Source organism: Paenibacillus sp. H1-7 (genome assembly GCF_022354825.1).
Classification (GTDB): domain Bacteria; phylum Bacillota; class Bacilli; order Paenibacillales; family NBRC-103111; genus Paenibacillus_S.
Window position 1 is genome coordinate 230,686 of sequence record NZ_CP031168.1, and the last position, 115,343, is coordinate 346,028.

105 protein-coding genes, 1 rRNA gene, 1 other RNA gene and 4 riboswitches (2 of these 111 only partly in view) are annotated in these 115,343 nt (G+C 53.8%); of the genes, 62 read left to right on the top strand and 45 right to left on the bottom strand.

Annotation, left to right across the window (positions count from 1 at the left end; translation table 11 throughout):
* Both DVH26_RS01070 and DVH26_RS01075 read right to left on the bottom strand, forming a co-directional pair.
* On the bottom strand, positions 1 to 1,024 hold the 5' portion of the coding sequence (locus tag DVH26_RS01070; RefSeq protein ID WP_239630761.1) for a DHA2 family efflux MFS transporter permease subunit. Its footprint begins 530 nt before the window's first position; 1,024 of the gene's 1,554 nt are visible here — the first part of the coding sequence; the start codon lies at positions 1,022 to 1,024; its stop codon lies beyond the left edge, outside the window.
* Positions 1,025 to 1,035: 11 nt separating this feature from the next.
* Complete coding sequence (locus DVH26_RS01075; RefSeq protein ID WP_239630762.1) at positions 1,036 to 1,674, bottom strand: HlyD family secretion protein; 639 nt, start codon at positions 1,672 to 1,674, stop codon at positions 1,036 to 1,038.
* A gap of 148 nt (positions 1,675 to 1,822) precedes the next feature.
* On the opposite strand from DVH26_RS01075, the gene DVH26_RS01080 reads away from it, so the two are divergent.
* Entirely contained in the window at positions 1,823 to 2,374 is a 552-nt protein-coding gene (locus DVH26_RS01080) for an NAD(P)H-dependent oxidoreductase (RefSeq protein ID WP_239630763.1), read from the top strand.
* 11 nt (positions 2,375 to 2,385) lie between these two features.
* On the top strand, positions 2,386 to 2,841 hold the full coding sequence (locus tag DVH26_RS01085) for a hypothetical protein (protein ID WP_239630764.1): 456 nt from the start codon (positions 2,386 to 2,388) through the stop codon (positions 2,839 to 2,841).
* A 55-nt stretch (positions 2,842 to 2,896) separates the two neighbouring features.
* Here the strand turns inward: DVH26_RS01085 and DVH26_RS01090 are convergent, their stop codons facing one another.
* Both DVH26_RS01090 and DVH26_RS01095 read right to left on the bottom strand, forming a co-directional pair.
* The gene (locus DVH26_RS01090) at positions 2,897 to 3,562 is read right to left on the bottom strand and encodes an MgtC/SapB family protein (RefSeq protein WP_239630765.1); all 666 of its coding nucleotides are present in this window, start codon (positions 3,560 to 3,562) and stop codon (positions 2,897 to 2,899) included.
* Between the two features lie 222 nt (positions 3,563 to 3,784).
* Positions 3,785 to 5,569 (bottom strand): 5'-nucleotidase C-terminal domain-containing protein, encoded by a 1,785-nt coding sequence (locus DVH26_RS01095; protein ID WP_239630766.1) that lies wholly within the window; start codon positions 5,567 to 5,569, stop codon positions 3,785 to 3,787.
* 240 nt (positions 5,570 to 5,809) lie between these two features.
* Here DVH26_RS01095 and DVH26_RS01100 point away from each other — a divergent pair, with 240 nt between their 5' ends.
* A complete protein-coding gene (locus tag DVH26_RS01100; protein WP_239630767.1) occupies positions 5,810 to 7,696 on the top strand; it encodes an FAD-dependent oxidoreductase in 1,887 nt (628 codons plus the stop codon).
* Positions 7,697 to 8,062: 366 nt separating this feature from the next.
* On the opposite strand, the gene DVH26_RS01105 is transcribed toward DVH26_RS01100, so the two are convergent.
* The gene (locus tag DVH26_RS01105) at positions 8,063 to 9,724 is read right to left on the bottom strand and encodes a glutamine--tRNA ligase/YqeY domain fusion protein (RefSeq protein WP_239630768.1); all 1,662 of its coding nucleotides are present in this window, start codon (positions 9,722 to 9,724) and stop codon (positions 8,063 to 8,065) included.
* Positions 9,725 to 9,946: 222 nt separating this feature from the next.
* On the bottom strand, positions 9,947 to 10,633 hold the full coding sequence (locus DVH26_RS01110) for a 3D domain-containing protein (RefSeq protein ID WP_239630769.1): 687 nt from the start codon (positions 10,631 to 10,633) through the stop codon (positions 9,947 to 9,949).
* A gap of 280 nt (positions 10,634 to 10,913) precedes the next feature.
* Here DVH26_RS01110 and DVH26_RS01115 point away from each other — a divergent pair, with 280 nt between their 5' ends.
* On the top strand, positions 10,914 to 11,549 hold the full coding sequence (locus tag DVH26_RS01115) for a DsbA family oxidoreductase (protein WP_239630770.1): 636 nt from the start codon (positions 10,914 to 10,916) through the stop codon (positions 11,547 to 11,549).
* On the opposite strand, the gene DVH26_RS01120 is transcribed toward DVH26_RS01115, so the two are convergent.
* Positions 11,516 to 11,863, bottom strand: a complete 348-nt coding sequence (locus tag DVH26_RS01120) for a DUF3889 domain-containing protein (RefSeq protein WP_239630771.1) — start codon at positions 11,861 to 11,863, stop codon at positions 11,516 to 11,518. The two genes, DVH26_RS01115 and DVH26_RS01120, sit on opposite strands and share 34 nt — an antisense overlap.
* Positions 11,864 to 12,036: 173 nt before the next feature.
* Here DVH26_RS01120 and cls point away from each other — a divergent pair, with 173 nt between their 5' ends.
* Together cls and DVH26_RS01130 are read left to right on the top strand one after the other, a co-directional pair.
* Positions 12,037 to 13,497, top strand: coding sequence for a cardiolipin synthase (gene cls, locus DVH26_RS01125; RefSeq protein WP_239630772.1), 1,461 nt, complete (start codon positions 12,037 to 12,039; stop codon positions 13,495 to 13,497).
* Between the two features lie 36 nt (positions 13,498 to 13,533).
* Positions 13,534 to 14,382, top strand: coding sequence for a DUF72 domain-containing protein (locus tag DVH26_RS01130; RefSeq protein WP_239630773.1), 849 nt, complete (start codon positions 13,534 to 13,536; stop codon positions 14,380 to 14,382).
* A gap of 285 nt (positions 14,383 to 14,667) precedes the next feature.
* Here DVH26_RS01130 and kdpC read toward each other — a convergent pair whose 3' ends face one another.
* The 5 genes from kdpC to DVH26_RS01150 all read right to left on the bottom strand — a co-directional run bounded on the left by kdpC (position 14,668) and on the right by DVH26_RS01150 (position 19,773).
* Positions 14,668 to 15,276, bottom strand: a complete 609-nt coding sequence (gene kdpC, locus DVH26_RS01135) for a potassium-transporting ATPase subunit KdpC (RefSeq protein ID WP_239635246.1) — start codon at positions 15,274 to 15,276, stop codon at positions 14,668 to 14,670.
* Positions 15,277 to 15,340: 64 nt separating this feature from the next.
* Positions 15,341 to 17,368, bottom strand: coding sequence for a potassium-transporting ATPase subunit KdpB (kdpB, locus tag DVH26_RS01140; RefSeq protein WP_239630774.1), 2,028 nt, complete (start codon positions 17,366 to 17,368; stop codon positions 15,341 to 15,343).
* A gap of 21 nt (positions 17,369 to 17,389) precedes the next feature.
* Positions 17,390 to 19,069, bottom strand: a complete 1,680-nt coding sequence (gene kdpA, locus DVH26_RS01145; RefSeq protein WP_239630775.1) for a potassium-transporting ATPase subunit KdpA — start codon at positions 19,067 to 19,069, stop codon at positions 17,390 to 17,392.
* 28 nt (positions 19,070 to 19,097) lie between these two features.
* Positions 19,098 to 19,175: a potassium-transporting ATPase subunit F gene (locus DVH26_RS37195; protein WP_379459449.1), complete on the bottom strand. Its 78-nt coding sequence runs from the start codon at positions 19,173 to 19,175 to the stop codon at positions 19,098 to 19,100.
* A 184-nt stretch (positions 19,176 to 19,359) separates the two neighbouring features.
* Positions 19,360 to 19,773, bottom strand: coding sequence for a hypothetical protein (locus tag DVH26_RS01150; RefSeq protein WP_239630776.1), 414 nt, complete (start codon positions 19,771 to 19,773; stop codon positions 19,360 to 19,362).
* Between the two features lie 124 nt (positions 19,774 to 19,897).
* Positions 19,898 to 20,081: riboswitch (cyclic di-AMP (ydaO/yuaA leader) on the bottom strand.
* Positions 20,082 to 20,224: 143 nt separating this feature from the next.
* A riboswitch (cyclic di-AMP (ydaO/yuaA leader) is annotated at positions 20,225 to 20,440 on the bottom strand.
* Between the two features lie 336 nt (positions 20,441 to 20,776).
* Positions 20,777 to 20,944, top strand: a riboswitch (cyclic di-AMP (ydaO/yuaA leader).
* 110 nt (positions 20,945 to 21,054) lie between these two features.
* Between DVH26_RS01150 and DVH26_RS01155 the strand changes: the two genes are divergently transcribed.
* The 15 genes from DVH26_RS01155 (at position 21,055) to DVH26_RS01225 (ending at position 34,171) form a co-directional block, all read left to right on the top strand.
* Positions 21,055 to 21,513 (top strand): hypothetical protein, encoded by a 459-nt coding sequence (locus DVH26_RS01155; protein WP_239630777.1) that lies wholly within the window; start codon positions 21,055 to 21,057, stop codon positions 21,511 to 21,513.
* 96 nt (positions 21,514 to 21,609) lie between these two features.
* Positions 21,610 to 21,750, top strand: coding sequence for a hypothetical protein (locus DVH26_RS01160; protein WP_239630778.1), 141 nt, complete (start codon positions 21,610 to 21,612; stop codon positions 21,748 to 21,750).
* 168 nt (positions 21,751 to 21,918) lie between these two features.
* Positions 21,919 to 22,725, top strand: a complete 807-nt coding sequence (locus DVH26_RS01165; RefSeq protein WP_239630779.1) for a M48 family metallopeptidase — start codon at positions 21,919 to 21,921, stop codon at positions 22,723 to 22,725.
* A gap of 83 nt (positions 22,726 to 22,808) precedes the next feature.
* On the top strand, positions 22,809 to 23,096 hold the full coding sequence (locus DVH26_RS01170; protein WP_239630780.1) for a hypothetical protein: 288 nt from the start codon (positions 22,809 to 22,811) through the stop codon (positions 23,094 to 23,096).
* Between the two features lie 247 nt (positions 23,097 to 23,343).
* Entirely contained in the window at positions 23,344 to 24,225 is an 882-nt protein-coding gene (locus tag DVH26_RS01175; protein ID WP_239630781.1) for an SMP-30/gluconolactonase/LRE family protein, read from the top strand.
* A 28-nt stretch (positions 24,226 to 24,253) separates the two neighbouring features.
* Positions 24,254 to 24,901, top strand: a complete 648-nt coding sequence (locus DVH26_RS01180; protein ID WP_239630782.1) for a serine/threonine-protein kinase — start codon at positions 24,254 to 24,256, stop codon at positions 24,899 to 24,901.
* Positions 24,902 to 24,970: 69 nt separating this feature from the next.
* The gene (locus tag DVH26_RS01185) at positions 24,971 to 25,747 is read left to right on the top strand and encodes a sporulation protein (protein WP_239630783.1); all 777 of its coding nucleotides are present in this window, start codon (positions 24,971 to 24,973) and stop codon (positions 25,745 to 25,747) included.
* A 148-nt stretch (positions 25,748 to 25,895) separates the two neighbouring features.
* Positions 25,896 to 26,141 (top strand): hypothetical protein, encoded by a 246-nt coding sequence (locus DVH26_RS01190; RefSeq protein ID WP_239630784.1) that lies wholly within the window; start codon positions 25,896 to 25,898, stop codon positions 26,139 to 26,141.
* 200 nt (positions 26,142 to 26,341) lie between these two features.
* The gene (locus DVH26_RS01195) at positions 26,342 to 26,794 is read left to right on the top strand and encodes a Dps family protein (RefSeq protein ID WP_239630785.1); all 453 of its coding nucleotides are present in this window, start codon (positions 26,342 to 26,344) and stop codon (positions 26,792 to 26,794) included.
* 205 nt (positions 26,795 to 26,999) lie between these two features.
* Complete coding sequence (locus tag DVH26_RS01200) at positions 27,000 to 28,214, top strand: PQQ-dependent sugar dehydrogenase (RefSeq protein ID WP_239630786.1); 1,215 nt, start codon at positions 27,000 to 27,002, stop codon at positions 28,212 to 28,214.
* Between the two features lie 41 nt (positions 28,215 to 28,255).
* A complete protein-coding gene (locus tag DVH26_RS01205) occupies positions 28,256 to 29,452 on the top strand; it encodes a class I SAM-dependent methyltransferase (protein WP_239630787.1) in 1,197 nt (398 codons plus the stop codon).
* Between the two features lie 160 nt (positions 29,453 to 29,612).
* Positions 29,613 to 30,002 (top strand): hypothetical protein, encoded by a 390-nt coding sequence (locus DVH26_RS01210; protein ID WP_239630788.1) that lies wholly within the window; start codon positions 29,613 to 29,615, stop codon positions 30,000 to 30,002.
* Between the two features lie 201 nt (positions 30,003 to 30,203).
* The gene (locus tag DVH26_RS01215) at positions 30,204 to 32,186 is read left to right on the top strand and encodes a methyl-accepting chemotaxis protein (protein ID WP_239630789.1); all 1,983 of its coding nucleotides are present in this window, start codon (positions 30,204 to 30,206) and stop codon (positions 32,184 to 32,186) included.
* A gap of 470 nt (positions 32,187 to 32,656) precedes the next feature.
* A complete protein-coding gene (locus DVH26_RS01220; RefSeq protein ID WP_239630790.1) occupies positions 32,657 to 33,550 on the top strand; it encodes a DMT family transporter in 894 nt (297 codons plus the stop codon).
* Positions 33,551 to 33,601: 51 nt separating this feature from the next.
* Positions 33,602 to 34,171: a DNA-deoxyinosine glycosylase gene (locus tag DVH26_RS01225; protein ID WP_345774033.1), complete on the top strand. Its 570-nt coding sequence runs from the start codon at positions 33,602 to 33,604 to the stop codon at positions 34,169 to 34,171.
* 19 nt (positions 34,172 to 34,190) lie between these two features.
* Here the strand turns inward: DVH26_RS01225 and DVH26_RS01230 are convergent, their stop codons facing one another.
* Positions 34,191 to 34,427: a hypothetical protein gene (locus DVH26_RS01230; RefSeq protein ID WP_239630791.1), complete on the bottom strand. Its 237-nt coding sequence runs from the start codon at positions 34,425 to 34,427 to the stop codon at positions 34,191 to 34,193.
* 238 nt (positions 34,428 to 34,665) lie between these two features.
* Positions 34,666 to 34,815 carry a hypothetical protein gene (locus tag DVH26_RS01235; protein WP_239630792.1) on the bottom strand — a complete coding sequence of 50 codons (150 nt, stop codon included), beginning with the start codon at positions 34,813 to 34,815 and terminating at the stop codon, positions 34,666 to 34,668.
* A gap of 205 nt (positions 34,816 to 35,020) precedes the next feature.
* Between DVH26_RS01235 and DVH26_RS01240 the strand changes: the two genes are divergently transcribed.
* Both DVH26_RS01240 and DVH26_RS01245 read left to right on the top strand, forming a co-directional pair.
* Entirely contained in the window at positions 35,021 to 35,629 is a 609-nt protein-coding gene (locus DVH26_RS01240) for a hypothetical protein (protein WP_239630793.1), read from the top strand.
* 138 nt (positions 35,630 to 35,767) lie between these two features.
* On the top strand, positions 35,768 to 36,772 hold the full coding sequence (locus DVH26_RS01245) for a hypothetical protein (protein ID WP_239630794.1): 1,005 nt from the start codon (positions 35,768 to 35,770) through the stop codon (positions 36,770 to 36,772).
* Positions 36,773 to 37,113: 341 nt separating this feature from the next.
* Here DVH26_RS01245 and DVH26_RS01250 read toward each other — a convergent pair whose 3' ends face one another.
* The 3 genes from DVH26_RS01250 to DVH26_RS01260 form a co-directional block, all read right to left on the bottom strand.
* Complete coding sequence (locus DVH26_RS01250) at positions 37,114 to 39,288, bottom strand: transglycosylase domain-containing protein (RefSeq protein ID WP_239630795.1); 2,175 nt, start codon at positions 39,286 to 39,288, stop codon at positions 37,114 to 37,116.
* A gap of 237 nt (positions 39,289 to 39,525) precedes the next feature.
* Positions 39,526 to 39,984: a hypothetical protein gene (locus DVH26_RS01255; protein ID WP_239630796.1), complete on the bottom strand. Its 459-nt coding sequence runs from the start codon at positions 39,982 to 39,984 to the stop codon at positions 39,526 to 39,528.
* A 133-nt stretch (positions 39,985 to 40,117) separates the two neighbouring features.
* The gene (locus DVH26_RS01260; RefSeq protein ID WP_239630797.1) at positions 40,118 to 40,528 is read right to left on the bottom strand and encodes a hypothetical protein; all 411 of its coding nucleotides are present in this window, start codon (positions 40,526 to 40,528) and stop codon (positions 40,118 to 40,120) included.
* 181 nt (positions 40,529 to 40,709) lie between these two features.
* Between DVH26_RS01260 and rluF the strand changes: the two genes are divergently transcribed.
* Positions 40,710 to 41,411 carry a 23S rRNA pseudouridine(2604) synthase RluF gene (gene rluF / locus DVH26_RS01265; protein WP_239630798.1) on the top strand — a complete coding sequence of 234 codons (702 nt, stop codon included), beginning with the start codon at positions 40,710 to 40,712 and terminating at the stop codon, positions 41,409 to 41,411.
* A gap of 35 nt (positions 41,412 to 41,446) precedes the next feature.
* Here rluF and DVH26_RS01270 read toward each other — a convergent pair whose 3' ends face one another.
* Positions 41,447 to 42,433, bottom strand: coding sequence for a cation diffusion facilitator family transporter (locus tag DVH26_RS01270; RefSeq protein WP_239630799.1), 987 nt, complete (start codon positions 42,431 to 42,433; stop codon positions 41,447 to 41,449).
* A gap of 370 nt (positions 42,434 to 42,803) precedes the next feature.
* On the opposite strand from DVH26_RS01270, the gene DVH26_RS01275 reads away from it, so the two are divergent.
* Positions 42,804 to 44,123, top strand: a complete 1,320-nt coding sequence (locus DVH26_RS01275) for a hemolysin family protein (RefSeq protein WP_239635248.1) — start codon at positions 42,804 to 42,806, stop codon at positions 44,121 to 44,123.
* Between the two features lie 58 nt (positions 44,124 to 44,181).
* Here DVH26_RS01275 and DVH26_RS01280 read toward each other — a convergent pair whose 3' ends face one another.
* Positions 44,182 to 44,880, bottom strand: a complete 699-nt coding sequence (locus tag DVH26_RS01280) for a response regulator transcription factor (RefSeq protein ID WP_239630800.1) — start codon at positions 44,878 to 44,880, stop codon at positions 44,182 to 44,184.
* A 65-nt stretch (positions 44,881 to 44,945) separates the two neighbouring features.
* On the opposite strand from DVH26_RS01280, the gene DVH26_RS01285 reads away from it, so the two are divergent.
* Positions 44,946 to 47,084 (top strand): sensor histidine kinase, encoded by a 2,139-nt coding sequence (locus DVH26_RS01285; RefSeq protein ID WP_239630801.1) that lies wholly within the window; start codon positions 44,946 to 44,948, stop codon positions 47,082 to 47,084.
* Here DVH26_RS01285 and DVH26_RS01290 read toward each other — a convergent pair.
* Entirely contained in the window at positions 47,081 to 47,950 is an 870-nt protein-coding gene (locus DVH26_RS01290; protein WP_239630802.1) for an AraC family transcriptional regulator, read from the bottom strand. The two genes, DVH26_RS01285 and DVH26_RS01290, sit on opposite strands and share 4 nt — an antisense overlap.
* A 239-nt stretch (positions 47,951 to 48,189) precedes the next feature.
* Between DVH26_RS01290 and DVH26_RS01295 the strand changes: the two genes are divergently transcribed.
* The 4 genes from DVH26_RS01295 (at position 48,190) to DVH26_RS01310 (ending at position 54,450) form a co-directional block, all read left to right on the top strand.
* Positions 48,190 to 49,362, top strand: coding sequence for a galactokinase (locus DVH26_RS01295; protein ID WP_239630803.1), 1,173 nt, complete (start codon positions 48,190 to 48,192; stop codon positions 49,360 to 49,362).
* Positions 49,363 to 49,436: 74 nt separating this feature from the next.
* Positions 49,437 to 50,423 carry a UDP-glucose 4-epimerase GalE gene (galE, locus tag DVH26_RS01300; protein WP_239630804.1) on the top strand — a complete coding sequence of 329 codons (987 nt, stop codon included), beginning with the start codon at positions 49,437 to 49,439 and terminating at the stop codon, positions 50,421 to 50,423.
* Positions 50,424 to 50,480: 57 nt separating this feature from the next.
* Complete coding sequence (locus DVH26_RS01305; RefSeq protein WP_239630805.1) at positions 50,481 to 52,061, top strand: UDP-glucose--hexose-1-phosphate uridylyltransferase; 1,581 nt, start codon at positions 50,481 to 50,483, stop codon at positions 52,059 to 52,061.
* A 175-nt stretch (positions 52,062 to 52,236) separates the two neighbouring features.
* Positions 52,237 to 54,450, top strand: a complete 2,214-nt coding sequence (locus tag DVH26_RS01310; RefSeq protein WP_239630806.1) for a methyl-accepting chemotaxis protein — start codon at positions 52,237 to 52,239, stop codon at positions 54,448 to 54,450.
* 67 nt (positions 54,451 to 54,517) lie between these two features.
* Here the strand turns inward: DVH26_RS01310 and bluB are convergent, their stop codons facing one another.
* The 4 genes from bluB to DVH26_RS01330 form a co-directional block, all read right to left on the bottom strand.
* Entirely contained in the window at positions 54,518 to 55,168 is a 651-nt protein-coding gene (gene bluB / locus DVH26_RS01315) for a 5,6-dimethylbenzimidazole synthase (protein WP_239630807.1), read from the bottom strand.
* A 52-nt stretch (positions 55,169 to 55,220) separates the two neighbouring features.
* Positions 55,221 to 56,639 carry an MATE family efflux transporter gene (locus tag DVH26_RS01320; RefSeq protein ID WP_239630808.1) on the bottom strand — a complete coding sequence of 473 codons (1,419 nt, stop codon included), beginning with the start codon at positions 56,637 to 56,639 and terminating at the stop codon, positions 55,221 to 55,223.
* 137 nt (positions 56,640 to 56,776) lie between these two features.
* Positions 56,777 to 59,719 (bottom strand): ATP-binding protein, encoded by a 2,943-nt coding sequence (locus DVH26_RS01325; protein ID WP_239630809.1) that lies wholly within the window; start codon positions 59,717 to 59,719, stop codon positions 56,777 to 56,779.
* 125 nt (positions 59,720 to 59,844) lie between these two features.
* Positions 59,845 to 60,261 carry an Lrp/AsnC family transcriptional regulator gene (locus DVH26_RS01330; RefSeq protein WP_239630810.1) on the bottom strand — a complete coding sequence of 139 codons (417 nt, stop codon included), beginning with the start codon at positions 60,259 to 60,261 and terminating at the stop codon, positions 59,845 to 59,847.
* A 290-nt stretch (positions 60,262 to 60,551) separates the two neighbouring features.
* Between DVH26_RS01330 and DVH26_RS01335 the strand changes: the two genes are divergently transcribed.
* Positions 60,552 to 61,745 carry an EAL domain-containing protein gene (locus tag DVH26_RS01335; protein WP_239630811.1) on the top strand — a complete coding sequence of 398 codons (1,194 nt, stop codon included), beginning with the start codon at positions 60,552 to 60,554 and terminating at the stop codon, positions 61,743 to 61,745.
* Positions 61,746 to 61,759: 14 nt separating this feature from the next.
* On the opposite strand, the gene DVH26_RS01340 is transcribed toward DVH26_RS01335, so the two are convergent.
* From DVH26_RS01340 to DVH26_RS01350, 3 genes are all read right to left on the bottom strand, one after another.
* Complete coding sequence (locus DVH26_RS01340; protein WP_239630812.1) at positions 61,760 to 62,095, bottom strand: winged helix-turn-helix transcriptional regulator; 336 nt, start codon at positions 62,093 to 62,095, stop codon at positions 61,760 to 61,762.
* 179 nt (positions 62,096 to 62,274) lie between these two features.
* Positions 62,275 to 65,337 carry a DEAD/DEAH box helicase gene (locus DVH26_RS01345; RefSeq protein ID WP_239630813.1) on the bottom strand — a complete coding sequence of 1,021 codons (3,063 nt, stop codon included), beginning with the start codon at positions 65,335 to 65,337 and terminating at the stop codon, positions 62,275 to 62,277.
* Positions 65,325 to 66,923 (bottom strand): SWIM zinc finger family protein, encoded by a 1,599-nt coding sequence (locus DVH26_RS01350; RefSeq protein WP_239630814.1) that lies wholly within the window; start codon positions 66,921 to 66,923, stop codon positions 65,325 to 65,327. Before DVH26_RS01350 ends, DVH26_RS01345 begins: the two co-directional genes overlap by 13 nt.
* Positions 66,924 to 67,085: 162 nt before the next feature.
* On the opposite strand from DVH26_RS01350, the gene DVH26_RS01355 reads away from it, so the two are divergent.
* On the top strand, positions 67,086 to 67,379 hold the full coding sequence (locus DVH26_RS01355) for a hypothetical protein (RefSeq protein WP_239630815.1): 294 nt from the start codon (positions 67,086 to 67,088) through the stop codon (positions 67,377 to 67,379).
* A 21-nt stretch (positions 67,380 to 67,400) separates the two neighbouring features.
* On the top strand, positions 67,401 to 67,706 hold the full coding sequence (locus DVH26_RS01360) for a 4a-hydroxytetrahydrobiopterin dehydratase (RefSeq protein WP_239630816.1): 306 nt from the start codon (positions 67,401 to 67,403) through the stop codon (positions 67,704 to 67,706).
* On the opposite strand, the gene DVH26_RS01365 is transcribed toward DVH26_RS01360, so the two are convergent.
* Positions 67,703 to 68,206, bottom strand: a complete 504-nt coding sequence (locus DVH26_RS01365) for a GNAT family N-acetyltransferase (RefSeq protein WP_239630817.1) — start codon at positions 68,204 to 68,206, stop codon at positions 67,703 to 67,705. The genes DVH26_RS01360 and DVH26_RS01365 overlap by 4 nt on opposite strands.
* Positions 68,207 to 68,373: 167 nt before the next feature.
* Here DVH26_RS01365 and DVH26_RS01370 point away from each other — a divergent pair, with 167 nt between their 5' ends.
* Positions 68,374 to 69,210, top strand: coding sequence for a sulfurtransferase (locus DVH26_RS01370; RefSeq protein WP_239630818.1), 837 nt, complete (start codon positions 68,374 to 68,376; stop codon positions 69,208 to 69,210).
* A gap of 665 nt (positions 69,211 to 69,875) precedes the next feature.
* Here the strand turns inward: DVH26_RS01370 and DVH26_RS01375 are convergent.
* Both DVH26_RS01375 and DVH26_RS01380 read right to left on the bottom strand, forming a co-directional pair.
* Positions 69,876 to 70,913, bottom strand: coding sequence for a phosphotransferase enzyme family protein (locus tag DVH26_RS01375; RefSeq protein WP_239630819.1), 1,038 nt, complete (start codon positions 70,911 to 70,913; stop codon positions 69,876 to 69,878).
* Between the two features lie 246 nt (positions 70,914 to 71,159).
* Complete coding sequence (locus DVH26_RS01380) at positions 71,160 to 71,924, bottom strand: SDR family oxidoreductase (RefSeq protein WP_239630820.1); 765 nt, start codon at positions 71,922 to 71,924, stop codon at positions 71,160 to 71,162.
* Between the two features lie 161 nt (positions 71,925 to 72,085).
* On the opposite strand from DVH26_RS01380, the gene DVH26_RS01385 reads away from it, so the two are divergent.
* The 3 genes from DVH26_RS01385 (at position 72,086) to DVH26_RS01395 (ending at position 73,992) form a co-directional block, all read left to right on the top strand.
* Positions 72,086 to 72,565, top strand: coding sequence for an SRPBCC family protein (locus tag DVH26_RS01385; RefSeq protein WP_239630821.1), 480 nt, complete (start codon positions 72,086 to 72,088; stop codon positions 72,563 to 72,565).
* A gap of 98 nt (positions 72,566 to 72,663) precedes the next feature.
* Positions 72,664 to 73,107: a MarR family winged helix-turn-helix transcriptional regulator gene (locus tag DVH26_RS01390; protein WP_239630822.1), complete on the top strand. Its 444-nt coding sequence runs from the start codon at positions 72,664 to 72,666 to the stop codon at positions 73,105 to 73,107.
* Positions 73,108 to 73,173: 66 nt separating this feature from the next.
* A complete protein-coding gene (locus DVH26_RS01395) occupies positions 73,174 to 73,992 on the top strand; it encodes an NmrA family NAD(P)-binding protein (RefSeq protein WP_239630823.1) in 819 nt (272 codons plus the stop codon).
* 68 nt (positions 73,993 to 74,060) lie between these two features.
* Here the strand turns inward: DVH26_RS01395 and DVH26_RS01400 are convergent, their stop codons facing one another.
* The gene (locus DVH26_RS01400; protein WP_239630824.1) at positions 74,061 to 75,218 is read right to left on the bottom strand and encodes a GNAT family N-acetyltransferase; all 1,158 of its coding nucleotides are present in this window, start codon (positions 75,216 to 75,218) and stop codon (positions 74,061 to 74,063) included.
* 403 nt (positions 75,219 to 75,621) lie between these two features.
* Between DVH26_RS01400 and DVH26_RS01405 the strand changes: the two genes are divergently transcribed.
* The gene (locus DVH26_RS01405; protein WP_239630825.1) at positions 75,622 to 76,239 is read left to right on the top strand and encodes a DUF975 family protein; all 618 of its coding nucleotides are present in this window, start codon (positions 75,622 to 75,624) and stop codon (positions 76,237 to 76,239) included.
* A gap of 108 nt (positions 76,240 to 76,347) precedes the next feature.
* Here DVH26_RS01405 and DVH26_RS01410 read toward each other — a convergent pair whose 3' ends face one another.
* From DVH26_RS01410 to DVH26_RS01425, 4 genes are all read right to left on the bottom strand, one after another.
* Positions 76,348 to 78,453, bottom strand: a complete 2,106-nt coding sequence (locus tag DVH26_RS01410; RefSeq protein ID WP_239630826.1) for a methyl-accepting chemotaxis protein — start codon at positions 78,451 to 78,453, stop codon at positions 76,348 to 76,350.
* A gap of 370 nt (positions 78,454 to 78,823) precedes the next feature.
* Positions 78,824 to 79,291 (bottom strand): C40 family peptidase, encoded by a 468-nt coding sequence (locus DVH26_RS01415; protein ID WP_239630827.1) that lies wholly within the window; start codon positions 79,289 to 79,291, stop codon positions 78,824 to 78,826.
* 5 nt (positions 79,292 to 79,296) lie between these two features.
* Positions 79,297 to 79,434: riboswitch (cyclic di-AMP (ydaO/yuaA leader) on the bottom strand.
* 402 nt (positions 79,435 to 79,836) lie between these two features.
* Positions 79,837 to 80,649 carry a hypothetical protein gene (locus tag DVH26_RS01420; protein ID WP_239630828.1) on the bottom strand — a complete coding sequence of 271 codons (813 nt, stop codon included), beginning with the start codon at positions 80,647 to 80,649 and terminating at the stop codon, positions 79,837 to 79,839.
* A 15-nt stretch (positions 80,650 to 80,664) separates the two neighbouring features.
* Complete coding sequence (locus tag DVH26_RS01425; protein ID WP_239630829.1) at positions 80,665 to 82,839, bottom strand: M1 family metallopeptidase; 2,175 nt, start codon at positions 82,837 to 82,839, stop codon at positions 80,665 to 80,667.
* A gap of 318 nt (positions 82,840 to 83,157) precedes the next feature.
* On the opposite strand from DVH26_RS01425, the gene DVH26_RS01430 reads away from it, so the two are divergent.
* A complete protein-coding gene (locus tag DVH26_RS01430) occupies positions 83,158 to 83,670 on the top strand; it encodes a YwhD family protein (RefSeq protein WP_239630830.1) in 513 nt (170 codons plus the stop codon).
* 166 nt (positions 83,671 to 83,836) lie between these two features.
* Here the strand turns inward: DVH26_RS01430 and DVH26_RS01435 are convergent, their stop codons facing one another.
* The 7 genes from DVH26_RS01435 to DVH26_RS01470 form a co-directional block, all read right to left on the bottom strand.
* The gene (locus DVH26_RS01435; RefSeq protein WP_239630831.1) at positions 83,837 to 84,577 is read right to left on the bottom strand and encodes a metallophosphoesterase family protein; all 741 of its coding nucleotides are present in this window, start codon (positions 84,575 to 84,577) and stop codon (positions 83,837 to 83,839) included.
* Positions 84,578 to 84,865: 288 nt separating this feature from the next.
* On the bottom strand, positions 84,866 to 85,570 hold the full coding sequence (locus DVH26_RS01445; protein WP_239630832.1) for a SanA/YdcF family protein: 705 nt from the start codon (positions 85,568 to 85,570) through the stop codon (positions 84,866 to 84,868).
* Positions 85,571 to 85,684: 114 nt separating this feature from the next.
* The gene (locus tag DVH26_RS01450; protein WP_239630833.1) at positions 85,685 to 86,347 is read right to left on the bottom strand and encodes a methionine ABC transporter permease; all 663 of its coding nucleotides are present in this window, start codon (positions 86,345 to 86,347) and stop codon (positions 85,685 to 85,687) included.
* Positions 86,337 to 87,365 (bottom strand): methionine ABC transporter ATP-binding protein, encoded by a 1,029-nt coding sequence (locus DVH26_RS01455; RefSeq protein ID WP_239630834.1) that lies wholly within the window; start codon positions 87,363 to 87,365, stop codon positions 86,337 to 86,339. Before DVH26_RS01455 ends, DVH26_RS01450 begins: the two co-directional genes overlap by 11 nt.
* A gap of 77 nt (positions 87,366 to 87,442) precedes the next feature.
* Positions 87,443 to 88,300, bottom strand: a complete 858-nt coding sequence (locus tag DVH26_RS01460) for a MetQ/NlpA family ABC transporter substrate-binding protein (protein ID WP_239630835.1) — start codon at positions 88,298 to 88,300, stop codon at positions 87,443 to 87,445.
* 213 nt (positions 88,301 to 88,513) lie between these two features.
* Complete coding sequence (locus tag DVH26_RS01465; RefSeq protein WP_239630836.1) at positions 88,514 to 89,032, bottom strand: hypothetical protein; 519 nt, start codon at positions 89,030 to 89,032, stop codon at positions 88,514 to 88,516.
* A gap of 360 nt (positions 89,033 to 89,392) precedes the next feature.
* Positions 89,393 to 91,450: a transglycosylase domain-containing protein gene (locus DVH26_RS01470; protein ID WP_239630837.1), complete on the bottom strand. Its 2,058-nt coding sequence runs from the start codon at positions 91,448 to 91,450 to the stop codon at positions 89,393 to 89,395.
* A gap of 263 nt (positions 91,451 to 91,713) precedes the next feature.
* On the opposite strand from DVH26_RS01470, the gene speE reads away from it, so the two are divergent.
* The 4 genes from speE (at position 91,714) to DVH26_RS01490 (ending at position 94,289) form a co-directional block, all read left to right on the top strand.
* On the top strand, positions 91,714 to 92,541 hold the full coding sequence (gene speE, locus DVH26_RS01475) for a polyamine aminopropyltransferase (protein WP_239630838.1): 828 nt from the start codon (positions 91,714 to 91,716) through the stop codon (positions 92,539 to 92,541).
* Between the two features lie 53 nt (positions 92,542 to 92,594).
* Positions 92,595 to 93,464, top strand: a complete 870-nt coding sequence (gene speB, locus DVH26_RS01480; protein ID WP_239630839.1) for an agmatinase — start codon at positions 92,595 to 92,597, stop codon at positions 93,462 to 93,464.
* A gap of 174 nt (positions 93,465 to 93,638) precedes the next feature.
* Positions 93,639 to 93,842 carry a helix-turn-helix transcriptional regulator gene (locus DVH26_RS01485; protein ID WP_239630840.1) on the top strand — a complete coding sequence of 68 codons (204 nt, stop codon included), beginning with the start codon at positions 93,639 to 93,641 and terminating at the stop codon, positions 93,840 to 93,842.
* 39 nt (positions 93,843 to 93,881) lie between these two features.
* Positions 93,882 to 94,289 carry a hypothetical protein gene (locus tag DVH26_RS01490; protein ID WP_239630841.1) on the top strand — a complete coding sequence of 136 codons (408 nt, stop codon included), beginning with the start codon at positions 93,882 to 93,884 and terminating at the stop codon, positions 94,287 to 94,289.
* A gap of 117 nt (positions 94,290 to 94,406) precedes the next feature.
* Here the strand turns inward: DVH26_RS01490 and DVH26_RS01495 are convergent, their stop codons facing one another.
* On the bottom strand, positions 94,407 to 95,237 hold the full coding sequence (locus DVH26_RS01495; protein ID WP_239630842.1) for a metallophosphoesterase: 831 nt from the start codon (positions 95,235 to 95,237) through the stop codon (positions 94,407 to 94,409).
* A 153-nt stretch (positions 95,238 to 95,390) separates the two neighbouring features.
* Complete coding sequence (locus tag DVH26_RS01500) at positions 95,391 to 96,224, bottom strand: AraC family transcriptional regulator (protein WP_239630843.1); 834 nt, start codon at positions 96,222 to 96,224, stop codon at positions 95,391 to 95,393.
* Positions 96,225 to 96,403: 179 nt separating this feature from the next.
* Here DVH26_RS01500 and DVH26_RS01505 point away from each other — a divergent pair, with 179 nt between their 5' ends.
* Positions 96,404 to 98,434 (top strand): beta-galactosidase, encoded by a 2,031-nt coding sequence (locus DVH26_RS01505; protein WP_239630844.1) that lies wholly within the window; start codon positions 96,404 to 96,406, stop codon positions 98,432 to 98,434.
* 85 nt (positions 98,435 to 98,519) lie between these two features.
* Complete coding sequence (locus DVH26_RS01510) at positions 98,520 to 98,939, top strand: YwiB family protein (RefSeq protein ID WP_239630845.1); 420 nt, start codon at positions 98,520 to 98,522, stop codon at positions 98,937 to 98,939.
* Between the two features lie 79 nt (positions 98,940 to 99,018).
* On the opposite strand, the gene DVH26_RS01515 is transcribed toward DVH26_RS01510, so the two are convergent.
* The gene (locus DVH26_RS01515) at positions 99,019 to 100,182 is read right to left on the bottom strand and encodes a S8 family peptidase (protein WP_239630846.1); all 1,164 of its coding nucleotides are present in this window, start codon (positions 100,180 to 100,182) and stop codon (positions 99,019 to 99,021) included.
* Positions 100,183 to 100,564: 382 nt separating this feature from the next.
* Between DVH26_RS01515 and rpoE the strand changes: the two genes are divergently transcribed.
* The 17 genes from rpoE to DVH26_RS01600 all read left to right on the top strand — a co-directional run.
* A complete protein-coding gene (gene rpoE / locus DVH26_RS01520; RefSeq protein ID WP_239630847.1) occupies positions 100,565 to 101,146 on the top strand; it encodes a DNA-directed RNA polymerase subunit delta in 582 nt (193 codons plus the stop codon).
* Between the two features lie 255 nt (positions 101,147 to 101,401).
* Positions 101,402 to 103,003 carry a CTP synthase gene (locus DVH26_RS01525; RefSeq protein WP_239630848.1) on the top strand — a complete coding sequence of 534 codons (1,602 nt, stop codon included), beginning with the start codon at positions 101,402 to 101,404 and terminating at the stop codon, positions 103,001 to 103,003.
* A gap of 205 nt (positions 103,004 to 103,208) precedes the next feature.
* Entirely contained in the window at positions 103,209 to 103,601 is a 393-nt protein-coding gene (locus tag DVH26_RS01530; RefSeq protein WP_239630849.1) for a response regulator, read from the top strand.
* A gap of 201 nt (positions 103,602 to 103,802) precedes the next feature.
* Entirely contained in the window at positions 103,803 to 104,657 is an 855-nt protein-coding gene (fba, locus tag DVH26_RS01535) for a class II fructose-1,6-bisphosphate aldolase (RefSeq protein WP_239630850.1), read from the top strand.
* Positions 104,658 to 104,785: 128 nt separating this feature from the next.
* The gene (locus DVH26_RS01540) at positions 104,786 to 106,039 is read left to right on the top strand and encodes a UDP-N-acetylglucosamine 1-carboxyvinyltransferase (RefSeq protein WP_239630851.1); all 1,254 of its coding nucleotides are present in this window, start codon (positions 104,786 to 104,788) and stop codon (positions 106,037 to 106,039) included.
* A gap of 140 nt (positions 106,040 to 106,179) precedes the next feature.
* Complete coding sequence (gene rho, locus DVH26_RS01545) at positions 106,180 to 107,514, top strand: transcription termination factor Rho (protein ID WP_239630852.1); 1,335 nt, start codon at positions 106,180 to 106,182, stop codon at positions 107,512 to 107,514.
* Between the two features lie 24 nt (positions 107,515 to 107,538).
* The gene (locus tag DVH26_RS01550; RefSeq protein WP_239630853.1) at positions 107,539 to 108,807 is read left to right on the top strand and encodes a radical SAM family protein; all 1,269 of its coding nucleotides are present in this window, start codon (positions 107,539 to 107,541) and stop codon (positions 108,805 to 108,807) included.
* Positions 108,808 to 108,893: 86 nt separating this feature from the next.
* Positions 108,894 to 109,091, top strand: a complete 198-nt coding sequence (gene rpmE / locus DVH26_RS01555; RefSeq protein WP_079911082.1) for a 50S ribosomal protein L31 — start codon at positions 108,894 to 108,896, stop codon at positions 109,089 to 109,091.
* Between the two features lie 143 nt (positions 109,092 to 109,234).
* Complete coding sequence (locus tag DVH26_RS01560; protein WP_239630854.1) at positions 109,235 to 109,618, top strand: hypothetical protein; 384 nt, start codon at positions 109,235 to 109,237, stop codon at positions 109,616 to 109,618.
* Positions 109,619 to 109,668: 50 nt separating this feature from the next.
* Positions 109,669 to 109,932, top strand: an RNA gene (ffs, locus tag DVH26_RS01565) — signal recognition particle sRNA large type.
* 162 nt (positions 109,933 to 110,094) lie between these two features.
* The gene (locus tag DVH26_RS01570) at positions 110,095 to 111,156 is read left to right on the top strand and encodes an ATP-binding protein (RefSeq protein WP_239630855.1); all 1,062 of its coding nucleotides are present in this window, start codon (positions 110,095 to 110,097) and stop codon (positions 111,154 to 111,156) included.
* Between the two features lie 75 nt (positions 111,157 to 111,231).
* A complete protein-coding gene (dnaX, locus tag DVH26_RS01575; RefSeq protein WP_239630856.1) occupies positions 111,232 to 112,965 on the top strand; it encodes a DNA polymerase III subunit gamma/tau in 1,734 nt (577 codons plus the stop codon).
* 18 nt (positions 112,966 to 112,983) lie between these two features.
* Positions 112,984 to 113,295, top strand: coding sequence for a YbaB/EbfC family nucleoid-associated protein (locus tag DVH26_RS01580; RefSeq protein WP_079911078.1), 312 nt, complete (start codon positions 112,984 to 112,986; stop codon positions 113,293 to 113,295).
* 49 nt (positions 113,296 to 113,344) lie between these two features.
* Positions 113,345 to 113,941: a recombination mediator RecR gene (recR, locus tag DVH26_RS01585; protein ID WP_239630857.1), complete on the top strand. Its 597-nt coding sequence runs from the start codon at positions 113,345 to 113,347 to the stop codon at positions 113,939 to 113,941.
* A gap of 147 nt (positions 113,942 to 114,088) precedes the next feature.
* A complete protein-coding gene (locus tag DVH26_RS01590) occupies positions 114,089 to 114,364 on the top strand; it encodes a DUF2508 family protein (RefSeq protein ID WP_239630858.1) in 276 nt (91 codons plus the stop codon).
* The gene (locus tag DVH26_RS01595) at positions 114,364 to 114,633 is read left to right on the top strand and encodes a pro-sigmaK processing inhibitor BofA family protein (protein WP_239630859.1); all 270 of its coding nucleotides are present in this window, start codon (positions 114,364 to 114,366) and stop codon (positions 114,631 to 114,633) included. The genes DVH26_RS01590 and DVH26_RS01595 overlap by 1 nt, the downstream gene beginning before the upstream one ends.
* Positions 114,634 to 114,875: 242 nt before the next feature.
* A 16S ribosomal RNA gene (locus DVH26_RS01600) occupies positions 114,876 to 115,343 on the top strand; it runs 1,065 nt beyond the window's last position.

Below are 115,343 nucleotides of genomic sequence, written 5' to 3' on the forward strand. Positions count from 1 at the left end.
CGAGCGTAGTGATAGCAGTGATAATCAGCCCGGCAATGGCGAGGGGCCGAGCTCCAATCCGGTCGAACAAGGCGCCGGAGATCGGCGACATGACGCCCATGACCAGCGCGCCCGGCAAGAGCAGGAGGCCGGATTGCAGCGGCGTGAAGCCGCGGATATTTTGCAGGTAGATCGGCAGCAAAATCATCGCCCCGAGCATCGCCATATTGACGGCGGCGCCGATAATCGTGCTCATCGTGAATACGTCATATTTAAACACGCTTAGATTCAGCAGCGGCTGCTTCGCGGTCAGTTCTCTCCAGATAAAGAGGAGGAGGAACAGCACTCCGATGATGAAGCTGCAGACGACTAGAAGGTCCGACCAGCCTCTGCTGCCCGCCTCGCTGAAGCCGAAGAGCAGGGCGCCGAAGCCGATGGTGGAGAAAATGGCCCCCGACGTATCCAGGGAAGGGTACGTCAGCTTCGTAACGTTACGCAGCCATTTGATGGCGAGTAAAATATCGATCACGCCTAAGGGAATCATCGCATAGAACAGGATGCGCCAGGTGTAATTTTGCACGACCCAGCCGGCAACCGTCGGGCCGATGGCGGGAGCGAAGATCATGACGATTCCCATCGTTCCCATCGCGGCACCGCGTTTTTCCGGGGGGAAGACAGCGAGAAACACATTCGTGATCATAGGCATCAGCACGCCGGCTCCGATCGCCTGGATAATCCGGCCGAGGAGCATGATGGAGAAGTTCGGCGCAATGCCGCAGATGAGTGCCCCGACGGTGAACGAAAGCATGGCGAATAGGAACAGCGACCGGGTCCCGTAGCTTTCAATGAGATAGGCTGTAATCGGAATCAGGACGCCGTTGACTAGCATATAAGCGGTCGACAGCCATTGAATCGTTGTGGCGGAGACATTGAAATCGTTCATCATATGAGGGATCGCCACATTGATGAGCGTTTGATTCAAAATGGCTACGAACGCCCCGGCCATGAGCACCGTGAGCGTCTTGCCAACGGATATGTTCTCCATGACGGCCCCCTTTATAGATGAATTCGTACGGAAACGTTCATTCCGGGAACGATAGCCAAACCGTTATATCCATCCAAAGTTATGGTTACGGGAATGACCTGGGTCACCTTCGTATAGTTCGCGTTCGTGTTGGAGCTGGGCAAGAGAGAGAAGGAGCTTGCGGTGGCAAGTCCGACTTTGTCCACACGGCCCGTCAGCGTAGTCCCGGGAAAGGCGTCCGCATAAACGTCCACAGTTTGGCCGACTTTGATGTTGTTGATTTTGGTTTCCTCTATATTAGCAGTGACCCATAAATGATTAAGGTCAAAAGCCCGCGCCAGCGTAGTTCCAGTTGCGACGAACGAGTTCGGAACGATCGACTGCTGTACGATGGTAGCGTCAATCGGCACGGTCAGGTCGACCTTGGCTGCTCCGCCCGCAGGCTGGATGCTGCCTACCCGGTCACCGGAGCGGTAAGCTTTGCCCACTTGTCCGTTCCATTCGACGAGCTGGCCTGAGGCCACGGCGGCAACGGTGACGGGCTGGCCTTCGAACTTGGCGTTCTCGGTCGACACATAGTTGATCGACAGATTGTAGTAGTAAATGGCAGCCCCGGCGCCTCCCAGGATAAGAACCAGAACGATGATGTTGATCAAAATGACTTTGCTCATGGCAATTCCTCCAAGTGTCCTATTTTCTGTACACATTTTCTCCTGTTGGTTAGCCGTTTATGCAACAATTTCTATCGGCTGCTCGGAATCATACTTTGGCGCTTAATGGGGAAAATTGATGAAGAAAGAAAGGACAGGAGGACCCGCCATGAAAATTTACATCGTTTACGACAGCGAGAACGGGCATACGGAGGCGCTGGCCCGGTCCATTTATGAGGGAGCCAAAAGCCACCCTCAAGCCGAAGTTCATTATCATCATGTCAGCGAGGCGAATCCTAACGATACCGTCGGGATGGATGCCATCATATGGGGATGTCCCGGTCACTTTGGAACAATCAGCGCCGGGATGAAAAGCTGGATCGACCAGCTGGGCTATTTGTGGGCTCAGGGCAAGCTGATGGATAAAATAGGGGCCGTATTTTGCACGACGGCAACGGTTCACGGCGGGATTGAGGCGACGATGCTGAACCTGATTACGCCGATGCTGCATCAAGGGATGATTATTGTCGGATTGCCGGGCAATATCCCGGAAAATGCGCTGTACGGCTCGTACTACGGCGTCGGAGTCACCTGCCCTGTAGAAGCCTCGCGCGAGGATCCGCCGAACCTTCCATCGGAGAACGATTTGGCTCTCGGAAGGGCGCTTGGCCTTCGGGTCGCGACGATTGCCGGCAAAATGCAGTCAAATAACCAGAGATAGGACGATCTCTTATGCAATATATCATCTTTGCAGCTATTGCTGTTGTCGGGCTCGCGTTTCTCATTATTTATAATATCCGGGTCGATTCCAGCCGGAAGAAGGCGGAGCGTGCGGCCGCTTCGCAGCCGGCGGACAACCCGGCGGCTTTAAAAGATAAGCCGGAGGCAGCAGCCGGTCCGGACGGCATGGCAGAAGCGGAAGCTAGACCCGCGGTTGAGGCGAACGCCTCCGAATCGCTGGCCGCCGCTCCGTCTAAAGAAAGTGCAGCGGAGGAGACCGTCTCCCGTACCCGGACTACGGGAAAAGAAGCCAGAAGGCACAGCGACCATGATTATCGTGAGGCCTTGCGAAACTTCGGCAGCGCCAATCCGGATCAAGAAGAAGAGAAGCTGGAGGAGCCTCCGCCGAGCCTGTCGAAGGATCAGCAATTCCGGGATGCGCTGCGGTCCATCCAAAACAAGGATTGAAAAACCCGGCTTGCAGGGCGAGACGCCAGCAAGCCGGGTTTTTGCGTTGGATACTCTATTGAACTTCAACGGATTTAATAGCAGGAATATCCTGAATGATGGAGGCGAGCGAGTCTGCTCCCATAGCAGCCGGAAGCTTAACGACCAGCTCCAGCACGATATCGGACGCTTCTTTGTCCGTACCTTCGGCGTGAAACCGAAGCATGGTGATGTTCTTCTCCTTGAGGCGCTGAAGAACCTGCTCGATGCTGCCGGGCTCATCGGTGATCCGAATCGTCACCTGCTCGGTTTTGGGCGAGGCCAGCCAGTTGAAACGGCCGTGCAGCACCATTTGCGCCAGCAAAATGATCAGCGTGACGCCGCCCCCGAGCCAGTACAGCCCGGAGCCTATGGCCATTCCCATTCCTGCGGTAGCCCAGATGCCGGCAGCCGTAGTCAGTCCTTTTACCGTTTGCTTTTGCATAAAGATCATTCCTGCCCCAAGGAAACCGACCCCGCTAACTACCTGTGCCGCGATCCGGGACGGGTCGAGCGATAAGTTGTGCCAGCCGATCTGATCCTGAAATCCGTATTTGGAGACGATCATCATCATGGATGCACCGACGGCTACGACAAAATGGGTGCGGATCCCCGCCTCCTTCATCCGGTTTTTACGCTCATAACCGATAAGTGCGCCGCAGATGCCCGCCAGCAAAACCCGAATCAAATAATCAAATTCCATAAGACCACCTTCCTTGCCAGTTATAGTGTCCATATAATGAATGCGTTACCAACAGTGTGTAGTGGTAATGCATGGGATAGGGGTAAATGGTGTTTCATTATAGTACCATAGCAGGCGGGCAATAACAGGTAAATATTTACAAATAATAAAAACAGTCTTAACCGAAGAGGGGACCTCCGGTAAGACTGTTCATGTAGTATCGGGGTGGGGGATACGAGTACGTTAGCTAACGGGAACGATTATTTCCTGTCCCGGGAAAATAAGATTAGGATTCGCCAACCGGTTCAGCTGCTGTAGGTGCTGCCATGTAGTGCGATATTGCTTGGCGATCTTCCACAAGGAATCGCCGCTTTTCACGACACAGACGGAGGATGCAGGGGCAGTCACGGCCGGCGCTGGTGCCGGTGTTTGAGCCGGTGCCGGTGCTGGAGTCGGAGCGGATGGCGTAGGAGCCGCAGCTGCGCCTGTCTTAACGGTAATGCGGCCTTCCGTTTTCGGCTCCACAGCGCCTTTTTTCTGCAAATACGCGATCACCGATTCTTCCAGCGAAGAGAAATCGTTGGCGATAGGGTAATTTTGGAACATCGTATATTGGTCGCCTCCGGCGGCCATGAAGTCGTTAGTGGCAAGCAAATAATCTTTTTGAGGGTCGATAGGAGCTCCCTTTACCATGACTTCGCTGACACGCTGTCCTTTTGCCTCGCTCTGATCCAAGACGAAGGTGAGGCCGCCTACATGAGGAAAGCCCCCAAGCGGCTCCGGATAGCTGGATACGCCGAGCTCGAGAGCGGCGACGATATCGGACCCCTTCACCTTCTTCGTCTGGATGTAGTTCCCGAACGGAAGTACGGTGATGACCTGTCCTTTGGTGATCGGACCGGCTTCAATGGAAGCGCGAATGCCTCCGCCGTTCGTTAAGGCGACATCGGCACCCGTCTCATCGAGCATCGCATCGGTAATCAGGTTGCCCAAATTCGATTCTCCGACGCGAACGACCTCACGTTCACCTATGAGCTTCACGGATGTAGAGCCGACAACCTGCGACAGAACGGTATCCTGGCTCTTTTTCACCTCATCGATAATGGACAGGACGGCCGGGTCGGCCTGGATCGTATTGGCTGCCGGTCTCATCGTAAGGCTGGCCGTCTTGCTTTTCAGCTTGGTTCCGTCAAGCGTCAGCTCCACCTTGCCGATATTCTTGCTGTACTCGCCTGTCTGCGCAATAAGCACGCTGCCTACGTTCATGCCTTTTTCCAGCACGGTGTGGCTGTGTCCGTCAATAATAACGTCGATGCCGGGAACCTGCTCGGCTACCTTAATGCTCGTATCTACGCTGGACTTGTCGACTCCGAGATGAGCGAGGGCTATGACGATATCGGCCTTGTCCTTCAGCTCGGCCACTACGGCTTTCGCCTCTGCCGCCGGATCGGCGAACGTAATGCCTTTGACATTGTTCGGGTGCGTCTTGTAAGCGGTCTCCGGCGTCGTCAAGCCGAAGATGCCTACCTTAACGCCGCCCACTTCCTTAATGATGTACGGTTTAAGCAGGCGAGAGCCGTCCGCTTTCTTTACGTTGGCGCTGAGGACGGGGAATTTGGTCATTCCGCTCAGTTCGACCAGCCGGTCGCTGCCGTAATTGAAATCATGATTGCCAGGAGCCATGGCGTCGTAGCCGATCGTATTCATAATTTTGACGATGCTTTCCCCGCGTACGAGATTGGCGATCGTCTGGCCGTGGAACGTATCTCCGGCGTCGAGTACAAGGGTGTTCGGGTTGGCTGCCTTTTGCTCACGGATGATCGTGGCCAGCTTGGCGTAGCCGATGGAATCTGTGCTTTCCTCTACCCGGCTGTGGATGTCATTGGTGTGCAGGATCGTGATGGTTTTCGTTGTTCCGGCCGTCGTACCGGTCTTATCGGCAGCCGCCGCGGGCATTACTGTCGCCGCTCCAAGCAGCAGCCCCAACATCGTAGAAAGCCATGCGCTTCTTTTAAGCATACTTGACATAATCCCTCCTTGTTCAATATCCATTGCATTGTATCAAGGGAGTGTTAAGGGACAGACCTTCTTGTATTAAAATACGGTAAACATTCATAAAATATGAAAAGGGCGGCGCATTCGCGCTCAAGGCTGCCGAGCCAGGCGGGGGGCGGGCTGGAGCTTAAGAAAACGATTGAAATCCAGCCGAAAATCCGTTAGGATTTGATTGTATTTCACACGAAATCCGGGGGAACGGTGACAGCCAATTTGAATCTGAAAAGATGGATAGAGACACCCAGAAACATTAAGCACATGCTAGGAATGGGCGCTGCGCTCGGAGTTGCGGGAGGAGCCATCGCTGTGCTGGGCTATTTCGGGCTGCATCGGGACAGCGACGGAAGCTTTACGTTGAATCCGAATTTCAGCTATACCCCGGAGGTCGTCGTTGTCGGCACGGAGCTGGAAGGGATGTATTTGGCGCAAAGAGCGAAGCAGGAAGGTCTTGACGTGCTCATCCTGGAGACGAAAGCGGGCCTCGGCGGCCAGCTGCTGCAGGGAGAGATGCTTTACCTGGACGGGACTTACGACGATCAGGGACAACCGTTGGCTCAAGGCGGGATGAAGGAGCTGTTCCGGCAATACGAGCGCGGGGATATTCGGAGAAAGGCCGATTTCGCCGGGTATTTTCATCGGCTGGTCGACCGGATTCCGCTGGAGAAGTCCGTCGTTCTGGAGGATGTGCAGACCGAGAGCGGAAAAGTCGTGGAGCTTCAATATGTGAACCGGAACGGGAAGAAACGGTCCGTACGACCGGATTACGTCGTCGATAACTCGGATGACGCCTCCCTTATCCGCACTTTGAAGGTAGAACCCTTCCAAGGATTGGAAGCGCTTTACGGGTCGAAGGAACGGGAATATATGAGCGCGACCTACATGATGAAGTTCAAAGGCGTCGATTGGCATAAGTTTTACAGCCACTTCTGGAGTATAGGCAAGGCGCAGCGGGAGCACCTGTACGGACCGGAAACGTACGTTGATGCGAATATTGCTTACGGTTTTCCGCCGATTGTGTCGGCTTACGAGCTAAGAAACAAGGAATGGCTGAATTTGCGGGGACTTAATATTTTGAATCAAGGCAACGGAGAGATTGTCATCAACGCCTTGCAGGTTTACGGCGTCGATCCGAGCCAAGAAGACACGGTCCAGAGGGGAATGCGGCTGACGAGAGAAGAAATGCCGTATATCCGCGATCATTTGCGCAAGCATATCGTCGGCTTCGAGAATTTGGAACTGAACGGGGAACCGGCCTACCTATATATAAGAGAGTACAACCATTACCCGACGGAATACGTCATGCAGGCGTCCGATATTATGAGCGGGCGGATGTTCTGGGATAACGTCAGTATCGGCGGTTATTTCCTCGATATTCAGGGCTCCCGCTCGAATCGGGAAGGGCTTGCCATCGGGCGTCCGGACAAATACGGCATCCCGCTCGGCAGCTACCTGCTGAAGCCGTACGACAATGTCGTGACGGCCGGCAAGCTGGTCGGCTCCTCCGCGGTTGCTTACGGCAGCACGAGGATCCAGCCGAACGGCGCTATCGCGGCCGAATCCATCGGCGTGCTGATGGCCCAGATGCAGGGGAGAAGCCTGAAGTCTGCGGACAAGGAAGATATGGAGCGGCTTCATAACCGGATGGAGAGCCGATACGGCGTGCAGCTCAGGCCGCAGAAGGCCGCCAACAAAATCGCCCACTTGTCCGAGGAGGAGAAGCGGAGCCTCGATGCGGGTGCATTGACGCTGCTGCCGGGAAATACGGTAGCGAAGCATCTGCCTTTTACCCGGATTTATGCGGACGGCAGGGAGCTTCCTTTTCGGGGAATCAAGCCGCTGGTCATCCGCGGGATGCCTTGGGTTCCGCTCACCCAAACCTTTCGAGCGCTCGGGATAGAGGATGCGAAATATGACCCGGTAGCGAAGCGGATCACGTATACGGAGGAAGGGCGTATGAGGGTAATTGAGCAGCCGCCGGTGCACATATTGAACAATTTTGTGCTGACGGAATGGGCTTGGGTAGCCGATGCGCTCGGGTACCAGTGGCAGTGGAACGAAGCGGACCATGTGCTGACGGCTCATAAAGCGTTCCGTCCCTAGAGGCTATAGGCGACCAATTTTTTTGCTCAAAATATAAGCGCTGTTGTCGCGATTTCGGACGGTAGTTCCGTTATTCTACCAAAATCAGTGCTTTTTCGAGAGTGATCGGACCGTAGATCCTTTATTTCGCCCCAATACGCGATTTTCGTATGAAAAATAGGCAAATAGCGGACTCTCAGTCCGATCGCACTGCAAAAGCAGCATCATTCCAAGGAAAAGCGGATCTTCTGTCCGATAGACCTCCTCCGAGTCCATGAACAGGAGGCGGGTCACTGCACTAGCCTACCGAACGCAAGGGTCTTCTTGCAGGACAAAAAAATCCAGTACCGTGAAGGTACTGGATTTTTTCCTCTTGCCGCCCAAGCCTTACAGCTCAAACGAGCTTTTCAGCGAGACGATTCGATTGTATACAAGACGGTCCGGCTTGCTCAGTCGGGAATCCACATTAAAGTATCCGTGGCGGAATATTTGGTACTTGTCCTGCGCTTGCGCATCCTTCATGTTCGGTTCGACGAAGCCGTGAACGACTTCGAGAGAATTCGGGTTGATATGCTCCAGGAAGTTGTCGCTGTCGCCTTTCTCCTCATCGAGGATGAGCGGCTCGAACAAGCGGAATTCCGCCGGGAGCGCATGCTTGGCATCGACCCAGTGGATCGTTCCTTTGACCTTGCGTCCGGTGAAGCCGCTGCCGCTCTTCGTCTCCGGATCGTAGGTGCAGTGGATTTCCACCACGTTGCCGTCGGCATCTTTGATGAAATCGTTGCACTTGATGAAATACGCGTTCTTCAGGCGCACTTCATTGCCGGGGAACAAACGGAAATATTTGTTCGGCGGATTTTCCATGAAGTCGTCCTGCTCGATATAGATTTCGCGGGAGAACGGAATTTGACGGTTGCCCATCTCCGGATTTTCCGGATTGATCTCCGCGTCGAGCTTTTCCACTTGATCCTCAGGATAGTTCGTAATGACGACCTTAAGCGGGCGCAATACGGCCATCGTACGAGGAGCCTTCAGCTTCAAATCTTCACGGATAAAATGCTCCAGCATCCGCTCATCGGCAACGCTGTAGCTCTTGGCGACGCCGGTCTCGCGCACGAAGTTGCGAATCGCTTCCGGCGTGTAGCCTTTGCGGCGCAACCCGCTGATCGTCGGCATCCGCGGATCGTCCCAAGCATCGACGATTTTATTGTCAACCAGCTGCTTCAAGAAGCGCTTGCTCATGACGGTATTCGTAATATTCAAACGGGCGAACTCGTATTGTCTAGGCTGATGCTCCATTTCGCATTCGGCTACCACCCAATCGTAGAACGGGCGCTGGTCTTCGAACTCCAGCGTACAGATGGAATGGGTCACGCCTTCGATAGCATCCTCCAACGGGTGAGCGAAAGCGTACATCGGATAGATGCACCATTTGTCGCCGGTATTGTGATGCGTCGCGTGGGAGATACGGTAAATGACAGGGTCACGCATATTGATGTTAGGGGAGCTCATGTCGATTTTGGCGCGCAGCACCTTTTCCCCGTCCTTGAACTCGCCGTTGCGCATCCGCGCGAACAGATCGAGGTTCTCCTCAATGGAGCGGTTGCGGTGAGGGCTGTCTTGTCCCGGCTGGGTCAGCGTACCGCGGGTCAAGCGGATTTCGTCGGCGGACAAATCGTCTACGAACGCCAAGCCCTTCTTGATCAGCAGCACGGCGCGGCTGTACATTTCCTCGAAATAGTTCGAAGCAAAGAACAGCCCGTCCCATTCGTAGCCGAGCCAGGCGACGTCTTCTTTGATCGCTTCCACGTACTCGGTATCTTCTTTTAACGGATTCGTATCGTCGAAACGGAGATTGGTTCTGCCTTTAAATTCGTCCGCCAATTCAAAGTTCAGCAGGATCGATTTGGCATGGCCGATGTGCAGGTAGCCGTTCGGTTCCGGAGGAAAGCGGGTAACAATCTGGTCGACTTTGCCGGATTTTAAGTCTTCAATGACAATGTTTTTGATGAAATGAGATGATGCAGACGAGGTTTCCAACAGAATCAACCTTTCTTTCGTTATAGTTTATCTTAATATAATACACAAAATTGCATGGAAATATAATGGTTCCGCCTCTTAAACTATGATTTTTTTGAGTACCGGCAGGATTTCGGCGGTCTGGAGGGGAGGATGCGGAGCACAAGCAGTGCCCAGCGCAAAAAAATCCCCCGTACGGCTCAAGTACACCGGACAGGGGACATAACCAATTAGTGCGCTGCAGAACGCGGGCTAGGATAGCACGTAGACTTTCACGTTCTTTTTCACCCCAAAGTTGACGGCTTGCTTCAGATCGTCCATAAACACGTCTATTCGCGCGCCTTTTACGGCGGAACCGGTATCTTCAGCGGTACGGATGCCGATGCCGTCAATAAACACGGTCGTGCCGATAGGGATAACGGAAGGATCGACGGCTATCGTGCGGCCTTCCTCGGCCTTGCTGCCGCTGTAGGTAATGCCGTAGGCGGGGCTGGACGGGGTTTTTCCCGTAGATTCCTTACCGGCCGTATAGGCGGTTAGAGTGGAGCTGAGCACCTGCTTGACGACCTTTTGCTGCCCGTCGGGCAAGGGAATAACCGCTTCGGACGATGGAATCGTCAACTGCTGGCCAACGGACAGATAACGCGCTTCGGTGATGCCGTTTTCGGCCATAATAGCCGCTATGGAGATGCCGAAGTCGCGGGCGATTTTGTATAAAGTGTCCCCGGAGTTGACCTGATAGACTATCGGCTGCGGGGCTTCCACCGTCTCCGGAACCACAGGCTCCTGCTCAGGATAGTACGTTGTCGAGTAATATTCGGACATGTCGGCGTAATCATCCATTACGTGGTAGGCTTCCGCTTTCCCCGCAGTCATCATCAGGCTTGCGAACAAAATGGAAGGGAGAAGCAGAACGATGTTCAAACGTTTACGGAACATGGATCGGTAACCTCCTTACCTTGCGTAAAAAATAGTAGAATCGCGATTGCTAGTACTAGACTTACCGATTTTGATAGATTCTAAACCCTAGGTACGAAAAACAATCGTTCGATTCATAAATAGAGGGCGGCGAAACCGGAGACGGGAGGAGGATGGCGCGGGAAGTTGTTCTGCAGCTTTCCATGCGGTATAGTACGAGTAGATAGCACAGCATGGGATCGGGATGAGGGTTGACGATTCGTCACGAACAGGCTGTCCGAACTCAGGGAGGATAAGTTGGATGAGAATAGAGCTGTTTCACGATACGGTGTGCCCTTGGTGCCGAATAGGCAAGCAAAATATGCTGACGGCTTTGAGCGAATGGACAGGGGAGCCGGTTGAATTGAGCATCCGCGCGTATATGCTGGACGCTTCGATACCGGTCGAAGGTCTTCCGTTCAAGGAAACGATGCAAAAGAAATTCGGCGGTCAGGTTGATCTGAGCCAGGTATTCTCGCAGGTGACGGAAGCGGGAAAAGGCGCTGGACTAGCGTTTGATTTCGACAAGGTTGGCTTTATGCCCAACACCCGCATGTCGCACCGTCTGATCGCAATCGTGCAGCAGGAAAGCAAGCTGTCCATGCTGGAAGCAATCAATAAAGCGTATTTCGAAGACGGCCGGGATATCGGAAGCCTGGAGGTGCTGCTTAAGCTGGCACAAGAAACCGGTATCGAGACGGCGGGGCTTCGTGAAAGATTGACCGGCGGAGAGGGCGAGGAAGAGGTTGCCCAGGACCTGGCATATGGACACGACGTAGGAATAACCGGCGTGCCGTTCTTTATTATCGACGGCAAATATGCGCTGACGGGAGCGCAGCCGCCGAGCGTATTTACGCAAGTGCTTCAAAAAATCGCAGAAGAGAAATCGAACGGCTGATAGAACGACGGCAGGTTCAATTTGTTCATGCGGATGGAGAGCACTTCCTCCGTATCGTTGCGGAAGCGGATGCGGACGATGACGCCGAATTCTCCGCTGGGGTCCTTCAGCCATAGCCGGAATGACTCCTCGGAAATATCGGGACTGATCGGCTTGCGCCCGAGATGCAAATAATCGATGATATCTGCGTTGTACCTCTTCTTCGTTTCTTGTACGGCAAGCGCGCCCCATTTGGCATAAGCCGGTTCGGCGTGCAGCCGGACAGGCATACTGAAAGCAAGCAGCATCATGAACAGGCATACAAGGATACGCATAGTATCGAGCCCCCTTATTTGAGAACAGAAAGATAGTTTAGTATGCCACATCGGCAGCCAAATGTTGCGTACGTCCTGAGAAGGAACCATGAACCATGCAGTCCTGTCTTTTTTCAGGCGTTGTTGGCAGCATAAATAAATGATGAAGTCGATCAAATCGGAGTGAGCGGTTCATGCCTGTGTGGATGGTAGGCTTATGGAAAACCATTAATGACTGGATTCCTGTCATTAACCTGGTTTTCGCTGTAGCGATTATTTTTTTGGAGAGGCGCAATGTGGGCGTCACATGGGCTTGGCTCATGGTGCTGCTGCTGCTGCCGATCTTGGGCTTTATTTTATATATTTTCCTTGGGCAAAACTTAGCACGGCAGAAGGTGTACCGGATCCGACCCCGGATGGAAAGGCGCGTCAGAGAGGAGATGGAGGAGCAAGCCCAAAGCCTTCAGCGCAATACGTTTGCCTTCCACGATCCTTCGGTGCAGGAATACCGCCGGCTGATTTATATGAACCTGGTCAGCGGCTATTCGCCTCTTACGCAGAATAACGAAGTGACGCTGTTCACCGACGGGGTCGAGAAGTTCGAAGCGCTGCTGCGCGAAATCGGCCAAGCCAAGCGCCACGTGCACTTGCTCTACTATAAGCTGGGCAACGACGAGACCGGGCGGCGACTCATCCATGCGCTGACGGTCAAGGCGAGAGAGGGCGTGAAGATCCGCCTTTTGTATGACGATATAGGGTCGCTTGGCGTCAACCAGAAAATGTTCGCTGCGCTGCGGGCTGCAGGCGGAGCGGTGTTTCCCTTTTTCCCGGCCAAAATCCCGTACTTGAATTTCCGCCTCAACTACCGTAATCACCGGAAAATCGCCGTCATCGACGGGAAGGTCGGGTTCGTCGGAGGCTTCAACATCGGGGACGAATACTTGGGGAAAGACCGCCATATCGGCTATTGGCGCGATACGCATCTAATGCTGCACGGGGACGCCGTTCACCGGCTGCAGGTGCAGTTTCTGCTCGATTGGGGGATCGCCTCCAACGAATATTCGACCGTAGAGCCGGTCTTGTTCCCGGATATTAGGGAAACCGCTACGACCGCGGTACAAATCGTATCGAGCGGACCGAGCTCGGAGACGCAGCAGATCAAGAACGGCTATATCAAGTTTATTTTCGAGGCGCAAAAGCGAATTTATATTCAGACGCCGTATTTCATTCCGGACGACAGTGTGCTGAACGCGTTGAAAATTGCCACGCTGTCGGGGATCGATGTACGGATCATGATTCCGAAAAAGGGCGACCACCGGCTCGTCCACTGGGCGTCACTTGCTTATTTGGGCGAGCTGCTGCGCGCCGGCGCCAGCTGCTACCTGTATGACAACGGCTTTCTCCATGCGAAGACGATGGTTGTCGACGGCCAGGCTGCTTCCGTAGGGACGGCGAATATGGACCGCCGCAGCCTGGAGCTTAACTTTGAAGTGAACGCCTTTTTGTTCGATCCGGATGTGGCTTCGCGTCTGGAGCATATTTTCGAGCAGGATATCCGGCACTGCAAGCTGCTGACTTGGGAGCTGTACAGCAAACGGCGGCTGCACAAGCGGATGGCGGAATCGATGGCGAGGCTGCTCTCGCCGATCTTGTAACCTAATCAACCCTTTTCAAGAGCAAGAGGTGAGAAAATGATACGCATCGGACTCGCCGGCTGGGGAGATCACGACGACCTGTATGTACAGGGAACCCCGGCGCGGGACAAGCTGAAGGTGTACAGCAAGCATTTTCCTGTCGTAGAGGTGGACAGCTCGTTTTACGCGGTGCAAAAAGCCGAGCTCTACGAAAGGTGGGCGGCCGAAACGCCGGCCGGGTTCGCCTTCCTTGTCAAAGCCTATCAAGGAATGACCGGACATTTGCGCGGAGCCAATCCGTTCTCCGATAACGACTCCATGTTTAGTGCGTTCAAGGAGTCGATAGAGCCGCTCCGGGAAGCGGGCAAGCTTAAGGCGGTATTGTTTCAATACCCGCCGTGGTTCGAGTGCGACCGCAATAACGTGGCGCTGCTGCGGGCGGCCAAAGACCGGATGGACGGCATTCCGCTCGCGCTGGAGTTCCGCCATCAAAGCTGGTTCACCCCGGAGATGAGGGACAAGACGCTGTCCTTCATGCGGGAGGAAGGATGGATCCACAGCATTTGCGACGAGCCGCAGGTGGAGCCGGGCTCCGTGCCGACGGTGCTGCAGCCTACGGACAAGAAGCTGACCGTCGTCCGGTTTCACGGACGGAATGCAGCGGGATGGAGCTCGGGCGGAGGCTCGAACTGGCGCGAGGTGCGGTATTTGTACCGGTATAACCGGGAGGAGCTGCTGGAATGGTGCGAGCACTTGCGCCTGCTGGAGCGGGAAACCGAGGAGCTATGCGTCATTTTCAACAATAACTCGGGCGGCGACGCGGCCGAGAATGCCGTGGAATTTATGAAGCTCCTGGGACAGGAGCCGGGGGAGCTGGCGCCGAAGCAGCTCGATTTGTTCGATTAGCCGGCGTGCCAGCTGCTTGTGCGGGACAATAGAAAGGGGCTGGGAGGTAATGTTCCTCCAGCCCCTTAGCGCACTTCCTACCATAGCTGCTTTCCAAACCTTCACCTGACAAGCACCTTCCGTTAGCTTCGAATGATTTTACGCGTTCTTACTAGTCCACTGTGTTCATTCAATTCCACTTTATGAGGTTCCCCTGACATAGCAAAAAAGCGGCAGCAGATTTACAAATCTGCCAACCACTTTTTTACCAAAAATCCATTTCACTATAGGCTATCATCAGCCGACTTATTTCTTCAATAGCTCACTCAAAGCGATATTCAGCTTCAACACATTCACTCGCGGTTCGCCGAATAGGCCCAAATCCCGGCCTTCCGTATTCGCTTGAACGAGCGTATTCAGCTGGTTGACGGACAATCCGGTCAGCTTGCTGATCCGCGGAATTTGCACTTGGGCCGATGCCGGAGTGATGTGCGGATCGAGTCCGGATCCGGAGTTCGTTACCAGGTCGATAGGAAGTTGGCTGACAGGGACGTCCGGATTATTTTGCTTCCACGCCTCGATAGATTCCTCGGTCCGCTTCAGCATATCCGGATTGGAAGGAGCATAGTTGTTCGTCCCGGAAGCTTCCGCTTTGTATTCGATACTGGATACCCGGCCCTGAAAATATTTCGGATCGGTAAAGTTTTGACCGATCAGCTCAGAGCCTACGACTTGGCCGCTGCCGTTCTTGAGCATGCTGCCATTGGCACGGCCAGGCATCAGAACCTGAGCTACTCCTGTAGAAACAAGCGGATATACGACACCGCATAAGACTATGAATACAAGGCTGCTGCGAATAGCTGTCCCGAGAGAGAATCGGGCGGAATCCGCACTGTGATGGGCCGATTTATTCATCCTTTTCATACCTTTCTTCTCTATAATAGGGTGCCTGCCGGATTCTATGTCCGACAGCAGCCGGTTAAATCCACAGATGGACGATCAAGTCAATCAGCTTGATTCCGATGAACGGTACAACAACGCCGCCAAGGCCGTAAATAAAAATGTTGCGCTGCAGAAGCTTGGTAGAGCTCATCGGCTTGTAAGTCACACCCCGCATAGCGAGCGGAATCAGCAGCGGTATAATAATGGCGTTGAAGACCAGCGCCGATAAAATGGCCGACATCGGAGATCCCAGCTTCATGATGTTGAGAGCTTCCATTTGCGGGATCGCCAGTGTGAACATGGCCGGGATGATGGCGAAATATTTGGCTACGTCATTGGCGATACTGAACGTGGTCAGAGCGCCGCGCGTCATAAGCAGCTGCTTGCCGATAGCTACGACCTCGATAATTTTCGAAGGGTCGGAATCCAAATCGACCATGTTGGCCGCTTCCTTAGCGGCTACTGTACCGCTGTTCATGGCTAGGCCGACGTCAGCCTGTGCTAGAGCCGGAGCGTCGTTCGTTCCGTCCCCGGTCATGGCGACCAGCTTTCCTTCGGCCTGCTCCCGGCGAATGACGGCGATTTTATCCTCGGGCTTGCTTTCCGCGATGAAATCGTCCACACCGGCTTCGCGAGCAATCGTCGCCGCCGTCAATGGGTTATCACCGGTACACATAATCGTTTTGATCCCCATTTTGCGCAGCTGGTCGAAGCGTTCCTTCATCCCCGGCTTCACGGTATCCTTCAAATAAATCAAACCGTAGATCGTATTGTCGACGGCCACGGCAAGAGGCGTTCCGCCTTCCTTGGCTATGGCGTCGCTCTTGGCGCTCAGATCGGCAGGCACCGTACCGCCTTGAGACTCAACCCATTTGCGTACCGCATCGACGGCGCCTTTGCGAACATGGCGGCCGTCCTTCAAGTCGATGCCGCTCATCCGGGTTTCGGCTTTAAATTCGATGAACTCTCCGCCGTCAGCCAACGCTTCGGAATACGACAAGCCCTGTTTTTTCATCAGCTCCAGAACGGAGCGGCCTTCCGGCGTTTCGTCCTTAACCGAGCTGATGGCCGCCCATTCGGCCACGGTGCTTACTTTTTCCGAGCCGACCGGCGTGAATTCGCTCGCCATCCGGTTACCGAACGTGATCGTTCCGGTCTTATCCAGAATCATCGTATTGATGTCACCCGAGGCTTCCACCGCTTTACCGGACATGGCCAGCACATTGAACTGCGTGACACGGTCCATACCGGCTATCCCGATGGCTGACAGCAATCCGCCGATCGTCGTTGGAATCAGACAAACAAGCAGTGAAATGAGAACGGGAATCGATAGATCGATTTCCAGAAATTTAGCAATCGGTGCCAAGGTTACTACAACGATCAGGAAAATAAGCGTCAAGCTGGTTAACAGTGTGTTCAAGGCGATCTCGTTCGGCGTTTTTTGTCTCGACGCCCCTTCTACGAGAGAAATCATCCGGTCCAGGAACGATTCCCCGGGATCACTCGTAATTTTGACCTTGATGCGGTCGCTGACGACGCGGGTCCCTCCGGTGACGGAGCTGAAGTCGCCCCCGGCTTCTTTAATGACCGGCGCCGATTCCCCGGTAATGGCAGATTCGTCGACGGAGGCAAGGCCTTCGATCACTTCGCCGTCGCCAGGAATCATCTCGCCTTGAGCGACGACGACGATGTCGCCTTTGCGAAGCTCCGAGGAGGAGACCTGCTTTACTCCGCCGCCAACGACTTTGTTGGCCGTAATATCTTTTTTCGTCTTTTTCAAGGAATCTGCCTGGGCCTTGCCCCGTCCCTCGGCCAAGGCTTCGGCGAAGTTGGCGAACAAGACGGTGAGCAGCAGGATGAAAAAGACGGTGAGACTGAAGCCGATACTATCCGTGCCGAAGTAGCCCGGGAACAAGACCATCAGCAAGACGATGAACGTTCCGACCTCGACGACGAACATGACGGGATTTTTCATCATTGTGAGCGGGTTCAGCTTGATGAAGCTGTCTTTGATGGCGCTCGCGACGATATCTCCGGTTAGCAATTTTTTTCTATTCGCACTCATATTGTTGTTCCACCTTTTCTATTAACGGATCGTGAGATGCTCGGCAATAGGGCCAAGCACAATCGCCGGCAGGAAGGTCAGCGCGCCGATGATCAGTACCGTACCTACGAGAATTCCAACAAACAGGCCGTTATCCGTACGGAACGTGCCGATCGTCTCCGGAACCCATTGCTTGCGAAGCATGGAGCCTGCGGCGGCGAGCAGCGCGATCATGGAAATGTAGCGGCCGAACAGCATGACAAGCCCCGTCGAAATATTCCAGAACGGCGTATTGTCGCCAAGACCTTCAAAGCCCGAGCCGTTGTTGGCAGCGGATGAAACATATTCATACAGCACCTGCGAGATGCCATGGAACGTAGGATTGGTGATCGCTGCTTTTCCAACCTCGGTAACAAGAGCGAGAGCCGTAGGTGCAAGGATAATGAACGGGTGCGCCAGGATGGCGATGGCGATCAGCTTCATCTCGCGCGCTTCGATTTTGCGTCCCAAAAACTCCGGCGTGCGCCCGACCATCAAACCGGCCAGGAAGACGGCCAATATCGCATACATCAGCATGTTCACCAGTCCGACGCCCTTGCCGCCGAATACGCAGTTGAGCATCATCAGAGCCAGCGGAGTAATGCCGCCAAGCGGTGTCAGCGTATCGTGCATGTTATTGACGGAGCCTGTTGTCGCAGCAGTAGTAACGGTAGTAAAGAGCGCGGACTGCGCGATGCCGAACCGGACCTCTTTGCCCTCCATGCTGCCTTGCGACGCGTCGATGCCAAGCCGGTTCATGACCGGATTGCCGTTCGATTCCGATACGTAAACAAGCGATAAGAACAGCAGGAACAAAATCATCATCGCCGAGAAAATAACCCAGCCCTGTTTGCGGTTTTTGGCGAACAACCCGTACGTGTAAGGCAAGGCGGCGGCCAGCGACCACATGGACAATATTTCAATGACATTGGTCAGCGGACGCGGATTCTCGAAAGGATGAGCCGAGTTGACTCCGAAGAATCCTCCGCCGTTCGTGCCCAAATGCTTGATCGATTCTAAGGATGCGACAGGACCGATAGCGATTTGCTGCTCCTGACCCCCGAGACCGGTGACGGTGATGGTAGGCTGCAGTGTTTGCGGAACTTGAAGCGCCACCAGCACCAGCGTAATGACAAATGCAAACGGTAGGAAGACGCGCGTATGAGCCTTCACGAAATCCTCGAAAAAGTTGCCGATCGTCGTTCCTTTGCTCGTAATCGCGCGGACAAACGCTATCGCTACGCACAGTCCGGTCGCCGCCGAGGTAAACATCATCATCATGATGACGGCCATTTGCGAGAAATAGGATAGTCCGGTCTCACCGCTGTAATGCTGCAAATTCGTATTGGTCATGAAGCTGATGACCGTATTGAAGGAGAGTGTCTCCTCCATATTGTCGATCCCGTTCGGATTCATCGGGAGAAATTTTTGGATCCGCAAGATCAGGTAGCTTATAGCCACAAGAACGATATTGGTTGCAATGAAGCTGAATCCGTACGTCTTCCAGGTCATCCCTTTAGGGTCTTTCAGACCGATCAGGGCGAATATCGGCTTTTCAATGAAGGAGAACCATTTATCGGTTCCATTCGCTTCATTCCGAAATACGTTATACAGGTACGTGCCCAAAGGCTTAACAAGCAGTACCAGGATTACTATCACGACGGCAATTTGCAAGATGCCCATAGCTCAAAAAAGCCTCCTTAGGTTGCTCCTAAAATTTTTCAGGATAGATCAGCGCATACACAAGATAGAGAAAGATAAACAAAGTAAAAATCGCAACGACTATCATTTTCGCTCACTCTCCGGTTCCTGAATCACTCTGCCGCACCAGGATAAAAAACCGCTGAACAGTGCGTAAGTGACGGCCAGCGTCAATACCATATACAGATCCAACATCGGTATCCCTCCAAAGCTTTCAATAGTAAGGTAAGGCATTCCCCGCATTCCGGTCTCAGCCTCCAGTTAAGGCTCTACTATTCCGGCCGCTGCGAGGCCAGCAAGAAAGATACATCGTGACTATTCGTATGAATCACAAAGCTGGCTCCAAGCGCCCTATAAATCAGCCTGGGATTGACGGAATGCGTAATGACGTAAATCGGCTCCGAGGTCCACATATGGCACACCCGGATATAGCGGCAGCACAAGTTCAGGCTGCTTTCGAACAAGTACACTTTACCTACGGGAAGCTCGGGCATCACCCATTTTCTCTCCTCGGTAGTATCTACCAGAATAAAATGCTTTACTCCGATTTCCTCCAGCCGCGCTGCTTCCGACTTGCTGTTGACAAGTGCTGCGAAAGGAAGCTTCTGCAGCATTAATTTGCGGATGAAGGCTTCGCCTGTTTTGTTTGAGGCTGCAACCAGAATGAACTGCTGGCGTTGTTCCATACGACTCCTCCTACTTCGGTCAGAAAGAGAAGGCAACAAAAAAGAAGCCTGCAGGCTAGAGAAGAACTCTTCCCGTGGCTTCTTAAGGCACAGTGAATGAACCGTGTCTTATCGCACGACAATCGTTGCCTCTCTCGATACGCTTACGAGGTTAGCTGCCGGATTCGGGCGTGAGAGTCGCCCTACACGAGAGCATGCGCTAGCCTGCTCCTGTGATTCACCCCAATGGAAGCCCGATAGAAAAGTAGCTTTCGAGCTTCCGGTGGTTCCCCCGTTCCTTCCTATGAAGGACTCAGCGAAAAAGATGCAAAATATGGTTGGAAAACATCATGTTTGTACTTTCGGACAGAAAAAAGCCACAGAGGTCTAAGCCCTGTGGTCGCCGGTTCCGATCACAAGCTTCATCATCCTCTCTTCTTTGACAGCCCATATGCCTATTAAAAGGATAAGATAGCTGCCTTTCCAACGCTTACGAGGTTAGCTGCCGGATTCGGGCGGTGAGAGTCGCCCTACCCATGAGCATTTTGTGAGAAATTCTCATAGGATTCACCCCAGTGTCGACGTATCGGCAGCTCTCACACCGCCTTAACGCAACACGATTTTTGGTTCCCCCGCTTTCCTTGTGTCACAATATATAGGACAAAAGGAAACTCAGCGATTCGATAGTGGAAACTTTGTATGTCAATTCATGAGTTGAATCATACGCCGGACGCTTGTTACTGTAAAGAAACCCTGCATGCGAAATGGGGAACTTAAGGGGGATTCATGCGGCAAACAAGAATCAGATCTCGAAAATTCTCCATATAGCTTCGTTTATCTTGCGTTTTCTCCAAAAATGTGAGAATCAGCGAATAATGAAGCATTCGGAACGATATTCGCTGTCTTATCACAATGATTTCGTTTTCATGTGCAATTCCCGTCAAAATATTGGAAATAATCGCCGGATTCCGGTTTTACATTACTTGGGTTTGGGAGTAAGATTCATTTCAACAACAGCATAATGCAAGCTTTAACGTTGAATTCCCGAATAGGGAAGCGGGGGAACCAATCGAAGCGGCAATAAGCAGCTTCAAGGGGTGAATCTTGGGGCATTAGCTTCTATTGTTCCTGAGTAGGACACTCTCAAGTCCGAATCCGACAGCTAACCTCGTAAACGTGATTGAGAGAGAACCGCGACCGCAAGCTTATTTTACTGTGTAAAAGCCCGGAAGCAGAGTTTCTCTGCTCCTGAGGCTTTTTTGTGCTGTTCTATCCTAAAACTATAAGAGGAGATATGCCGTCATGATGAAATTATCGGATCCATTACCCCGTATGGGTGAACAAGAGGTATCTGAGTTCAAAATCGGCCATATGGAATTGTTTCGCTTTGATTGTAAATGGATTGAAAACCGGATTCAGACGGATTGCCGCGACTGTACATGCGGCTTGCTCAAGCTGTCCAGCGGCAGTGTATCCGGGTGGGCCGAATATATGGTTCCGGCATCAGAGAGGGCTACAGGCGACTTCGCCCGGTGGGCTTCCGTATTTACAAGGCTGAGAGGCCTTACCATTCCTGAAGCATTACGCTACATTCAGACCAGGAACGAGTCCTGGGGACCGATAAGAAGAGCTTTGGCGGAAACCGCCTTATCCGATCTCGCGGACCACTTGCACAATCCGTCGAGGCTGCACGAGCAGCAGGACAGGTCGCTGGAACGCGCCTTCTTGATTGAACGCTCGCAGGCTTATTTCGGATATTAAGGCTTAAGAAACCGGAGGAATCCGCCTCAATGAGCCTTCTGTTCGCAGCACTTTGCTTATCGGTGTTCATTGGGAAAGAATTGACTGGAGGTATATATGATAAAAGCAATTGTCACGGATGTACGACCGCATCAGCCGAAAAAATGCGCAGGCTGCGTTTGGGGAAGGTGGGACGGAATTAAGCAATATTGCTCCAGGGTCAACTGCATCAAGCGGATGAAAGCAGAGAAGAAGTAAGACGTGTCCATAAAATTCTGTTTTAATTTGGAAATTCCCTGTGATAAAATAGCGGTGTTTGCGGATGTTTCTATATATAGAAGCTCCGTAGAACCCGATTGCGAGGAAAGAAGGGCTCCGCCTTTCCGATCAGTCGGATTTATATTACGGGGGGCGTAGGGAAAGCCGATGAAATCTCGCTTGGTGCATGAAAATGAAACTACATTGTACACGGTTTGTGTAATCATCAGTATCTTAATTTATGTCAGTTTGATCGTATCCATTATAGGCATTGTGTACATCTTGATCGGATTGGCTGTCGCGCTTCTATTGCATGGGCTTATGGTTGCGGGGATCCGCAGCTCAGGAGTCAAATTAACGGAGCGGCAGTTTCCGGTTGTTTATGAGAAAGTGCAGCAGCTAAGCGGCAGTATGGGTCTCAAAAACGCTCCGGACGTGTTCATCGTCCAGTCCGGCGGGATCTTAAACGCGTTCGCGACGCGGTTTTTCGGACGCAGCTTTGTCGTGCTTTATTCCGATATTTTCGAGCTGATCGAGCAGGGCAACGACGAGGAATTAACCTTCGTCATAGCCCATGAGCTGGCTCATCTGCAGCGCAAGCATGTGTCGAAGCAGATGCTGATTTTTCCCGCAATGTGGATCCCATTCCTGGGCAACGCCTATTCCAGAGCATGCGAGTATACGTGCGACCGTATTGCGACGGCTTACACAGGCAATGCGAATGCGGCCATTCGCGCATTGACGGTGCTCGCGGTCGGCAAGCAGTTGTTTAACCGGATCAACATCCCCGATTATTTGGAGGAAAGCCGCCGGGAGCGAGGGTTTTTCATCGCATGGTACGAGCTGCTGTCGACGCATCCTCCGCTTCCGAAGCGGATTACGGAAATATGGCAGTTCCATGCCCATCCTCAGCTGTTTGGATACGAGACCAGCCGCTTTGAGGCGATGGAACCGCCTTCTTCCATAACCTTGTAAAGGGATTCGTCTCCGGCATAAAACACCTCCTTTTGTCTCATAGTAAGCAGGAAGGTTATGAAGACATGAGGAGGTACACGACCATGGCGAAATATGACTCCAGCCTGCAATCGCAAAACCCGATTTCCCAGGCGCAAAATTCCGTCAATACGGCTCACAACGCGGTGACGCAAGCGCAAAGCCATCCGAGCGAGCAACTGATTGAGCAAGCCGAAACGGCCGTAGAACGTGCAGAGCGTGCGATCGAACAGGCCAGCTTCAGCCACAACCAGAAGGCAGTGGACGAAGCAAGGGCTGATCTGGCGGAGGACCAGGCAGCTTTGCAAAGCTTGACTCCTATGGAGAGCCCGGAAGAAACCGAAACGTATTGAGCGGCGGTTGGAATCAATAAGGGGTTTCCCCATATAGCTGCAGCATGAGACCTGTATGGCCGGTGTGATCCGCCGGCTGTCAGGTCTTTTTTGCATTAACGGCAAAGCCGCGCCAACTGCCGAACAGATGGCTATGGCGAAAAAAACGTTACTTGCAAGCAGACGGCTAAGAAATGCTTTTCCCGCGGGGCATGTGCTACAATGAGAGAATAAAAACCGATTCTGACTGCGGGATGGTGAAGGAAACATGTCGAATCCTCCATTGGAGCTTGTTCTCGATGCGAAGGCAACGTTAGGGGAAGGGCCGTGCTGGGATCAACGGAGCGGCTTGCTGTACTGGGTCGATATTAAGGAAAACGCGGTTCATGCCTATGATCCGCATCAAGGAACGAACCGGACGGTTCATCTGGATCAGATGGTAGGAGCGGCGGTAGCGCGGGAGTCAGGAGGCCTTGTACTGGCGCTTCAGCATGGCTTTCACCTGCTGGATATGACAACGGAGCAGCTGACCTTCCTAGCCGATCCCGAGAAGGAGCTTCCCGACAACCGGTTTAACGACGGCAAATGCGATGCCGCGGGGCGGTTCTGGGCGGGAACGCTAAGCTTTGAGGAGAAGGAACCGGTAGCCGCGCTCTATTGTCTTGAGACTGACGGAACGGTCCGTCAGGCGCTGGACGGGGTAATTGTCTCCAACGGGCTTGGCTGGAGTCCCGACGGGCGGACGATGTACTACATCGATTCCATGACCCGCAAGGTGTCCGCCTTCGATTTCGAGGTGGAGACGGGACGGCTAAGCGGCAGACGGACGGTCGTGACCATCCCTGAAGGCGGAGGCTTCCCGGACGGCATGGCCGTCGACGAGGAAGGTATGCTGTGGGTAGCCCAATGGGACGGCTGGCAGGTATCGCGCTGGAATCCGTCGACCGGCGAGCAGATCGGCGCGATCCGTGTACCGGCCGCCCGCGTGACCTCCTGCGCATTCGGCGGACCGAACAACGATGAATTATATATAACGACGGCGCGTACGGGCATATCGGAGGAGTCGCTGGCAGGGCAACCCCTTGCCGGCGGATTGTTCCGCGTGAAGCCGGGCGTTGCCGGGCTTCCGACGTACCGGTACGGCGGTTAATTGATAGGATCAGGGAGCTGGAGCGGGAATGATACAACAACTTATCGATCTGGTGGAAGGGCAGCTGCTGCCGCAATTGCAAATTGAAAGCATACATCCTCACGATCCAGTCGTCGTGCACCATCTTCCGAAGCCATGGAAGCTGCTGGGCGCAGGGAATTACGCGGCAGTCGTCACTCACCCGGATTTCGCCAATTTTGCGGTCAAAGTATACGCTCCCGGCCGGCCCGGACTGGAGGACGAGGCGGAGGTGTACCGGCGGCTCGGCAGCCATCCGGCATTCTCGGAATGCCTCCATGCTGGCGGCTCGTATTTGATTCTACGGCGGTTGACCGGCGTGACGCTGTATAACTGCATCCTTAGGGGCATCCCGATTCCGCGAAGGGTCATCCACGATGTGGACGAGGCGCTGGATTACGCCAGAAGGAAGGGGTTGAACCCGCATGACGTGCACGGCAAAAATGTCATGCTCAAAGACGGACGCGGTATCGTCGTGGACGTATCCGACTTTTTGAAGGAGGAGCCGTGCTCGATGTGGGACGATTTGAAGGCGGCGTACGACCGCTTCTATTTCCCGGTCATAAGAAGGCTTCCCGTGCCCGAGTTTTTGCTGACCGCGGTTAGAAAAGGGTACCGGTGGCTGAACGATCATGCCCGCACCGGCTCAGATTCCTGAAACCAGGGGTTGACGATTCCGTATAACTAGTAAAACCCGATAAAACAATGAATGAAAGATGGTGCCGCGATGTCATTTTTCAAAAAAATGTTGGCTAGTGTAGGAATTGGTTCGGCTAAGGTGGATACGCAGCTGCATACGGAGCGTTTGGCTGCAGGTGAAGAGGTACAGGGCGTCGCCGTTCTGGCCGGGGGCGAGCTGGAGCAGCAGATCGACAGTCTGTATTTATTCGTCAAAACCCAGTACATCAAAGAAGAAAATGATCGCAAAGTAACGAAAGAGGCCATTATCGATAAAATTTTGATCTCAAGCGCGTTCACGCTGGGCGCTAACGAAAGACGCGAAATTCCGTTCCGCTTTGTGCTGTCTGAGCAAACGCCGATTACGCTGCGCCGGACTCCAGTGTGGATTGAAACGGGGCTGGACATCAAAATGGCCGTCGACCCGACGGACCGCGATCTGATCGAAGTGCTGCCGCATTCCCATATGGGTACGGTGCTGGATGCGCTGGAGGATCTCGGCTTCCGGCTGCGGGAAATAACGAACGATTATTCCCCGCGGCTCGGTCAAGGGCTGCCTTTCGTGCAGGAATTCGAATTCGTGCCGAATGCCGGCCCGTTCCGCGGATTGCTGGATGAGCTGGAGGTGCTGTTCTTCCTGAAGGGCGACGATCTGGAGCTGTTCCTGCAAATCGACCGCCGGGCAAGAGGACTGGGCGGGTTCTTCTCAGAGGCGATGGGTGCCGATGAGAGCTTCATCCGCTTTACGATCCCCGGGGATCAGCTGCGGAGAGGATCCGGTTATATAGCGGATCAGCTTCAGGAATTGATTCGAAGATATACGTAAATTATGCGCAGCTTGATAGGGCTCGCGGGTCATGACGACCTGCGGGCCTTTTTCCATATGGCCTTCTTAAGAAGAGCAGCCATCATACATTATCGGAATAACGGGCATACTAACGCCGAATTCAACATCAAGGAGGGTTCTGGCGCTTATGGCGAAAGATAAAAGCATGAAGCCGGTCTCGAGCGACGAAGTGGAGACGGACGGCATCTACGAGAACGAATGGGGACGTGAAGAGACGCTGAAACGCGGCGACGAGTTTCCGTACGATCCGGCGATGGGACAAACCGAATGGGAGCTCGTCAGTCTTCCGCTCGAGAGCCAGGAAGAGGAAATGTACAAGGATACCAAAGGAAATACGAAATCGAGACTTCACATCGATCAAAGCGATAAGTAATACGCTGACTCAGCCTAGCGGGGCTACTGGAATAAGAGATGAAATGGCATCTGCAGGCTATGGGAGCTGTGGATGCTTTTCCTATGCAGAACGATATCGCAGATTCAACCGGGTGAGAACCGGGTAAATATCTTGTACAGCAGATGGTTGTAGAGCTTGTCCATAAAAAATCAAAATACCGTTTGAGGAGTGTGAGCCCTATGTCTACAGCAACAGCAACAGCGTCGATTGAAAAAGTGTTGAACAAGCAGGTCGCTAACTTTGGTGTACTATATATTAAGCTGCATAACTTTCATTGGTATGTAAAAGGCCAGCAGTTTTTCACGCTGCACACCAAGTTCGAGGAACTGTACAATGAAGCAACCATACACTTGGATGCTATCGCCGAGCGACTGCTAACGTTGAAGGGCAGCCCTGTGGCCACGATGCAGGAGATGCTGCAGGAATCCACCGTCAAGGAAGCGACAGGCAAAGAAAAGGCGGAAGACATGGTTCGCACGCTGGTCGACGATTTTAATAAATTAATCGATGAGCTGAAGGAAGGCATGGAAATTGCCGAAAAAGCGGGAGACGAAACGACCGGCGACATGCTGCTTGCTATCCATGGCAGCCTGGAGAAGCATAACTGGATGCTTAGATCGTTCCTGGGATAAGAAGCCGATTACGGGCTTGATGATAAAAACGGCAGGACAAACGATAGGTTTGTTCTGCCGTTTTTTATTTTGTAACCATGCTAGGCTTATGATGGCGGTGGCAAGGCTGCGGCGATTCGCTTTCCTGCCCAACCTTTAGGTATAATAAGGAAAGATGAAGACTCCAGATGGTTGCAGCTCATTTTAACCAAGGGAGGCAAGCAATATGAGCAATCGATTTCGCAGCAACAGCTTGGCGGCGTTCAGCCTGGCGTGCATGCTGCTGGCCTTGTCCGCATGCGAAGGCACGAAGGAGGGCAAGCCTGCCGCGCCGGCGGCAGCTCCGACACCTGCACTCGGTAAGCCCGCTGATTCCGGGAAGGAAGCCCCGACAACGGCGATGCCGTACACTAAGGAAGTGGTCGCCACGAAGCTTAATGTACCGTGGGACATGGACTTCGCCCCTGACGGGCGCATCTTCCTGACCGAGCGCGGAGGAACGATCCGCGTCATCGACAAGGGCAAGCTGCAGGAGGAGCCGGCGTACCGCTTCGAAGCCCCGTTGCAGAGCAAGGGGGAGGGCGGCCTTCTGGGCATGGCGCTCGATAAAGACTTTAAGACGAACCATTACCTGTATGTATACTATACGTATCAGGAGGGCGGCCAAACCCGCAACCGGGTGATTCGCATGATCGAGAGCGGCGGCAAAGTGAAGCCGGATAAAGTGCTGCTCGACAATTTGCCCGGAGAAAATATTCATAACGGCGGCAGAATCAAGGTAGGGCCGGACGGCCTTTTGTACATAACGAACGGGGACGCGAGCAAGCCGTCGATTGCTCAGGATGTGACGCAGCTTGGCGGCAAAATATTGCGGATTCGCCCGGACGGCACGATTCCGCAGGACAATCCGTTCCCCGGCTCTCCGGTCTATAGCCTGGGCCACCGCAATCCGCAAGGCTTGTCATGGCATCCGGAGACGGGCAAGCTGTACAGTACGGAGCATGGGCAGACCGCGCACGACGAGGTGAATCTGATCGAGCCGGGGACCAACTACGGCTGGCCGCTGATCGAGGGCGACGTGTCTCAGGTTCCGGCGAAGGATGCAGGGAAGCTGGGGCCAGGCCCTCTCAAGGTGCCGATCCTGCATAGCGGGACAACGACATGGGCGCCGTCGGGTATTACGTTCGTCACCAAAGGCCCGTGGAAGGGCAACCTTATGGTCGCGAATCTGCGAGGGACACAGCTGCAGCGCATGATCCTGGGCAGCGACGGGACATCGGTCGCCAAGGTCGAGGAGCTGTTCAAGAACGAGCTCGGCCGTATTCGCAATGTCGCGGAAGCGCCGGACGGATCGCTGTACATTATAACCAACAACCGCGATGGACGCGGCAAGCCGACGGCGGATGACGATCAGCTGATCCGGCTGAAGCCGGCATTTTAAAACATCAGGGACTAGATTGATCGGAACGGAGAATGACATTCATGCAATCCATAGCTTCATTACTGAACGAGCTGACAGGGAATCGCTCTCTCATTCAAGCGACGCTCAGCCAGGTGCGCGTTAACGATCCGCAGGGCTGCAGCAAGGTGACGGTGAAGCCTGTCGAGCTAAAAGGCCAGCTGCATTACCAATTCAGCTCCTTCTGCGGCAGCAAGGTGCTGCACGATAATCTGCTGCCTGAAGAGGCGGCCGAACGAATGAACGGTCTGCTTACGGATACGTTCCGCCAGGCGCTGCTGCAGGCGGCGGAAGCCGACTATCAGGTGCTGATCAGCAAGAAGGGGAAGGCGGGCATTCTGAAGAAGCCCCCGACGAAGAAGCTCCCCGGGCAGCACGCGCATAACCGCAAAAAAAATTACGTGCTGGAGGAAGGAACGCCGATTCCGTTTCTGGTCGAGCTCGGCATTATGAACAGCGAAGGGAAGGTGCTGGCGAAGAAATACGATAAATTCCGCCAGATTAACCGGTTCGTAGAGATGATTGCCGATGTGGTACCGCATTTGGCGAAGGACCGGACGCTTCATATCGTCGATTTCGGCTGCGGCAAGTCGTATCTTACGTTTGCACTGTATCATTATCTTAAAGAAGTGCAGGGTCTGGACATCCGGGTGATCGGACTTGATCTGAAGGAAGACGTGATCCGCCATTGCAGCCAGCTGGCCGAGAAGTTCGGGTACGACCGGCTGGAGTTTCTCATCGGCGATATCGCACAGTATCAGGGCCTCGACCGCGTGGACATGGTGGTTACACTGCACGCCTGCGATACGGCTACCGATGCGGCGCTGGAAAAAGCGATCCGCTGGCAGGCCGACGTCATCTTGTCCGTGCCGTGCTGCCAGCATGAGCTGTTCCGCCAACTGGAGAGCGATGTGATGGAGCCGCTGCTTCAGCACGGTATTTTGAAGGAACGGTTCTCCGCATTAGCCACGGACGCGATCCGGGCCAAGCTGCTCGATATCATGGGCTACAAGACGCAGCTGCTCGAGTTCATCGATATGGAGCATACGCCGAAGAACGTATTGATCCGGGCGGTAAAAGGAAAACAGCCTACGGCAGCGGAGCGGGCTGCTTTGTTTGCCGGCTATGCGGAATTCCGCCGCTTCTTGAACGCGAAGCCGTATCTCGAGCGGGCGTTGGAGCCGGAGCTTCGGCCGCTGCTTGAGGCTCATTCGATGTGATAAACGGGAAAACGGAACCTTGCGGAGCGGAGTGAGGGGATCTCCCGAATCCGTAACCGTATTTGCTACTTTCCAAGGCATTAGTCAGCATGAACAGAGTCCGGATGAGCCGAAGTACGCCTCCGGGCTCTTTCTTTTTATATATTAGGCCGGTACTTTAATGGAAGTAACCGAAAGCACGAGAGAGGAAGGGATGGGACGAATGGGGACGATGGAGAAAAAATTGCTTAAAGGCGGCATTTACGGCTTCATTATCGGGTTGCTTATCGCGATTCTGTTTGTTTCCGACGAGTTCGTATACCGGAGCGGAGCGCTGGCGGGAACCGTGCAGTATCCTATGAGAGAATACATAGTCAAGCTGCTGCGTGTTGCGAGCGGCTTCTCCTTGGCAGCCGTTGCAGGAGTATGGTTTCACGAGTGGATGCGTCGCGATAAGCAGGAGCAAGAGGGGCCATCGTTTTGGGGAGGCTTCTTGAAATCGTTTCTGATCGTACTTGGCTGCATCATCGTTCTGCTGCTCGCCGCTTCTTTATGGAGAAAGTTCGTATAGCCGCAAGCAGCCGGAGCGTTCTATAAGTTTGTTTTTTAAAATGTCATATTTTGGCGAAATTATTGGGTCTATTTTCCTATCCCGCGTTGTATAATGGGTGGAATATAAACTGCGCCTTGTCGCCGGGACTATCGGTACATTAACGATGGGGTCCGGAGCATCCGCGGTTTATAGCAGCACAGCAAAAGCGGAGGTGGCCATATGTTGAACCGTTTCGCCTCGTTAACAGGCAAATTTATGACGTACACCGGCGTAATTCTATTGGTGCTCATGGGAGTGATTTACGCTTATGAGTGGCAGGTAATTAATCGGGATGCCGAAGCTCAGCTTCTGGAAAAAGGAAACAGCATGGCGGTCTCGCTGTCCCGTACGCTGCAGAGCATTACCGAGGACGATATCCGCAAAGGGCTCGTGCTGAACAACGGCACTCGGTTGCCGGGAGAAGAGCTGAAGCGCCGTTTGTTCGATCAGACGTTGAAGGTCGTGCCGGAAAGCGAGCAGGAAGCGCGCAAACGGTCGCAGGAAGCGGCTAACGCGGATGGCAAGCAGACGCTGTATGACGGCAGGGTCGTTCCGCTCGCACAGTACGAATTGAAATATACAAGCGCATTTGATGAATATACGGATGAGCGGTGGCAGTCGGTTATCGACGGATTTTTGACGGATGAGAATGTGTTATTCGCCGTAGCTGCCATGAATTCGGACAATCCGGATTATGCAGGATATATACCGACGCACAACAGCGCCTACAGCCCGCAAGGTGAAGCCTCCAGGGACCAATGGGGGCAGGAGGGGCTGCTCAGCCAAAAATACCGCGCCAACCGTGTCTTCAACGACGAAACAGGGTATCGTTCGGCGACGGTGAAGGATACGTCAAAGGCGCTGCTGCAAAAATACCCGCGTCCGCTGGAAGGGAAAGTCGTCGAGACGTGGAACGTCTCTTATCCGCTTACGATTGACGGCAAGCATTGGGGCGGCGTGCGGATCGCCTTGTCCAAGGAAGGCTCTGATGCCCTGGTGGCCAAGCAGCGGCTGCTGATGGGGCTTGCCTTCGCCCTGCAGTATGTTGTCGTGCTAGCGCTGCTGTTCGTCCTGTCCCGGCTCATTGTCGCCCGCAGACTGCAATTCGTGCTTCGGGCGGCGGCTAACCTGAACTCGCACGAGGCCGATTTGACATACCGTATTCCGGTCAAGGGTAAGGACGAGATGGCGCAGCTTGGGGCGGAAGTGAATCATTTTCTGGCGCATCTTCAAGATATGATCGGAACCGTAAGAGGAATGTCCCATCAGGTCGGCACCATATCGGGGAGTCTTACGCAAAGCGCCGCCCAATCGTCGGCGATGGCTTCAGACATGACGCGAACCGTCCGCGAGATGGCGGCGGGAGCGGAGAACCAAGCCACCGGCGCTGAAGATAGCGCCAAAGCGATGGAGGAGATGGCTGCGGGCATTCTGCGCATTGCGGAGGCTTCGGCGCAGGTGAATGTCGGGACGCAGCAGCTCGTTCAGCAGGCCGAGCTGGGCGGGGCGTCGTCGGAGCAGGCGATGCGTCAAATGAACGTCATGAGCGAGTCCGCGTTCCAGGTCGGTGAAGCCATTCGCCATTTGGACGAAGGGATGCAGACGGTCGGCGAAATGGCGGATGTCATCTCGGGCATCGCGTCGCAAACAGGCTTGCTAGCGCTTAACGCCGCGATTGAAGCGGCTCGGGCCGGGGAGCACGGCAAAGGCTTTGCCGTCGTGGCGAGCGAGGTCCGGAAGCTGGCCGATCAATCGGTGGCATCGGCTGGGCAGATCCATGACAGGGTCGAAGGGCTCCAGTCGTCGATGAGAGCGGCTGTACAGGCCATGAAGCAGGGCAGAACAGAAGTCGAGTCGGGCGTGAACCAAGTCGAACAAGTGAAGGAAGCGCTGGACCTAATGGTCGGCATGGTACACCGCATTTCCGAGCAGATGGAGGAAATCTCCTCTGCAGCAGAGCAAATGACCGCCGGTACCGAGGAAGTGACGGCAGGCATCGAAGAAATGGCCCGAATCGCCGGCTCCGCCTCCGATCACGCGAACCAGGTGGCTGAAGCATCCGGCGTTCAACTCCGTGTCTCGGAGGAGGCAAAGGAGCAGTCGGATACGCTTCGCGAAGCGGGACGCAAGCTGCAGGAGGCCGTTGACCGGTTCAAAGTGTAACCCGGGGGATCGGGTGAGCTTGTTCAGAAGCTCGTGATATTGTTAGAGGGGGGACCTGGAGACGGGATCCCCCTTTTTTTCTGTTTGGTCGAGGGTGTTATTGTGCCGGATTACGGAAAAACGGAACCGAAAAAAAGCCTGTCGACACCGGAGGGTAGACTATCGGACAGGAAATCCGTTATTCCCCTGAAATAGGCCGATTTTGCATCGTTATCGGACACAGAGGCCGCTATTCGGTGATTTTTCCAGCAAAAATAATGCATTTGATCCGAATAACGGATCTAGTGTCCGATCACTCCGCAAATAGTGCTACTTTTGGTAAAATAACGGATCTACGGTCCGGATCACAACCAGCTTCGGCCGATTCTATCATTCGCCGTATTGCTGGCAATCAAGCTGTGGTAGAATAGGAGACATATTAGAGAGCCCGCACGCATAGCGGGCCAAAGCGGCGGATGAGGTGTGGCAGCGTGGGCTATGTACTGCTTTTATTGGCGACATTGTCTTGGAGCTTTGTCGGGATTTTGGTCAAGACGGCTTCCACGATGGTGGACAGCACGACGATTACGTTTGCGCGGTTCGCGATAGGGATCGCGTTTCTTGGCTTGCTGCTGCTCTGGAAGCGCGGCAAGATCGATTTGCGCACGAGAATGAAATGGATTTGGATCGGTGCGCTCGGGAAGAGCTGCAACTATTTTTTTGAAAATTTGGCGCTGTCGATCGGATTCTCCTACGGCAACATATTGGTGGGACCGATTCAAACGGTCATTTTGCTTTTCATCTCGGCTTTTTATTTCAAGGAGCATGTCTCCGCCCGCGGCTGGGCTGCGGCGGCGATGTGCATAGGCGGCGTGCTGCTCATAAGCTGGAACGGGCTTCCGCTGCACGAAATGCTGGCAAGCAACGGGCTGACGACGTTCTTGTTCGTGCTGTCGGCCATCGGAACGACGTTTCATGTGCTGAGTCAAAAGATGCTGATCCGCACGATGGATGCGGAGAATATGAATTTCTCCGTCTTTTTCTGGTGCTCGCTGCTGATGGCGGTGCCCTTGCCGTTCCAGGCTCATGCGACCGGTCCTGTCAACGGATGGGGGATCGCTGCACTGATAGGTCTCGGACTGATCACGGGTCTCAGCTTCAACTGGTTCGCGCAAGCGCTCAAGAAGGTCAGCTTCGCCGTAGCGGTCATTGTCAGCAATACCGGCGTGCTGTTCACGATAGCGTGGTCGTACTTGTTTTTTCATGATCCGATCACGATCTATATTATCGGCGGAGCGGGGGTCTTCGTTGCGGGACTGCTGCTGTTGAACTGGCCTGCAAAGCAGGAAGCGAGACTGGCCAAGAAGCGGCAGCTTGAGGCGTAGAGGAACATGCGCTTACGGAATTCAAATGGAGAGCATAGGAGGCGGATTGCCGTGAGCCTGGAGGACGGACGACTGCAAGGATTGCCGCCGATAGCGGATGCTTCGTGCCGCATTCTCATCCTCGGGTCCATGCCCGGGGCGTTGTCTCTGGAGAAGCAGGAGTATTACGGCCATCCGCGCAACCATTTCTGGAAGCTGCTTTATGCGATTTTTGGCAGCAGGGACGCGGTCGGAGGCTATGCCGATCCTAGCGGTTTGTATGACGAGAGGCTCGCTTTCGCCCTACAAAACGGCATCGCTTTATGGGATGTGCTCGCGGAGTGCGAGCGCGAAGGCAGCCTTGATACAGCTATCCGCAAGCCGGAGGCGAATGATTTCGGGACGTTTTTCCGGACCTATCCCGGTATCGGGCGGGTATACTTTAACGGGCAGGCGGCAAGCGAGCTGTACCGCAAGCAGGTGCTGCCGCAGCTGCAGAAGCTTGGATTAGGCGAAACTATCGTGTATCAGACGCTTCCTTCCTCAAGCCCGGCCCGAGCCATGTCATTGGAGGCGAAGCTCGAGTCATGGCGCATGCTGGGGCGCACAGGAGACGGGAGCCAGGAAGTAGAGCAGGCCTAGGTTCGATCAAGGGCGTAATTCATTTCTGTTTGTCTTTAACAAGTGCGATGCAGTTAAGCAGAAGGATGCTCACCCCAAGGATCAAGTGGATTAAGAACATAATGAGCTCGCCGGTCGTCAAGCCCGGACCGTTACCTACGGGACCGACACGGTTGATAAGGATCACTTCAGAGAACCAAAAGCTGACGATCGTTAAGATAAGGTAAACGGCCGAGGTGCAGATCCCGATAGAGTAACCCCATCTTTTTTTGCTCATGGGTATCCCTCCTTGCTATATGAGACGCGAGCGGCTCCGGATAGTTGCTTGGACCTGGACTCAAATCCGCGTTTAGTTATACCAGTGATTCATGAAAAAAAGCCGATCGTTCACCTCGAGGTGAATATCGGCTTTTTAAAGCTGCTTCCGGCAAGCATAACGCAGCGCTCGTGAAGGTTATAAAAAACAACGGTGTCGATATGAACTATGGTTACACTGCCGGCAAATGCTGATGATATCAGTCTTTTTCTTTCGTAATGGCACCGTTCAAGTTTTTCGTCGTTTTGGCGCCTTCCACGGTATCGTTGACGAACTCCATGTCTTGATTTTCCGCTTCCATGGAGGTGGTTCCTTCATAATTTCCTTGATGCTTCTTGTTTTCGGACATGACGAATCTCTCCTTTTGTCTTATAAATACGCGCCTTACATAGCACCGGGTCTGGCCTAAGTCTAGGCACGTTTATGTGCAGCCCTTCTTAAGGTTGCCTAAAGTGGCGGAACATTATTCCTATCCGGGGATGGTTTACCGGAACGTATGGCATACTAATCGCATTGGATGATATATCCAAAGGTTTTGAAGGGAGTTGAATCGCATGGCAAGACAGACGAGTTCGGTTCCGTACGGGTATGAGCCGGAGGATAGGAGCAAAAGCCCGCGCGGGACGTTATGGATATACGACAGCTTTGAATCGTTCGGGATGCAGCAGCTGGCTCCTTTAATCGGTATGGGGGAGCGGAAATCGTTAAAAAAGCTCGTGTTTTACCCGCTGCATGAAGAGACGCTCCGCCGCATGGGCGAGCGAAATGCAGAGCCGTATTACCGGCGGACCGAAGCGCTGGAAGAGCTGCTGGAGCAAGCCGAGACGCCGCTTGATATGACAATCGATCACTGGGAGGGGCGGCGCAAAAAATATACGCCTGTCGATACGGCCTTCCGTTACTTGGCGGAAAAGTATGCCGGCCCCCACTTCGTATGGGTGACGCTGGAGACGGCCAACAAGCTGGCCGGATATGATTCTTTCGAAGGATGGATTAAAAAAATCCGCCTCTGGATCGATATGGAAGGGAGCAGCAAGAACCGGGAAGCCGAGCTTCATCCGCGGTTACATGCCGCCGCAAGCCGCTGGGACCCCGTGGATGTGGATGCATCCGAGGAATCTCAGCAACAATGGCTCGAATCGGCCGCTCATCCGTCCGATTGAGCCGGTTACCCCCTTTGCCGTAGACAACGAGGATCCGCTCTATGGATGAATATGGCGGCCGGAGCCCTCAAATCCGATGGGAAGTACGAATCTTTATAGTGCCTGATGGAAGGAAACCGAGATTCACAGGAGGGGACTATGAAGAAGATTATATGGATCGTTATCGGATGTATTGGCATCGGCTTGCTGTCCTATGGAGTGCTGGGTGCTGCCGACACCCCGGCTTCTGCGGAAATGTCGCAGGAAGCGAAGGGACAATATGTGCGGGTAGATGATGGAGGCAAGCGGATTGTCGTTTCCGTCGGCGGACAGGAGGCGTCTTACCCGATATCGTCAACGGTATGGGTTTACCGGAACAATCAAAAGTCATCCTTGGCCGATCTAAAGGCAGGAGATTCGCTGGAGCTGATTCTTAACAACAAAGACCAAGCCGCCTATATTAAGGCGTTCAGCGCTGCTGAGCCCGCACCGGCTCAACCTGGGCAGACTCCATCCGAGTCCGCAGCCGGCAGCAGTACGGCGGCGCCGAGCGGAGCCGCGACAGACAGCACGACGGCGGCAGCCGGTGACGAGAAAGCGGCGGGACCTGTTCTGCCTCCGGCTGCCGGAAATTCCGGAGCCTCGGGAGCAGCAGGGGCTACCGGATCGCAAGGGTCGGTACAGAAGCCGGCTAGTTCCGCGGGAAAATCCTCTGCGAGCTCAGGTACTGCTTCCTCTGCTGCTGCCGGCTCTCCAGGCTGGGAAAAGCTCGAATTCGAGTGGAAAAGCCGCGAGTTCGAATTGAAGGTGAAGCAGGATCCCAAGAAGCCGGCGGACACCGAGCTGTATTTGAAAACACAGGACCGCTCGGTCATTCATCTTGACGGTGTAGCCGCGGAATCCTTCATCCAGCAGCTGGTCAAAGGACTGCCTGCGGAGCAAAAAACGTTCGAGCAAGCGCTCAAACAGAAGATTGCCTCCGAATTTCAGCTTGCCAACCGTTCGGCCGATTGGAAGCTGGATGTGAAGTGGGCCGACAAGCCTCAACCTCCATCGCATCCCCAGGAGCCGAAGGGCAAAGGAAACGAGAAATCGAAGGACAGCAAGGAGAAAGAGCAGGGCAAAGGCAAAGAGAAGCACGACGATCATGATGACGATGATTAAGCCGGAGCCGATAGGCGGTTGAAGCAGCAACGCTGGGGAGGCTCTGTCCAAACAGCGCTGCGGACTGCTGCATCAAATTCAAAAAGCGTCGCGCTAGCCGGTTGCGCGGTAATGCTGCAAACACCACGACGGCGGCCCGGGGGGATAAACCAGCAGGACCTGCGCTGCCTCCGGCTGCCGGAAATACTGGAGCTGCGGGAGCCGCGCCAGAAGTACAGAAAAAAGCCAGTCACTACCCGTCGAGTTGAAGGCGGAAGTGACTGGCTTTTTCTTGTGTCAGCTCATGCGATATCCCGTGTATTGGGAAGGAACGGACGGCACGCTGACTAATCGTCGTTCCGTTATCTCCCTTTGGGCCCACGGGGCTTATTTTCGTTCTTTTTGGAGTCGGATGGACCGATACCGAGACGTTCCTGCAGCTGCTGCATCCACTGCGGCTGCTCGTTCTTCGGCTGTTCCGATTCCGGAGGAGGCTCGGGCTTATAGTCGGGCGGAACCGTGAACGGTACTGCCGGGACATCGCGGAGCGCCCGGCTCATGATCTCCTTGAACACGGTGGCAGGTGCGACGCCTCCCGTGGTTAAGTAATGGTTCTTGTCCGTCTGATCGTAGCCGAGCCAGACGGCTGCGGTCAGCTCCGGAGTGAAGCCGACGAACCAGGCATCTTTGATGCCGTTGGCTCCAATGTCGGCGAACTCCTTCGTGGCGGGCAGCTGCGTCGTGCCCGTCTTGCCCGCCGTCGGCCGCCCCAGCGCGGCGGCCTGCCCAGTCCCTGACTTTACTGCATCCTGCAGCAGTAAAGTCAGGGTGTACGCCACGGCCGGCTCCGTCACCGTCGCCGGCTGCGGCTTCGCCTCGACCAAGGGGATGCCGTCCTTGGTCGTTACCTTCACGATGGCGTGCGCCTGCTGCCGCACGCCGAGGTTGGCGATGGCGCCGAACGCTTGCGCCATCTGCAGGGGCGACACGCCCTCGGACAAGCCGCCGAGGGCGATGCTGAGCGTGCGATCGGGGGCCCCGAGCGGGATCCCCGACCTCCGCGCGAAGTTCATCCCGGCGTCGATACCGATCTCGTTCAGCAGCCACACCGCCGGGATGTTCCACGAGCGCATGATGGCCTCGCGCATCGTCACCTGCCCGCGGGTCTGACCGTCCCAGTCCTTGGGACGGTAGCCCGCGATGTCGAGCTCCCCGTCATACAGCGGGGAGTTAGGCGTATAGCCCCGCTCGAGCGCCGGACCGTACACGACAAGCGGCTTGAACGACGAGCCCGGCTGGCGCTTCAGCTGGGTCGCGTGATTGAAGCCGCGGTACACCTGCGGTCCCCTTGTGCCGACAAGCGCCCGGATCGCTCCCGTCTTGTGGTCGAGGAGGACGGTGCCGCTCTGAATAAGCTGATCCGGCTTGCTCTCCGGAAACGCGGCGTTGTCGGCGTACACGTCTTGGGCCGCCTGCTGTATTTGCGGGTCCAGCTCGGTATAAATGCGCAGCCCGGTCGTCAGCACCTGCTCCTCGGTAAAGCCGTAGAGGTCGGCGGCTTCCTGGATCACATAGTCGACATAGGACGGATACTTTCCTTTGAGCGTCTCTTCATTATGCTGCTTCAGAACGATCGGCTTCGCGACGGCCTGCTGGTAGGCGGCGTCGCTAATGAAGCTTTGCTCCTTCATCAGCGACAGGACGAGATTGCGCCGCTCCAGCGCCTTCTCCATATTTTTGGCCGGAGAGTAGCTTGTAGGAGCTTTGGGCAGCGCGGCGAGCATCGCCGATTCCTCCAGCGTCAGCTGCTGAACCGGCTTCGCGAAATATTCCTGCGCCGCTCCCTCGACGCCCCAGCGTCCTTCGCCGAAGTAGATGCTGTTCAAGTACAGCTCCAAAATTTCGTCCTTGCTGTAGACGGTGCTGATTTTCAGCGCATATCCGGCTTCCTTCAGCTTCCGGCTTAACGTCTTGTCGGACTGGAGGAACAGGTTCTTGGCCAGCTGTTGTGTAAGCGTGCTGCCGCCTTCCTTCATCGACCCTGATTTCAAGTCGCGCAGCAGAGCCCGGGCCGTAGACCATAGGTCGATCCCGACATGTTCGTAAAAGCGCCGGTCCTCAACGGCGATCACCGCGTTGCGCAGTTCAAGAGGAATCTGATCCAGCGGCACGGGAACGATGCGCGAGGAGGAGAGCTGGGAAGCGGGCTTGCCGTTCTTATCCATGATGATCGTCGGCTCAGGCAGCGGATGCTCCAGCTTGCTTATATCGAGCCCGCGAATCCATAGCGCGGCGAAGCCTGCCATAGCACAGCTCCCTAGCACGGCAATGCCTGCGAACCACAGCAAAGTCCGCTTCCAACGGTTTCGCTTCCGCGGTTTTCGGCTGGCGTGACCGGAAGGCTTTCCTGCCCCTTTATCTGCCAACGGCGGTTCTTGAGCCGCTGCCGCTGCAGCCATGCGGGCCGAAGCGGACTTCGCGAGCTTTTTGCGCAATCTTTTACGCAATAATGACCATAGTGACTGTTGTTTTGCCATAAAAACCTTCATCCCCAATTTTGCATATGTTACTCTCTGTAGCCTTACCTATTTAAACTATTCGCAGCGTCCGGCCGATTTGAGGCAAACGTCCAAGAACCCCGCTGCATAAGTCGCAGAGGGGTTCTTCCAGTTGCATTAGCGAAACTTGTATAAGCGAAGCTCGGGGCATTCATTCTCCCGCCAAAAGCAAGGGGCTCGGCCCGTCCATCCGATGGAATTGCCCCAAACGGACCTTTACTGAATCGGGTCGGGGACCATTCCGTTTTCCAGCAGCTGAGAATTGGTAGGCATATTGGCCATTTCCTTACCCAGCCGCCTCACCTCGGCCTCATTGTTCGCCATCCGTCCGTTCATCGCTTCTTCGATCGGGGTGCTGGCTAATTTGGGCTCATGATTGGACAAATACTGCTCCACCTCGGCCATCATCTGGACCGCCGCTTCCACGGCGCCAAACGGAACCTCCACCTTGTCCACGAAGCAGGCCTCGTGCAAATGGACGATAGTCAACCCGTTGCTTGCGGTTTGGGTAGGCAGCTGGTACAAATATTCTCTCAATGTAACGGGGTCGCGGAAAATCAGCTCATAAACGCAGCCGTCCCGCGTCGGTTTTTCGGCAAATCCTAATGTGGTCAATGTATTATGAACGTGGGCAAAGGGGCGTGTAATCAAATGCATTTGCTTCTTGCGTGTCATCTCCATCACTCTCCTTCAGAGTTGTGGTATGGAACGCCAGACGGCAATCAAGCATCCGGAAATCCGGGCACATCCGGTCATCCCCATAGCTCGGATACCTTCTATTACCCTTGTCCGATGATTTTGAAACCCCTTACGCCTGAACGGCCGAAGAGCCGCTTGTTTTCCTGTGCTTTCGCTTGTGTGATTTCAAGGCGATATAGGTCCATATAGCCCCGCTCAAATCAATCAGGCTAAGTGCGATAAAAATCGGCTTCAGCATGCCGAGCAGCACAAACGTGGTCATGAACAAAATAATGGACGCCCGCGTGTAGACCGTTAAATAGTAAAACCGGTACATGCCTTCGATAGCGGACGCCGCGTAATCAAACGCCAGAAACAAAAGAAACATCCCGATGACGCGAATCCAGATCTCGCTTACGGCGGTATAGCCGAGCAGCGGGGCCAATACCCCCGGCACGATCAATAGCGTCAGACTGAGTGCGAACATGTACAAGCTGAAGTAAAATACCGTTTTAGCCGGATAAGACATGGAGCGCAGCATACATACACCTCTTTCTAATACGGGTCTATATTCCTAATTCACCCAATTTTCGACATAGGTCTATCGTACCGGACAAGGGATTTTATGTAAATAGCGATGTGAGGTTTAGATCTTATTTTTTTGTTAGTTATTTCCCGCGTGGTATAATGTGCACAGGATGATACGAGGTGGAGTGACGGACATGAGAATTAACAAGTTCATAAGCGAGACGGGGTTCTGCTCCCGGCGCGAGGTAGATAAGCTGGTGGAGGCGGGACGCGTTACGATTAACGGGAAGAAGGCCGAGCTCGGCAGCCAGGCGGAGGAAGGCGACGATGTGCGGGTGGACGGCAAGCCGATCAGCACGAGGAAGAAGGGCGTCTACATTGCGCTGAACAAGCCGGTAGGGATCACAAGCACGACGGAGCAGCAGGTGCGCGGCAACATTGTCGATTTTGTCGGTCACAAAGAGCGGATCTTTCCGATCGGCCGGTTGGATAAAGATTCCGAAGGGCTGATTTTGTTGACCAACGACGGCGACATCGTCAACAAAATTTTGCGGGCGGAAAACAATCATGAAAAAGAATATATCGTGACGGTGGACAAGCCGGTCACGCCGATGTTTTTGCAGGGGATGGCAAGCGGCGTACGGATTCTCGGGACCATGACGAAGCCGTGCGAGGTGTTCAAGCAGGAGGAGAAGGTATTCCGCATTATTCTTACGCAGGGGCTGAACCGTCAAATCCGCAGAATGTGCGCAGCATTCGGGTATGAAGTACGGAGGCTCAAGCGGGTGCGCATAATGAACATCCGTCTCGGGGGACTTGCGGTCGGCCGCTGGCGCGATTTAAGCCCGCAGGAGCTCGACGAGCTGTTTACGAACATTTCGCATGAGGGAAAATGAGAAAAGAAGCCGCCGGACGCAAGCTTAACTCAAGCTTACTGTCTGACGGCTTCTTCATTGCCGGGCTCCATCCAGTCGGCAACTCCGTTATCTTCAATAATGCCGAGCGTTACGTCGGAAATGTTCGTATCCGTCAGCAGGCTGTCGCGGACGCGGAACTTGATGTCGTCGGCGTCGGCCAACGACAGCCCTTTGCGCAGCTCGATATAGCTCTCGACATGATATGTTCGTCCTTCCTGTACGACGCGCAGCTTGTTGATGTCAGTCACATCGCGGTCGGCCAGAATGACTCGGGCAACGTTGGTTTCGATTTCGTTCGGTGCGGCCACGCCGATCAGCCCGACCATATTGTCATAGCCCACCTTGAAGGCGACGCCGACCATCAATAGACCAATGAAGATGGTGGCCAGCCCGTCGAATATGGTAATGGCCGTAAATTGAGTGACGAGTACCGCAATCAGCGCGAGCAGAGCGCCTAGTGTGGCTACGATATCCTCGTAGAAGACGAGTCTTGTCGGAGGCGCAGCCCGCCCAACATTTCGGATAGCCGCGGGGACGACGCCGAGCCCGGTCGCTTGAGCTTTCGTTTCGTGCACGATTTCCTTCATAGCCTTCACGAGGACGAAGCTGTCGACGGCGATGGAAATGGCGAGCACGATGAAATTGAGCCAAAAATGATGCGCGGCCGAAGGATGGCTAAGCAGGTGGATGCCTTCTTTTACCGTCTCGTACGCCATAATGGTAACTACAATAACGGCAATCATGCAGAACAGGTTGATCACCCGTCCGAACCCGGTCGGGAAGCGCGGAGTCGGCTTTCGTTCGGCCAGCACGCTTCCGAGAAACACGAATCCCTGATTGATCGCATCCGCTATCGAATGCATAGCCGAAGCGAACATGGCCCCGCTGCCGCTGAAAGCCGCCGCAATCCCCTTCAGTACGGCAATCCCCGTATTTCCCAAAGCCGCCGCGGCTGACGATGTATTCCCTTTTTTGATCAGCTCCATCCAGTTGGTGCTCATTCGTGCCTCCTGTTGTCCGTATTGGGCAGCGCGGTCTTATTTTTGCTTACTATGCTTCATCCGCATTTCAAATATGTATGCTCAATACCCCCAGAAGCCGAATACGGTTCAAAACAGCTCAAAAACGGGGAAAAATAGTTTGTATACCTATATTTTAACCGTTAAAGCTTTCATTTCGACGCTGTAAATAAGCAAGCCGTTCCTTGGACGCTCTTCTTAATTAGGATATAATAAATATACTGGTTGCAAATGTATACTTTAATCGAGGCTGCCTGAAGAGGCGTCTCACATTTTGAGTCTTTGAGGGAGGTGTACCTATCCGTCTCACCGAGGCGATAGGGAGTTATTGAGTAGTGACCCGTTACCTTTATTGTGGAGTCTAGTATTGATTCTTGTTTTGATCTTATTGAATGGATTTTTTGTCGCAGTAGAATTTGCGATGGTTAAGGTTCGTAACAGCAGGATTGAAACGTTAGTGAAGGAAGGGAATGCAAGCGCCAAGTTTGCCCAGCATATTACAAGCAACTTGAACGCGTATCTGTCGGCTTGCCAGCTAGGTATCACATTGGCGTCACTGGCATTGGGCTGGGTCGGCGAACCGACCATCTCGCGGATCATTGATCCCGTGCTCAAGGATATGGGCTTCGGCGATGCGGTGATTCATACGGTATCATTCATTATTGCTTTTTCCGTTATTACGACATTGCACATTACGCTTGGGGAGCAGTTTCCCAAGACGTACGCGATCCGCAAGCCGGAGCAAATTACTCTGATGTCTGCAGTGCCCATGATTATTTTTTACAAAATCATGTTTCCCTTTAACTGGCTGTTGAATACCATCTCCAACTGGATGCTGAGCAAAGCGGGGATCGAGGTTGCCTCCGAGCATGATTCCGCCCACACCGAGGAAGAGATTCGGGTACTGATGAAAGAGAGCCACAAAAGCGGTCTGATCGACAATACCGAGCTTACGCTGGTTGATAATATATTTGAATTTGCAGAAACGAACGCACGCGAAATCATGATTCCTCGTACCGACATGGGCTGCTTGTATGTCCAGCTTTCGTTTGAAGAGAACATGAAAATTGCGCTGGATGAAATGCGAACACGCTACCCGGTGTGTGATCCGGATAAAGATAACATTATCGGGTTTGTCCATATAAAAGATTTGATGAAGGCGAACGCGAACAGCACGGACATTCGCAAAGTGATTCGTCCCATTACGAAAGTGCCGGAATCGATGCCGATCAGCAACCTGCTGAAGCTGATGCAGAAGAAGCGCGCGCAAATCGCGCTGTTGATCGACGAATACGGTGGCACATCAGGTATGGTCACGCTTGAGGATATCATTGAAGAAATCGTCGGAGAAATTCAGGACGAATTCGACGGCGACGAGCGGCCGGTTCTGGAGCAAAAGGACGAGAGAACGTTCTCGATCGACGGCCGGATGCTGATCGACGAAGTGAACGACCGTTTCGGACTGGAGATCGATACGGAGGATTACGACACGATCGGCGGTTGGGTGTACTCCCACATTGAGATTCCGCCTAAAAAAGGGCAGAAGATCGCCTACAACGAAGAATTCGAGTTCATTGTCGAAGAAACCGACGAGCTTAGAATTTCCAGAATTATTGTCAAAAAGCTGGTTTCCGAAGCAACACCGGAATCGGAAGAAACATTGACGGCTTAAATCAAATAAAGAAGCGGTGCCATCCTCAGGACGGCACCGCTTTTTTTGTCGCTAGACGCTATACAAGGCTGTTGAATTTATACCCGACTCCGCGGACCGTTTGCACAAAGACGGGCTCGGTCGGATTCGGCTCGATTTTTTTGCGCAGATTGCTTATATGTACGAGCAGCGTTCGCGTATCGCCATTGCTGTCGACGCCCCAGGCCATCTTATACAGCTGCTCGATCGGCACGACCTTGTTCGGCTTTTTGGCCATGAGCGCCAACAGGTCGAACTCCTTGGAGGATAACGGGGCGATGCTGCCGTTAACCCAGACGTTGCGGCTCAGCAAGTCGATTTCGAGCCCCGGGAACGAGAGCTGCTGCGAATCCTCCTTATGCTGGTCGTGCAGCTGCTTGCGCCGCAGGTGAGCCTTTACGCGGGCTACGAGCTGGCTCGGGCTGAACGGCTTGGTCACGTAATCGTCGCCGCCGATGCTGAGCCCTAGAATAATGTCCATATCCTCGCTTTTGCAGCTGATGAACAGGATGGGGATATCATAATTGCGCCTGATTTGTCTGCATATTTCAATGCCGTCCATACCGGGCAGCAAAATGTCCAGAATGACCATGTCCGGTTTGTATTGCTCCATATATTCCAAAGCGCCCGGGCCGTTGTCCGTGCTGATCACTTCATAACCTTCCTTAGCCAGGTACAGTCGGATAAGCTCCGTAATCTCCGGCTCGTCATCGACAATCAATATTTTTTCCGCTGACATTGGTTCTCCCTACTCCTCCTATTGAAATCACAAAGCTGTTTCCAAATGGCAAAATTTGCGTTACGATGAGAGAAAACATAGAAAGAAAGTATGTGGTTCCCGTTTCCAGAATCTATCTCTATTATATATGGATTCCAGCTATTTTTGCCATCCTTTTGTTAGGCGGCTGCAGCTATAATTCGGACCGGGAGGATCGGGTAAGTCCGTCGGCGGTTCAGGGAGTGCTGGATTTGAGAGGCTGGGATTTCGTCAAGGACGGGGCGGTTGAGCTGGAAGGCGAGTGGGATTTTTACTGGAATCAGCTGTTGACTGCAGATCAGGCTGCTTCCGCTGGTCATGGCTCCGGTTCGCCGGCAGCGGACTGGCTCAGGCTGTCCCGCTCATGGAACGGGCACGTCGTCGACGGGCAGCCGATTCCGGGCAAAGGGTACGCTACATATCATTTGAAGGTAACGACGGATTTGACCGGCGATGTGCTCGCTCTGGAGCTGCCGACCATCCGGTCTTCTTATTCCATATGGATCAACGGCGAACAGCTGGGCGGGGCGGGGACCGTAGGCACGAGTCCGGAGACTGCGCAAGCCCGTTATTTGCCTCAGCTCGTCTACTTCAGTCCGGACAGCCCGGTGCTCGATATTATGCTGCAAGTGTCCAATTACGACCATAGGCTCGGCGGCATCTGGAACGATCTGAAGCTGGGCGAAGCCCGGCAGCTGACATCGCATCATCAATTCCATCTGGGCGTGGAGCTGACGCTTGTGGGCAGCTTGCTGGTGATGGGGCTGTACCATCTGGGGCTGTTCTTAATCCGGTTTAAGGATAAGGGCTCGCTTTACTTTGCGCTGTTTTGCCTCGCCATCGGCATACGCGCCATGCTGGTCGGGGAGGGAGCCGCATATCAGCTGCTTCCGTTCATTTCTTACGATACCGGGCTGCGGGTGGAATATTTATGCTATTACATCGCCCTGCCGTTGGCCGTCATGTTTTGCCGGACGCTGTTTCCGCAGGAAATCAGCCCGTTGTTCGTGCTGGGCCTGCAGGCGGCGGGAGGTTTGTTCTCGCTCACGGTTCTGCTGCTTTCTCCGTATGCGTTTTCTTATACGACGCAGTGGTACCAGGCCATTACGCTGCTCGTATGCGCTTACGTGATGTCGGGTATTGTAAAAGCGCTGGCCAAAGGCAAGGAAGGCGCAGGCTTCGCCATGTTCGGCGGCATGTTTTTTATCATCACGGTGACCATCGATATTCTGTACTATAACGAATGGATTCAAATAGGCAACGTATCGTCGATCGGGTTATTTTTCTTTATCTTTATGACTTCGTTCATCATCAGCCTGAAATCGTTCAAGGCGTTCGCGTCTGTCGAGACTCTCTCCCGCCAGCTGCGAGAGCTGAACATGGGGCTCGAGCATCGGATCAAGGAGCGTACCGCGGAGCTGGAGCGCTCGAACCGGAGCCTGGAGAAGATGAACGAAGAGCTGGGAAGGCTGGAAAATTCGCGGCGCCACCTGCTGAGCAACATATCGCACGATCTAGGCACGCCGATGACGCTGATCCAAGGGTACGTGGAGGCTTTAATCGACCGCGTTGTGGTGGAGCCGGACCAGCAGGAGAAATATTTGCGGCTCATTCTCGGCCGAATTACCGGCTTGAACCGGCTCATAGCCGATTTGTTCCAGCTGTCGAAGCTGGAGGCGCGGCAGATCGATTTCTCGATGCAGGAAATGATGGTGGAGGACGTGGCGGCCTACTACACCGACCGGTACGATCTGGAGGTGAACAATGCGGGCTTGCGCTTCAGCGTTCACGCTCCCGCTGCGCCTTACGGGGGCAGCGTGTTTATCGATATCGACCGGATCGACCAGGTGCTGACCAACCTTATTTACAATGCCATCAAGCATACGCCGGTAGGCGGCTTTATTCAGCTGCAGATCGCGGTGGACGGCTCCTCGATCGTAATGCGGGTGCAGGATAACGGAAGCGGAATCGATCCCGACGATCTGCCGTATATTTTCGACCGGTTCTACAAAAAGGATAAGTCCCGCAATTCCGCAGGAGGCGGCAGCGGGCTTGGGCTTGCTATCGCCAAGGAGATCGTGGAGTTTCATGGCGGACGGATTTGGGCCGAAAGCCGCCTGGGGCAGGGAGCGTGCATTTGCTTCGCCCTGCCGCTGCAGATGTCGCGGCAATTGCTCCACTCCTAAAGCTGAAGCCGCTGCATGGCATGGCGGTATTCGGTAGGAGAAGTGCCGTAGAGCCGCTTGAACTGCTTCGAGAAGTAAAGCGGGTCCTGGAAGCCGACGGAGGAGGCGATCTGCTCTACCGTCAGCTCCGGCCGCTCGCGCAAAAGCAGGCGCGCCTTGTCGGTGCGCAGCTTGAGCAGGAACGAGACCGGAGTGACTCCCGTGTGCTTCCGGAACAGCGTAGACAAGTAGGCGCGGTTATAGCCGAGCGCTTCGGCCATAAGCTCGATCGTTATCGGCTCGGCATATTGCGACGACAAGTAGTGGACGGCCTGCTGCACGATCTGATCGCTGCTGCCGGCCAGCTGAGGAGAGGCTGCCGCTTCCGGCTGAAGCGCCTCGGCATATTCGGCAAGCAGAAGCTGCAGATAGCCGGTTGCCTTCAAGTTGGCATGAGGCAGCCGCGCCTGGAACACCGTCTGCACCTGATGGTACAGCACGCCTACGCTGCGCTTGCGGCCTGTATGAACGACGGGCTTACTCGAGGAGAGCCCGATCTCGTGCAAAATGCGGGCCGCCTGAGGACCCTCGAAGGCGATCCAGCGGTAAAACCAAGGATCCTCATCATCGGCCTTATAGCTGATGAGCTTGCCCGGCTCGATCAGGAAGCTGTCGCCGGCTCCGAGCCGGTAGGTGATCCCTTGACACGTGTATGTTCCCGATCCCGATTGGATATGGTGAAGCAAATAGTAGTCGACGACCTTAGGCCCGGGCTTGTGCCCGGGCTTCGTTTGGCTGTTGCCGGTGAAGAGCACGGCCAGCTCGTCATCGGTCGGCGGCTGCGGATTGGACACGACGTAGTAGCTGTCCGTTCTTTTGGCGTTCATAAAGCGATAGCACCTCTCCTTCTCCTTGAATGGCACATTGTATGGCACAGCCCGAAGTTGTGGTTCGTTTTGTTTCAGTATATCATGGGAGAGGGTGCAGCAAGAAACGAATCTAACATTTTTCCATGTGAAGCTGACATCGTTCCATAGTGCGGGAGAGCGCTCAGGCAGTATACTGAATTCAGACAAGAAAACCATTCTTCATCCATAATCCAATTTGAATCAGGTGGTGTATTCCGATGGCAGACTTACAGGCATTGAAAGAACGGTTTATTGAATTATACGGCAATGACGGAGCGGGTGAGCTTCATGTGTTCCATGCTCCGGGCAGGGTGAATCTGATTGGCGAGCATACGGATTACAACGGCGGCTACGTATTCCCGGCGGCTCTGACGTTCGGAACGACGATGCTGATCCGCAAGCGCAGCGACGGGCAGGTAGGATTTGCTTCCACGAACTTCCCGCTGCACAAACATATTTCCATTACTAACGTGGCGTTCGATCCGGCCGACGAATGGATGAACTATCCGAAGGGCATCATCGCCGAGCTGCAGCAGCGCGGAATAGCCGTCAGCGGGTATGACATCCTGTTCAGCGGCGCGATTCCTAACGGTTCGGGTCTCTCCTCCTCCGCTTCGATCGAAGTGGTTACAGCCTTCGGCTTGCTGACCATGGAAGGCCAACCGACGGACAAGGTGGAGATCGCCCTGCTGTCGCAAAAGGTGGAAAACGAATTTATAGGTGTCAAATGCGGCATTATGGATCAGTTTGCGGTCGCCAACGGGAAGCAAGACCATGCGATCCTGCTGATGTGCGATACGCTGGAATATAAGCATGTGCCGTTCGAGAGCGGCGCGTACAAGCTCGTCATCGGCAATACGAACAAAAAACGCGGGCTGGTCGATTCGGCCTACAACGAGAGAAGAGCTCAATGCGAGCAAGCGGTTAAAGATTTGCAGGCGCAATTCCCTGAGCTGACGCTGCTCGGGCAGCTGAGCCTGGAGCAGTTCAATGAGTACCGGCATTTGATCAAGGACGAAACGGTCCGCAAGCGGGCGAAGCATGTCGTTGAAGAGATCGATCGTGTCCTGCAGTCGATGAGGGTTCTGGAGCAAGGCGATCTGGCAGCCTTCGGCAAGCTGATGATTGCGTCCCACGATTCGCTTCGCGATCTGTACGAAGTGACGGGACTGGAGCTGGACGTTATGGTGGAGGAAGCGCTGAAGGTTCAAGGCGTGCTTGGTTCCCGCATGACAGGCGCAGGCTTTGGAGGCTGCACGGTATCGCTGGTGCATGAGGAGAGCGTTGCAGTATTTATCGAGCAGGTAGGTCAGGCGTACAAAGAAAGAACCGGCTTGACTGCGGATTTCTATGTATGCGACATCGGTGACGGAGTCAAGGAACTGGCGTAAGCTGTAAACTGTAAGTGATATAAGTGATGTAAGTGATGTAAGTGATATCGTCTATAAAAAAGGGAGGGTTTTAGATGGCAATCATGGTAACGGGCGGTGCGGGCTATATCGGCTCGCATACGGTTGCGGAGCTGCTGGCTAGAAACGAAGAGGTTGTCGTGGTCGATAACCTTCAGCAAGGACACCGTCAAGCGGTGCTTGGCGGTAAGCTGTATGTTGGCGATCTTCGCGACGCGGACTTTTTGGATACGGTGTTCAAGGAAAACGAGATCGAAGCGGTCATTCACTTCGCCGCCAACTCTCTCGTCGGAGAGAGCATGCAAAATCCGGGCAAATATTATCATAACAACGTGTACGGAACGCTGTGCCTGCTGGAGAAGATGAACGAGTACGGCGTGAAGAAAATCGTATTCTCTTCCACCGCGGCAACCTACGGAGAGCCGGAAAACGTGCCGATCATGGAGAGCGACCGCACTCTGCCGACGAACGCATACGGCGAAACCAAGCTGGCGATGGAAAAAATGATGCGCTGGTTTGATACCGCGCACGGGATCAAATATGTGTCGCTCCGCTACTTTAACGCGGCGGGAGCTCACGAGAGCGGACGCATCGGTGAGGATCATTCGCCGGAGACGCATCTCATCCCCATCATTCTTCAGGTTGCGCTGGGCCAACGGCCGCACATCTCGATCTTCGGCGACGATTACGCTACGCCGGACGGAACTTGCATCCGCGACTATATTCACGTGACGGACTTGTCCGACGCGCATATCCTTGCGGTCGAGAAGCTGCGCGGCGGCGGAGACAGCAGCGTATACAATCTGGGCAACGGCAAAGGCTTCTCCGTTAAAGAAGTCGTCGAGATCGCACGCAAAGTGACGGGACACGAGATTCCTGCCGTTATCGAAGCCCGTCGTGCCGGCGATCCGGCGGTACTGATCGCTTCCTCGGAGCGGACGAAAGCGGAGCTTGGCTGGAAGCCGCAGCGCGACAGTCTGGAGCAAATTATTGAAACGGCGTGGGCTTGGCACAAGAGCCACCCGAATGGATATAAAAGCTAATAGCATTGATGGTTCCATCACGTCTTATGATTTACTTACATGAAGGAGGCTTGCGCAATGAACGACGCAACCGGCAACAACCGCCAGGAAGCAGCGGCTTACACGATAGAGCAGCTGCTGCAGTTCGGCATCCGGCATAAGCTGCTGGAGCCGATTGACGCTTACGCCGCCCGCAATGCATTGCTTGAGCTGCTGTCTGTCAGCGAGCCGTACGGCGGCGAGACGGACGGAGCGGAAGCGGACAGCCCGGTTCCGCTGCTGGAATCGCTGCTCGATTATGCGGCGGAAACCGGCATTCTCGAAGACAATAACACGACGCTTCGCGATCTGCTGGACGCCAAAATTATGGGCTGCCTTATGCCGCGGCAGTCGGAGGTTGCCCGCCGCTTCTGGACTACGGCGAAGCAGGACAGCGTAGAGCAGGCGACCGATGAGTTTTACCGGCTTTGTATTGATTCCAACTATATCCGCGTCGACCGGATTGCCAAAAATCAATATTGGCTGGCGCCGACAGAATACGGCGATATGGAGATCACCGTCAACTTGTCGAAGCCGGAGAAGGATCCCAAGGAAATTGCGATGCTCAAGAATGCGCCGCAGAGCCATTATCCGAAATGCCTGCTGTGCATCGAAAATATCGGCTACGCAGGCCGGCTGAATCATCCGGCACGGCAAAATCTGCGGGTCATTCCGCTGGAGCTGGACGGGGAGCCATGGTATTTCCAATATTCCCCTTATGTGTACTACAATGAGCACAGCATCATTTTCGACCGGGAGCATCGCCCGATGAAGACGTCGAAGCAGACGTTCTATCGGCTGCTTGATTTCATCGACCAATTTCCGCATTACTTCATCGGTTCGAATGCCGATTTGCCGATTGTGGGCGGATCGATTCTCAACCACGATCATTTCCAGGGCGGCAAGCATCAGTTTCCAATGGAAAAATCGCCGGTTGAGCTTAGCCTGACCCATTCCGATTATCCGAATGTGAAGCTCGGCATCGTCAAATGGCCGATGTCCGTCATCCGCATATCGAGCCATAACAAGATGCAGCTGCTCAAGCTGGCAGATACGATTTTGAACGAGTGGAAAAGCTACAGCGATCCGGACAATGATATCTATGCTTACACGGAGCGAAACGGTGTGCAGGTTCCTCATAACACCATTACTCCTATCGCACGTAACAATGCGAACGGCGAGTACGAGCTTGATCTGGTGCTCCGGAACAACCGGACGAGCGAAGAGCATCCGGACGGTATTTTCCATCCGCATCAACAGCTCCATCATATCAAGAAGGAAAATATCGGCCTGATTGAAGTGATGGGTCTTGCTGTGCTGCCAGGCCGGCTCAAGGACGAGATGGAGCTGCTGGCTCAAGTGATGACCGGCACGCTGCCTTTGGATGCATCCATTACGGAGCAGGCGGATCACCCGCTGCACAAGCATGCAAGCTGGATCCGCGAGCTGATCGCCGAGCACGGAACTGCGATGAAGGCACCGGAGGCCGAAGCGATGCTGCGCTCCGCCATAGGGCAAAAGTTCGCCGACGTGCTAAGGGACGCCGGAGTGTACAAACGGACGGAGCAGGGGCGCGAAGGATTCATTCGTTTCTTGGGATCGTTCGGGTTTAAAGCTTAATACGGCAACAGTTAAGGGCCCACCGGCATATCGGTGGGCTTTTTTGACTACGTTTCATTGGCTGATGGAAAATTATATACGGAAATTAGGAAAAAATGCTCACATTCATTACCATTTTATGTTATAGTATTTCACATAAGATGACATAAGATTCATTGGATGGGAGGAAAGACATATGTTTGACTGGTTAGGTGTTAGAAAGGGGCTTCCTCTCTGGTGGTCTTACCGTTTGAATCGCGGATTGAAAGAAGATGTCGAGGACATTTTCGAAGGAATTGCTAACACAAGAATGGAGCTTTTAAGAAGCTGGACCAACGAGTATTGGTCTCATCTCGATCGTCTGCTTGCACAGATGGGCTCCGTTTCCGGGGAAGTAGAGTCTTCTGACGGGGGGCAGTCTGCCGAATGGGACAAGCTGTTTACGGCGGTGCGCAACCGGGCGTCCGATTTTTCCGAATTGTTTGTGTTAAACGAGCGGTCGGACGTTATCTTTTCGTCGTACCAACGCCATATAAGCACCGGCTACGCAGGGCGCAGCCTGATAGCCAAAGGGCTTGAATATACGTATAAAGGAAACAAATGCTTGTTCGGTCCCTATGCCGATCCGCTGACACTGGAGATCGGACCGTCGACCTCCGCCTTTCATGATAAAATGACGCTGCTGTTCATAGTTCCAATTATGGTGGAAGGGAAGTGGAGGGGAGCGTTATGCGGCAGGGTGCCGAACGATGTAATAGGCGACCTGATCCAGCGGGAATCGGGGCACGTGTACCCGGATTCCGGCGATAACTATATTTTCATGGCCCGGGCTCACATGAACACGCATATTGCACCGGGAACGGCGCTATCCCGCAGCCGCTTCGAGGACCGGACGTTTACGCACGGCGAAAATTTAAAGGACGGCGTTACAACCGACTGGGGCACGGTGTCGGTCAAGGAGCATACGGAGCTGGAGCTGATGTTCACCGACCCGGCGACAGGCAAGCTCCATCCGGGCGTGGACAATACGATCGCTAACGGGAGCAACCTGTTCGTCGCCTTCCCGGGCTACTCCGACTACCGGCACATCCCGGTTATCGGCAAAGGAGTGACGTTCCAGCTTCCGCACTGCCCCGATGTATGGGGGATGATGTGCGAAGGCGATCTGGAGGAAGTATACCGGATACGGGGTATCGGGTGGAAGCTGACGAAGCTGCAGCTGCCCCTGATCGGCGTCTTCGCCGTCCTGTCGGCGCTGTTGGTCTACTTCATGCTGAACTGGCATGCGGTATCGCCGCTTGCTGCCGCTTGCGGCATAGCGCTGCTCAATGTGCTGTATGGCGTCGTCCAAGCATGGTCGGTTCATAAGCGGGGCTCGCAGCCGATTGTCGGCAGCCTGCACCGGATTAACCGGTTCATCCGCATCAATGCCGAAGGCAAGGGCGATTTGACCCAGCGTCTGGATCCAGCCCGTTTTGAACAGGATGAGACGAGAGAGCTCGCGAAGTGGATCAATAACATGATCGATTCGCTCGAGGGCATTATGCTGCAGGTGAAGCAAGCGGCATCCGATGTGCTTGACAGCCAGCGGCTGCTGAACGATTCGACCGCCAGCACGGCCGTATCTACAGAGCGGATGAGCGGCAGAATCCACGATATGATCCGCAGCATACGCAGTCAGCTGAAGGATATCGACGTAGCGAAGGATGCGGTAGGCGATATGCAGGGGACGCTGCGGGTACTTGAGGATAAAGCGGCCGGCCAAATAGCGGTGGCTCAGACGGAAGTGGAGCGGATCGGCGATAAGATGAGGCAAATCTCGAGTAAGGTGGCCGAGACGAATCATACGATCTTGACGTTCATGGAGACGACGCAGCAGATCAAGAACGTGCTGCAGGTCATTGAGGAAATTTCCAATCAAACGAATTTGCTGTCGCTGAATGCGTCAATTGAAGCGGCGAGGGTTGGCGAGCATGGCAAAGGTTTCGCCGTCGTTGCCGGAGAAATACGCAAGCTGGCCGACATGACGCGCAAATCGACCGAGGAAATTCATGAAACGGTTCAGCTGATTTATAAAAACGCCAAGGAAGCCTTCTCGTCTATGGAAGAGGGGACGCAGGTCGTAGAGGAAGGGACGCAGTTGGCTGCAGCGGCTTCCGAGCTATTGAATGATGCGGGCATGGATTCGCAGAAGACCCAGGTCGTCAACGAGGTTGTAGGGCTGATGGAGAAAATTGCGGCGGTCAGCATGGAAAACCGCAAAATATCGACCGAGGTGGAGGGCAAAGTGCACGAGCTGCTGTCCGACATCGTGAACGTGCGCTATACGTCGCGACACGTAGAAGGAATAACCGATTTCTTGCAGCAGCTGGTCAATCAGTTCCAGCTCACGGAAACACGCAGAAGATAGCTATCTTGCATAAATGCACAAAACCGGCTCGCTTCCTCGAAGGATTCGAGCCGGTTTTCCGTTTATTTTACGCTTGCGCCCCCCAGGCCTCATTGAATATAAGCGGCTCGAGCGATCTTCGTTTCTCCCAGTTGGCCGACTCCAAAATTGGCATCGACGGATACTGATCCGTATAGCCTACCGACAGCAGCGCGACAGGGTCGATATGCGGCGGGATGGAAAGGATATCGCGGATATCGTTTTTCTTATAAAAGCTTACCCAGCCCATAGCCAGTCCCTCGACACAGGCGGCCAGCCACATGTTCTGAATGGCGCAGGCGGTCGACATCATGTCCGTTTCCGGAATCGAGTTGCGCCCGAGCACGTGAGAACCGCCCCGGGTCGGATCGCACGTTACACAGATGGTCAATGGTGCTTGCTCCAGGCCTTCGATTTTGAGCGACATGAATTTCGTTTCTCGTTCACCCTCGTAATGGATGGCAAGCGCTCTGCGCTCCTTGTCCGCCGCCCAGGCCAGCTTCTTCTTCACCTCTGCGGACCGGACCAAAATAAAGTTCCAAGGCTGCATGAATCCAACGGAAGGACCGTGATGCGCCGCATCCAAAAGCCTCATGATGATATCCTCTTCAATCGGATCGGGAAGGAAGGTGCGGACGTCCCTGCGAGTATAGATAGCTTTGTACACCGCTTCTTTTTCTTCATCGCGAAATTGATTCATGTCGGATAGCACCTCTTTTTTTTCTAGTATACGTTGCCGGAGGACGAAGCTTTCATACGCGAACGGTTTTCCAGGCGCCTTTTTTGAACCTTCGGAAGATGAGGATGGAGCGGACAAACTGATCCGCTGCGGCGGCAGCCCAAATCCCGGCTATATCCCAATTCAGCCCGTAGACGAACAAGAGGCTTAATACGACCCGGAAGCCCCAGACGCCGATGACGGTTGAGTAAAGCGGATACCGCGTATCTCCGGCTCCTCTCAGCGCTCCGCCAAGAATGAACTGGGTCGCCTGCGACACTTGAATAAATCCCATGATGGTCAGGCCGACCGCGCCTTTTTCAATAACCTCCGGGTCGGTAGTATAGAGCATCATCATGTATTTGGCGAACAGGATGAAGACGACGCCCATCGCTCCCGCCACGATCATGCCGATTTTGCGCACCTGCCATCCGTACTTTTCCGCAAGGTCGGGGTTTCCCGCGCCCAAGCATTGGCCAACCAGAGTGGAGGCCGCAATCGAGAACGCCATCCCGGGCATGAACGTCAGTCCGAACACGTTGAAGGCGATTTGAGTCGCTGCCAATGCGATAGTGCCGAGGCTGGCGGCGATTTTGACAAAAACGAGCATGCCGAGACGCATGACGATTTGTTCGACGGCGGTAGGCAGCCCGATTTTTAAGATGCGCCCGATCATGTCCCGGTCCAGCTGAAGCAGCCCTCTGACGGTCAGGCGGATCGTATATTTCCCGCTGAACATAACGATGATCACCCAGATCATCGATACGAGCTGGGACGTGATGGTCGCCACGGCGGCGCCCGTTACGCCAAGCTCAGGCAAACCGAACAAGCCGTAAATGAGCGGAAAGCCGATCAGGACGATCAACACGTTCGAGAGCACGTTGATCTTCATTGGCGTCCGGGTATCTCCTGCTCCTCGCAGGATGGCCGTCAAAGCCATGGAAATCGTATTGAAGCCGATCGATAAAAAGATGATTTTCGCATAAAGCAGACCTTCCGCAACGACTTCCTCGCTCGCGCCCATCATGCGCAGCAAATCGGCGGCGTACCAATAGCCGAAGGCCACGACGATGAAGGATAGCCCGATGTTGAGTGCAAATGCCTGGCTCGCGGCTTTGTTCGCATCCGCAAGCTGTCCCGCCCCGACCGATCGGGCGACGATGACGGTGGTCCCTACGTTCAAGGTCATAAAAATGGCCAGAAGAAGGAAATAGGGCTGACTGGTTAACCCTACCGTCGCCACGGCATCAGGTCCCACTCGCCCTACCAAAATCATATTCAACATTTGCATAAAGTTAATCAAGAGCATCTCTACGAGCGACGGCCCTGCCAGCTGAAGAATCATTTTGCGGACATGGCGAAGGTCGTTCGGGTCGGCCGTGACCGCTTCGGAGCCGGGGCTTCGAACGTCTGCAGGCTGCTGCTCCACTTTCGGTGGTAACGGGGTGTTCAAATGATCACCTTCATCCGATTATGATGTCCTTTCATCATAACACAAACGATGGAAAAAGGGACGTTAAGTTGAAAACGTTTTATTTGTTTGTGCGCCCGATCTGAATCCTGGCCTGCAGCAGAGCGATCCGGGAGTAATCATCCTTCTTTCGGGATGTCGGAAGACGGCTTGCGTTTCAGCTCCACATGAATCGTATCCCGATCGTGCGTAATTTCGTTGACCTCGATCCCCTTTTGCTTCAGTGGGGCGGTGATAAGATTCTCGTCCTGCTCCGGGAAAATGTACGCCGGGTAGTTCGGAGTATGGAAGAGCAGCTGTTCGGCTACCTGCAGCAGCTTCTCCATCGAGAAAGGCTTGCGCAAAAATTTCTCGATATCCTTCTCGTGATAATGCAGAGGCGGCTCCAATGCCGTCGATACGATAACCGGTGTCCGGAAAAATACCGGGTGATCGTACAGCGCGGCCATGAAATCCCAGCCGTTCTTCGAGCCCTCGAGATGAATATCGACGATGCACAGCTTCGGTGGCTGCTGGCGAACGCGGGCTAACGCTACGATGCCTTCTTCGGCGGAGCGCAGATGAACGGTCGGGATCTCCAGCTTGCCGAGAGCGATTTGAACCAGCTTGGCCAAATTATCGTCGTCTTCCAGAATGATGATGCTTCCGTCGACGGACGGCAGTTCATACGTCTTCATTGCAACGGTAAACGTAGTACCTTCGCCCATGACGGAATCGAAGGAGATGGTCCCGTGGTGGGCATCCACGATTTCCTTGACAATGGCGAGTCCGAGCCCGGTCCCGCCGATTTGGCGGCGGTCGGAATTGTCGACGCGGTAAAACTTGGAGAACAGCTTACCTCGGGCTTCCTCCGGTATTCCAAGTCCGTAATCCGTAACGAGCAGGCGGACATCGTTATGCTCCACCTCAATGGCCACATCCACCTTGTCGGCCTGCGGAGAATACTTGATCGCGTTGCTAAGCAAATTATGTGCCACCTGCTTGAGCCTGTCGGCATCGGCGCGAACCCAAATTTCGCCGCCGGGGGACTGGAGCTCGATGGTGTGGCTGTGCTTCTCGTTCCATTGCTCGACGATGTCCCCGATGAGGCCGGTCAGCTCGACCGGAGCATAATGGTACACCTGCTTGCCGGACTCCATCCGCTGCAAATCAAGGAAATCGTTGATCAGCGTCGACAGACGGTTCGCTTCCTTGTAGATCGTCCCCAGGTACCGCTGCTGCTTGTCCGGCGTCAGCTGGCGGTGCAGCAGGATTTCAATAAATCCAAGCACGCTCGCAAGCGGAGTGCGCAGCTCGTGGGAGACGATGCTGATGAATTCGTTCTTCATTTCATCGACTTTTTCTTCTTCAGTCCGGTCGCGGAAGACGAACAGGAAGCCGCGGTCCACCTGTTTTTTGCGGTCGCCGACCTTGGTGGCGTACAGCTCGATATACCGCTGCTCCTCGTTATCCATCAGCGTGAAGCGCTCGGTCAGCTTATCGAGCGTCCCGTTCAGCAGGCGATCGATAGACAATCTCACGGTGGAGAAGGAAGGTGTCGACTTCTCGATCCGGAAGCCCAGATCGATCCAGCTTTCGCCGATATGGTCGTTCAGTGCGAAAAAGTCCTCCATCCGGTGATTGGCGAACAACAGCTTGCCGGATGCGTCGCACAAGACCATGCCTTCATGAGTCGACTCAAGGATGCTTTCGATCAAATCGCGCTGCTCCTCGATCAGTACTTTCTCCTGCTGGAGCTGCTCGTTCAGCTCCTCTAGATAAGCCGATTGACGGCGGCGCTCTTCGTTCATTTGCTGGGCCAGGAAGGCCAGCTCGAATTGCTGAACGAGTCCTTTGCCGGCCCGGGCGGTCTGTTCGCTTCGCGACGACAAGTAGCCGGTCAAGAGTAGGAAGCCGATGACCTCCTGGCGATCGTCGAACAGCGGATGATATTGATCAACTGCATGCGACATCGTCTGGTGAACGCCCGATTCTTCAAGAGACAGCTCGCGCTTGCACTCGATCGGAGCCTTTTCGGTAAACACGCGCAGCGCAGGGCCGAACAGCTCATGCTCGATATGGGACGGAAGCTGCTTCGGATAGCCGATGGCATATAAAATGTCGTACTGTTCCGGGATATAAGAAGCGTCCGGGAGTCCTCCGACATCAACCGAACGGCCGTCCATTCGCGATTTGACCACAAGAAGGGCGGCATCCATCTGCAGCGAGCTGAGAAGGGCAGGGATAGACGATTGCAGAAATTGCTGCATATTCAATGCGCCGGACAGCTTCTCCTGATACGTCGTGACCGTTTCCAGCTCCAGCTCACGCTGCGACAGCTTCTCCAACGTCTGCTCCTGCTCTTCCTGCTGGGCGATGATCTCTTCGTTTTGCGCTTCCAGGCTCTCCGCCATATAGCGGTACGTTTCCTCGCTTCGGCGCAGAGCCGCTTCGGCCCGGTTCGCGCGATTGAAGATGAAGGCGGAGAAGGCGCCGATAACGAGGGCTACGGCCCCTCCGATAGCGATAATGACCCGGGCGGCATGACCTGCCCGCTGCGCATCGGCATACGCCTCCGAGCTCAGAGAATCAATATCGGCGCGAAGCTTCAGATGAAGCTGGCGGAAGCGGTCCATCACCGTTTTGCCGTTGTTAATGCGATCCCTCGCTTCATCCACCTTGCCGGACCGCACCAGGTCGATTTGCATTTGGTAATGCTCCTGCAGCCGTTTGATCTGCGGGAGGATATCCGCTTCCATCAAGCCTCTCAGGCTTGGATATTTTTTCTCGTATTCGGCGAGAAGCTCCAGATCGGTGACCAGCTGCGTTTTGCCGAGCTCATAAGCCTCCAAATACTTGGCGTCGCTCGTCGCCACATAGCCGCGGACGCCTGTTTCCTGATTGATGACATCCTCTAGAATATTGGAGGCTGCTGTGGATAATGGAATGCCTTCCTTAGTAATCCGATTCATTTCCGCTTCCATGTTAGTAGAGGCTATGTAGCTGGAGATGCTCACAAACATAAGCAGGAAGATGATGATAATGACATAAACGAGCGAAACGTTCGAACGGGTAACCTTCATAGAATTTGTACCACCTTAGCTATAGAGAAATGAATGTTCGCCTCCGGAGGAAACGGGCTGGTGCAGAATCCTAGCCGCATCGGATACGGAAGTACCGTTAGGCAGCCGCCGTGTTATATATTGAATCATTTGATCCGATTCAGACATAGATGTACCTCGTAATGGGCGTACTGCTGAAGCTGTTCGAGAAAATCATTGAGCTCGGTGTCTGACGTCGCGAGCAGCCTGAGCATATAGCAGCCTTCGCCGCTGATCCGGTAAGCTTCACGTACATCGGGATGCTCCTGCAAAAATGTTTGAAACTGCGCATCCGAGCCGGCCGCGTTTATAGTCACGGTGATATGGGCCATGAGATGGTGCCCCAGCTTTTCGTAATTGAGGGTTACGGTAACCCCTTCAATAATTCCGGCATCCTCCATCTTGCGGATACGAGAACCTACAGCCTGACCGGTTAAATGTACGCGTTCCCCGATTTCCTTGTGCGCCCGGCGCGCGTCGTTGAGCAAGCATTCCAGTATTTTCAGATCGGTCGCGTCGAGCATAACGGTCATCCTTTCCCGTTCGGTTTGAAATCATCGTACGGCGATAGCGCATTCGAAGCGCTAAAGAAGACGTCATATTATCAGAAAAGGCGGTTTTGGGATGCTTTGATGATTTATACACCGTCCTTTCCTTCTAACGTAGATTATTCGACAAACAATCGACAAAATCCTTTAGTTTCCATTACCATTTGCCAGTTTCTTCATTCTCCTTTACAATATCGTTAAGATTTATTGTGTAAGATAACATATCACGAAACTAACGTGCGTTGGTCGGTAGGAGGCAAGCAGGCATGACAGAGGAGCATCGTGTATTGCAGGTTCAAGAACGGGAGCTGACCCCTTATTTTCAGCCTATCTTATCGCTTCAAACTCAAAAAATCATAGCATACGAGGCGCTGGGACGGAGTGTGACGGGGAATGAAGCTCGAAGCTTGGGCGCTTTTTTTCAAAATCCTGCAATTAGCGATGAGCAGCATCTCCATGTAGACCGCATTCTGCGGGAAAAAGCCATTTCGCAAATGGCTCAATCGGGCAGCGAGGCTATGCTTTTCTTGAATTTAAAGCCTTCCTGGATTTATCGCGTCTATAAGGAAACCGGGGCTTTGCCGACGCTGCAGTTCGTGGAAAAGCACGGGCTCGACCCGGGCCGGGTCGTCATTGAGGTGACGGAGGAAGAGTTTCATGGAAGATTGGACGAATTGTCCGCTATCGTCGACGTCTACCGGGAGCATGGCTGCCTTATTGCGATTGACGACATTGGGAGCGGGTACAGTAATTATGATAGAATTGCTTCCATCAAGCCGAATATATTAAAAATCGACCTGAAGCTGTTGAAAAAAAGCACGCTGCACGACGGGTACAAGGCGCTGCTGAACTCTTTTTCCATTTTGTCCTCGCAAATGGGGTCGTCCCTGCTGATCGAAGGGGTGGAGACGAAGCAGGATTTGTACCACGCGCTGAAGGCGGGGGCGAGGTATGTGCAGGGCTTTCTGTTCTCGGAAGCCAGGGCGGAGTTTCAGCAGGAGCGGGCATACGAGCCTTTATTAAAAGAGCAGATCCGGCTGTATACCGAGCAGGAGATGGCGCGATACCGCGCACTGTTTGCCGTGCAGAACAATTTGAACGAGCTGGTGACGTCCGATGTGCATCTGTCCGGGGCGCAGGACGCCGATACTATGATCGAAAGCCTGCTGGCTAATGTCGAGCCGAATGTTGTGAGAATTTATATATGCCGGGAGGACGGGTGTCAGGTTTCCTCCAACTTTATAAGGGAAACGGATGGGGGGTGGAAGCGGGATGCCCGCTACCAGGGGGCCAATTGGATATGGCGCCCGTACTTCATACCGAATATGCTGCGGATGAACAACCAGAGACAAGGCATATTGTCGCAAGTATATACGGATCTGGACACGTCCTTACTCATGCAGACCTATTCATGTCCCGCCGGCGATTCGCATTATTTGTTTCTCGATTTGCAGGTCTAAGGAAGGCTCGCTGATTATGATTGATGCTCCAATCCCCACAAGCACATCCCGTTCAATATCGGCATCAAGGTTCTGCCTTTCGGGGTTAAGGAATATTCCACCTTGGGAGGAATTTGCTCGTACTCCTGCCGCTTTATGATCCCGCTGCCCTCCAGCTCGCTTAGCTGGGAGCTTAACACCTTGTGGGTGATGCCCGGAATGCCGCGCTTCAGCTCCCCGTACCGCATCACTCCTTGGCAAGCCAATTGATACATGATTTTCATTTTCCATTTGCCTCCAATGACCGACAGCGTATAGTCAAAAGGGGCTTGCTTATCCTTCAGCTCCGGGTAACGGGGCTCATCCGTCATATTGATCCTCCTTCATGGTAAAGCGGATATCATCCTAAGGCGGCCGATTCCAAGAAAAAGCCTAACGAGTCCGAGCTTCTCCCGTTAGGCAGCGTATAGGGGCGGTTACCTCGCCGGCCCCGGGCAGGCGCTTGCAGCAAAAAAAAGGATAGCGGACCTCCCGCGGCCCGCACCTATGGTTACAGCTCCACCCACTCTTTGCGCAGCGTGAAGAGCTCCTTCAAATCGTCGGTCGACATTTCGGTAATCCACTGTTCGCCGCTGCCTACAATTTGTTGGCTCAAGCCTTGCTTTTTCTCGATCATATCGTCGATTCGTTCCTCGAGCGTTCCGAGCGTAACGAATTTGTGCACTTGAACGTGCCGGGTTTGGCCGATGCGGAACGCCCGGTCGGTAGCCTGGTTCTCAACAGCCGGATTCCACCAGCGGTCGAAGTGGAACACATGGTTGGCGGCGGTCAGGTTAAGCCCCGTGCCGCCCGCTTTCAGCGACAGCAGGAAAATGCCGGGCTGCCGCTCAGGAGGGAGCGAATCGTCCTGAAACTCCGTAATCATGCGGTCGCGAGCCGCTTTCGGCGTTCCGCCGTGCAGGAACATGACCGCAGTGCTCAGCTCCTGCTCCAAAATGCGCTGCAGCAAATGGCCGGTTTCCACAAATTGCGTGAAGATCAGGCACTTGTCGCCTTCCTGGCGAAGCTCCTGCACCATCTCCAGCAGCCGCTCCACCTTGTTGGAGCGCTGCTGCCAAGGGACGCCTGCGGGCTCCTTCAGCATGAGCGCCGGATGGTTGCATATTTGCTTCAGCTTGGTCAGGGCGGACAAGATGAGGCCTCTCCGCTCCATGGCGCTTAGGCGGTCCAGCCTGTCGAACATGTCTTTAATGTAATTTTCGTACAGCGTCCCTTGCTCGGCCGTCAAGGAGACGAAGGTTTTGTACTCGTACTTATCCGGCAGATCGAGCTGGATGGCAGGGTCCTTCTTAACTCTGCGCAGCAGGAACGGGCGAATGAGCCGCTGTACCTTGGACACGAGCTCGGCATCGTTCGTCCGCTCGATCGCGCTCACGAAGCGGTGAGAGAATTCGCGCAGCGTCCCCAGGTATCCGGGATTGAGGAAGTCGAAGATCGACCACAGCTCGGTAAGCCGGTTTTCTATCGGCGTGCCGGTCATGGCGATCTTATGCTTTCCTTTCAGGCCGCGGATGGACGTGGCTTGCTTGGTGTAAGCATTCTTTATATTTTGAGCCTCATCGAGACAAATGCAGCTCCATTCGAGCTGGGCAAGCTCCGCTTCGTCCAGATGAGACAAGGTGTACGTAGTCAATACGAGATCGTAGCCTTCGCATGTCTCCTTGAAGGCTTCGCCTTTGGCCCGGCCCGGGCCGTAATGCAGATGAACGTTCAATTCGGGCGCAAACCGCTGCAGCTCCTTCTGCCAGTTGCCCAGCACGGAAGTAGGGCAAATCAGGAGAGAAGGGGCGGCGGGAGCTCCCGTCTCCTTAGCGGCGGTCGCCTGCTGCTCACGCAAATGCAGCAGGTAAGTAATCATCTGGATCGTCTTGCCGAGACCCATGTCGTCGGCGAGACAGCCGCCCAAGCCGAATCGGCGCAAAAACAAGAGCCACGATATGCCTTCGATCTGATAAGGACGCAGCGTGCCGCGAAACGATGCAGGGGGCTCGACGAGCGGCGGGCGCTTGGCATGGTTGAGCAGATCGACCATCTCTTGAAGCTGGCCGTTCAGCTCCACCTCCATCTGCAGGGAGCGCTGGAAGCCAAGCTCCTCCTCGCCTTCCGATGAGCCGAGGAGATGAAGCTCAAGCACGTCGCGCAGCGAGAGTCCCTGCTTCTTCTGCACCTGCTTCATGACCTGCTGGAGCTGAAGCAGCTGGTCGGGATCGAGCTGGATCCACTGGCCGCGAACTTGCACGAGCTTGCGGTTCTCCTCCAGCAGGGCGCGGAACTCTTCTTCCGTCAGCTCGATATCGCCGAGCGCGATTTTCCAGTCGAACTGCATCAGCTGTTCGAGCCCGAACATCGATTGCGGTCCGGAGCCGACCGACGATTTGATCTTCGCCTTCAGGCGGGGACGCCAGCGCCGGATCCGCTCCCACCAGGCGGGCAGGAAGACCGAATAGCCCGCCTCCATGAGGCGCAGGCTGCCGTCGGTCAGCAGCTGCCAAGCCTCGTCCTGCGAGAGCTCGGAGCGAAGCACGCCGGGCTCCGAGCTCTGCTCGAGCCATGGCAGGATACGCTGCCATTTGGCAAGATCGCGCGCCGCGCGGGGCAGCTCAGCCTGCCACGCATCGGGCAGTTCTGCCAGCGCCGGCGATGCTTGCGGTGCTGGTGCTGGCAGGGGCTCGGCGGCATCGGCCGCGCTCGCCGTGGCGTCGGCGCCGGCATGAGCCGCCGGGCTGTGCTGGGCAGCCGCCGGACCGGCTGCGTCCGCAGCTGCCTGCGGTGCTGCGTCGCTTGCCTCGGCGCCCGAGCCGACCGCGAACGCGGCCAGCGCATGCGGATCGACTTCGCGCATGAGCGTCTTGTCGGCGCGGTCCTGCAGCACGACGCGCAGCGGCCAGATGTCGCCGCGGCCTTGCGGCGGCTCGCTCAGCTGCAGGCACGTCCTAAACGGCGTGCCGTCGGTCTGCCAGCCGATGGAGACGAGCCAGTCTTCCTCGTCCATCCACAGGTCGGCCGGCAGCTTCCCCCGCTGGAGCAGCGGATACGCCGCCTCCAGCTGGCGGATGCTTTGCGCCAGCATGCTGTCTTCCTCGCTCCACTCGGGGATGAGCTTATCCATCCACTGCTGCGCGAGCGGTGACAGCCCGTCGGCTGCCGCGTGCTCGGGCAGCTGCAGCTTCCAGCCGAGCTCGCCCGCCTTCCACTTCGCGAAGTCGGGCATGCAGCGGCCCTGCACGAGCGCCTCCTTGACGTGCGGCGCGAGCCGGATCAGCTCGCGGAGCTCGCCGCTCCAGTCCAGCTTCAGGTGCTGGACGGCGCTCGGGCTGCAGAAGTAGTCCAGCGCTTCGAGCGCGGACAGCTGCAGCCCCTCCACGTTCATCGACTCTGCGACCTCGATGAACGTGCCGTAAAACGACGGTTCGTGCCAGGCGAACAACAGGCTCTTCAGGTCGTAGGCATCGCTGATGCCGCCGTTGTAGCGGGTGCCCCACAGAAAGAAGCGGCCCGGGGCGGTCCATTTGGCATGAACGGTAATCGCAGTTGTGTCGATCATGGAATCCACTTCCCTTTCCGAAGCTCTTCTTGCAGCGCCCGCAGGCGGGAATACCGCGTAGCCAGGCGGTAGACGTATTCCTCCCATGTGTTCAGCCGGTTCAGCTTCTTGTAATAGGCGTGCAGCTTCTTGAGCAGCTTGATCGCCGTCTTGTAGGCGTTGCGGTTTTTCTCCTCGATGCACCTCTCCACCGCTTGGTGGTACAGCGGCAGCAGCAGGGAAGGATCGTGGCTTTCGACGGTTTTCAAGTCCATCGCATACAGATTGACCGGGGAAACGCGGTTGGCCAGCTGCAGATCGACCCACGCTTTAAACCGGTTCGCCTTCAGCAAATAGGCGGTGTAGAAATAGTACGTCCGAGGCAGCAGCGCGATCATCACCTCGACCCATTCGCCGTCGTCCGACTGCCGGCTGACCGCCTCCATCCAGTACGTGCAGAAGGTGCGCAGCTCATCCTGCTGCGCCCGTTGCATGGCCGGCAGCATCCAGCGCAGCCAGGTGAGCATCCGGTCCCATTGCTGGTCTTCGTAGCACCGGTTCAAATACAAGAACGTATCCCGGGCTTCCCGCTTCGAGAGCTCCTCCAAAAGCGAGCGTGCGCGGTCGTCCTCACCCTCGATCACATCGAAATGCGCTTGCGCTACGAGCAGCGCGTCTCTTCGTCGCGGGAGAAGCCCCGTCTTGGAGGACAGCAGCTGTAGACGCTTCTTCTCTTTCGCAATACGCTCGGAAAACTCCGCCAGCCTCCACCATATGCTGCGATAGGCCAGCAGCCAATCGAGAGGGGAGTCTTTGCCGCTCAGCGCGGCCTCTCCAAGCATCGCGAGCGTGTCGTCCAATGCGGCGGTATGGCGCCGGGCCAGCTCCTTCATATGCAGCTTTGGCACCAAAGCGCTGAATTGCTCCATGCACTGCTTGGCGACCGCTTTACAGCCCGTTTCTATATAATAGGACATGTACGATGTCTTCGTATCCGAGTAAAACTGTTCGATCTTGCGCATGACGAACAGCAGCACGTGCAGCTGGAAGAGCGGGCGAAGGTCTTCGTTCCACGAATCGGCGAGAGGCAGGAGAGACTCCTGCGCAGTGCTGTAGAACAGCTCGATCGAGTGCTGCTGGGATAAGGAATATCCGTAAAACTGCTGATCGAAAAAACGGTGCCAGACGGAAGGCATCTGCTCGGCCTTCGGCGCTTCCAGCCGCTCCTGCTTTTTCTCCGGCTTGGCGGTTCCCGTACGGGTCAGCTGCTGGCGGTTTTTTACCATAATGGCCTGCTTCAGCTGTGCCAACAGCAGTTCCGGGCGTGCGAACGATGCATATAATGTGAAGATGACGGCAGCCATATGCTTGCAGCAGCCTTCGTACGGACAGCTGCATTCGCTTTTTTCGAAACGGTCCATATCCAGAATGACCTCATATGAACGAGTGCCGTTGACGAGCGCATGAATTTCCACTCCGTGAACCAGCTCGATCCCAGCAACGCGGCCTTTGTGGTAATACTCCCAGCCCTGCGTAAGCTCCGCCAGCTCGAAATCATGCTGCATCCGTTCGATCAAATAATTCATTCGGTTTTTGGGGATTTGCAGCTTCAGCATAGGAAACGTTCCGCCTCCGAACTTATTGTGTGTATCCTTACAGTGTAACAGATTTTGCAAGCAAATGCTTTATTTCGAAGCGGTTGCATGAGAAGCTTTTTTCGGGTTAAAATGCTTAATAAGCAATTTCATCCATTTCCATCCGGAAGGACTGACGGTGTCATGGGGATTAAATTCGGCCGTGAATATAATGACATTATTGACGATTTCACCCAAGCTTTACACAGTATCGACGAATGCTACACATTTTTGGATATGACCCCGGACGATTGGAACGAGCTGGAGGCAGAGGAGCGTCAGGAATGCATCAAGACATTGGCTGACGATCTGTTCTACGGACTCGGCAGCGAGCCCAAAATGCGCGTCGGCGGCTGTACCGTCACACACGACAGGGAAAAGCACGTGATCGTCATTCACCACGAAGGTACGCTGATCAGCGTCGTTTATTTGGTGTAAGGATTTAAGGAGGGACCCCGGTTGACGAAGCTGACGGAGGAAGAGCTGTCGCGCAAGCTGGAGGATGCGGAGGGCTGGAGCAGGGAAGACGGCAAATGGATTGTGAAATCGTACCGGTTTGCCGCCTATTTGGACGGGATCGAATTTGTTCGGGACATTGCCGGAATCGCCGAGCTGGAGCTGAATCACCATCCGATGATCGCCATCGACTACAAGCTGATCAAAGTTCGTCTCACCTCCTGGCGGGCAGGAGGCTTGACAGCGCTTGATTTCGAAGCGGCTGCACGGTTCGACGAAGCTTTCGAACGGCGGCGCACCGACCGTTAGCTGCGGCCCTTATCCATGAGCCGTTTCCACACCATGCAGTGGAACGTCTCCATGCCTGTAGGCGTCATACGCTCATACGTGTCGGTATGGACAAAGCCGGCCTTTTGATACACGCGGAAAGCACGAATATTCCAGACCAGCACCTCCAAATCGATTTCGTTGGAAGGTGCTTTTTGTTTGGCCTCGGCGGCAATCGTCCGTACGAACTCCACCCCCAGGCCTTGGCCGCACAGGTCGGGCCGCATGCCCAAGCCTAGACGCGTCACCCCGGTCATAGGGAAGAATTGGGCGAAGCCCACCATCTCGCCATCGGCGTCCACTACGGCGCGATACTGCTGCTCCCGCAGCGTTTCGTCGGCGAATTCCTCTTGATCCGCCACCATCTTTTCCCACGACGGCCAATTGTATATATGATAAGGGACGGGATAGGTCCACGAGCAAATTTCCTTGCAGTGCTCTTCCGTTAAAGGGACGATGCGCAATCCCCATGAATTCTCCATCGAGAAGCACCTCTTTCCAATTGATTTCCATGCCTATTGTACCCAGAGACCGGGCGTTTGTCGACCCGAACCGGCTGTCGCTATCGATTCCTGCGGTTTGCTCGCGCTGCGTTCCGTTGTATACTATAAGAAAAGGCCATTAATTCCAGCAAAGGAAGTGAATGCAGATGCAGCATATTGTAAATCAGGAATGGTTGTTCGAGCACGGCACCGACGAGAATATCGTCATTGTAGATTGCCGCTTTGCGCTTGGAAGCCCGAAATCGGGTCAAGGCGAGTATGCGGCGGATCATATTCCGGGCGCTATTTATTTCGATCTGGAGCAGGACATGTCGGCTCCGAAAGGCGCGCACGGGGGACGCCATCCAATGCCGGATTGGCAGTCGTTCGCCCGCAGGCTGGGAGAGGCGGGAATCAGCAGCGAATCGACTGTCGTCGCTTACGACGATCAAGGGGGAGCCATGGCTTCGCGCTTGTGGTGGATGCTGCGCTATCTCGGGCATCCGAAGGTTTATGTTCTGGACGGCGGCTACTCCAAGTGGAAGGCGGCGGGCTATCCGGTTACGGATGAACCGGCTGCCGTTCATGAGGCTGTATTTACGGCCAAGCCCCAATCAGACATGCTGGTCGGCATGGAGGATGTGAAGGCGCGGATCGGACGCAAGGGGACGGTGCTGATCGATTCCCGCGAGGAGCGCCGGTATCTCGGGCTGGAAGAGGCGATCGATCCTGTAGCCGGACATATTCCGAGCGCGAAGAATTACTTCTGGAAGGATAGCCTGGATGAACAGGGCGGCTGGAAGGATGCGGCCAGCCTGCAGCAGCGGTTCGCCGAATTGCGCGATGCGGACGAAATCGTCGTCTATTGCGGCTCGGGCGTTACGGCTTGCCCGAACGTGCTGGCGCTGCAGGCGGCGGGCTTCAACAACGTGAAGCTGTATTCCGGCAGCTGGAGCGACTGGGTGTCGTACCCGGACAATCCGGTGGCTACGGGGAAAGAATAATAGGTCACAAGGTCTTCTGTGACGCGGGTTTGAGGGCTGTGACAGGTTGCCGGTGGGCAGGCTGTAACGGCCCTTTTTTATTGGTTCGTTCGTGAACCGGTAGCCGATGAGAAGCGTCTAGCCTTATGAAGATCGGACACAGGATCCGTTATCTGTGAACAAAACCCCTGTTTTGCTGCATTCGCGGACAGAGGATCCCTTATTAACGAGAAATGCGAACAATTTCCGGCATTTTAGTCCGAATAACGGAACGTGTGTCCGTAAGGGCCCAAAACCCGGCCGAAAAGCATGAAATAACGGAACTAGTGTCCAGCCAAAGTCTTAAGAGCCGGCACAAAAAGGAGCTGATTGGTCGGGCAAACTGTGGAGTACAGGAGCGCGTAAGCGGAAAAGCATTGATGATCTTCTACGTCGGTCTGAACTTGGTAGGCTGCTCGTCTCCCGACTATTATTCAACCGCAGCAGCTAGTCGAAATTAACCGTCTTCCGCTGAAGTCTACGGCAAGCCAGGAGAAGAGGAGCGGCCGATTCCGGTTTGTATCCAGATCAACGTTTGCCCTCTCTACTCCCCAAGCATAAGAAAAGGTCCGACTATGCTAATTCAAGCCTTGTTCCAATTTAGCTGTAATCGGCTTTGAAGCGGTTTCCCTTTTGAAATGCTTTGGCTATCTTCTTCCCTGCATATTGATAACACTTTCCACATCCGATTCGATACGACCCCAACGGTTCATGCAATGATTCAGAATCATGTCCAGGTCATTCTCGTTCTGGGCTTCTTCTGTATTGTGATGCAAAATAGTAGCGATCCAGTGGGTCAAATTCCGGAGATGATGACGATACGAAAAAAATCGCAGCAGGTCGGGGCATAAGGGGGCAGAAGTTTCCCGGAACCGTCCGTAAGCGGACAGGAACACATCGAAGCCCTCGCCGATATAATTGAACAAATCGTACTCCGGCGGCGCCAGCATGGCGGATTCCCAGTCGATGATATACAGCTCGCCCCCGCTGCTGCGGATCAGGTTGCCTCCCCAAAGATCACCGTGGCACAGCACGTTTTCTTTAGGATTCGATAGGACATCTCTGCGAAGCTTTCTTAAAAGGTTCAAGTAACGCATAATCTCGTCGTTTCGGGACAAAATCTCCTGCTTCAACGTTTGCTTAATACGGCTGTCAAAAGTTGCTGCAGCTTCAAGCTCGCCTATATACGAGGTGAGCCGGCTCTCAAAGGAGATGTCGTAAGCCTCCGTCAGCAGCATCCGGGTGCCGATGAGAGGGGTTAGACGATGGATTGCCGCCATAGCCGAAGCAACTTGCTCGAGAATGACATCGGAAAAAGGATACGATTCCGCAAGTGTCTCGCCCTCAATATAGTTGAAAATGACGACAGTGAAGCCGTCAAAGGCCGTTTGGAATCGGCCCTGCACATTTTTTACCGGGTAAGCAACGGTTGGAAATAGCCCGATATTGTACAACTCCCATGTAAGCGGAAGGCAGCGGTCCAATCTTGCGATCCCTTGCTGCTGCCGTTCATTGCCATGATCGAACAGCTTCAAATAATACTGGCACCCGTTCTTGCAATGAATGCGGTACGAATAGGCGGAATCCCCCATAGGGATAAACGAGATGCTCTCGGCGGTTATTCCGTAAAAGGCGTTAAGGCGTTCCCTAAGCAGACAGTCCTCTACAGGAAACTTCACTTTCATCGTTCATCCCTCCTTAGGAGTAGGATAACGGAATTCGGTTATAGCGGCAAACGTGCCCCGCAAGGGAGCTTATTCCGGCCTGCTCAGTCCGAACGTTGCAAGGGAACCGGCTGGTTGGTAAAGGGAAGGAACGCAGTCGAGGGGAGTAAGAGGTAGTCGGCAGCAGCGGTGTGCTGAGGAAAAAGAGGACTGCAGCAGGGACATCCCTAGAATGGGATAAACCGTGCTGCAGCCCTGGCATTCAATCTACAAGCGCGATCCCCCGCTTGCATCGAGCAGCTGGCCCGTAATCCAGCGGCTGTCCGGGGAGGCGAGAAAGGCGGCGATGTCCGCGACATCTTCAGGCTGGCCCCAGCGGCCCAGAGTGGAAAGCCCGGCTGCGAAGCTTTGCCCGTCCGGGTTTTGCAGCATCCCGGCATTCATCTCCGTATCGATGATTCCCGGTAATATCGCATTAACCGTGATTCTTCGATTTCCCAATTGCTGCGCCAAGACATGGGTCAGCGTATTGACCGCTCCCTTGGAGACGCTGTAAGCCAGCAGGCCGGGGAAGGCGATGCGAGTAACGGCCGATGAGATGTTGATGATTCTTCCTTCGTCGTTCAAGCGCGGTAAAGCCTGCTGGATAATAAAGAGCGGCGCTTTGAGATGAAGATTCATGACCTCGTCCAACGACTGCTCCGTCGTCTCCTCTATAGGCAAGGTTTGCCCTATCCCGGCATTGTTGACAATGATATCGAGACGGTTGCTTCCGGTATGCTCCGGCAGCGATGCATCCAAGGCTTCGAACAGTGTGTGAATGCCTTCAACCGATGATAAGTCGGCGCCGACCGCAAAGGCCGTCCCTCCTCCGGCTCGGATCTCCCGAACCGTGTCTTCTGCGGCAGCAGCGTTACTGCCGTAATGGACTGCAACAACGGCGCCGTCCTTAGCCAACCGCAGCGCGATGCTGCGCCCGATTCCGCGGCTTGCTCCTGTAACCAATGCAGATTTACTCATTAGCTTCTTCATGGTTTCATCTCCCTGTTTTGGATTCTTATTTGTTATAACACAGGGCTGGTTTTGTGATGTTGCGCTCTCATTTTTATTCCTCCACCGGCTATGATAAAATGGGGCTAAGCCGAATGGCATAAGCAGGGAAAACTCGTACGCTACAATGAGGAGGAATTGCTTTGATAGCGGAAATACAACGGCAAGGCAGCGGCGGCACCGCCCGGTTCGAGAGGCATCTGAAGCACCCGGTAGACAGTGTCTGGGCTTATTTGACGGAGAATGACAAGCTGGCATCGTGGTTCCCTGAGCTTCGGGTGGACAGCCTCCGTGAAGGCGGAGTCATCCTATTCGACATGCAAAACGGTACGTACGAAACCATGACCATTCTGGATATGGTCCTGCACGCTGTATTGGAATACACATGGGATAAGGACAAAGTGCGTTTCGAGCTGTCTCCCGAGCAGGACGGCACTCGTCTCGTTCTGATCGAAACGATATCGGAATGGACGGATCATACGCCGAGAGATTTGGCCGGCTGGCATGTGTGCCTGGACGTGATCGAGGCGCTGCTGGACGGCAGGACGATAGAGTCGCGTAAAGACCGGTGGAATATATGGTATAAGCAATATGTTGAGGCAGGGGAGCGGGCGAGAGGATAAAGTCGGCGCGGTCCTTCTCTCGAAAGATTCGTTGACACCGAACCTCTCTTGCGCTACAGTATATATAGTTAAGTATTTAACTAAAAGGGACGAAGACAATGACCGACATTCATAAATACGTGACCGAACAGCCGCTTGGAGTACAGACGTTCTTTGCCTTGGTAGATACGACGGCCCGGCTTATCGGCATCTCGGAGAAATATTGGAGCTCCAAAGGGTTAAACGGAGCGAGAATCCGCATGCTGGTAGAAATCGCGAAGGCGGGCGGTTCGATATTGCCTTCCATGCTGGCTGGCCGGATCGGCGTGACGAAAGCCAATATTAGCGTTCTGCTCGTTCCTCTGGAGCAGCACGGCTACATTCGATGCACCAGTCATCCGGAAGACGGGCGCAAAAGAATGATCGTGCTGACGCCGGAAGGAGAGGGCTTGCTGTGGGAGTTCATGCCGGGGAACCGGGCGGTCATTGCCGAACAATTGGATAAATTGAACGAATCGGAGATGCGGAAGCTGATAACGCTACTGGAAAAATTGCAAGGGTAGCGGCAAGCCGCTTTTTTTTGAGTATTTAGTTAAATGTTTAACTAAATGGAAAAAGGGGAAATGAGAATGAGTATTGTGATGACAGGCGCTACAGGCAGTTTGGGAAAATTCATTCTCCGGCAGCTGCTGTACAGGAAGCGGCCGGAGAACATCATTGTCAGTGTGCGGAAGCCGGAGGCGGCTGAAGCTCTGAAAGGGCAGGGCGTGGATGTACGGTACGGCGACTATGAGGATAAATCATCGCTTGTCGGCTCGTTTCGGGGAGCGAGCAAGCTGCTGCTGATCTCGTCCCCTCATCCGGACGATTCCGTGCGTCTCCGGCACCATCTATCGGCCCTAGATGCCGCCAAAGAAGCGGGAATCCGGCACATTATTTATACCAGCATCGCGTTTCTGGAGCAAGGACAGCTGCCGCTGCACCGGCTTCATTTGGATACGGAGAAGGAGATACGGGAATCCGGAATCCCGTTCACTTTTTTGCGGAACGGGTATTACATGGATATTCTCCGATTCCTGGGCGTCCGTGAAGCGGCAGCCTCGGGCGTATTGCTCAGCCCGCCCGGAGATTGGGCCTTCAACACGGCGGCCCGGGAAGACCTCGCTCTCGCCGCTGCTGCCGTCCTGACGGAGGAAGGCCCTACACACACGGGCCGGACCTACGAGCTGACGGCCTCGCGCACGTGGAGTCTGTCCGACCTGGCCCGCGCGATTGCGGAAGCGACCGGAAGTCGGGTCGTGCACCGCACCGATCCGGCAGCGCACAATCCGATCTACGGGCTGCTGCCCTTATCGGAGATGGGCAAGGTGTCGCCGGATCTGGAACGGCTGGCGGGACGGCCTCTACGCTCCCTGCAGGAAGAGGTGCGCAGCCTTCTGAACGGCTGACGGCGGCCTGTTTAAGCAGCAATCGCCGCCAAGACGGGCCGTGCTGCTCATGCAGCACAGGCGCGCGCTCATTCTGCGCGGCCTAACATACGGGCGATACTTTCGCTGTCCGTCTCTCTATACACGAAGGGGTGGTAATGAGGCTGGCCGTAATGGCGCCATCCTTTATCCACCGCTTGTTTATAGAAGTGACGGGCCTGCTTGACATCGCCGGTCTTGTAAAACATGCAGGCGGCATTCCAGTACAACGCCGCGTCCCCGCTCCAGTCCCAGCCCTGATCGAGCGCCTGCGCATAGCTCCAGGCTGCGCGGGCGTAATCTTTATGCACGCCGTAGCTCGCATCGCCCAGCATATAATGGTTGCCGTTCACAAGCAGATTGTTGAGCGGATGGCACCATCCGAACAGGACAGGGAAGTCCGCAGCCAGCCGGAATCCGGCCGACAAGGCCGTTTTGCTCGACCCGATATTGCTGGACCAGCACTGCCAGCCGGCCCGGGTCATCCCCCGCAGCTTCGCAAGCGTCAGCGCTCCCGACGCTGTCTTTACCGCCCAGCCGCTTCTGCGGAAGCGTTCCTCCGTAAAAATGCCGAATTCGCATTCGGTTCCTACGACCCAATCGGTGAGGCACCAGCTTATGAGCGTCCATCCCCCATCAGCAGGCTGCAGCGCGGCGCACCCGAAGCCTTGCTCAATGAAAGCGTCCAGTGATGGCCAAGCGCCGGCAATTTCACTTAGAACCTCGTCGAGCCCGGCAATATCCCGGCGTGCCAGGAAATCTCCGTCCACCGGGACCAGGGGAGCCTCCAGCGACGTACCGACATGCTCAAGAGTATGCGAGAACGTCATCCTTCCGCTCCGCATAGGCAGCAAATCGCGCATCATGACCGACAGAGCACCGGCCCATTCCTCATCGGACGGATAAAACAAAACGTAGTCCCTTCGTCCTCTGGCCGCAATCCGGGGCAGCAGCACCTTCGGCAGCAGGCCGTTCATTTGTTCGAAAAACGGGGTATTGTCCGCCCTGCCGCCAACGAACAAGCCTTGGGGATTCATCATGACGGCGGACGAGCCATCCGGCGAGAGGAAGATGCTGCCGGGCAGTACTCCCGTTATGACGCCCTGTATCGATATGTGATGCTCGAGCCCGCCGAACAGACCGGCCGCTTTGCCGAACTGGCTCGGTTCCAGCTCCAATGCGTGGTTCATGTTATTTTCATTATTCATGTCGTATGGATATCCTCCCATAAGTTCTTATGAGAGACGGTAATCCGGTTAGAGGACGCAGCCTCTCATAAGCGTTTCGAATTGTTGATGCTGTAAGACCAAAACATCATCACTCCTTTGTGTTCATATTGGGAATGGACTGCCGCGTATTAGCGTGAGCCATGTTCTCCCACCTCCATTATGGGAATCGGGCGGCCTCCGGCGAAAGGTTTTGTTTGTATATAACGAATCTATCCGGATATTCGCCTAAAATTTAGGAGTATCGTAAGATATATACGACTATTTTCCTAGAAAAAAATGACAGGAGACCCATAGGAACAATATTTTCCTTCTGATAAATTAATGGAAGTTTGATGAAATTTGACATCGTTTTACATTTTTTTAACAAAGGGAGAGGCGTTATATGTTAACCAATGCGGATATTCGCAGAATGGCAAGAGAAAGCTTGAGAGGAAATTGGGTACAAGCAATAGTGGCTTGTATTATTTTTAACGTAGTATTGTTAGTGGTGAATCTGATCCCCAACGTAGGACCTTTTCTGCAGCTTATTATCGGCGGCCCGCTGCTATTCGGCATTTACTTGTATTTCATTACCCTCATTCGCGGAGGGAAACCGGCACTGGCGGATGTGTTCAGCGGGTTTCCGTACTTTGTGAGCACGTTTTTGCTATATTTGGTCATGTCCATCTTCATTATGCTGTGGACGCTGCTGCTTATTGTTCCAGGCGTGATCGCTACGCTCAAATATTCCCAAGCGTTCTTCATCATGAACGATAATCCGGAGATTGGGGCCATGGAAGCGATTCGTCAAAGCAAGGAAATGATGGAGGGGCATAAGACAAGGCTGTTCATGCTGTACTTGAGCTTTATCGGCTGGATGCTGCTGTGCGTGGTGACGGCAGGGATTGCGTTGATTTGGGTAGGCCCGTACTTGTATGCCGCTATGGCTGCGTTCTACCACGATTTGAAGCACCGCAAGGACATGTACGCTACTACCGATTTCAACAGCATTCCGGTGTAAAAAAAGCAACCGCCGGCTTCCTTGGCGCCCGCTGACCTGGAACCTTATCCATTCTATTGCGATAAAAAGAAACGCCCCTTGTCCATGGACGAAGGGGCGTTCGTTCGTTTACACCTTGAAGTGGGCGAGCTGGTCGAGCAGCTCCTGCACCATCGAGCTGAGCGCCGATGCCGACGACGATATTTCCTGCATCGAGGCGAGCTGCTCCTCGGAGGCGGCGGCGACGCCTTGCGAGTTGAGCGAGGCTTCCTTCGCGATCAGCGCGAGCTGCTCCACCGTAGCCGTCACCTGCTGGGAACTGGCCGACATTTGCTCGGCCGCTGCAGACACTTCCTGGATCTGGTCGTTAACCTGCATCATTTCCTCCATAATGGAAGCGAAGCGGGCGCCGCTTTCCGTTACGGTAATGACGCCTTTTTCGACCTCCGCCGTGCCTTGACCCATCGCTGCGACGGCTTGGGCCGTATCGGAGCGAATCTCGTCGATCAGCCCGGCGATTTGCTCGGCGGCCGCACGCGATTGCTCCGCCAGCTTGCGGACCTCGCCTGCGACAACGGCAAAGCCTTTGCCATGCTCGCCGACCCGCGAGGCTTCGATCGCTGCATTCAAGGCGAGCAGGTTTGTTTGAGTGCTGATGCCGGAGATCAAGCCGATAATGCTGCCGATCTCCTCGGAGCGCTGTCCGAGCTGCTGAATGGCTTCTTGCGACTGACTGACGGTAGCCTGCACGACAGTCATCTGCCTCACGGCATCCTGAATCTGGGCGTTGCCGGCTTCGGTCAGCTTCCCGGCGTCATGAGCCGATTCCGTCACAACCTGCGCCGATTCGGCGATGCGCTGAATGCCGACCGCCATCTCCGTCATCGCTCTGGAGGAATCGAGAGCATGCGTCTCCTGCGATTCCGCGCCGATCGCTACCTGCTGCACTGAATCCGCAATCGTCTCCGCCGCCCGGCTGGTCTGCTCGGCGCCGGCGGTCAGCTGCTGCGAAGTGGCTCCGACCGACATCGCAAGGTCGGAGACGAGCTGCAGCATCGCTCGCAATTTGGCGATCATGGTGTTGAAATGCTTCGCCATCGTGCCGAATTCGTCGTTGCTGTTCACTTCCATGGACGAGCGGAAATCGCCCTCGGACAGCTTTAGCAGCAGCTCGGACATCGCTTTTACGCGCCGTACGATGACACGGTGAATGACGAGGGTCAACAGTCCCCCGATAATCAGCATGGCTGCAACGGCAATAGTAATGGAACCGATCATGCTCTCGTTATAGCTTTGCAGTACCGTCGCTTCCGGCACTACCGTTTCCGTATACCATACATCCGAGCTCCCCGGCAGCTGCAGAGGTTCAAAAATGCGTATGACGGATTGTCCCGAGGTGTTCGCCGAGTAATGCTTGAAGACGCCGGCTTTGACGCCGTCCCAGATCGCCTGCTTTTCAGGCCGGTCGGTATACGGGGCCGATACCAGCTCGGGCAAATTGCCTTGCGCGGCGTACACGCCTTTCGCGGACACGATGGATACATAGCCGCCCAGCGGCTTTTCCTTCTCGGCTTTTTTCTGCAGGTCGGCCAGTGACAGGTCGGCCCCGACAATCCCGAGGAAGGTGCCCTGCTTGTCTACGACTGGCAAGATTAAGGAAGTCATAAGCACAGCTTTGCCATTCACTTTATAGGAGTAAGGTTCGAGCAGAGTCAGCTTCTTGGAGCGTTTGGCCAGTAAATAATAATTGCCTGCGCCTTCGACCTCGTAATCGTGGAGAGCTTCGACGATGATTTTGCCTTCGCTTCTGACTGCATAAGGGATAAAGCGGCCCGTGGCGTCGTCGTGCGGAGTTTTATTGATATGCTGCTTGTCGTTATTATCAAAAGCGTTCGGTTCCCATAACGTATAGAGGCCCATAATATCGGGCTCGTGCTCCAGCAGGTTTTGCAGCATTTGGATCACATCGTCCCGCGACAGCTTTTTCGTTTCACGGGCATTCAGCAAGGCATCGGATGTGGTAGAGAGGGTGGACTCCAGACCGACCAGCTGATCGCGGAACGACTGGCTGAAATGCTTGCCGGCCACCTCTGCCTCAAGCTCTCCCTTGCCGAGGCTGACGCTGCGCAGCTGATTCAAATTCATAAAGATCAGGCCGGCAAAAGTCAGCAGCAGGACGAGCCCGAACGTCAAGCTTAGTTTGCGGGATAATGCAAGATTGCGATACCAGGCCATAGCTAATCATTCTCCTCTGTATATCAAATGATGATCATATGCATGATATCGACATTTTTGAAATGATTCTTTATACCTATTGCCGCAACTCGAATCGGATAGCTCTGCTTTGAAAAAAAGAGGGGAAAAGGATGAATGCAGGCGGATCTTCAATCCGCATGTCATTGCGAAGTATCGAAGTATCAATAGGGGGATGCAACCCGGCGCTCCTTGCTGCAAAAAAGGTTCAAGCTGCAACCTTCGGGGTAAATACATCGTATAGAAGCATATAGAAAAAGAAAGAGCTCTACAGGCTGGTCCGGCGCTAGGGGCGCTAACGGATGCAGACGCTATAGAGCTATAAGAAAGAAACTTCCTCTGAATCGTTCTACTAGATGTCCGTCATCAGAGCTTGGTACTGCTCATCCGACAGGATGCGTTTTGCGGTGACAAAGCGCTTGGTGTAATAGGAGTCGCTAAGCTTTGTTACCGTAACGCCTTTGTTAGTGGCGGAGTGATAGAACTTACCGTCACCGACATAAATACCTACATGAGAAATTCCTTTGCCATCTGTGTTGTAGAACACCAGATCGCCTGGACGAAGATCATCTAAGGCAACTGTTGTACCGAGTCCTGCTTGTCCTTTGGACGTATGAGGCAAGTCGATATCGAATTTTGCGAAGACGAAGGAAGTGTAGCCGGAGCAATCGAAGCCTTTTTTCGTCGTTCCCGCCCATTTGTACGGCGCTCCGAGTTCTTCATTCACGGCTTGACTTAGCGGCGTTTCCGCAAAAGCGCTTCCTACTTGAAAACTGCAAAACAGTGCCACAGATAAAGCAAAACCTACAAACTTCTTCAAAGGAAATAGTCCCCTTCCGGTGCCTACGAGGTTAGCTTAAGGGTTCGGTTGAAGGTTCCCTATGATCACTCTGTTGCGAGATCAATTCACCCGGGTTGTGGATCCCCCGTTTTCCTTGCGTGGAAATTCGGCAGTATGTATTGTTTTTTTTGATACGAATACTAGGATTCGATCAATTCCGCAATTTTCCTGCCGTTGTCACAAAATGTTCACAAATAATGCGTATATTTTTGAAACTTATTTGGAGATAACGTAAAATCCAGTATTTGTAAGCGATTTCCGTGTAGATGTCAGGCTGCGGGAATACCCGGTTTTTAGAGCGATTTCGACAAAATGATACGAGTTTCGATAAGTTTTCGACGTCTGAAAACCCGGGCATGATCGCTGTCGAATGCATTTAGTGCTTTCGGCACTGGAATTAGCGGGGGGAGGCTGCAGGAACAGCCTGAACATTGCGGTCTTAGCCTGCGGAGGTAAGAGAACAGCGCAAAAAACCGTTCTTCACGAAAGGAAGAACGGTTTTTTCGTCCTGCTGGGCGAGCTCTTTAGTCGCTATGGGCGCTCCACAGCGCATACTGGGCGGTAATCGCCCACATCTTGCAAAACGTATGAACCAGCCGGTACATCTGGTAGCCGAGCAGAGCGAGGAAGCCGGTCCAGATCATGGCGGAGGTCATGACGAGCGCTGAAATGATCAAGGTGACCAACAAGATGAAGATGGCAGTCAGAATGACCGGAATGACATTGCGGACCAGAAGCAGCAGGGAGGAGAGGTGCGATTTGCCGCCGGTTCTGCCGAACTGCAAATACATGAACACCGTCTGCAGCAAGAACACATAAGCCAGGTAGCCCGCGAGGTACATCAGCACGTCTTTAGCCACGTCGGCCAAAGTAGCGTTCGTTCGGTACAGCTCGATTGCTTTCGGAATCAGCCAATACAGCGGAGACAGCGTTAGCAGCATTTGTAAGACATACAATCCGAAGAAAGGCAGAGCGAGCTCTCTCATTCCTTGAACGAAGCGGTAGCCTGCATTCATCTCCGTATGCTCCAGTGAGTAATAGACGCCCGCATTCAGCAGCGGAGTCAGCAGCATCCTGGCGAGGAGGAGGCAGAGCCCCCACCAGGCGTAGGAATGAATGAGATCGGTTTTCATAATTTGAAACTGCGCTTCGATCCAGAACAGGTGGACGGCTTCACGGGACAGCTCTTGCGGGTAGCGGTGCAGCAGAGGCGAGACGATGGAGCGGATCAATTCGTATAGAGCAAGCCCCCACAGCAGATTGTAGATGAACAGCGTGCATACTACGAAAGGCTGATTCCAGGCGATAGTATAACCGGTTTTTATCGTTTTCCACATCGTTACTTTCTCACCTCACCAAGCGACCCAGCCGAACAAGGTCTCCATAAATTTGACGACGCCCAAATTCCAGCGGATCGATAATCGGGTGTCTACATTCGATTTCATGAAGCTGTTAATCCGTTTGTTCTCCAGCACGATGGAATGCTGCGGATCGATGGCCGCATAGTCGAGAGGCGCCGTATGATTCAGCTTGAACTGCACGTCCGGATCGATGCCGTCCCACGTCTTATCGATCTGCGAGCCGTCGGCAAAATGGAACCGGATCGGAACCGTATGGTACGTCCCGCCGAATTTTTGAATGCGGACGGTATTCTCGTACATCGGCTGGCCCTCATGCGTAACTTCCTTGATCTGAATGCCTGTCACGGCATAGTCGACCATGAGCCCCCCGTAAATATATTGATCGAAAAACTCCTTCCAGCTAGCCTTGGTCGTATCCTCCAGAACCTTTTGAAAGTCCGATGTCGTAGGATGCTTGAACTTCCAACGCTGGAAGTACGTCTTCATAACGCGGTCCATCGTATCTCTGCCTATTTGCGATTCGATGGACTTCAGCACGAGCTTGGCGCGTGTATACACGTTCTCCGCGTATTGGCCGTGGCTTCCGTAGCTCCAGGAATTTTGCTTCAGCGCCTCAGGCGCGGTGATGTAGCTCGACTCGACCATCAGGTTCGGCTTGACCCCGTATTCGAGCTCCATCAGCTTATCTTCGGCATAGGAGGTGAAGCCCTCGTCAAGCCACGCCTCCTCGAACTCGTTGCTCGCCACCATCCCGTACCAGAACTGATGGCCGATTTCGTGCACGATGACTCTCTCGAGCTCCAGGTCCGGCTGATCTTCGGCTGCTCCCCAGCCGGTAATCAGCGTAGGATACTCCATTCCTCCGGCGCCGTTGCCGTTTTCCGGAGGGATGACGATGGACAAGGTGGAGTACGGGTAGGTGCCGTACCATTGCGAATAGCGGGCAAGCGCTTTTTTGGCGGCGGCCATATAGCGGTTTTTCAAGCCCTCGTGCTTTGGATCGAGGTACAGCTTGATCCGCACACCCGGAATTTGCGGTGTGGCGTAAGGCTCCTCATAGTAAATGAAGTGCGGGGAAGCCGCCCAGGCGAAATCATGCACATCGTCGGCATAAAAAGCGTACGATTTCGTCTTGCCGTCATCTACGGGCGGCTTGGTCGGAAAGCCGGTTGCCGCCACGGTGTAGTTGTTAGGGACTTTAATGCGCACGTCGTAAATGCCGAAGTCGGCGTAAAACTCCGAGTTGCCGTGGTACTGGTGCAGGTTCCAGCCCTCCGCCGTATTTCCGCGGCGCCCTGCAGGCTCGTAAACCGCGATTTTCGGAAACCATTGGCCGGCCATAATAAAATCATCCGCATAGCCCATCCGGGCGAATACGGCAGGCAGCTTGACGGTATAGGCGTAATTCAGCGTTATTTTTTCTCCGGGATTGACGGCTTTGGGAAGAGTGATCTTGGCTAGGGAGCGGTCGTCCTTATTGCCGTCGTCGGGCTGTACATACTCTAGCTTGGAAATCAGCTCTTCGCCCTCCAGCGTCTTCATGCTGCTGAGATCCATGCTGCCGAAGCTGTTTTCCTTGCTTTTGTCCTCGCGCAGCTTGCCGCCGGATTCTTTCATGAAGGTAGTTTTCTTGGAGCTGAACGCATTCGGGTACAGATGGAAGTAGAGGTCTTGAACCGGCTGGCTGCCAGGGTTTTTCCAGGTCAATGAGGACGTTCCCGACAGCAGCTTTCCTTCCGCGTCCAGTTCCACGTTCAGATGATATTCCACGATGCGGGAGCTGAGTGGCTGCGGCGCAGGCTTCTCGACCGGCTTGGCGGGCAAGCTTGGAGGCGCCGGCGGTGACGACGGTTCATTGACCCTGGCGCCTACAGGGGTGGCTTTGGGCTGCAGCTGTAATCCTAACGAAGAACCGTCTGCCTGGGCTAAATCGTATTGGTAGGATTGAAAATAGGGCTCTCCTTTGACGGCCGTCGAAGGATAGGCCACAGGGCTTGGCGTGAGCGAGCCGAACAGTTCGGCATCCCATTGGAAGTCGGACAGGGAGAGGGAGGCGTTGGACGTTGGGCGGTCGGCCAGCAAGGATTGGCTTGTAATTGTGGCTCCGCTGGCTAGTACAACTATGAGACACCATTGCGCGAGTCGGTTGCCGAATACACTTTTCATCTATTTTTCACCCCGTTGACAAGCATCTACAGCATGTATATGTTTGGTGGACGAGGATTATTTCTGTCGTGTCCAAAAGAAATTTTCAGCCGCTGGAGCATGGCTTAATAATTTTTCGGATTTAGTGGAAATGAGAGGGCGATTTTAGTTACAATAGAAGAAATGCGTCCTTCATGGCGAAGCAGAAGCATCGTTACATAACGGCTTCACGGTGGGAGGACCGTTCTTTTGCAAGGGAGACTCGGATTCGAACGAGCAGCGCCTGCAAGCGCAGCCCTCGCTGGAGACTTATCATATAGTAAATGGAAGGTGCCCTAGATGGATATAAATAAAGATCAACCGGCGGAAAAGTCGAAGAAATTATCTCTTAATATCGTGAGCGGCAAAGTGGAGCACCGCGGCTTCGGTGCAGGCTCCATCGATTTGAGCCAGCTGTCGAGCGTCATTATCGACGGCGAAGAGGCTTACTTGGATATGGGGGCTCTTCATGCGAAGAGCAAGGTGGAGAAAGGGATCAAATTTACTACGAACAAAGAGGATGCGCCGAACGGCCGTACTTGCTGGATCGTATGGGTGGCGGCGGACCGCAACGAGACCGGGGCGTATTATGCAGGGGTTACTTCCTGCGAAATGACGGTCGATCCGGAGGCAAGACGCGGTTGGAAAATTCTCGCCGACCACGTCAACCGGATGGATTCGGCCTTGAAGCGCCGCATCATGCTGGACAATATCGGACCGCAGGAGAAGGCTGCGCTGAAGAAGCTGCTTATGGAAACAAACCCGGAAATGTGGGAGAATTCAAGCGAGGCGTTGAAGGAAGCGCTGGCTTGATAAAATGTGTACATTATGTGACTTCCATTGAATAAGTCCGCGCGAACGATGTATACTAGTCCTCAGTATATGCAACATATACTAGGACAGCAAAAAGGCAGACCCCTGGTCTGCCTTTTTGTGTTGCCCTCAAAGAGCCGCTGAACGAAGCAATTTCGAAGAAGGCCTAGTCCTTCAGCCCGCGGTATCGCGCGGTTCGCAGCTCGCGGCTGTACGGCTCCAGCTGCGGCATAGCTTCTTGCTCCGCCAGCCTAATCGCGTATTCGATGTCGTACGGAACCCGGATTTGCTGAATCGAGAAGGGGGCGGCGTGCTCGCTGCCCAGCGTCCCTTCGAGGACGGCATACGAAGCGAGCGGCATATCGAGCGGATTGCCCACACTGCCGACATTGAACAGTGTCCGGCCCTTCAAATTTTGCATATAAGCGTTGTGAATGTCGCCGTAACCGACCATATCCGGTATAGCGCCGTCGGCCGGACTTCCCGTCAGCTCCGTGTTATCGAACATGGCCAGCCGGCTCTCCATCGAGTCCCACGGCTGAACCCGGGTGTAGACGCTGACGGGAGAGGCGTGGAACAGCCGGATGCGCTTGCCGCTCATCGTGAAATCGTAGGAAAAGGGCAGCGATGCAAGCCATTGCAGCCGGTCGTCCCCTAATTTTCGCTGATGCCACAGCAGGTCTTCGTCCAGGTTCGGCTTTGCCATCAGATGATCCCAGTTGCCCATCACGACCACCTCGCAGGCTTCACGAATCCGGTCTACCGACTCTGCGGGCTGCGGGCCTTTGCCTACCAAATCTCCCAGGCAATAAATCGTCTGGATGCCGCGCAGCTGTATATCATCAAGAACGGCCTGAAGAGCTGGTATGTTACCGTGAATGTCTGACAGGACAGCTATTTTTTGCATATGCAGCCCTCCCTGATGAAATCAATGACAGTAGATGCCATCTTTAGTAAGAACGTGCTTCTATATAGTTTAAACCCGGAATGGTCTGCCGCGCAATCGGTTATTCAGACAGCATGAGCTTACGAGCCGTAATCCTCGCAAGTTATCGCGTAATGATTATGATCTTCCCATACGCCATGAATATGCAAATAGTTTCGGGCTAAGCCTTCATAGCGGAAGCACAGCATCGTCCAAAAGCAGAGGATGAATAAGCACAAATTCTTATGACATATTCATGAGACCGCCCATTCATGTACGATCTATAACACACCGCAGTCCGTAATAAGGATCGAGGCGGTCGAACGTCGCCCTGCCATCGCCGCTGACCGGGATAGGCTCGCCCAAATACGTCGGCTCGGGCTTAAGCAAATGGACGAAGATGAAATCTTTGGCCCGCGCCAGCAGCTCCCTGAGCTCGTAACGCGGCATGCCTTGGTACAGCTGCTTGTCCGACGCTACGCCATATGCGTCCAGCCCGAGCTGCCGGGCGGTGTAGACGGCCCGAAGCAGGTGGTATTCCTGTGTAACGATAAGCACCTTTTGTGCCTGGAAAATATCCCTTGCCCGGTACATGCTCTCGTAAGTGCTGAACCCGGCGTGGTCCATGAAAATATGCTGCGGCTCCACGTTCCGCTCCTGCAGGAAGCGGCGCATCGTATTGACCTCGTCGTAATCGATTTGGCCGTGATCGCCGCTGACGATGAACTTGTCCGACTTGCTTGCGCGGTTCAGCTCCAAAGCGACCTCCAGCCGGTCGTTTAATATTTTGGATACGGATCCGTCGGCATATACCCTGGCTCCGAGAACCAGAATCGCATCGGCCTGAGGAGCGTCTTCTACACTGAGGATATAAGGGGATGCGGCCGTTTTCACAATGGCGTTCATTCCGAACAAGCACAGTAAAGATATGGTTACAACCAGGATTAGAGTGATCGGCCTTCTCATTTGCTTCATGACGTTAGCCCTGCCTTATCAAAATGAATGATTTTCCTATTCTATCCATATTGAACGCAAGAAACCGCCTAAAAGTTGCTTTGCGGGCAATTAGGCGGCTTTTTTGGCTAATATTTATTTTTTGCGCAGCGATTTGGACAACGCGTTCCCGATGGACTGAATGCCCTGAACGATGATAATGAGCAGAATGACGCTCGTATACATGACATCGGGCTCCCAACGCTGGTAGCCGTATCGGATGGCGACGTCGCCGAGCCCCCCGGCTCCCATAATACCGGCCATGGCGGATGCGCCGACCAGACCGATGGTAGCAATGGTCAGTCCGAGAATAATGCCGGGCCGGGCTTCCTTCAGAAGTACCTTGAACACGATCTGCTTCCGGGATGCGCCCATGGCCTGATACGCTTCGATGATGCCCGGATCGACCTCCAGCAGGGCGGTTTCCATCAGACGGGCGATATAAGGGGCGGTATAGAACACGAGCGGGACGATGGCTCCCTTCACGCCGATCGTCGTGCCTACCAGCAGCTTCGTTAGAGGGATAATAGCTACCATGATAATAATGAACGGAATGGAACGGACGACGTTAATGACGATGTTCAGCACATGATAGACGGCTTTGTTCTCGTAAATGTGGTTTGGTCTTAGGATGACCAGCAAAACCCCGAGCAGCAGCCCGATAATAACCGAGATGACGAGCGAATAGCCGACCATCGTGGCCGTTTCGACGATCGATTTCCAGTACAGATCCGATTTGTCCAGCAGGTTATTTAACATAATCCAGCACCTCGACCTTCAACCCTTGGCTTTGCAGGAACGCGATGCCTTCATGGATGGCCTCGGGCTCTCCCAATATTTTCAGGAGCAGTCCACCGAAGATCGTATCCTTGATTTGGGTAATATTGCCGTACAAAATGCTCGGCTTCAAGGAGAATCGCTCGGTAAGCTCGGCGATAACAGGCTCCGTCACGGAATCTCCGATAAAATAGACCCGGATAATATGGCCCGGCGATTGCTCTTCCTTGAATTTATTTTGCAGCACGGGAGGGAGGTCGGCGTCGAATACGTTCTTGATAAAATTTTTCGTCGTCGCGGTTTGCGGGTTCGAGAACAAGTCCAGTACCGTACCTTGCTCTACAATGATCCCGTTTTCCATGACGGCCACCCGGTCGCATATTTTTTTGATGACATGCATTTCGTGGGTAATCAGCACAATGGTGATGTTGTACTTGCGGTTAATGTCCAGCAGCAGATCGAGAATCGAATCCGTCGTTTGCGGGTCCAGAGCGGAGGTTGCTTCATCGCACAGCAAAATTTCCGGATCGTTCGCCAAGGCTCTGGCGATGGCTACGCGCTGCTTTTGACCGCCCGACAGCTGGGAAGGGTAAGCTTGCGCCTTGTCCTTCAGTCCTACCAGCTCGAGCAGCGACATGACCTTGCTGTCGATTTGCGCTTTCGGAGCTTTGGCCAGCTGCAGGGGGGCTGCTACATTCTGATACACGGTGCTCGAGGTTAACAAGTTGAAGTTTTGAAAAATCATGCCGATATTTCTTCTCGCCGCCCGGAGCGCTGGATCGTTTAATGTAGCAAGGTCGACGCCTTTAATGCGGATCGAGCCCGAAGTGGGCCTCTCCAAAAAGTTAATGCAGCGGATGAGCGAGCTTTTCCCTGCGCCGCTATAGCCGATGACGCCGAAGATTTCACCCTTTTGCACATGCAGATTGGCGTCCTTTACGGCTTCAACCTTTCTGCCTTCCTGCTCATACGTTTTGTATACGTGCTCAATTTGAATCATGGCAGGGACCTCCTGTCTTATAAAAATGAGTCAATGGAAAAGGTCCCTTTCTTCAGAAAGAGACCTGAGCTTTGAAATTACCAGGATGGAACGATGTACGTTCCGTATTTTTCTTCTACGAGCTTCTTCACTTCGTCGGAATGATAAGCCTTGATCAATCTTTGGAATACAGGCTTGTCCTTGTCGGCGGTTCTTACGGCTATGATGTTCACCCACGGAGAATCCTTCGGTTCTACGAAGATAGCGTCCTTGGTCGGCACGAGGCCGTTATCTACCGCATAATTCGTGTTGATGACAGCGGCGGTCAAGTCGCCCAGCGCTTTAGGAATGAAAGGAGCTTCCAGTTCCTTGAACTGCAGCTTCTTCGGATTGTCGACAATGTCTCGAACCGTTGCTTTGACGCCGACGCCTTCCTTCAGTTTAATCAGCCCGGCACGCTCGAACAAAATCAGCGCTCTTGCACCGTTCGTCGGATCGTTCGGAAGTCCAAGCGTATCTCCTTCTTTCAGCTCGGAGACGTTTTTGATTTTCTTCGAGTATAAGCCGATAGGGAAATTCAACGTATTCGTCAGCTTCACCAGATCGAGCTTGTTATCCGCTTTGAATTGATTCAGGTAAGGCTCGTGCTGGAACGCATTCGCATCCAGTTGGCCGTCGGCCAGCACCTTGTTCGGCTGCACGTAGTCGTTGAACGTGACGATCTCAATGTCGAGATTATCCTTAGCGGCAACTTCCTTAACCTTCTTCCAGATTTCTTCCTCAACTCCTGCGGCAATGCCCACCTTGAGTTTGGCTTTTTCGGAGCCGCTTGGCGCGGTTGTATTAGCGGAGCCCGAGGATGCGTCCGGGGTTTGAGCCGGCTTCTGACCGCAGCCCGCCAGTACGAATACCAGCGTGAATGCCAGCAGCAACGGGATTATTGATTTTTTTATCATTCATGTCACTCCTTGTCCCAATGTAAGAAAAATATAATTCCGACTAATTTGCAAGGATTAAATTAACATGGTATTGACCATTAGTCAATATTTTTTTGTAAAAGTATTTTGCTATTCCAGGGAAATAAAGGAAGTTGAGGAGGCGGCATGAGTAAAGAAAGAACCCGGCAGCAATGCCGGGTTTACGGTGGGGAAGCGAGTGCTTTATTCTTTTTATAGCTCCTGCAATTGGCAGCGGAGGGGCTCGGGAAGCGGTTCTTCAAGCATCCGTTCGACGATGTCCCGGCTTGCGCCCTTCTCCTGAAGGTAGGCGAACAGCAGCTGCGACTTCTCTATCCGGTTCATCAAACCATAGGCGACCGCCCATACTTCCGGGCTGCCCATGCGGATGTTCTCCCAGATAAAGGGGGAATGGGAGGGCAGGCGGCATATCCCGTGCTCGCTATGGATAGCGAATCCGCCGATGATATCGAGCGGAAGCGCATCATCTTGCGCCGATAAGCGGTACGCACTGGCGAACGGGTAGTCTCCGCTCGGGACGAGGGCATACGGGATGTCCTGCAAGGCGGCCGTCACCGCTTCGAGAGGGGCGTCGGTCGTCAGGTCCCAATCGCGTACATGGCTGACAAGCCCGAGACTGTACAGCAGGCCGCTGCCGCCGGATGCATAATGGATGCCCTCCGCTTCCAGAAGGGCTGCAACGCGCTGTGCGGACGATAGAGATACGTTCAAGACAAGAGCCTCCTTCAGAGGGCGCCGATAGCCGGGATGGCATCAGCTTACCGCGTTTTCCCCAGTATATCATCCTGGGATGGGATAGGTTGAGAAATCCATATCGTAAGGAAGGGGGACCTGGCGGTAACATACAAAATATTAGCAAGCGATGCCGCCGGACGGAAGCTTAACGGCTTTTTCGCCAAACGTTGAAATGGGCATGAAAACAGACGCTTCCTCACCACAAACCGTGGATTCGAAAGCGTCTGTTGCTACAAGATCGATACGAAGCAGGAGAACTGCTTGTTTAAGTCAAGGCAAGATCCTGCTGTACGCCGCTCAATCACTATTAACAATGGAGTAACTGCTCACTAGCCGTTAATCGTTCCACCAGCGTTTTAAATCTTGCCACCAAGTGCCGTTGCCCTTCGGCTTCGCCGGCTTGGCCTCGTCTTTCTTCTGCCCGGTGCAGTATTCGGTTGGCTCCGTTCCTTGCACGAACGCCTCCAGCCGGGAATTCGGGCATTCGTCGTTAGCGAGCTTCCCGCTGGCGGGGTCGATATAGACATTGGCGACGCCGTCCGGGATCGGGAACAGCTTCGGCGGCACCGATTCGAGCGCACGCTCCGTAAACTCGGCGAAGATCGGAGCGGCCAGATGGGACTCGACTGAGTTGATCGTCCGGTCCTTGTCGTAGCCGACCCAGACGGCCGTCGACAGCTCCGGCGTATAGCCGACCAGCCAGGCGTCCGTGTTCGTCGTTCCCGTTTTGCCGGCGACCGGCCGCTTGAGCGAACCCGATACCCGGCTGCCGGTGCCGCCGGTATCGAAGACGCTCTCCATGAGCTGCGTCATCACGTACGTATAGGCCGGATCGACGACCGCCTCTTGCGCCGGATTCGCCTGGTACAGCACCCGTCCGCGCTGATCCTCGATGCGCACGATGGTCGTTGGCTCTACCCGTACGCCCTGGTTGGCGAAGATGCCGAAGGCGGACGCCATCTCCATCGGGCTCACGGGGAAGGTGCCCAGCGCGAGCGACGGAAGAGGCTTCATCGCGCTAGTGATACCCATTTTGCGGGCCATGGCGATGACATTATCGGGGCCGACGTCGAGAATCGTATGGACGGCAAAAATATTGTCCGACTTCGCAATCGCCTGCCGCAGATCGATCCAATCGAAATATTTGTTATCGAAATTGCTCGGCGTATAATTGAGTCTTCCGTTGTCGTAGGTGAACGTCGTCGGCTCGCTCTTGAACCGGGTTACCGGCGTATATTGCTTCTGCTGCAGCGCCGTCAAATAGACGATCGGCTTGAACGAGGAACCGGGCTGGCGCGTATTGGCCAAGGCACGGTTGTACTGGTTCTCGCCGTAATTGCGGCCGCCCACCATGGCCTTCACGTAGCCGTTGCGGGGGTCGATGGCGACCAGAGCGGCCTGCATATCCGGGTATCGTTCCAGCTCGGAGGATACCGTCTCCTCGGCAACTCGCTGTGCATTCATATCCAGCGTCGTGTACACCTTCAACGCGCCGTCATCGAATTGGTCCTCGTCAATGCCCAGCTGTTCGGTCGCCACCGTGCGGACATATTCGCGGAAATAGCCTGCAATGGCCGGCTTCTTCGGCTCCAGCGGCAGGATCGTCAGCTTCTCTGCGGCCGCCTGATCGGCCTGCTTTTGCGTAATGATGCCGGAGCTGGCCATCGTTTGCAGGATCGTCTCCTGGCGGTCCTTGGCGTTTTTCATATCATAGTAGGGCGAGTAATACCGGGGACCTTTCGGAATGCCGGCGAGCATGGCGCTTTCGCCCAGCGTCAAATCCTTGGCGTCCTTCCCGAAGAACAGCTTCGAGGCGGCCTGAATGCCATACGTGGAATGGCCATAATAAATCTGGTTCAAATATTGCTCCAATATTTGATCCTTCGTCATATGCAGCTCCATTTGCACCGCATAGTACGTTTCCTTCAGCTTTCTCGTCCACGTGCGTTCATGCGACAAGTATAGATTGCGGGCGAGCTGCTGCGTTATCGTGCCGGCGCCCTGCACCTTGGCCATATGCTGCAAATTGACTATGGCCGCCCGGGCGATGCCCCGGATGTCGAAACCGTAGTGATTGTAGAAGTTGCGATCCTCGATCGCCAGCGTGGCGCGGATCAAATCCGGCGATATGTCCTCTAACGGAACCGGCTCCATATGTTTGCCGCCGTTCAGCGTTTCGATGACTTCCCCGTGAATATCGTACATCTCCGTCGCAGGTCCCATTTTGGAAACGGGAAGAGCTTGGGAACGCATATATAAGAGCAGGACAAAGATGACGGCGGCGCTTAGTAAAATGGAAGAAAAGGTGAGAGAGGCCGCTGATCTCAGCTTGCGCAGCCAGCGGAAGTCGTCCTGCTCCGCCTGCTTGCGTTTTTTTGCGTCGGACACGTTCATCCATCCTTTCATAGTAGAAGTAAGAAGTCACAGCTTCCTATTAACCATTATGGAAAAACATAGAAAGGGCTATTCACGGAAAAGCCAGCCGGAGGTTAATTTTTTTTGAAGGCGGCGATTTTGGGGCCGATTGTATTTGCATTTTCAGGTGGATACACTATAATACAATTTGATGCAAAACCAGCAATAGATGATGGATTAGAACCGGCCCGTTGATAACGTTAAATATAGTCCGGCAATATTAAGAAAGAAGGGTGATTATAATGGAATTATGGTACACGGAGAAACAAACCGAGAAATTCGGCATTACGGCTAAAATCAGCAAGACTTACGTTACGGAAAAAACCGATTTTCAAGATCTTGCAATGATCGAAACGGAAGAATTTGGAACTATGCTTGTGTTGGACGGCATGGTTATGACTACGGTGAAGGACGAGTTCGTTTATCACGAAATGGTAGCTCATCCTGCGCTGTACACGCATCCGAATCCGAAGCATGTCCTCGTTGTAGGCGGCGGCGACGGCGGCGTTATCCGTGAAGTATTAAAGCACCCTGAAGTGGAGAAGGCGGTTCTTGTCGAAATCGACGGTAAGGTTATCGAATATTCGAAGCAGTACCTTCCTTCCATCGCAGGCGAGCTGGACAACCCTCGCGTCCAAGTGATCGTGAACGACGGCTACATGCACATTCATGACCATAAAAATACATACGACGTCATTATGGTCGATTCCACGGAACCGGTTGGTCCGGCTGTAGAGCTGTTTTCCCGCGGCTTCTATCAAGGTATTTTCGAAGCGTTGAAGGACGACGGCATTTTCGTAGCGCAAACGGACAACCCTTGGTTCAAGGCGGACCTGATCCAGACCGTAAACCGCGACGTGAAAGAGATTTTCCCTATCGTTCGCGTGTATTGCGCTAATATCCCTACGTATCCAAGCGGCTTGTGGACGTTTACTATGGGCAGCAAAAAGTACGATCCGCTGCAAGTCGACGAAACGAAAATTCCGGAAATCGATACGAAATACTATTCTCCGCGTTTGCACAAAGCGGCGTTCGCGCTGCCTAAATTCGTGGAAGATCTGTGCAAATAAAGCAAGACACGGATTCCCGACCTCAACTCCAATAAGTTAAGGAAGTGTAACTCATGCGTTTGGATCAAAAATATTCCGGCAACGTGTTTATATTGAGCTCCGACAACTACGAGGCTTCCCGCGCGGTGATTTACGGCATGCCGATGGACTTTACCGTCAGCTTCCGTCCGGGCTCCCGTTTCGGCCCTCCCCGCATTCGCGAAGTATCGATCGGCTTGGAAGAGTACAGCCCTTATTTGGATAAAAGTCTCGAAGATATTACGTACTTCGACGCAGGCGACCTGCTGCTGCCGTTCGGCAACGCGGCTCGCAGTCTGGAAATTATCGGCGAGTACGTCCGCGGCCTGCTGAACGACGGCAAGGTGCCTATCGGCTTGGGCGGCGAGCACCTCGTCTCTTGGCCGATATTCCGCGAAGTGTACGCGAAATACCCGGATCTGGCGATCGTTCATTTCGACGCTCATGCGGATCTGCGCGAGAACTATGAAGGCGAGCCTTTGTCCCACTCGACTCCGCTCCGCAAAGCGGCGGAATTGATGGGCGGCCGCAACATTTACCAGTTCGGCATCCGCTCGGGCTCCCGCGAGGAGTTCCAGTATGCGCGGGAGAACATCAATTTCCATCCGTTCGAAGTGCTGGAGCCTTTGAAAAAGGTGCTTCCGGAGCTGGCTGGACGTCCGGTTTATTTGACGATCGACATCGACGTGCTCGATCCGTCCTGCGCACCGGGTACCGGTACGGCGGAAGCGGGCGGCATTACGTCCAAGGAATTGCTGGGAGCGATCCACGCGATGGCGGCGGCGAACTTGAATATCGTAGGCGCCGACGTAGTTGAAGTAGCCCCAGCGTACGATCCGACGGAGCAAACGCAAATCGTAGCTGCGAAGCTGATTCGCGAAATTTTGCTTGGCTTGGTGAAATAACGGAACCGCTGGCGTAACAGCAGGTAACGAAAATAGAAGGACAGCCTTTTCTGCTTGGCAGGAAGGGCTGTCTTTTTTTATGTGCCTTGGAAAATGTAAAACATGTTTGACATTATTATAGGACCATGGTAAATTAAAAATGTAAAACATATTTGACATATGTGAGGTAACGAAATGGAAAACCGAATCAAGGAGCTGCGGAAGTTCAAGGGTTTATCGCAAGAGGATTTGGCTCAGGCTTGCGGTGTCTCGCGTCAGACGATTAACGCCATTGAAAATAACAAGTACGATCCGAGCCTTGTGTTAGCTTTTCAGATGGCTCAAATATTAAGCGTTACGGTCGATGAGCTGTTTGTGTTTCAAGGAAGCCGGCCATAGCAAAATCGCAGTGAATTTTACTACAGGGGGAATCAGCTAATGAAGACTGCACAATTAACAAGATGGAAATGGATACTTGGAGTCGTAATCGGAGCGTTTCTGATTTATATGGGGATACGGACATGGACGAAATACAGCACGGGGGAGCCGGTAACGACTAGTGATCTGATTTCGATCCCGATCTTGCTGATGGCTCTCATGCAGCTGATCACGTGGGGGCTCGACTCCAAAGCGCAAAGGGATGAGATGGGGCGGCAAATCAGTGCGAAAAGCGCCAATATCAGCTACTACATGATGGTCGTTGCTTTGTTTCTGCTCTGGATTGTTGACCGGATCGTCTTTGTGCGCAAGGACGACCTCGGCAATGTAACGTTGTTTATCGCCTTATGCTTGTCGCTCGTGCTTCAGCCGATCGTAGAATTTTTCCTCGCGAGACGGTACAAATAAATCGGCCGAGGGTATGACGAAGCCGCTCATGGAAGGATACTTCCTATGGGCGGCTTTGCTGTTAGATGGGAAATGGGCTGTCGCTTGCACATAAAAAAGCTGTATGCGGTCCGCAGCCTACCCACGCCGCAGCGTCAGCACCGTGAGCTCGGGCCGGCAGTTGAAGCGGACCGGGTAGACGGATACGCCGATGCCTCGATTCGTGTAGACCTGCAGCTTACCGCCGCCGAGAACATAATGTCCTGCAACGTATTTGCGGCCGTAGGCGGGCAGGACTACCGGGCCGAATAAGGGCAGCCGGACCTGGCCGCCATGGCTGTGTCCCGACAGCTGCAAATCGACGGATCGCTTGAGCGCCAAATCCGCGTAGTCGGGACAATGTGCGAGCAGGATGACGCACTCATTCTCCGGCACGTTCTGTAACGTGCGGGGCAGATCGGGCCTGCCGTCCCACATATCGTCGACGCCGCCCAGCCATATGCGCTCCTGTCCCCGTTGCAGAGGGACGGACCGGTTCATGAGCACCGAGAAGCCGCCGTCGGTCAAGATGGAGATGATTTTCTCCGACTCTTTCCCGTAGTAGTCGTGGTTACCGAGAACGGCGCCTTTGCCGAGCGGTGCGTGAAGCCGGGACAATACCTCGACGGTTGGAATTGCGTCGCTGCCGACGGCAGAGTCGTACAGATCGCCGGTAAAGCAGATCAAATCCGGGTTCAGCGCCTGAATACGGCCGGCCAACCCGGCTAATTGCTCTGTCGTGTAATGAAAGCCTAGGTGAACGTCGCTGAATTGGACGATGCGCATTCCGTCGAACGAAGGGGGAAGCCGCTTGAGCGTAATGGTGACTTCGGTTGTTCTCAGCCATCCGGGCTCGGCGTAACGCGAGTACATGTAGCCGGCTGCAGGAGCTAAGGCGAGGCCGGCGACACCATAAATCATTTTTTTCATAAAAGACCGTCTGGATAAGTTCGATGTCATTGGTTTTGCTTCACACTCCGGCGGTTGCCATGCATCTCATCATGGAAATAAATGAATTAAATGAATTTAAAGAATTGGGATCATTCACCATTAATAGACGCTGCCGGCGCTGGATTAGTTGCGCTAAGTCGGCAGCCGATGGATTTTGCGGAAGCTGCTTGGGGTGACGCCTTCCTGCTTTTTGAACAGCTTGATGAAATAGCTGCTGTCCTCATAGCCGACTTTGCGGGCGATGTCCTTGATTTCCATAGCAGGCTCCTGCAGCAGCAGTTCCTTGGCCTTGCGCAGCCGGTAGCGCGTCAAGTAGGCGAACGGCCGAATGCCGAGCGCTTGCTGGAACAGCAGGCACGTATGCTGAGGCGTCACCCCGAGCCGGTCGGCCAGCTGCTGGAGGCTGATGGCTTGGTCGTAATGCTCCTCGATGAAGTGGAATGCCGGAGCCAGCTGCTCCGCATGCTGCTTCTTGGAGCGGACCTCGGAGCGGGATGCGTACAGGAATAGGTCGAGCAGCAGCTGGTAGCCGAGCGCCGAGCACTCGGCGCCGCGCAGCGGGTCCTCCGTTTGCAGCAGCGATACGATGTCGTTAATTTTATTCAACGTGATGTCGGGATTGGTCAGGTACAGTACGGCCGAAGCGTCAAAATGCATCGATGCGAGAAGCTCCGCCATGTGAGCCCCGTTGAAGGTCACCCACTTGACGGTCCAAGGCTCTTTGACCGGGGCATAGCCGTGCTTTTCGTTAGGAAGCAGGAACATGCCCTGACCTTTGCTGACGGTGTACGGCTTGCCCCCGACCTCCAGCTGCCCGGAGCCGCTGATCGTCTGGATCCATTGGTAGTCCGGGAAGCCCCTTTCCCGATGCATCGGCTCCTGGTTGCGCCAGCCGCCAGCATTGGTTACATAAACCGGCAGCTTCAAATCGGTCTCCGTCATGATCCCGAATACATTGTAGTCCATCGCGCGCACCGCCTTTTCCTGCTGTGAAAGTTAGATGTGAATATTGTTATATTAACAAGAAAATGATCCGATTGAAATCATACTCCGGAAGATCGTATCCTATGCATATGATCGTATTTGAGGTTGTTCCACTGCTTTATTTTATAACCATATTTGCGAATTGGGGAGGATGAATGGTCATGGCTATTTCCAAAAATGTAAAGCTGCCTCATCTGTTCTACGGTGGAGACTATAATCCGGAGCAATGGCCGGAGGAAGTATGGAAGGACGACATGCGCCTGATGAAAAAGGCGGGTGTCAATATCGTCAGCATCGGCATCTTCAGCTGGGCGGCACTGCAGCCCGGGCCGGATAAGTACGATTTCGCCTGGATGGACCGGCTGATGGACTTGCTTGCCGAGAACGGCATTATGGCCGACTTGGCCACGGCCACCGCTTCGCCGCCGGCATGGCTCGCAAGATTGCATCCGGAATCGCTCCCGGTGGACGAGAACGGGGCGCGCTATGCGCAGGGCTCGCGCCAGCACTATTGCCCTAACAGCAAGGCGTTCCGCCTGTACGGGCAGCGGCTCGTCCGCATGCTGGCGGAACGGTACAAGGACCACCCGGCGCTGGCTATGTGGCATATCAACAATGAATATGCGTGCCATATTTCGCGCTGCTTCTGCGACGAGTGTACGCTGGAGTTCCGCAATTGGCTGCAAAAGCGCTACGGCACGCTGGACGAGCTGAACGCGCGCTGGGGCACGAACTTCTGGAGCCAGAAGTATTACGAATGGGAAGAGATCGGCCTGCCGGGCAAAACCCCGACATATGCCAACCCGGGCCAGCAGCTCGATTATATGCGCTTTATGTCCGACAGCCTGCTCGACGCTTATTTGGGCGAGTATCGCATCTTGAGGGAGATCACGCCGGAGCTTCCTATCATGACGAACCTGATGGGCGCGCACAAGCCGCTCGACCAGTTCGAATGGGCCAAGCACATGGATGTTATTACATGGGACAGCTATCCGGAGCCGACGGGCGGCATTCCGGTATTCGCAGCCATGCAGCATGATTTGATGCGCGGCTTGAAGGGCGGCCAGCCGTTTATTTTGATGGAGCAGGTCACGAGCCAGGTGAACTGGCGTCAGCAAAACCCGCTGAAACGCCCGGGCGTTATGCGTTTGTGGAGCTACCAGACGGTCGCGCACGGCGGCGACGGCGTCATGTTCTTCCAGTGGCGCCAATCCAAGGCCGGCGCCGAGAAGTTCCACGGCGCAATGGTGACGCACACCGGCGACGAGAACAGCCGCGTCTACCGCGAGGTGGAGCAGCTCGGGCTGGAGCTTCAGCGGCTGGATGCGCTGATCGAATCGCGCGTGGAAGCACAAGTGGCCATCGTCTTCGATTGGCACAACTGGTGGGCGCTCGAGCTCGATTCCAAGCCGAGCCGCGACGTCCTTTACCTCGAGCAGGTAAAGCAGTATTACAAAGCACTGTTCGAGCATAACGTTGGCGTAGACTTCGTACAGCCTGACGCCGATCTGAGCGGCTATAAGCTGGTGCTCGCTCCGGCGCTGTACATGGTGGCCCCGGGCGTTCAAGCCAACCTGGAATCGTTCGTGCAGGGCGGAGGCACTCTGCTCACGACGTTCTTCAGCGGAATCGTCGACGAGAACGACCGTCTGCATCTAGGCGGCTACCCGGCGCCGCTGCGCAAGGTGCTCGGCATTTGCGTCGAGGAGTTCGACCCGATGCTTCCGGGACAGACGAACGGCATCGCCGTCGAAGGTCTTGGCGAGGCGGATGGACAATACAGCTGCAGCCTGTGGGCGGATTTGATCAAGCTGGAGGGAGCGAGATCGCTTGCGAGCTTCACCTCCGACTTCTTCGCCGGATCTCCGGCCGTAACGGAACATGCGTTCGGTAAAGGCAGAGCGTACTATGTCGGCACTCAAGCGGAAGCCGCATTTACGAAGAGCCTGATCGGCCGCATCTTGGCCGATTTGGAGCTGCAGGCGCCGCTGCAGGCGCCGGAGGGCGTAGAGCTTACCGTACGCCGGGCGGCGGACGGAGAGCGCTATGTATTCGCGCTCAATCACAACGCCGCAGCGGCGCAGCTTACGCTGCCGGAGGGCGCGTACACCGATCTGCTGAGCGGCTCCAGCTTCAACGGCTCGCTGGAGCTTGCGGCTAACGGTGTCGTCATTTTGCAGCGCCAAGGATAATCGGCCGATCTGCTTATCCATACCCGGGGATTGAAATTGCCCGCTCCGTTCGGTACACTGTAGCGAGTAACAGGAGGTGCGGAGCATGAAGAAACCGGTGCACGTAAGTATCGAAAGCTTCGCCGACGGACAGCGTATCCGCCAGAATGCGGCGGGAGACTTGTACCGGAAGGGCGACCATTATTATGTGCGGTATGACGAGGCGGACCCGGAGATGAAGGGCACCGTCACGACCATCAAGCTCGAGCAGGACCGGATCCGGCTCGTTCGAAGCGGGACCGTCCGGTCTGAGCTTGTATTTGCCACTGGCCGGGAATGCAGCGGCTCATACGAAACCCCGCAGGGGGTTTTGCAGCTGCAGACAATGACCCGCTCGATAACGTCCGAGCTGATAGACGGGTTGGGCATCGTAGACTGGACCTACGATCTGCTTGTTGCGGGAGAGAAGACGGGAGAGTTCCGCCTTCGGTTGACGATTGCGGAGCTGCCCGCCGCGTCCTCCTAATTCAAAAAAAGAAACCGCCTGGGACTTAAGGTTCCAGGCGGTTTTTCGTATGGGCTTGCACCCGTAGAGCCGATAGGCGTTATTTGACAGCGCCGACCGCCCTCAAGGCATGAATTTCTTTGATTCCCATGCCCGATTTGCTTGCTTTCATAATCAGGCGGGCATTTTTTTGGATGATGGCTTTCACCTGCATCGGCTTTAACCCCGGCTTCCGTGCCAGCATAAGCGCGATGACGCCGGTTACGTGCGACGTCGCCATCGAGGTGCCGCTCAGCTCGTTATATTTGCCGCGCAGCCATGTCGAATACACTTTTTCGCCGGGAGCATAGATGTCGATTTTTCTGCTCGTATTACTGAAGGGAGCAATGTATCCGCGGCGTGTCGTCGCTCCCACGGCTATGACCTGGGGCAGCCGGGCCGGGTAATCGATGCCTGCTTTGTTGCCTTCGTTACCTGACGAGGCTACGACGATGACACCTGAGTCAAAGGCGTTGCGGACGGCCGATTCCAGCGCTTTGCTGTATGTTTTCATTCCGAAGCTCATGTTGATAATATGAAACTGGTTTTTCACGCACCAATCGATGCCGCTAATAATATCGGACACAAAGGCGCTGCCTTGGTGGTCGAACGCTTTGACCGGGTGGATCATCGCTTGCGGGGCTACTCCGATGATTCCGCGCTGCCGGCTGGATGCGGCTATCGTTCCTGCAATATGCGTGCCGTGACCGTTGTCGTCGCTCGGGAGCAGAAACCGGTTCAGCAGATTGATGCCGTAGGACAGGCAATGGCGCAAGTCGGGATGCGAATAATCCGCTCCGGTGTCGATAACGCCGATATGAATGCGGTCTCCTTTCGATTTGCTCCATACTTGCGGCGCACGGATATGTTTGATCCCCCAAGGAATGTTCGGCGTCTTCTCTCTGGATGCTTTACCGCCGATCGGCTGGGTGACCTGGACTGCTTTGGATGCATGAACGCTCATTCGCGTATCCGGTTCAATGGAATGGACAAAAGGAACATCGGAGAGGAGGCCGGGAGTTTGCAGTGTACAGGAGATGGCGTTGATGATGGCTAAGGGCTGTACATCCTGCAGAACGGTCCATGTGGACATCATGCGCTTGATTTGCTCAATGCATGCCGAATATTGTTTTGAATCGGTGAATCGGATGATGTGCTTGCAGTCGGCGTTCTCCGACCCCTTCATCGCTTTATGAAGCCATTTTACGAATGTGGATGGTTTCACGGCTGATCGTCCCCCCCATACTTCGGCCTCTGTAGTCAACAGTTTCTTTATCGTATGTAGAGGGACTTCCTGCGGCATGTGCACATAACCTTTATAAAAATAATTGGGTCGGAACCCGTGTCATACGGGAAACTTGAACATAGGATAAATAGAGAGAATGAAGCGATTCTCTTCGGTGTTCATAAGGGTTGGGGGTGTTGTTCTTCGTCCCCCACGGATACAGTCAAAGGGCAGGGGAACTTATAGTTCCCCCGCCTCTTTCTTTTTTGGCCGGAAGGGTAGACTGCTAGTTGCTTTTTTACATAAAATAAGGTTTACTAAATGAGTATAATGGATATTCTTAGTTAGGACTCTTGTAAAATGTTCGAAGGGATGTGCTTGGATGAGTGCACAGTACACTCTCAAGGTCAATGCGGAGCAAGCCAAAGAAATGCCGATGGTGGACCTTGCATTTGAATTGTTAAAAGCGGCCAATACGCCTTTTTATTATCGGGATCTGATGGCGGAAATCGCCAAAATTAAAGGCCTTTCTGAAGACGATGTTATGAACGTAATCGCTCAACTATATACAGAGATCAACATCGACGGCCGGTTCGCCTGCGTCGGCACCAATCTGTGGGGCTTGAAGCGGTGGTATCCTGTGGAGAAATCCGAAGATGCCGTCGGCAGCGGCAAGCGTCCTCGCATTATCAACGACGAAGACGACGATATGGATGACGAGGATTTGTTCGCCGAGGAAGAAGATACTTTTGCCGAGGAAGAAGACTACGACTCCTTCGACAAAGTGCGTGACGAGGACGACTTCGAAGCGGAAGAAGAAGCCGAGGAAGAAACGGAATTCTTCGAGGAAGACGAAGCGGAAGAAGAGCTTGAGGATGCCGAGCTTGGCGAAGAATCCGACGAAGAATTGGATGAAGAGGCGGAAGAAGATTTCGACGAAGAAGAGGATGACGACGATAAGTAAATCTGATCGTCCACTTTACTTGACAGCGAACATCGATCAGAGTAAACTATTTTTTGGGCTTTTGAAACGTTCGTATCATGACGTATGTCTTGACTATAAAGTGCCCCGCGCAAGTCGGGGGACTTTTTTCTTTTTTATGGGAGTTTTTGGCATGCAGCCCGGCGGATCGTGATGTGTTTATCGCCGAAGTTGCTTACCTTCCGTTTATGGGAACTGATTTCGCGCAATACTATTTATTATTGGAGGGTACTAGACATGACCAAGTATATTTTCGTCACGGGGGGCGTCGTTTCCTCATTAGGCAAAGGGATTACGGCAGCATCGCTCGGAAGGCTCCTGAAGAACCGGGGCTTGAAAGTTACCATTCAAAAATTCGACCCTTATATTAACGTGGACCCGGGAACGATGAGCCCTTATCAGCACGGGGAAGTTTTTGTTACCGACGACGGTGCGGAAACCGACCTCGACTTGGGCCATTACGAGCGGTTTATCGATATTAACCTGTCCAAGAACAGCAATGTAACGACAGGCAAAATCTATTCTTCCGTCATTACGAAAGAACGCCGCGGCGAATATTTGGGCGGTACCGTTCAGGTTATTCCACACATTACGAATGAAATCAAGGACCGTGTATTCCGTGCCGGACGTGAAGCGCAATCCGACGTAGTCATTACCGAAATCGGCGGTACGGTTGGCGATATCGAGAGCTTGCCGTTCATCGAGGCGATCCGTCAAATCAAGAGCGACATCGGCCGCGAGAACGTAATGTACATTCACGTGACGCTGATTCCTTATTTGAAAGCGGCCGGCGAAGTCAAGACGAAGCCGACGCAGCACAGCGTGAAGGAGCTTCGCAGCATCGGCATTCAGCCTCATGTTGTCGTATGCCGCACGGAGCACCCGCTATCCGAGGACATGAAGCGCAAGCTGGCTCTGTTCTGCGATATCGACGAGAAGGCGGTTGTAGAATGTCTGGATGCGGACACTTTGTATGAGGTTCCGATGATGCTTCGCGAGCAAGGCCTCGACGACATCGTGGTGAACCATTTGAAGCTGACGACGAACGAGCCGAACATGACGGAATGGGAAAGCCTCGTGCAGCGCGTCAAGTCGTTGAAGCATACAACCGAAATCGCTATTGTCGGCAAATACGTGGCGCTTCATGACGCATACTTGAGTATTGTCGAAGCGTTGGGCCATGCAGGAATCGACAGCAATACGGAAATCAAGATCCGCTGGGTTAACGCGGAGGAAGTATACGACCACAATGTGGCCGAGCTGTTGAAGGGAGTGCAGGGCGTCCTCGTTCCGGGCGGCTTCGGCGATCGCGGCATCGAAGGAAAAGTGGCGGCCATCCGCTATGCCCGCGAGAACAACGTTCCGTTCTTCGGCATTTGCCTCGGTATGCAGGTTGCCGTTGTCGAGTATGCGCGTTCCGTGCTGAAGCTCGAGGGCGCGAACAGCTCCGAGATCAATCCGACGACGCCGTATCCGGTTATCGATCTGCTTCCGGAGCAAAAGGATATCGAAGACCTGGGCGGCACGATGCGTCTCGGCTTGTATCCTTGCAAATTGACGGAAGGCTCGCTTGCTATGCGCTGCTATGACGACGAGCTCGTATACGAGAGACACCGTCACCGTTATGAGTTCAACAACCAGTACCGCGACGCGCTGGAAGCGGCCGGGCTGAAAATCACCGGTACTTCCCCGGACGGACGTCTGGTTGAAATTATCGAGTGTCCGGACCACCCTTGGTTCCTGGCGGTGCAATTCCATCCGGAATTCACGTCTCGCCCTAACCGTCCGCAAGCGTTGTTCAAGCATTTCGTACAAGCGGCATTTCAAATGAAAAATTAGTCATAGATCACAATCCGACAGCATATTTGATAATCAACACCATGTGCGCTCGTTCTTCACAAACTCCTTTTTTTGTAAACTTTTCAACTTTTCCGCAAATCGAAGCAGGATATTCGCTATTCGTATCGAATTAATCTTGTTAGGACAGTATGGACAGGACGGAAATCCGACAAACATATGATAGCGGAACGAGGAGGTTACCGTATTGAAGAAGAAGCTGCTCATAGTTGATGATCAGAACGGTATTCGAATCTTGTTGATGGAAGTGTTCAGCAGCGAAGGGTATGAAACGTACCAAGCGTCGAACGGAAAGCTGGCTCTGGAAATTGTCAGAACCGCTTCTCCCGATCTTGTTCTGCTGGATATGAAAATTCCCGGCATGGACGGTCTCGACATCCTGAAGCACATTAAGAGCATTGACCCTTCCATCAAAGTAATCATGATGACTGCGTACGGCGAGTTGGATATGATTAAGGAAGCGACGGACCTGGGAGCGATCATGCATTTCACCAAGCCATTCGATATTGACGAGCTTCGTCACGCTGTCAACAATCAATTGAGACTTACAGGCAACAGTTCATACGCAGTGGGATCCTGATATTCAGGGTCTCTTTTTTTTGCTCTGATTTCATGGAAGAAACACTCTATTTTTCTAGCGGAACCATTTTCTGTACAATGAAAAAAGCTGGGGGCTTGGTTATCATTTCATGCTTTATATGATATAATAACCCAGTATGACACAAGAGCGGTCTTCGCACTTAACTCGGTCACTATACAGAACACTAGGAGGAAGAGACACATGCCATTGGTTTCAATGAACGAATTTTTGCCTAAGGCAAAAGCGAACAAGTACGCGGTGGGTCAATTCAACATGAACAACCTTGAATTTGCCCAAGCTATCGTCGAAGCGGCGGAGGAATTGAAATCTCCTTTCATTTACGGCGTAAGTGAAGGAGCGTTAAAGTATATGGGTATCGAATTTACGGTTGCCATTGCTGAAGCGGCTGCTAAGAAATCCGGCCTGCCTATCGCATTGCACCTGGACCATGGAAGCAGCTTTGAAGTAGCGATGAAATGTATCCGCGCAGGCTTCAGCTCCGTTATGTTCGACGGCTCCCACTACTCTTTCGAGGAAAACATCCGTTTGACTAAAGAAGTAGTTAAAGCGGCACACGCAATGGGCGTATCCGTAGAGGGCGAGCTTGGAACTATCGGCGGCGTGGAAGACGATATCAGCGTTGACGAAGAGAATGCAAGCTTGGCTAAACCGGAAGAAGCGATTCGTTTCTACGAGGAAACCGGCGTTGACTGCCTGGCGATTGCTGTAGGTACGGCGCACGGCATGTATGCAGGCGAGCCTAACATCCGCTTCGATATTATCGAGAAAGTATCCAGCGCGATTCCGGTACCTGTAGTTCTTCACGGCGGATCCGGCGTGCCTGACGAAATGATCAGAAAGTCCATTGCAGCAGGGGTTGGCAAAATCAACGTCAATACGGAAAACCAAGTAGCATGTACCGAAACTATTCGCGAAGTGCTGAACAAAGACGCAAAAGTGTACGATCCTCGTAAATACCTCACTCCTGCCCGCAAAGCCATGATTGAAGTAGTTAAATCCAAAATTCAATTGTTCGGAAGCTCCAACCAAGCTTAAGTGTGTTGTTCGGGAAATGCATCGCAAGATGCGTTTCCCTTCATATTGTTTTTTCGATTCATCCTGAATTTAGGTTGATTTCATCTGTTTAGCGCTTTAAAGCAGTCATGTGGGAGGAAGAGGGACGAATGGAGAAATTGATGGTCGCCGGAGGGCGTCCACTGCGTGGGACGGTTCAAATAAGCGGCGCCAAAAACAGCGCGATCGCTTTGATCCCGGCCGCTATATTATCGGAGACGACGGTAACCTTGGATAATTTGCCGATATTGAGCGATGTAGCCATTTATACCGAATTGTTGGAGGAGCTTGGAGCGACAGTCGAATGGAAAGAGGATCAGATGATCATCGATCCGGGCGCGCTGCGGTCGAAGCCGATGCCTAACGGCAATGTCAAGAAGTTGAGAGCTTCCTATTATTTGATGGGAGCGCTGCTTGGAAGATTTGGAGAGGCAACGATCGGATTGCCTGGCGGCTGTAATTTTGAACCGCGTCCGATCGATCAGCATATTAAAGGTTTTGAAGCGCTGGGTGCGCGTGTAAGCACGGAGAACGGTGCCTTACATATACAAGCCAAGGAACTTCGCGGTGCTAAGATTTATCTGGATGTCGTTAGCGTAGGAGCAACTATTAATATTATGTTGGCAGCTTCTCGCGCCAAAGGTGTTACTTTGATTGAAAATGCGGCCAAAGAGCCTGAAATTATAGATGTAGCAACATTATTGAACTCCATGGGGGCCAAAATAAAAGGCGCAGGTACGGAAACGATCCGTATCGAAGGCGTGGATTCTTTGCATGGCTGCCGCCATTCTATTATTCCGGACCGGATTCAAGCCGGCACTTATATGATAGCTGCTGCGGCAACGCGCGGCGATGTAATAGTAGACAACGTCATTCCAAAGCATATGGAGGCTTTGACAGCCAAGCTGCAGGAAATGGGCGTTCATATTTATGAAATGGACGAATCGATTCGTGTCGTCGGACAGCCGTTTTATGAGAGTGTAGATGTCAAAGCGCTCGTGTATCCGGGCTTCGCTACCGATTTGCAGTCGCCGATGGCGAGCTTGTTAACGCAAACCAAAGGTGTAAGCATCCTGACCGATTACGTTTACAGCAACCGTTTCAAGCATATTCCCGAGCTTGTGCGAATGGGTGCGCGGGTTAAGGTGGAGGGGCGTTCCGCCGTCATCGAGGGAAGCATCTTAAGCGCTGCCAAAGTAAAGGCGACGGATTTGCGCGCCGGCGCAGCTCTCGTCATCGCGGGCTTGACGGTCGTCGACGGAGTCACCGAAATCAGCGGAGTGGAGTATATCGACCGGGGCTATGACCGCTTGGTCGCGAATCTATCAGAATTGGGCGCAGAGGTTTGGCGCAAGCAAGAGTAGGCCCGTATAGGCGGTTCCTTTTTGGGTAATGCTAGAAGTTGTTATGACGATAACGGATAGAACAAACTCTCATTCGATACAAAAATGCTAGAGTATATTTCAAAAGCCTTGAAAATATAATAGTTTGGTGGTTGGAAATTATGGATATGCATCTAGCACAACTAGAGGCACTGAAGTTGACGGAATTGTACCAATTGGCCAAAAAGCATCAAATTCCTTATTACGGCCAATTGAAAAAGAAAGAGCTTATTTTTGCCATTTTACGGGCGCAGGCTGAGAAGGGCGGACTTATGTTCATGCAGGGCGTCCTGGAAATTCTCCAGGATGGCTTCGGCTTCCTGAGGCCGATTAACTACTTGCCGAGCTCCGAGGACATTTATATTTCGGCATCCCAGATTCGCAAATTCGATTTGCGCTCGGGTGACCTGGTTTCGGGGAAATGCCGGCCGCCTAAGGAGAACGAGCGGTATTTCGGACTGCTTCATGTAGAGGCCGTGAATGGAGAAGATCCCGTAACGGCTGCGGAACGGCTGCACTTCCCGGCTTTGACTCCTCTTTATCCGCAGAAGAAATTGGTATTGGAAACATCCCCTACGCACTATTCCACACGTCTTATGGATTTATTGGCTCCCGTAGGATTAGGACAACGCGGCTTGATCGTTGCTCCGCCAAAAGCAGGTAAAACGCTGCTGCTCAAGGAAATCGCCAACAGCATCTCGACGAATCATCCGGATATTGAGCTGTTCGTTCTGCTGATCGACGAGAGACCGGAGGAAGTAACGGACATGCAGCGGTCGGTAAAAGGCGAAGTCGTAGCTTCGACCTTTGACGAGCTTCCGGAAAATCATATCAAGGTCGCCGAGCTGGTTCTGGAGCGGGCTCAGCGTCTTGTCGAACATAAGAAGGATGTCGTTATTCTGATGGACAGCATCACTCGTCTGGCGCGCGCATACAACCTGGTCGTGCCGCCGACAGGACGTACATTGTCCGGGGGTATCGACCCGGGAGCGTTCCATCGTCCGAAACGTTTCTTCGGGGCGGCGCGCAATATTGAGGAAGGCGGCAGCCTGACGATTTTGGCTACGGCGCTTATTGAAACCGGTTCTCGTATGGATGATGTGATTTACGAGGAGTTCAAGGGGACGGGCAATTTGGAGCTTCATTTGGACCGCAAGCTGGCGGAACGCAGGATTTTCCCGGCGATCGACATTCGCCGTTCCGGTACGCGCCGAGAGGAAATGCTCTTGACCAAAGAAGAGCTGGATAAAGTATGGGCGATCCGCAAAGGGATGAACGACTCTCACGAATATTTGGAAGCCTTCCTTAAGAAGCTTGCCGACTCCAAGACGAATCAGGAGTTTTTGGATATGCTGGAGAAAAACGGCGGCGGGAACTCGGGCGGCGGCCAGAGCTCATCGGCGTCTGCATCCTCCTCGTCCTCTTCCTCCAAGAGAGTGAAAAACTCCGCGTCGTAATTCAACTAGATAGGAGCTTTGACCATGAATCTGCTATATGCCGACCGCGACGGGAACGTGTTCGATCATCCCGATTATACAGCGCTCGGCCGCAATGGAGATATGATAACGGACATTATGGAGGAGGAGCTGATTCCGCTGCCGGAAGGGGCGACGCTCGTCAGCCTGCCTTATACAAGACCTGTCGGAATCAACTCGGAAACCGGCGAGATGGAGGTGGTTCCGGGCGATGTCACCGCGGTTGGTGCGCTGCTGCCGCAAGGCTTCACCCGTCTTCTGATCCCCGGGTACGTGAAGTCCGACAAAACGCAGCTGCTTCCGCTCTTCGGCTATACGGCCGCCGTCTGGAAGGACGGACGGTTTTACGTCGCCGCTCACCAGAGCGATGACCCCGAGCGCTGGAATCCGCGCAACTGCGATCCGGACGAGCTGGAGGTGCAGGTCAAGCACTTGCTGGACAAATACAGCGATAATCGGCTGTATCAGCATTTGTCCAATTGCGCCCTCGGGTACGAATGTCTGACGGCGTCGAACACGTTCTTAAACCGGTGGGAGGGAGCGGTTCCCGTATCGTTCTCCTGTAACGCGGGCTGCTTCGGCTGTATTTCCGAACAGCCGGACGACAGCGGGTTTCCTGCTCCGCAGACCCGGATGAATTTCAAACCGACCGTGGACGAAGTAGTTCAGGTCATGCTGGAGCATTTGCAGACGCCGGACAGCATTATCAGCTTCGGCCAAGGCTGCGAAGGGGAACCTTCGACACAGGCTCCGATCATCATTGAGGCTATGCGCAGAGTCAGACAGCAAACGAGCATGGGCTTCATCAACATTAATACGAACGCCGGATTGTCGGATCATATCCGGGGGATTGTGGACGCCGGACTGGATCTGATGCGTGTCAGCACGATCAGCGCATTGGACGATCATTACAACGCCTATTACAAGCCCCGCGGCTACACGTTGAAGAACGTGGAGAAATCGCTTCGGTATGCAGCTGATAAGGGAGTATACACTTCCATTAATTACTTGATCTTTCCGGGCGTAACGGACCGGGAGGAAGAGATCGAGGCGATGATCGAGTTTGCGCGGCGGACCGACTTGAAGCTGATTCAGCTCCGCAATCTGAACATCGACCCCGAGAGCTACTTGAACCTGATTCCCAAACCGCAAGGCGAGCTGCTCGGCATGAAGCAAATGCTGGAAATATTCCGCGAGGAGCTTCCCGGCGTTGTTTTGGGCTCGTATACTCATACTCCAGAGGATTTGATCAGGCTCAAAAACAGCTTGCGTTGACTATAGGCAACATGCTATAATGCTCGCATGTGTGTATTTAATAACTCTGATTCACATGGTGTTTCAGGGCAAAAGAGGTGAAAGCAATGAAAGAAGCAATCCATCCTACGTACCATAACACAACGGTTACTTGCGCTTGCGGCAATACGTTTGAGACTGGCTCCATCAAGCAAAACCTGCGCGTGGAGATTTGTTCCGCTTGCCACCCGTTCTTTACCGGTAAACAAAAATTCGTTGATGCCGGCGGTCGCGTTGATAAATTTAAAAAGAAATACGGCATCTAATCGATTGCCGGTTTCCAGACGTTTTACAGCATAAACAAGCCTCCTGTGGCTATCCTAAGAACAAAGTTGCAGCCTGAATCGGTTAACCGGTACAAGCTCAGCAACCAGGCTTCTTAGTATGGCTTGCAGGAGGTGTTTTTGTTATGAAAGCCAAAATTGCTTTGCTGCTTCTGCTTACTGCTTCTGCGGCTTGCATGGGGACGGCATGCCAGAAGCAGGATGGAATCAAAGCCAAATCGTATTCCCGGGACGGGTTGCTGGGACTATCCGACGTAAATCCGAATATGCCCATGAGTCCGACGTACCATAATTACAGGGCCGATACGCAGCTGATGAAGGACACTCTTCAGCCGATACCGAACATTACCGGCTCGACCATCAACATGAATGGGCCAATCGCAACGGTTCGCATCAAAGTACGGCCGGATTTGACGGACGAACAGGTGGCCGCCGTTCAGAAGGAAGCTTCCGAGAAGCTAACGCATGCAATGCCTCGCTATACCGTTAAAGTATCCGTATCGCGGTAATTATTGTTATAGGTTGATATTTGTCCTGTTATCGTCTATACTTATCTTTGCCGTGCTAGACGGGGAGGTAGCGGTGCCCTGTAACCCGCAATCCGCTATAGCGGGGTTGAACGCCTATTCGCGGTATTGCGATGTAAGGCTTGGGTTTTAGAATCGGTGTTGAGAGTCGGGTCCTCCGCAATGGATGCATGTGAATCTGGTCAGGTCCGGAAGGAAGCAGCCATAAGCATGAGTTTCCATGTGCCGGAGGGTGGCCTAACTTGAGCCGAGACTAAAAATTCCACTTGGATCGTAATATCAAGGTAGGTGCACGGTATTATTTTTTACTTGAGAATGGACGCGCGAACACTGTCGATCGAGCCGCAGAAGGCCGAAAGACGGTGTTTTTTTGCGTTTAGAGAAGGAAAATGAAAAATTTAGGAGAATTGTATACTAAAGTTAACTAGGACAAGTCAGGGTATTTAGGAGGTGGCACGTTGCAGCGGGGGTTGAATTTGCTACAGCAATTCGCCGGAACTTTTATCAAGGATGTCAATCTGGGAGTTATTCTCATAGATACGGATTTTAAATTGATTGATATCAGTGACATGGCGTGCCGAGTGCTCGGTCTGGTAAAAAAGGATGTACTTGAGAAGCCGCTGGACTACATTTTTGCGACGCTTCCGGCAGAGCATCAAATGGTGCAGCGCAGCATTTTGGACGGAGTGGTAGTGCGTAATCATGCTTTATCGTGGACGAACAACGAGGAACGTTACGAGCTTCTGCTCGATTCGAACGTGCTGCGCGATGACGACCATCAAATTGCAGGCGCATACATCATATTCAAAGATGTAACCAATCTTCGTTCTCTGGAGGAGCAGGTGCAGAGAAGCGACCGTCTGGCCATGATCGGACAGATCGCGGCGGGAACAGCACATGAAATCCGCAATCCTTTGACTTCGATCAAGGGGTTTCTTCAGGTGCTTCGTAAAACGCTTTCGGAGCAAGGACTGGAGCGGGAATGCGGTTATACGGACGTCATGCTGACGGAGATGAACCGGATCAACGAGCTGGTCAATGAGTTTTTGCTGCTCAGCAAGCCCAAGAACGTATCGTATACCTCTGTCCATTTATCCCAAGTGGTAAGAGATATTTTGCCTATAATAAATAATGAAGCGATTCTACATGGGGTCATCGTACAATGCGAGCTTTCAGACCAATTGCCTATGGTGATAGCAGATAGGGAGATGTTGAAGCAGGTATTTTTGAACATATGCAAAAATGGCATCGAAGCCATGGGCGACGGAGGCCGGTTGACCATAACGGAAAGGGTGGACCCTGAGGAGCGAAAAGTAAATATCGAAATTCATGACACGGGACCTGGTATCCCGCTGTTTGTCATTGATAAAATATTCGACCCGTTTTTTACAACGAAGGAAGAAGGAACCGGACTGGGCCTATCGATATGCCAGCGGATTATCCATGATATCGGCGGACATATCCGTGTCTCCTCGAAAGGCTTCGGCACGACCTTCACACTGAGCATTCCGTTTCCATGAAGATGGAGGGCACTTCATTTCAACCATACATCTGTAGTATAATAGACTGGATAAACAATGGTTGGAGAGGAAGCTATGGCACATATCGCATTATACCGAGCGTGGAGACCGCAGGCATTCCGGGAAATCGTAGGTCAAAAGCACATCGTCCAAACCTTGCAAAACTCGCTTCGCGAAGGCCGCTTTACTCATGCCTATTTGTTTAACGGTCCGCGGGGAACGGGGAAGACGACGGCTGCGAAAATATTGGCTAAAGCCGTCAACTGCTTGAACGGTCCGTCTGAGGAGCCGTGCAACGAGTGCGCCAATTGCATTCGCATCACGGAAGGCGCCGTTATGGATGTAGTAGAGATCGATGCGGCTTCCAATCGGGGCGTTGAAGAGATCCGCGATATTCGCGACAAGGTTAAATACGCTCCTACCGAGGTTCGGCACAAGGTGTACATCATTGACGAGGTGCACATGCTGACGACCGAGGCGTTTAACGCTTTGCTGAAGACGTTGGAGGAGCCTCCTGCCCACGTCATGTTTATATTGGCGACTACCGAGCCGCACCGAATTCCGGCAACGATCATTTCCCGTTGTCAGCGCTTTGATTTCCGGCGTGTATCGCTGGATGAGCAGGTTGAGCGCCTGCAGCAAGTGTGCCGGGAGGAACAGATCGAGGCTGAGGACGACGCGGTACGGCTCATAGCGAGATTGTCTGACGGAGGCATGCGCGATGCGCTTAGCTTGCTGGATCAGATTCGGGCTTTCTCCGACAAAAGAATCACTTACGAGGACGTTGTGTCCATTACCGGCGGGATGGCGGGGGAACAGTTCGAGAAGCTTGTACATGCGATTAAACGCAGAGATGTCGGCACCGTATTGAAGCTGATCGATGACTTCATGCAGGAAGGCAAGAGCGCTGACAAGTGCATGGAGAGCTTGTTGTACTATTTCCGCGACTTGCTCATGGTCAAAATGGTTCCGGGCTCCCAGGCCGTAACGGATCGGATTATCGATATCCGGCCGTTTGCCGAGGTGGCCGAATCGTTCACCGTGCAAGAGCTGATCTCGATGATGGATACGTTGAACTATTATCAGACGGAAATGAAATATTCCGTGCAGCCTCAAACGCTGCTTGAAGTTGCCATGATGAAGCTGTGCAGCTCCCCTGAAGGGGAACGGGCGGCTGCCGTGAGTACAAGGGCTGCGGATGCTGCGCCGGACGGACTTGTATCCCAGCTGACCGGGCGTATTCAGCGGCTGGAGGAGCAGATAGCCCAGCTTCTTAAGCAGGGAGTAGCTCCGGCTACTTCTTCGAGTACAGGTCACGGAGGAAGCTCCAGAGCGCCGGCGGTTCCCGTTGCGATCAAGAAGATCGAGAAGCTGGAAGGCTATTTGTCCGTGAAGGATAGCGACGAGACGAGGGCTGCCATGCAGCGCTGGAGTCAGGTGCTGGGCCGGGTCAAGGAGCAGAAGATTACGATCCATGCCTGGCTTGTGGACGGCGAGCCGGTATCTGTGTACGACGGCGCGCTGCTTGTTGCTTTCAAAAGCTCCATGCACCGGGAAACCACCGAGAAGCCGGCGAACAAGCAGCTTATCGAGCAGGTGATGAACGAGGTGCTGGGCAAGCCGCTTCGATTGATCACGATCATGATGAGAGATTGGAAGGCGGCGGCAGATCAATCCGTATCTGTCGAGAGCAAGAAGGAAGAGCTCAAGCTCGTTCCCGAGGATGAGCCGTCTGCTGCGAAGGAAGAATGGATTCACGAGGCTATCCAAATGTTTGGCGAAGATTTGGTGAAAATAAAAGAAGATTGATTACGAGGAGTGTTTACAATGAACAACATGAACCAAATGATGAAGCAAGTGAAAAAAATGCAGGAGCAAATGCTGAAGACGCAAGAGGAGCTTGCGCAAAAAACGATCGAAGGTACAGCCGGCGGCGGCGTAGTTACCGTTACCGTTAACGGTCAAAAGAAAGTAACCGGTATCGTCATCAAGCCTGAAGCGGTTGATCCGGATGATGTAGAAATGCTGCAGGATCTTGTTTTGACTGCTATCAACGATGCAATGAATAAGGCTGAAGAGATGGCTAATAAAGAAATGTCCCGCTTGACCGGCGGCATGAACATTCCTGGACTGTTCTAATAGAAACGCGAAAGTCTGGTTGAAATTCAAAGTGTAAGGAGCTACTTCCTTGTTTTATCCCGAACCGTTAGCGAAACTGATCGATGCCTTCTCCCGCCTTCCCGGTATCGGGCCTAAGACGGCGGCGCGGCTTGCTTTTCATGTGCTGCGAATGAAGGAAGATGATTGTATCGATTTTGCCAAAGCGTTGGTCAATGTAAAACGGAATTTGCACTACTGTTCCGTATGCTGCAACATTACCGATACGGATCCATGCCGAATATGCCAGGACAAGAGCCGGGATCATTCCGTGATTTGCGTCGTACAGGAACCGAAGGATCTTGTGGCTATGGAGAGAACCAAAGAATTTAATGGCTACTATCATGTGCTTCACGGCGCTATCTCGCCAATGGAGGGCATAGGGCCTGATGAAATACGTATTGCCGATTTGCTCAAACGGCTGTCCGACGAGCGGGTACAGGAGCTTATTCTAGCTACGAATCCGAACATTGAAGGGGAAGCTACAGCTATGTACTTGTCCCGGCTCGTGAGGCCGTTTGGATTGAAAGTGACCCGTATTGCCCACGGGCTTCCGGTTGGCGGAGATCTAGAGTATGCAGATGAGGTAACGCTGACCAAAGCTCTGGAGGGCAGAAGGGAATTATAGTAATGGTTCTAACAAGAGTCGTGCGTGAAACATTCGTTGTTTCCTGCACGATTCTTTTTTTTGCGCTTCAGCCCCTGGCGAGAGTTCTATTAAAGCGAAATGGAAGATATATATAGCGTATAGGACAAACTTCAGGAGGGGACTTGAATGAAGTTATGGCACAGGTTGACGGGAGCGCATCGGAAGCAGCAGGAGTTATTGAAGAATGAGGGGCTGCAGCTGTTGATGGAAATCGAAAAGGCCCACAGCGAGTGGGTCAATGCACAGCAGCGGCTGGACTATGTAATAGAGAAGGAGCAAATCGACTACGCGGTGTATGCGATGGAAGCGGCGGAGAAGCGGTTCGAAATGCTGATCAAGCAAGCGAAAACGATGAACCTGTCGGCCATAGACGTGTACCGGGGGAGGGCAATGGGAGGCTGATGATTAAACAATACATATTATGGGGCGTATTGATTGGATCCGGTGTTCTTCTCTTATTTACTCTGTTTCGTCAAAAAAGCGCCTTCCAGTGGATAGGGTATTTTTGCTTGCAGGTTGCTTTTGCAGCGTTTTTGTTATATATTTTAAATCTGTTCGGGCCATATACTCGTCTGGAAGTGCCGCTGAATGCAGCGACGGTCGGTACGGTAAGTGTCCTGGGCGTGCCCGGTTTGCTAATGCTTATCGCCCTGAAATTGTGGGTGATTTGATGTATGCCACAGCAATCCAAAGATTATTTCAAAAAAAACTTGCAATAGTGGGCTGATATGTGGTATATTAAAAAAGTCGCCGCTAAAAGCACTGAGAAATAGGGTGCGAAGGTGATGAACGGAAATGATTGTCCTTTGAAAACTGAACAACGAGTGAGTGTTAAATAGAGAATGCAAATTCTCGCTAGCATTGAATTTTGAGCTTAAGACAAGCTCTGTTATACGGTCGCTTCGGCGGCACTTTAATGGAGAGTTTGATCCTGGCTCAGGACGAACGCTGGCGGCGTGCCTAATACATGCAAGTCGAGCGGTCCCTTCGGGGATAGCGGCGGACGGGTGAGTAACACGTAGGCAACCTGGCTGCAAGACCGGGATAACTATCGGAAACGATAGCTAAGACCGGATAGCTGGTTTCCTCGCATGAGGGAATCATGAAACACGGGGCAACCTGTGGCTTGCAGATGGGCCTGCGGCGCATTAGCTAGTTGGTAGGGTAACGGCCTACCAAGGCGACGATGCGTAGCCGACCTGAGAGGGTGATCGGCCACACTGGGACTGAGACACGGCCCAGACTCCTACGGGAGGCAGCAGTAGGGAATCTTCCGCAATGGACGCAAGTCTGACGGAGCAACGCCGCGTGAGTGATGAAGGTTTTCGGATCGTAAAGCTCTGTTGCCAGGGAAGAACGCCATGGGGAGTAACTGCCCTGT

Bases quoted from the DNA above. Each gene is read 5' to 3' on its own strand.
- DVH26_RS01085 (WP_239630764.1), top strand. From the start codon at position 2,386: ATGCAATATATCATCTTTGCAGCTATTGCTGTTGTCGGGCTCGCGTTT.
- DVH26_RS01190 (WP_239630784.1), top strand. From the start codon at position 25,896: ATGGCGAAAGATAAAAGCATGAAGCCGGTCTCGAGCGACGAAGTGGAG.
- DVH26_RS01470 (WP_239630837.1), bottom strand. From the start codon at position 91,450: ATGAACGTGTCCGACGCAAAAAAACGCAAGCAGGCGGAGCAGGACGAC.
- speE (WP_239630838.1), top strand. From the start codon at position 91,714: ATGGAATTATGGTACACGGAGAAACAAACCGAGAAATTCGGCATTACG.
- DVH26_RS01095 (WP_239630766.1), bottom strand. From the start codon at position 5,569: ATGTCAAGTATGCTTAAAAGAAGCGCATGGCTTTCTACGATGTTGGGG.
- DVH26_RS01080 (WP_239630763.1), top strand. From the start codon at position 1,823: ATGAAAATTTACATCGTTTACGACAGCGAGAACGGGCATACGGAGGCG.
- DVH26_RS01215 (WP_239630789.1), top strand. From the start codon at position 30,204: ATGTTGAACCGTTTCGCCTCGTTAACAGGCAAATTTATGACGTACACC.
- DVH26_RS01330 (WP_239630810.1), bottom strand. From the start codon at position 60,261: ATGCTCGACGCGACCGATCTGAAAATACTGGAATGCTTGCTCAACGAC.
- DVH26_RS01290 (WP_239630802.1), bottom strand. From the start codon at position 47,950: ATGAACGCCAAAAGAACGGACAGCTACTACGTCGTGTCCAATCCGCAG.
- DVH26_RS01375 (WP_239630819.1), bottom strand. From the start codon at position 70,913: ATGAAAGTGAAGTTTCCTGTAGAGGACTGTCTGCTTAGGGAACGCCTT.
- DVH26_RS01230 (WP_239630791.1), bottom strand. From the start codon at position 34,427: ATGAGCAAAAAAAGATGGGGTTACTCTATCGGGATCTGCACCTCGGCC.
- DVH26_RS01405 (WP_239630825.1), top strand. From the start codon at position 75,622: ATGTTAACCAATGCGGATATTCGCAGAATGGCAAGAGAAAGCTTGAGA.
- bluB (WP_239630807.1), bottom strand. From the start codon at position 55,168: ATGAATCAATTTCGCGATGAAGAAAAAGAAGCGGTGTACAAAGCTATC.
- DVH26_RS37195 (WP_379459449.1), bottom strand. From the start codon at position 19,175: ATGATAGTCGTTGCGATTTTTACTTTGTTTATCTTTCTCTATCTTGTG.
- DVH26_RS01460 (WP_239630835.1), bottom strand. From the start codon at position 88,300: ATGATAAAAAAATCAATAATCCCGTTGCTGCTGGCATTCACGCTGGTA.
- DVH26_RS01420 (WP_239630828.1), bottom strand. From the start codon at position 80,649: ATGTGGAAAACGATAAAAACCGGTTATACTATCGCCTGGAATCAGCCT.
- kdpC (WP_239635246.1), bottom strand. From the start codon at position 15,276: ATGAATAAATCGGCCCATCACAGTGCGGATTCCGCCCGATTCTCTCTC.
- DVH26_RS01310 (WP_239630806.1), top strand. From the start codon at position 52,237: ATGTTTGACTGGTTAGGTGTTAGAAAGGGGCTTCCTCTCTGGTGGTCT.
- DVH26_RS01075 (WP_239630762.1), bottom strand. From the start codon at position 1,674: ATGAGCAAAGTCATTTTGATCAACATCATCGTTCTGGTTCTTATCCTG.
- DVH26_RS01540 (WP_239630851.1), top strand. From the start codon at position 104,786: ATGGAGAAATTGATGGTCGCCGGAGGGCGTCCACTGCGTGGGACGGTT.
- DVH26_RS01490 (WP_239630841.1), top strand. From the start codon at position 93,882: ATGAAGACTGCACAATTAACAAGATGGAAATGGATACTTGGAGTCGTA.
- DVH26_RS01250 (WP_239630795.1), bottom strand. From the start codon at position 39,288: ATGGCAAAACAACAGTCACTATGGTCATTATTGCGTAAAAGATTGCGC.
- DVH26_RS01325 (WP_239630809.1), bottom strand. From the start codon at position 59,719: ATGAAGGTTACCCGTTCGAACGTTTCGCTCGTTTATGTCATTATCATC.
- DVH26_RS01340 (WP_239630812.1), bottom strand. From the start codon at position 62,095: ATGACGGATGAGCCCCGTTACCCGGAGCTGAAGGATAAGCAAGCCCCT.
- kdpB (WP_239630774.1), bottom strand. From the start codon at position 17,368: ATGAGTGCGAATAGAAAAAAATTGCTAACCGGAGATATCGTCGCGAGC.
- DVH26_RS01560 (WP_239630854.1), top strand. From the start codon at position 109,235: ATGAAAGCCAAAATTGCTTTGCTGCTTCTGCTTACTGCTTCTGCGGCT.
- DVH26_RS01500 (WP_239630843.1), bottom strand. From the start codon at position 96,224: ATGGACTACAATGTATTCGGGATCATGACGGAGACCGATTTGAAGCTG.
- DVH26_RS01120 (WP_239630771.1), bottom strand. From the start codon at position 11,863: ATGCGTATCCTTGTATGCCTGTTCATGATGCTGCTTGCTTTCAGTATG.
- DVH26_RS01130 (WP_239630773.1), top strand. From the start codon at position 13,534: ATGATACGCATCGGACTCGCCGGCTGGGGAGATCACGACGACCTGTAT.
- rho (WP_239630852.1), top strand. From the start codon at position 106,180: ATGGATATGCATCTAGCACAACTAGAGGCACTGAAGTTGACGGAATTG.
- DVH26_RS01270 (WP_239630799.1), bottom strand. From the start codon at position 42,433: ATGAGCACCAACTGGATGGAGCTGATCAAAAAAGGGAATACATCGTCA.
- DVH26_RS01400 (WP_239630824.1), bottom strand. From the start codon at position 75,218: ATGAATAATGAAAATAACATGAACCACGCATTGGAGCTGGAACCGAGC.
- DVH26_RS01205 (WP_239630787.1), top strand. From the start codon at position 28,256: ATGCAATCCATAGCTTCATTACTGAACGAGCTGACAGGGAATCGCTCT.
- DVH26_RS01195 (WP_239630785.1), top strand. From the start codon at position 26,342: ATGTCTACAGCAACAGCAACAGCGTCGATTGAAAAAGTGTTGAACAAG.
- dnaX (WP_239630856.1), top strand. From the start codon at position 111,232: ATGGCACATATCGCATTATACCGAGCGTGGAGACCGCAGGCATTCCGG.
- DVH26_RS01185 (WP_239630783.1), top strand. From the start codon at position 24,971: ATGTCATTTTTCAAAAAAATGTTGGCTAGTGTAGGAATTGGTTCGGCT.
- DVH26_RS01210 (WP_239630788.1), top strand. From the start codon at position 29,613: ATGGAAGTAACCGAAAGCACGAGAGAGGAAGGGATGGGACGAATGGGG.
- DVH26_RS01445 (WP_239630832.1), bottom strand. From the start codon at position 85,570: ATGAAGCAAATGAGAAGGCCGATCACTCTAATCCTGGTTGTAACCATA.
- DVH26_RS01595 (WP_239630859.1), top strand. From the start codon at position 114,364: ATGATTAAACAATACATATTATGGGGCGTATTGATTGGATCCGGTGTT.
- DVH26_RS01485 (WP_239630840.1), top strand. From the start codon at position 93,639: ATGGAAAACCGAATCAAGGAGCTGCGGAAGTTCAAGGGTTTATCGCAA.
- DVH26_RS01410 (WP_239630826.1), bottom strand. From the start codon at position 78,453: ATGGCCTGGTATCGCAATCTTGCATTATCCCGCAAACTAAGCTTGACG.
- DVH26_RS01390 (WP_239630822.1), top strand. From the start codon at position 72,664: ATGACCGACATTCATAAATACGTGACCGAACAGCCGCTTGGAGTACAG.
- DVH26_RS01255 (WP_239630796.1), bottom strand. From the start codon at position 39,984: ATGACACGCAAGAAGCAAATGCATTTGATTACACGCCCCTTTGCCCAC.
- DVH26_RS01180 (WP_239630782.1), top strand. From the start codon at position 24,254: ATGATACAACAACTTATCGATCTGGTGGAAGGGCAGCTGCTGCCGCAA.
- DVH26_RS01160 (WP_239630778.1), top strand. From the start codon at position 21,610: ATGATAAAAGCAATTGTCACGGATGTACGACCGCATCAGCCGAAAAAA.
- DVH26_RS01365 (WP_239630817.1), bottom strand. From the start codon at position 68,206: ATGGAGAATTCATGGGGATTGCGCATCGTCCCTTTAACGGAAGAGCAC.
- rpmE (WP_079911082.1), top strand. From the start codon at position 108,894: ATGAAAGAAGCAATCCATCCTACGTACCATAACACAACGGTTACTTGC.
- DVH26_RS01240 (WP_239630793.1), top strand. From the start codon at position 35,021: ATGGCAAGACAGACGAGTTCGGTTCCGTACGGGTATGAGCCGGAGGAT.
- DVH26_RS01165 (WP_239630779.1), top strand. From the start codon at position 21,919: ATGAAATCTCGCTTGGTGCATGAAAATGAAACTACATTGTACACGGTT.
- DVH26_RS01450 (WP_239630833.1), bottom strand. From the start codon at position 86,347: ATGTTAAATAACCTGCTGGACAAATCGGATCTGTACTGGAAATCGATC.
- DVH26_RS01090 (WP_239630765.1), bottom strand. From the start codon at position 3,562: ATGGAATTTGATTATTTGATTCGGGTTTTGCTGGCGGGCATCTGCGGC.
- DVH26_RS01525 (WP_239630848.1), top strand. From the start codon at position 101,402: ATGACCAAGTATATTTTCGTCACGGGGGGCGTCGTTTCCTCATTAGGC.
- DVH26_RS01590 (WP_239630858.1), top strand. From the start codon at position 114,089: ATGAAGTTATGGCACAGGTTGACGGGAGCGCATCGGAAGCAGCAGGAG.
- DVH26_RS01430 (WP_239630830.1), top strand. From the start codon at position 83,158: ATGGATATAAATAAAGATCAACCGGCGGAAAAGTCGAAGAAATTATCT.
- DVH26_RS01335 (WP_239630811.1), top strand. From the start codon at position 60,552: ATGACAGAGGAGCATCGTGTATTGCAGGTTCAAGAACGGGAGCTGACC.
- DVH26_RS01285 (WP_239630801.1), top strand. From the start codon at position 44,946: ATGAGAGAAAACATAGAAAGAAAGTATGTGGTTCCCGTTTCCAGAATC.
- rluF (WP_239630798.1), top strand. From the start codon at position 40,710: ATGAGAATTAACAAGTTCATAAGCGAGACGGGGTTCTGCTCCCGGCGC.
- DVH26_RS01155 (WP_239630777.1), top strand. From the start codon at position 21,055: ATGATGAAATTATCGGATCCATTACCCCGTATGGGTGAACAAGAGGTA.
- DVH26_RS01115 (WP_239630770.1), top strand. From the start codon at position 10,914: ATGAGAATAGAGCTGTTTCACGATACGGTGTGCCCTTGGTGCCGAATA.
- DVH26_RS01380 (WP_239630820.1), bottom strand. From the start codon at position 71,924: ATGAAGAAGCTAATGAGTAAATCTGCATTGGTTACAGGAGCAAGCCGC.
- galE (WP_239630804.1), top strand. From the start codon at position 49,437: ATGGCAATCATGGTAACGGGCGGTGCGGGCTATATCGGCTCGCATACG.
- rpoE (WP_239630847.1), top strand. From the start codon at position 100,565: ATGAGTGCACAGTACACTCTCAAGGTCAATGCGGAGCAAGCCAAAGAA.
- DVH26_RS01370 (WP_239630818.1), top strand. From the start codon at position 68,374: ATGCAGCATATTGTAAATCAGGAATGGTTGTTCGAGCACGGCACCGAC.
- DVH26_RS01550 (WP_239630853.1), top strand. From the start codon at position 107,539: ATGAATCTGCTATATGCCGACCGCGACGGGAACGTGTTCGATCATCCC.
- DVH26_RS01175 (WP_239630781.1), top strand. From the start codon at position 23,344: ATGTCGAATCCTCCATTGGAGCTTGTTCTCGATGCGAAGGCAACGTTA.
- DVH26_RS01200 (WP_239630786.1), top strand. From the start codon at position 27,000: ATGAGCAATCGATTTCGCAGCAACAGCTTGGCGGCGTTCAGCCTGGCG.
- DVH26_RS01110 (WP_239630769.1), bottom strand. From the start codon at position 10,633: ATGTTCCGTAAACGTTTGAACATCGTTCTGCTTCTCCCTTCCATTTTG.
- DVH26_RS01355 (WP_239630815.1), top strand. From the start codon at position 67,086: ATGGGGATTAAATTCGGCCGTGAATATAATGACATTATTGACGATTTC.
- DVH26_RS01170 (WP_239630780.1), top strand. From the start codon at position 22,809: ATGGCGAAATATGACTCCAGCCTGCAATCGCAAAACCCGATTTCCCAG.
- DVH26_RS01295 (WP_239630803.1), top strand. From the start codon at position 48,190: ATGGCAGACTTACAGGCATTGAAAGAACGGTTTATTGAATTATACGGC.
- DVH26_RS01350 (WP_239630814.1), bottom strand. From the start codon at position 66,923: ATGCTGAAGCTGCAAATCCCCAAAAACCGAATGAATTATTTGATCGAA.
- DVH26_RS01395 (WP_239630823.1), top strand. From the start codon at position 73,174: ATGAGTATTGTGATGACAGGCGCTACAGGCAGTTTGGGAAAATTCATT.
- DVH26_RS01425 (WP_239630829.1), bottom strand. From the start codon at position 82,839: ATGAAAAGTGTATTCGGCAACCGACTCGCGCAATGGTGTCTCATAGTT.
- DVH26_RS01435 (WP_239630831.1), bottom strand. From the start codon at position 84,577: ATGCAAAAAATAGCTGTCCTGTCAGACATTCACGGTAACATACCAGCT.
- DVH26_RS01495 (WP_239630842.1), bottom strand. From the start codon at position 95,237: ATGAAAAAAATGATTTATGGTGTCGCCGGCCTCGCCTTAGCTCCTGCA.
- DVH26_RS01505 (WP_239630844.1), top strand. From the start codon at position 96,404: ATGGCTATTTCCAAAAATGTAAAGCTGCCTCATCTGTTCTACGGTGGA.
- DVH26_RS01280 (WP_239630800.1), bottom strand. From the start codon at position 44,880: ATGTCAGCGGAAAAAATATTGATTGTCGATGACGAGCCGGAGATTACG.
- DVH26_RS01235 (WP_239630792.1), bottom strand. From the start codon at position 34,815: ATGTCCGAAAACAAGAAGCATCAAGGAAATTATGAAGGAACCACCTCC.
- DVH26_RS01150 (WP_239630776.1), bottom strand. From the start codon at position 19,773: ATGGAACAACGCCAGCAGTTCATTCTGGTTGCAGCCTCAAACAAAACA.
- speB (WP_239630839.1), top strand. From the start codon at position 92,595: ATGCGTTTGGATCAAAAATATTCCGGCAACGTGTTTATATTGAGCTCC.
- cls (WP_239630772.1), top strand. From the start codon at position 12,037: ATGCCTGTGTGGATGGTAGGCTTATGGAAAACCATTAATGACTGGATT.
- DVH26_RS01245 (WP_239630794.1), top strand. From the start codon at position 35,768: ATGAAGAAGATTATATGGATCGTTATCGGATGTATTGGCATCGGCTTG.
- DVH26_RS01455 (WP_239630834.1), bottom strand. From the start codon at position 87,365: ATGATTCAAATTGAGCACGTATACAAAACGTATGAGCAGGAAGGCAGA.
- kdpA (WP_239630775.1), bottom strand. From the start codon at position 19,069: ATGGGCATCTTGCAAATTGCCGTCGTGATAGTAATCCTGGTACTGCTT.
- DVH26_RS01580 (WP_079911078.1), top strand. From the start codon at position 112,984: ATGAACAACATGAACCAAATGATGAAGCAAGTGAAAAAAATGCAGGAG.
- fba (WP_239630850.1), top strand. From the start codon at position 103,803: ATGCCATTGGTTTCAATGAACGAATTTTTGCCTAAGGCAAAAGCGAAC.
- DVH26_RS01510 (WP_239630845.1), top strand. From the start codon at position 98,520: ATGAAGAAACCGGTGCACGTAAGTATCGAAAGCTTCGCCGACGGACAG.
- DVH26_RS01305 (WP_239630805.1), top strand. From the start codon at position 50,481: ATGAACGACGCAACCGGCAACAACCGCCAGGAAGCAGCGGCTTACACG.
- DVH26_RS01260 (WP_239630797.1), bottom strand. From the start codon at position 40,528: ATGCTGCGCTCCATGTCTTATCCGGCTAAAACGGTATTTTACTTCAGC.